The sequence below is a fragment of the Methylophaga sp. F7 genome (assembly GCF_056863975.1).
This window is the reverse complement of record NZ_CM166511.1, coordinates 2660931-2776273: the sequence shown is the minus strand read 5'-3', so window position 1 is coordinate 2776273 and position 115343 is coordinate 2660931. Positions and strand designations below refer to the sequence as shown.

Genomic DNA, 115343 nt, shown 5'->3' with positions numbered 1-115343 from the left:
ATATATGACATCATGAATGACCGTCAGCGTAAGGATTTTGAAGAGTTTCTGGAGGCAGACTTTTCGTTTGAGATTCCCAATCTGGCGCGTTTCCGGGTCAATGTGTTTAATCAGAACCGGGGGCAGCCGCGGTTTTCCGGACCATACCTTCAACGGTGCTGACACTGGAAGAATTGGGTGCCCCCGAGATTTTCAAACAGATTTCCGACAATAATCGCGGTATTGTGCTGGTCACTGGACCGACTGGTTCCGGTAAGTCGACCACGTTGGCTGCAATGATTAATTATCGTAATGAAAAAGATAACGAACATATACTAACCATTGAAGACCCGATTGAATTTGTACACCGCAGTAAGAAATGTCTAATCAATCAACGTGAAGTGCATCGTGACACCCATGGCTTCAGTGAGGCATTACGCAGTGCTTTGCGGGAAGATCCTGACATAATTCTGGTCGGGGAATTACGTGATCTGGAAACCATTCGTCTGGCACTGACTGCCGCGGAAACCGGTCACCTGGTATTTGGCACCCTGCATACCTCATCAGCGGCAAAAACCATAGACCGTATTATTGATGTGTTTCCGGCGGCGGAAAAGGATATGGTACGTTCCATGTTGTCAGAATCCTTACGTGCGGTTATTTCCCAGACGCTATTGAAGAAAGTCGGAGGGGGGCGCATTGCGGCACATGAAATTATGATTGGTACGCCGGCTATCCGTAATCTGATTCGTGAAGATAAAGTCCCGCAAATGTATTCTTCAATTCAAACAGGTGGTGCCTTAGGAATGCAGACATTGGATCAGTGTTTACAGGATTTGGTACGTCGTCAGCAAATTACCAAGCATGAAGCATTACCCCGTGCCGTGAACAAGGATCTGTTCCGTTAGGAGATCATGATGGAAATAGTCACTATTCTTAAAGCTGCGGTAAAACACGAAGCCTCAGATATTTTTATTACTTCAGGCCGTCCAGCCACCTTGAAAGTAAATGGCCGTATGGCAACACTTTCGCAGGAACCTTTAACTGAAGAAGAAGCCCGTGAATTGGTATTGAGCACCATGAACGATGAACAAAAACGTACTTTTGAACGCGATAAGGAATGTAATTACGCTATCGATACCAAAGGTGCCGGCCGTTTTCGAGTCAGTGCACTGTATCAGCGCAGTCGAATCGCTATGGTCTTGCGTCTGGTAAAAGGGGAAATCCCCACCATTGAAGAACTTCATGTTCCTGAAATCATTAAAGAACTTGCAATGACCAAGCGTGGCCTGGTGATGTTTGTGGGGGCCACCGGAAGTGGTAAGTCAACCACACTGGCGGCGATGATTGGTTATCGTAATCAAAACAGTACCGGTCACATTTTAACGATTGAAGACCCGATTGAATTTGATCATAAACACGCAGGATGTGTCGTCACGCAGCGAGAAGTGGGGGTGGATACCGACTCCTACGAAGTGGCATTGAAAAATTCATTGCGACAGGCTCCAGATGTCATTATGATTGGTGAAATCAGAAGTCGTGATACTATGGATTACGGTATTTCATTTGCTGAAACCGGTCACCTGTGTTTATCAACCCTTCACGCCAATAATGCCAATCAGGCGATGGAAAGGGTTATTAACTTTTTTCCGGAAGACCGGCACCAGCAATTATTTCTTGATTTGTCTCTCAACCTTAAAGCTGTTGTGGCACAACGGCTGATTCCAAAAAAAGATGGTTCAGGACGGGCGGTGGCAGTTGAAGTCCTGCTCAATACGCCATTAATTGGAGATTTGCTCGAAAAGGGTAAGGTTGCGGAAATCAAGGATGTTATGAAACGTTCTCGGGAATTGGGGATGCAAACGTTCGATCAGTCTTTATATGATTTGTATAAAGCTGGAGAAATCTCATATGAAGACGCATTGCGAAATGCTGATTCAAGTAATGAAGTAAGGTTGATGATCAAGTTAGGCTCGGAAACTGGTGAACTCCCTGTGGACGCTGGTGCCCAAGCTTTATCCCTAGAAATGGAAAGCGACCCAATGGATAGCCGCTTTTAATTTTCAGGGACATAACTAAGATTAAATATGCCTTTTTTTTAATATGTTACACTCCAAATGTAAATCGTATTATTATGATATCTGAATCTGAACACATGGATTAACCACCGTGTCAGCCAAGATATCAAGAAACGATTACCAACTAAGCAATAAATCTAAAGGAACTAAAACTATGAATATTACAGTTAAATTAACGGCAGCATTGCTGACGATTGGTTTGCTGGCTGGTTGTGCAGGTCCAAACCAGCGTGCGTATCAAGATTATACTTTGTGTTCTGCTCTTGGCGGTGCCGTTGGTGGCGCAGCAGTCGGTGCAGCGGCAAGTGGTGGCTCTGGTGCTGTAGGTGGCGCTGCAGTCGGTGCAATGTTGGCATTATTACTTTGCCCAACTGATGAAGCCCAGGCAGAAGAAGTAGCAGCAGAAAAAATGATGTGTGAGCATGAGCCAGTTCCAGGTGCATTGCTTGATGCCAATGGTTGTGCAATGGATTCAGACAATGATGGTGTTGTCGATGGTATCGATATGTGTGCTAACACACCAGCTGGTGTAACAGTTGATGATGTTGGTTGCCCAATTGATTCAGACAGAGATGGTGTAGCGGATTACAAAGATCTTTGCCCAAATACGCCAGAAGGTGTAATCGTTGACCAAGATGGATGTCCAATCGCCGGTGAAACCATTCTGTCATTGAATGACGTTCACTTTGAATTTGATAAAGCAACACTAACTCCTGAAGCTCAATCAACTCTTGATGAAGCAGTAGATGCTTTGTTGAACAGTGATGAAGTGGTTGAAGTACGTGTTGAAGGTCATACAGATAGTATTGGTACTGAAGCATATAACCAAAACTTATCACAACGTCGTGCAGAGTCAGTGGTTGACTATCTCACGTCAAAAGGTGTTAATGGCAACAACCTGATTCCAGTTGGTATGGGTGAAAATCATCCAATCGCTAACAATGAAACTGATGCAGGTCGTGCTCTTAACCGTCGTGTTGATTTTGTTGTTAACCCATAATAACTAGAACTTTAGTTGAAATGAAAAAGGCCCTTAACCGGGCCTTTTTTGTGTCTGCTGTTTTGAGTGAAGTGGTAAAGAAGGTACTTTGAGTTGCAACTAAATGATTCGTTTTAAAACGCTGAAGCGTTGAAAATTTTACATTTCACCATGTTATTTCTACCACGGTTTAGTGCATCTTTATTTTTAAAATTTCCAGATTTAATATGGAAAACAGATACATATCATCTTGGCATGATTTCTGTAATATTCCTTGTGACTGATATTTTTGCTGAAACTGCATTGAGCTTTATTGCAATTATTTAAAGTTTATTTCAGCAAAAGCCTTTGGTAATAAATAAAGAGCAACAAGCCCTAGGTATCAGATTTTTTAGAGCAACAAGGAGAAAAAAATGAATACAGATATTGCAGAAGGTAAATGGACTCAAGTTAAAGGTAAGCTTCGTGAAAGCTGGGGTGACTTAACTGATGATGAAATTGAACAAACAAAAGGTAATGCCCAGCAATTGGTTGGTCTCCTGCAGGAGCGATATGGCCTGGCAAAAGATCAGGCAGAAAAGGAAGTTGAAGCGCTTACCAAATAGAACGCTTTTTGCTGGATTCCACTAGCTCCAAAGACGCCGAAAGGCGTCTTTTTTGTTAAACATGAATATTTTCCTGATAAAGCTTGTAATTTATTCATGATTATTAAAGTATTTAAAGTGGGAGAGTTGAGTAACCCCATGAATTTATTTGGTTTATATACTTGGCATGGTTATAGCACCTGTTTAGTGAGTGACATTAAATCAATTAGGAGATAAATGATGAAAATTAAAATGAACCATTTAGCAATTTTGACCGCAGCTACCTTAGTTACTACCCCTGTGCTAGCAAATGACTGGCAAGGTGAGGCTAATGATGCTTGGCTGGATGGCAAATTAGAAACATCATTATTGCTGAACACCGAACTGAATAATTTTAAAATTGATACGGATATTGAAAGTGGGGTTGCAGTTTTAAGTGGTGAAGTGAACAACCAGACGCAAAAAGAGCTGGCTGGTGAAATTGCAAAAAATATTGAAGGTATCTCTGAGGTTAAAAATAACCTGACGGTAGATAAAAACTATCGTAATGAAGATAACAACGATGATAAATCTTTTAGCCGTGCATGGCATGATATGACTGTAACTGCCGGACTTAAGATGGAGCTTGCTGCTCATGATGAGCTTGAAGCCACTGCCATTGAAGTCTCAACCGACAATGGCGTTGTCACATTGAAAGGTAACGTGAAAAATGAGGCCGAAAAAGATCTGGCGGTCGAAATGGCGAAAGGTTATGACAAGGTTGTTGAAGTCAAAGATGAACTCGTTGTAACAAACTGAATGTCACATGTTGAATAACAGAGATCAGCAACTTATTCAGGAGTTGAAGAGTATCTGTGCAGATGGACGCAACTTCTACGATATGACCGCAAGGAAAGTGGTCAGCAGTGAAATAAGAATGTTGTTGCGTGAAATGGCTCTGGTACGGGCTGAAATTGTTGACGATATTAACAAGCGTTTTGCCGGGCTCAAGGATACTCAGCCTTCCAATAGTGAGTTAGCGTTAACAATGCGGGCAATCTACAAAGTTGCATATGGAACATGTGAGGATGTAATTGATAAAGATTGTCTTGCTGATTTGGAATCAATGGAAATGCATTCATTGGAAATTTTTAAAATTTATGTAAGAAGAATGCACGATCGGCAAATGTCATCTTATCTTGCAGGCCATCTGGCGAATATACAATTAAGTCAGGATCGTTTGCTAAGATTAAAAAGTGATAAACGACATCATCGCCGCATAGGTTGACTAATCAGCTATTCCATAAAAGAGGTTGAAACATTAAGTTTCAACCTCTTTATCTATGTTAAGAAATCTATAAAATCCGCATGTTAGACTCGAATTTAATTATTATTTAAAAACGGGTCTTATGCCAAAATTACTGTTAATCACAACTGATGAAATCTTATCAGCGAAATTGAGCAAACTGCTTTCTGCCTGTAACTTTAGTTTAGTTCAGGTTGCAGACTTGAGTGAGCAAGATTATCAAGCAGATTTGGTTATCTATGCCCCCCAAAAAGCCACTGAGTCTGACTATAAATTATTCGAAACACATCCTTTGCAAACTACTGCTGACTGGATTTTATTAAGTGACGGTTTACCCAATAAATGGTTGGACTTAATGATGAGTAAAGGGGGGCTTATCATTTTCGACAGATGAGCGACTTCACCCCCTCATTGAAGTGGCCCAGGAATTTGCTACAGAATTCAAACAGCTGAAAAAAAACCGTCAGACTGCCACACTTACCTCCACACTTGATCAATATGGCTCGCTTCTGGGCTCCTCTGCTGCTATGCATAAGCTTTATCGTTTGATACGACGTGTCAGCCAGACAGATGCCAGTGTATTTCTGATAGGCGAAAGTGGCTGTGGTAAAGAAGTTGCTGCCAGAACAATTCATGAACAAAGTGAAAGAGCTAACGAACCGATGGTTTCAGTCAATTGTGCGGCGTTGGCTGCAGATCTTATTGAAAGCGAATTATTTGGTCATGAGAAAGGTGCGTTTACCGGGGCAGTAAACCAACATATCGGCTTTTTTGAACAAGGCGGCAACGGCACGTTATTACTGGATGAAATCACTGAGATGCCTCTGGCATTACAAAGTAAACTGCTGAGAGTATTGGAAAGTGGTGAGTTTCGTCGAGTAGGAAGTGATGTGGTGCGGCAATCCAAAGTAAGGATTATTGCCGCGACCAATCGTGAACCAGAAGAAGCGATTGAAGCCGGTTTTCTGCGTGAGGATCTCTATTTTCGTCTGGCACATTTTCCCATCAAACTTCCTCCGTTACGGCAGCGGGACAATGATGTCATTGAGCTGGCCAAACATTTCCTCGCTTACCGAAATGAAGCGACAAATTCAGGCAAAGTATTTTCCGATGATGTACTGGATATTTTTGCTCAATATAGTTGGCCGGGAAATGTCAGAGAGCTTAAACATTGTGTTGAACGGGCGCATATATTGGCAGAAGATGTAATAACCGTTGATGATCTACCTGATTTTGGCAACGGCCACTCTGCAATAGAAAATGATATCGGGCCCGGTACTTCGATTAAAGATGCTGAAAAAAGCCTGATTCTGTCGACATTAGAAGCCTGTCAGCAAAATAAAACCAAGGCAGCCAAGCAGCTTGGCATTACCGTTAAGACTTTATATAACAAACTTGATCAATATGGCCAATTAGAACCCAATATTCATGCAGGGGCTGAATCAAACTGATAACGCGTGGCCAGAGAAGAGAGTTAAGTAAAAATTGGTGCGCCTGACAGGAATTGAACCTGTGACCTTCGGCTTCGGAATGCAAAAAAATACCTCCAGATATTTCAACAAAAAATGACATTGAAATACAGCTATAGATATTAAATGTATGTAAGTATATGTTTTTAAATTAGTTTTAAATCTACCATTTTACGACAAATAAGACCATTTAATGGTTAGGTCTAACAGCTATTGATTCAACGAAATCCATGAATGTCGGAAAGTTTGTCACGCTCTATTTTCAAAATAACGACCTTTAGCCAACTTTTGCAATGTCAGATTTATATGGATTTCCCAAAAATGTCTAAGTATTTTTTCAACCTTTTCCACTAGGGTGTTTGCGAAAACCTTCAATCTTGTTTTTGGATATTGGATCGGAAGCAGACCAAAGTTAAAGGAGTTATAATCAGTATGAGTTAGTTTGAATACTTGCATACTGATGTCTCATAAGGAGGTGAAAAATGCTGATTGCTTTGATGATTTTGTTAGTTGGTTTAGCTTTGTATTGGCCAATCAAGATCCATGCTCGCAATAGTGGTCAGACTTTGCTTAAAAGCGCTATCACCGATCCCGCCTCGATTGGTCTCGCTGGATTTGTATTGGCCGGGGCAGCTATCATGTTAACCGCTCCATTCTGGCCGTCCTTTGAGCTGCACAGATCAGGACTCTTGATGTTTACATTGGGCTGCGGCTTCAGCTTTCTATTCTCATTCGCTGTTATTTATGACGATATACAGGACAGGAAACAAGAAAAGCGTCCTTACCGTTCGATGTATAAACGCCTCCAGACAATGCGAAAAAGCAAACAGCTCTAGTTTGTGTATTCCAAATATGGAAGCCTAACTCTACTCCAACAACTTTACAGGCCAGCACCAGAACGAAACTTGGTGTTTGACTTGCGCGATCGAAGACGGGTTCTACCCCGATTTTGGGGACACTTCAAAGAAGCCTGATAATGGGCAAAAGGAGTGTTTATGTCGAAGAGAAGAAAGTTAATCTGTTCATATGAATACCTCTCAATATGCAAAATGGTTAAATGTTCGAATGATGTCGTTCTCCGAGATATTCAAGATTTAGTTAATTGAAAAATATTTCTTCTGAACTCGGGAGGTAGTCGGAGTAGAAATGATCTGCTCCCCACTTTCTAATCCATAAAGAACTTAGTAATGTTCATCACTGAAAAGGAAGATGAGCATGAAAAAATGATTTACAGAAGAGCAAATCATTCAGATTTTGAAAGTGGCAGAAGCGGGGCTCTCCGTGAAGGAGTTATGTCGGAAATACGCTATTTCCGATGCGACGTTCTACACCTAGCAAAAAAATACGCTGGTCTGGCAGTCTCCGAGGCCCGTCGTCTCAAAGGCCTTGAACAAGAAAACGCCCAGCTCAAAAAATTACTTGCCGAATCCATGCTGGACAATGAAGCCCTCAAGGTGGCGTTGAACCGAAAGTACTGACCGTCAGGAATAAGCGGGAGGCGGTGCGCGCGATGCTGTCACAAACAGCTATTTCTGAGCGAAGAGCCTGTTCCCTAGTCGGTCTGAACCGCGCCACCATGCGATACCAAAGCCAGTCAACACAAGAAACTGACTTGGTACAACGTATTAAAGCGATTGCCTTTGAAGGTTATCGGCGAGTGTATCAGCTATTACGTCGAGAGGGACGCCATGTGAACCACAAGAAAGTTTATCGGTTGTATCGAGAAGCTGGATTGGCGGTACGTAAACGAAAACGACGCAAAGGTCTCATGGTGGGGCGTCAGCCTTTATTGCTACCAGACAGCCCCAACCATACCTGGTCGATGGATTTTGTGATGGACTCACTCGCCCATGGTCGGCGCATGAAGTGCTTGACCATCGTTGATGACTTTAGCAAAGAATGTCTAGATATACCGATTGCACATGGAATATCCGGTGAACAGGTCGCACGAACACTGAACACTATTGCTGCCTTTAGAGGCTATCCGGTGGCATTAATAACTGATCAGGGACCAGAATTTACCGGAAAAGCGCTTGACCAGTGGGCATATGAAAATGGTGTTGAATTGAAGCTAATACAACCAGGAAAGCCATGCAAAATGGTTATATCGAGAGTTTCAACGGTAAGTTTCGGGATGAATGTTTAAATAAGCACTGGTTTAGTGATCTGGCCCATGCCAGAGAGCTGATCAATCAATGGCGAATTGACTACAATGAAAACCGGCCACATTCGTCACTTGGCTATCAAACGTCATTGGAGTTTGCTACAGCCCCTTCGCCAAATTGATTGAAAACCACGGGTATTACTTAGCTGAAGTTGGATTAGGTGTTGGAGGTGCTCACAAGTCTATAGTGAGCAATTGGTGATAGGCCTTTGATCTCCAAACAGCAAAATCGACAATATGTTGTGTTACCTTATGGACTACTTTCTTCCTGACAACAGACTATCAATGCCTCATGCAATAAAACAAACCCTGCTGGTATTCATGTTGTTGCTGGGGATGACAATCCTCTGGCGATTCCTAGCTGATGCTGGCTATTTAAATGAAGCTGCATTGCTGAACCACACCGCATATATAAGACAGTTTGAGTATTCCCTGTGGAGTTTGATTGGTATCACTTTATTGTATGTGGCATTGCTGGCGATTATGTTTCCACTGACCATTCTGGTGGTCACAACCGGAATGCTTTTTAGTACGGAATGGGCAATATTCTGTGCCACATTGGCTACATTAAGCTCTTCAGCAACAGGCTATATTGTTGGACATTGGGTTGGGCGTGAAACCATCGAAAAACATGGTGGCGAAATGGTTCGTAGAGCAGAAAAGTATATCCAGCAAAATAGTTTCAATAGTATGGTATTGATTAATCTCTTGCCCGTTGCCCCATTTACCATGACCAACATGCTCGCCGGTGCTTTCCGGCTCGATTTTCCCCGCTACATGCTAGGCTCAGCAGTGGGCATTATCCCCGGTTTGATATTAGTGATTGCATTTGGTGGGCAGTTGAGCAAGCTGATCGTTGCAAATGAAAACGGATTACCTTGGTCAGCCATCCTAATCGCGATTTCACTGGTTATTGTATTGGTTGGATTGCTAGTTTATTTGCACAAGCGCTTTAATAGATAACCAAAAACAAACGGCTATCAAGAAGATGATCGATGATAGGTTGCTAAGACTTCACCATAAAATTTATCAATATTCTGGGCAAAAATGTCACAGTCGTGTTGGCGTGCAAATTCGATAGCTTGTTTTGAAAGTTTTTCTCGTAAAACGTTATCTTCGATGAGTAATTTAAGTTTGCTATTCCACAGTTCAATATCATCTAGCGTTTTAAAACCTGTTTGCCCCTCAACTATTGCATCATCAATTCCACTTGAACGAATGGCAACAACCGGTAGACCGGCTGACATAGCCTCTAAAATCACCATGCCTTGTGTTTCAGACTTTGAAGCAAAGACGAAGATGTCTGCCATTTGATAATAGCCAGGGATATTTTCAGGTGAAACAGCGCCAACAAGCTGGATGCTTTTTTGCAGACCTGTCTCGGTAATTCGGTTTTCGAGATAGTGACGATCATCGCCTTCCCCAACAATTACCAATTCAACGTGATTTTGAGTTTGTTGATCCAGGCTGGCAATTGCATCAATAAGAAACTTCACATTTTTTTCTTTGCCAAGACGTGAAACGCTTACAAGCACCAGTTGTTTTTGTTCAATGCCGAGTTGTTTTTTTAATGCTACCGGTGTCAGCCTATGTGGACTATTAAAGCGCATAAAATCAACGCCACTTGGTTGCACACAAATACGGCTTTTCACCCCGACTAGACGCAAATACTCCTCGGTGGAATAGGTGGGCACAACGACACCATCACATTTATTACAGAAGCGACGAATGATTAAGTGGGAGATAACATTTCGGAATAACGCACCTGGTAATGGAACATAATGCGCATACATTTCGAGCCTGGTATGGTACGTGTAAATAATTGGACACTTATAGCGTTTAGCGAACCATAAACCCACTGAGCCAAGCCAGAAAGGGTGGGGTTCTACCCTGATTTTGCGGACACTTCAAAGAAGCCTGATAATGGGCAAAAGGAGTGTTTATGTCAAAGAGAAGAAAATACAGTCCCGAGTTCAAACATGGTGCTGTTGAACAAACCCGGCAGCCCGGTGTTAGCTGTGCTCAGATTGCTCAAGAACTGGGCCTTGCCCCAAATCTGCTAACAAGGTGGCGACGTGAAGCAGATCAGAATGGCCCACAGGCCTTTACTGGCACGGGTAGCCCTCGCGATGAAGAAGTCGCCCGCCTGAAACGTGAACTGGCGCGGGTGAAGAAGGAGCGGGATTTTTTACGCGAAGCGGCGACGTTCTTTGCCAGGGAGTCGTCCTGAAATATCAGGCGATCCAACGTTGTCGCGTCGAGTTTCCCGTGCGCTTAATGTGTCGTTGTCTGGAAGTTTCCGCTAGTGGTTATTACGGCTGGGAATCACGTTTACCGAGCGAACGAAAGATTGATAACAATCGATTGCTGAAGCGCATTCGTGAACTTCACGCAGATAGTGGCGGTATTTTGGGTGCACCGCGCATGCATGAAGATCTGACGATTGAAGGTGAAACAGCCAGCAAAAACCGGATAGCACGTTTAATGTCGGTTGCCGGACTGCAAGGGTGGCCGAGAAAGAAGAAGCGTGGACAGAAGAAACCGCCCTTATTAACGCCACCTGGGGTAAGTAATTTATTGGAGCGGGACTTCATGGCCCTGGAACCAGAGACCAAGTGGGTCACCGACATCACAGAGTTCAAAACAGGTGAAGGCAAGCTGTATTTGTGCGTTGTTCTCGATTTGTTCAGCAAACTCGTCATTGGCTGGTCAATGCATCATCGACAAGATCGACAAATGGTATTACGCGCTGTCGAAATGGCCGTGTGGCAGCGTCAGGGAAGTGAGCCTGTGATTTTACATTCTGATCGAGGCAGCCAATTCAGAAGCGGCGATTACCAGCGATTGCTTAGTAAAAACACATTGATGAGTTCCATGAGCGCGGTCGGTCATTGTGGCGATAATGCGGCCTGTGAAGGCTTTTTTGGTGTTCTCAAAAGAGAACGGACAAACCGAATGCGTTACCCAACCTTGGATTCTGCCAAAGCGGATTTATTTGACTATATTGAGCGATTCCATAATCCTCGAATGAGAAGAAGGGTTGCTCAGCGAGATGTGATGTTTGCGAGTGTTTTAAAACCGTCCGTGGAATCGGGGTAGAACCCGTGATGCACATGCACCAGATCAGGTTGCTGCTGCTTAAAGGTTTTTCTGATTTTCTGTTGGAAGGGATTGGTTAGTCTGAATTCACCCTTGCTGCCAAAAGCAAACAATGTTTTCACGCGAGTGCATGATGAATTCGATTGCTTCTCGCCAGTGTAGTCTGGAGCGATGATATGAACGTTATGCCCTCTATTGCGTAATCCGTTAGCCAATCGGTCGATAGAAATAGTGACGCCAGAGATAAACGGAAAGAAATTATTGGTAAAAAAAGCAATGCGTTTAGGTTTATCTCTATAGTTTGAATCATCAATCGTGAAGTGGGTATAAAAGTCACGATCTTCGTAGATGACCTCTCTTAACTTAAGCCCGATAAGCACTAAAACACTAATAACCACCAAAAAACGTGCGAAGCTGACATAAAAAAAAGTATAGATGGCCGACCAGATACTCGTTATTGTTCGGTGCCAAGAAGACTGACTAATACGAGGTATTACTGGGCTTACGCTGACTTCATCAGCTGACACATTAACTTCCACGAAATGATGATAACTATTTTTGTCATCAACAATGACACCCCCAGCACCGCCAGTTGTAATATAACGAACACCATCAATAGTTTGGTTCGCATACAATGCAAGGTTCGCAGAAAACACTAAGTCCACATGGTGCTTTCGGAGCAATGTATGAAGCTTCTGTGCTATTTCTTCATCATTAAAATAATTATCTTCGGTAAATGCCGGCGTGTTATCCAGTTTTGGATGAATGGGTAATCCCAAGAAGACAAATCGATTGTGCGCTGCAGACTGAGTCAGCTCTTGATTTAGCCACTCTAGTTGCCATGCATAGGGCGTACTGCCGGTATTGTCGAGAAAAATAAACTGATTGTTATTAATCTTAAATGAAAAGAAAGGCGGGCCAAAATGCTCGAAGAAACGAAAATCACCAAAATCACTGTCTTCATTTTCACCATAAGTCAGCAACCAAGGCATATGCAGCTCTTCGAGCATTTTAATAAGTGAACGATAGTTCTGTTCTGCACCATCACTCACAGCATTACCCGCTGAAATTAGAAATGCTGCGTTAGAATTGTTCAACCTCGGTATAAATTGCTTTTGAAAGATACTGGAAGAGTTATTGATATTGCCAACCACAACAAACTGAAATTCCGTTTTCTCTCTTAGGACTTGTTGTATGGCCTGAATTTTTGATAAGTGCAAGGAAGCATAGTGAGTTTCAGCAAGGTTCAAATACACCTGATAGCCGATAAGTAAAGCGATCAAAGCAGTATTTAAGATATAAAAAATCTTTAGCTTGGTTTTTCTAAGCATTTAATTACGTCAGGATTTGGGTATTTGAATATCGTAGCGATCTGATTACAGAATACCAGTATGAAATGTAAATGCCTTGAATTGATTTTGTTTGAGCATCCATTAACGTTCAAAATCTCAGAATCTAAAACGTTGAACTACAGATAGCGATTTTCGACACTAATAATGCGGTTTAGCAGACATTTCTAGAATGATAAAAAGCAATTATTAAAGTCATGGCAGCTACGACTAGATAATGGAAGACCAGGTTTATATTTTCTTGATATTTCTTCGATGAAAAACTTATCTTTAGTAAGGCATACTGGGAAGATAAATAAGTATCTTGGCTTAATTTATCAAATGAGCATTGACTTATTCCCTGTAAATACACGCCTAGAGCGAGCAACAATGACGTTTTTTTTCTAATTATTGGCAGTAAAATCATTAAGCCATGAATATCCCCTCTCTTGCTATATTAATTGTGGAAGACCAAGTTGCACTTGCTGAGAATCTATTCGAGTTTTTTGAGGATACTCACTATGAACTCGATTTTGCAGCTGATGGATTAACAGCGCTGCACTTGTTAGCAACTAATGATTATGATGTGATTGTGTTAGACATCATGTTGCCCGGCCTGTCCGGCTATGAGATATGTCGGCGAGTTCGTCAAGATTTAAAGAAAAACACCCCCATTATTATGGTAACCGCGAAAGGCACTCTGCCCGATAAAGAAGAAGGGTTTGGAGTCGGTGCTGACGATTACCTGGTTAAACCATTTGATCTAAGAGAATTGCAGCTTCGAATTGAAGCGCTTTCCCGGCGGCAGTTTGCAAATGATTCTGTGAAAAAGGTTGGAAGTCTCAGCTTTGATCCGGGGCGACTCATGTTGCGTTATGGTGACATCGCGAGCGTCGAATTGAGTGGGATCGCCGCTAAAATCATTGAATCTTTGTTTGACGCTTATCCCAAATATTTATCCCATGAAGTTTTGTGTGAGCAGATTTGGGGTAGTCCTGATATAGAAACACAAACATTACGAACCCACATATACAACTTAAGGCAAATACTTCAAAAGTCACTTGGCTTTAATTTTGTAAAAACTATGCATGGACGGGGTTATCGTCTGCAAACTCCAGAAGAGTCAGGTAACACCGAGTGAGCTTGTCTTTAGCAACGCGCATATACCGGACGATTTTTGCGGTCAGTTTCCTAACAATCGTGCTCTCGCTTGTCATTATCGAATTCATATACGAGGACATGGAGTATACGATTTTAGAATTTGAACTGAGTAATGAGTTTGATTTCTATAGTCGAAAAATTAATAACCCCGATTTTCAAACTTGGCAAACAGCTAATATTTCAGTGGCATTTGTCGGTGAAAAAGCTCCAAATCCTTCACAGTTACCAAAACATTTTCAGGGTATCAAAGCTCCCGCATCCGAAGAAATAGAATTCAAAGATCAACATTTTTTAGTTTTGGCAAAACAGATTGACTCTCCCAGTGGAACTATATTTATCTCCCAAGATATTACAGCCATGGAAGAGCGTGAAATTCTTTTCCAGCTTGCCATGCTGGGCTTAGTTCTATTAATGACTTTTATTGGCTTTGTTTTATCTCGTCTGGGTGCAAGAAAACTGGTCAAACCGCTACAAAAACTTACGCATGCCATACAGAAAACGACACCTGGCAAAAGCATGCAGCGACTGGAAAATGACTATGTCGAGCATGAATACAACAATATTGCCAATGCGTTTAACCGCTTTTTAGACGCGATGGAGGAGTTTGTACAGCGTGAAAATATGTTCATCAAAACTGCTAGCCATGAATTGCGCACCCCAATAGCAATCTTATCTGGTGCTCTTGATGTGATTGATAAGCGGCAACAATTATCAGCAGCTGATAAACAGACGATGAGGCGCATTCGACAAACTGTTAATCACATGCAGATCGAGGTTAATACGCTATTAGCCTTGCTACGCAATGAACAGCCCGTAAAGGATTCTAAAATTTCCTTAAGTGTTCTAATTCAGGATGCCGTGGAAGAAATAAAGAATGAAATGCCAATGGCGTCAGAGCGGCTAAATTACGTTTCATCAATCTACGATCAACAGATTGTCCTTACCAATCACTCCTTAATGAGAATGCTACTCCGCAACCTCTTGCACAATGCGATTCAACATACTCAGGATGAGGTACGTATTCAGTCAGGTGACTGCGTTATCCACGTTACAGATTTTGGCAGTGGTTTGCCGATAGATATTCACCAACGCATAACTAATCGTTCCGTTGGGCAGCAATTACTTTTTCAAGAAACCCGCTTTGGCCTTTTAATCGCACAAATGATCAGTGAAAAACTGAACATGAAATTAAGCGTGGCTCAATCTGATTCAGGCGGCACAACCTTTGAGATTCATTTCACACCGAGTATTTAATTTCTATGACTGCAGCAATTCAAAAACATACAGGCCTGAAACGGTTGTTATTTGCGACCTACTATTCGCTGAGGGGGTTATGTTTGTGCGCACGATACGAGTCTGCATTCAGACAAGAGCTGGTGCTTTTTCTAGTGCTGCTCCCCTTTGTTTTTATTATCGACTTTACTGCTATCGAACGTCTGGCATTGATAGGCGTGATAGTAGCCGTGATGGCAGTGGAAGCCCTTAACTCTGCCATAGAATGCACACTGGATAGATTCAGTACCGAATTACATCCCTTGACTGGACGCGCTAAAGACTATGGCTCTCTTGCCGTGTTGTTGACGCTATTGATCGCTGTGGCCACTTGGTTAGTGCTTTTATGGCCAAAATTTACTTAAACAACTGAAATGACATTATCAATGAAACATAACTACATGTCTTGGCTTGGACCTTATCAAATTCTATTGAAACTTTTATTAGTAGGGCTAGCCATTTTGTCATTATCCCGTTTGGGATTAGCTATTTGGCAATGGGATAGAGTCACATCTGCAGTTAATTTACCGCTATTTTTTATTCAGGGTGTACGCGCTGACCTCATCATGTTGGGTATGTTAATTGCGCCGTTAGCATTACTGATGCCGTTATTAGTAAATAAATATACTTGGCGGTTTTGGCAAAAACTAGTCTGGGTTTGGGGCACGTTTATAGTCATTTTAGTGGTGTTTATGGAAACCGCCACACCTGCTTTTATTATGCAGTATGACCTGCGACCCAATAGATTATTTGTGGAGTATCTACAATATCCAAAAGAAGTATTTTCCACGCTTTGGGAAGGCTTTAGAGTCCCACTTATACTTGGCGTTTCACTGACCATTATTGCAGGCATTCTCTTCAGCACGATGTTAAAGAAATGGTTGTCGCAGTATCGACTTGACTGGCCGGTATGGAAATTATGGTTAACTTGGCCACTGTTGGTGTTGCTTCTGGTGGTGATGATTCGTTCAACAATGGCGCACCGACCTGCAAATCCAGCGATTTTTGCAATAACCTCCGATGCCATGGTGAACAGTCTTATCATCAACTCCAGTTGGTCAGTGTATTTTGCAATCTACAACATGCAGCATGAGGCTGAAGCAGGCGAAGTGTATGGTTCGCTGACCGATGATGAAATCATGGCAGAAATGGACCAGAACTATCCTTGGTTAAATGCGGATCCGGATGCACCATTTCCAACTTTAAATAAACGTGAATCATCGATAACGCGCGATAAACCGCTTAACCTTGTGATAATCCTTGAAGAAAGTATGGGAGCTACATTTGTTAAATCGTTGGGCGGTGAACATGCGGTAACCCCAGAGCTTGAAAAGTTAAAAGATAAAGGGTGGTGGTTTGAGCAGCTTTATGCAACCGGAACACGCTCTGTACGCGGTATTGAAGCGACAATAAGTGGTTTTTTGCCAACTCCTGCGAGAAGTGTCGTCAAGCTTTCACTTTCTCAACAAAACTTTTTTACCATCGCCGATTTATTGAATCATAAAGGTTACTTTACCGAGTTTATTTATGGGGGAGAATCGCATTTCGACAATATGGCGTCGTTCTTTATCGGTAATGGCTTTGAGTCGGTTATTGATCAAGATAATTACCAAAATCCAGTATTCAAAGGGAGTTGGGGTGTTTCGGACGAAGATTTATTAAACAAAGCGCATAATCGCATCTCTGAAATGCATCAAAAAGGACAGCCTTATTTTAGTTTGGTATTTACATCTAGTAACCATTCTCCCTACGAGTTTCCAGATGGGCGAATAGATCTGGAAGGTTCGGAAAAGCAAACGGATTTGAATGCGGTTAAATATGCTGATTACGCTTTAGGCGAGTTTTTTGATAAGGCTATGCAAAGTGATTATTGGCAAAACACACTGTTTCTGGTCATTGCTGATCATGATCTTAATGTTTACGGTGATGCTTTGGTACCTATTGAAAGATTCCAGATACCGGGCCTTATCCTAGGAGCCGATATTAAACCAAAGAGAATTAAGACAGTGGCAAGTCAGATTGATATGGCCCCGACCTTATTGTCGCTGATGGGCATTTCAGCTGAAACGCCGATGATCGGACGTGATTTGAGCCGCCCAGAAGAGCATCAATCCACGGGACGAGCTCTTATGCAGTTTGCTGATTATTTTGCATTGATGCAGGGAGAAAAAGTGACCATTTTAAGACCTCAAAAACAAGCGTTAGAAGGTCATTATTCACCCGATACACGACAACTAGAAATTCTTGGCCCAGCCGAAGAGGAAGATGCACACGAAGCTTTAGCACATGTTTTGCTACCATCATGGCTCTATCGGCAACAGCGTTACGATATGCCGCTTGGTCACCCGGCTTATAGATAGTAGGTGCTTAATAGGTAAGCTTTATCAAAATCCAAGCGATTCCTATCTCTTCGTTACCACAGTCTTCTCTATTTAATGAGTAAAAAGTAAATCACAGCAGCCAGAAATACGCGGTAGATAACATAAGGCCACATACCAAAATAATTGAGCCATTTAAGAAAAAGATGGATAGCGGTCAGTGCTGTGATAAATGCCGTAATGGCACCGATGGCAAAAGAAAGCCAATTGAGTGATATGTCACTCATAGCCACATCCAAAAGCTTTGCTGAAGCAGCAAGTGCTGTAATTGGGATGGCTAATAAGAATGAAAAGCGAGAAGCTGCTTCGCGATTAAGTCCTAGAAGCAACCCAGCAGTTATAGTTGCACCAGAACGTGAAGTTCCAGGGATCAATGAAATAGCTTGAGCCAAACCTATCAATAATGCATCTTTCCAGTCCAGAGTATCAATCTGACGATTTCGTTTAGGACGCCAGTCAGCCCACCCCAGAAGTAAACCAAAAAATAATGTTGTGAAACAAATAAGCTCAATGGAGCGAAGTTGATTATCGATAAGATCCAGAAGCAAAAGTCCGGCAACAGCCGCTGGCAATGTTCCTATTAGTAAGAATAATCCTAATCTTCCCTGGCCAATAAACTGTCTATGTTTGGCTGAGTTTAAACTATCTTGGGCTATCATCTTTATATCTCGGTAGAAATACAGCATTACTGCTAGTAAGGTGCCGAGGTGGACTGCAAGATCAAAAGCAACTCCCTGATCTGACCATCCCATAACTATAGGGGCCAATATTAAATGCGCGGAACTCGAAATAGGTAGAAATTCGGTTATACCCTGAATGATGCCTAACAAGATGGTATGTAAAGTATTCAAAGATCTGTCCTAAAATTATTTCGCCAGATAGATTATTAATATATGAAGTTGAAAATCTTTGAATTAATAAAGCCGTTTCGTATTGTAATGCAGCTAATGGAATAGATCTCAGTAAACCTATCGAAATTTCCGGCAGTCATGACAAAAACAGAACCAAACAGGACATTACTAAGCAGAGATTGGACTAGATGATAGGGGCAGGTCAGAAAATATCGAATAACTACTGATATCCATATATATATCCTAACTAATTTGTTGTCGATTCATATCCAGAAATCTTTTAGCCTTTGCGATTAAATTGATGACGCTTTTGATATTTTTCAAGCCGTTTTTTGAATGGCTCAATATAGTATGTGTTGCGCCGCTTTTGATGTTCTTTCCACTCGACCCAAAAAGCATATAATCCCATCAGTCCAAATCCGATGCATATCATTGCTAGGCCATAGACAAAATGCGTTTTAACATTTGGTACTAATGGCACAAAGATCGCCATAAAAACTCCTAGAGCAAGCATCAACCAAGCGGGGTGTGAATAGTTAAAAAATTTCATGTATCGATTGTTCGTTCTAAAATTAAGCTCTGCCGTGAATGACTTTCAGAGTTTATGTTTTTCTATTCTTGTGAGTTTTTCGTTCATATTTAGTTACCTTGCCTTGCTCTAATTCTGTCGTGCTAGCCAATGCATCCTTGATGAACTCAAAATTTAGTTCTGGATTATCTTCAGCAATTCTGCCAATACGGGCCCAGCGTTCGATTTGCTCAGCAAGACTCAGCTTGTTTATTTCTGCTCGAGTTTGAACGTCTTTAAGAAAGTCTCGATTCATATGGAGTGTTCCAGTAATTTGTTGCTTTTTTTTGCGTTCATCATCCACTTGACTAGCATGTCTGCCCAGCAAAATAAAAAACAGCAATATTAAAATGCCTCCAAAAAGAAAAGGGAAGTTGATTAATTGCATTAGTGTCATTTCTAAATACCTCTAGGCTGGGTTACTGAGTGGTTGTTCTAGGTCCTGCACTATCCGAGGTAGTTAAGAGGCCGAATATCCATAATACAATCGCATTTGAAATGGCAATGAAATGTATGGCGGAAAGATGGTTCATTACTGCTGCTTCTATGATGATAGCAATAATCGAAATCAAGCCTACTTTCCGAGCAAACCCTTGAACAGTTTTTAGCTTAAAGTTCAGGCCCTTTTGTTTTTGGTAGTAATCGATAGCACATAAAATGACTACTACGAAACATATGGCGCCAGAGATAATTGTGAGACTCATGGTTTATTTCCTATATTAGTAATTTCCTATCTTTGTTATTAGCTGTCGCTCTGTTCAAAGCAATAGTGATTGAAAAATACCACGGGTCACAGATCACGCAAGTTGATAATCTGAATTTTTTCTATGTGATTGATTTTATTGATGTCTACGTGAGAGTCCATCTTGGACTGCGCAAAATTATTGATATCAAGTTATTGATTTATCAAAGTTGGGTCTTACTATTTGATTTTATGTCTTATGTTGAAGTAAATAGTTGATTTGATGGGTAATATAAGTGTATGTCATGAGACAGCCGAAGTGCTCTCTCTCCCCATGTGGAGAATAGAAAAAGAACCGCTATTAGGCGGTTCCTTTTTGCCCCAATTTATAAATAATTCATACATAAAGATCATCTTCAAGGTTTAGCTGATAGCTGTATCTAATATTCAATAGGCTATTAGGGCTACTAATAGCTGAGTATAAAAAATTTCTTTTCTCAGATAACTTTTCTGTTTGAAGATAATTTTAACCATGAATCTATAAGATGATTTAGTATTTTAGTTATTAAAACAGCTTCCAAATTTTTCGATTTAAACCAACTTGTGACCCAGTTACTTGTAGCATGTATTTTCTGAGATAAGATTCCTTGATAGTCCATGGATTTGTGGGCTTGATAAGACGAAAAATTAAGGAAGGTTGAGTGATTAAAAAATTAGAAAAAAGTGCTTTAGTAGCAATTATCCTATCATCGGCCACGGCCTGTTCAAGCCCAATGGATGCCAATAAAGATAACTTCAAAGCAGCAATAAATGATTATTACGAGGTAAAGAAAGAGTGTGTAGATATCGGAAAGCTTCCAGTTACAACACCTGAGTCAAAGAATCCCACAGTATTGGATGAGTTTGAAAAACTTGGGTTTTTAAAAGTTGAAAAAACGAAGATCAAGAATGAATCACTTGAGGCACTGTTACTTGGTGAGGGGCCCAAGCAAGTGTCAGCTTTGAAATACACTCTGACCCCAGAGGGTGAAAGCAACGCTAGTATTAGTTCTGGTGATAAGGTTAGCTTCTGTTATGCTCAAAATGAAGTAGAGGATGTTATTGATTTTACAAATCCTGAATCGCCACTAATTTACTAGATACCTTTCAGCCATTTAATATGGCAACCAGAGAGGTACAAATGAGTAGTAAACGTTATCCAGAAGAATTCAAGATCGAAGCAGTCCGTCAGGTAACCGATCGTGGTTACAGTGTTTCCGATGTCGCTGGCCGATTGGATGTCACAACGCATAGTTTGTATGCCTGGCTGAAGAAGTATGGTCCAGATGCCAACAAGCATCGGACCAAGGCAGAAGAACAAGCCGAAATTAACCGGCTCAAGAAAGAATTGAAACGCGTCACTGAGGAGCGTGACATTCTAAAAAAGCGGCGGCGTACTTCGCAAGTCACCCCGAGTGAGGTACGCCTTTATTAAGGCGAATAGCCTGCTTTGGCCGGTCAGACGGCTCTGTTTTCTGCTGGACGTCCATCCGAGCGGCTATTATCAATGGCTCAAAGCGCCGCAGTCCAAGCGCCAGCAAAAAGATCAGCGACTCACAGGCCTAATCAAACAATTCTGGCTTGAGTCTGGTGCGGTTTATGGCTATCGCAAGATTCACAGTGATATTCGTGAATATGGTGAACGCTGCGGTATCAACCGGGTACATCGCTTAATGCGCCTTTCGGGGATCAAAGCTCAAGTCGGTTATCGCCGGCCCAGACAACCGGGTGGTGAATCCCATGTTGTGACACCCAATAAACTACAACGTCAGTTTAATGTGACTCAGCCCAACACTGCGTGGGTCACCGATATTACGCATATCCGAACCCATGAGGGCTGGTTATATCTGGCCGTTGTGGTGGATTTATATTCCAGAAAAGTGGTTGGCTGGTCAATGCAGTCCCGGATCACCAAAGAACTGGTATTGGATGCATTGTTAATGGCTGTTTGGCGGCGTAATCCGTCTACAACCGTCATGGTGCATTCTGATCAGGGCAGCCAGTACACCAGTCACGATTGGAGCGCATTTCTTAAAACGCATGGCCTTGAAGGCAGTATGAGCCGACGAGGTAATTGTCATGATAATGCCGTTGCTGAGAGCTTTTTTCAGTTGCTCAAGCGGGAGCGTGTCCGGCGGAAAATCTACGCAAGTCGAGATGAAGCCAGACAGGATGTATTCGATTACATTGAAATGTTTTACAACACCAAACGGCGGCATGGTTTCAATAATCAGTTGTCACCGGTAGAGTTTGAGAATCGATTTTCGAAGCGGCTGATTAGTGTCTAAAGAATTAGTGGCGATTCATCCTACAGAAAGTGAGGGCTATGTTATTTCTCGGGTGTCCTATACATATAAGTTTGGTGATATTGCTGATTGGGCAAAAACTTCAGAGTTTTTCCAGGAAAAGCACTTACGATTGAGACAGGCTATTAATAAATCAGATGAGATAATTTCTGGCTCTGCTGTGTTAGTTCAAATGAGCGACAAGTGGAAGCATGGCAACTTGGTTCGATAAACACTCTATCAGTCCCCATCCGATATAGTATGGGTGGGGGCTTAATTCTCCTTTATGAATACGTATGACACACCAAAACCCTAATTGAAGAGGTAAGAAGTTGTATGGTAAGGCGAGAAAACAATGAAAAACCATCATACTCTATCGATAAGTTGGAGCAGGCTGATGAATCTCGCAATCACGATTTATGGTTCCGTGAACAAGTAACTATTGGTCTAATTCAGGCCAATTCTCCAAAAGCCATCTGGTTAACGTCAGAAGCAGTTCGAGCCAGAATGAAACAAAGGGCTAAGGCACTAGCCAAATAAATAATGATTTGAATTGCTAATGTTGGCGACTGGCGAATACTTAGTTTTCCATATCCTAAAACGCCTTAAGATTGATCCAGAAATTAATAAGCCAGCAAAAAGCTATACAGCCAATTAGTTAAACGTTGAATAAAAGAGGTTCTGTATTTATAACATTCCCTAAAGAAAAGGGGGAAACCCTCTCGAACTTTTGCCTATCGAGCATTATTTAGCAGTGAAATATTTTTTTCTAACGTTGTAAAATTGGAGTCCAATAAGTTTTGGGGAAAATCCTTTGGGAGCCCCTGCAGTGTATGTTCGATAGCTTTATCTTTGTCTTTACAAAGTTGATCGAAAATTTCAGCAATCGATTGACGTGAAAGCCCTGCTTCAACGCCAGTCTCGATGATATGCCGAACAGCAATTTCTTTAATTTTGTAGTGTCTGGATTTACCAAAACTCATACTGAGCTTGTAATTCTTATGAGCTACTTGCTTGGCATCGACTGATGGCTGTAGTGTTAGGACATCGTAAAGCGGTGTCATTCTATATCTTCCGCCAGGCATTAAAGACAAACTAAAGTTTTTACCATGGCCATCTGTGGCACCAATAGCCCAAAATAAAATTGTGGACATGAAAAAGTCCATCCGGTCTTGCGTTGGCTCATCACTGCCACGAAATAAGTCCATTATTTCTACAATACCTGGACCTCCTTCACTTTGATATTTTCTCGTGGGTGGGATGGAGAGTGCTTGGCAACAATCTTCCTGTGGCAATCGGATCAGCCTGCCATCCGCAGTCCACCTCCTATCAAATCGTTCAATCACCAAGGCCCTACGACTTCCAAAAGCAATGATCTCTGTATTAGCTGTTCTTAGACCAAAGTTTTTTAGGAGTTTTAAACACAGAAATTCATTCTCAACACTGTGGGTGAGATCCATACCATTCGACAGTTTGCCTATTTGTGGCTTGAGTATGTGTGTTGTTGGAGTTGTGCCTGTGGGTTTACTCCACTCTCCATTATGAAAGAGCAAAGCGGTCTTCTCTTGGGCTCCAGCAATGGATATTCGAAAGTCATTTTCTTTTTGTAGCCCGAGTGGTACCTCTTCTAACTCGCCCAGTAAGACTTCAATTTCATGCTCTGATAAAACAGTACCCTCAAGCTGGTTACTTGTTTCTTGAGAACTCCCTTGGGGAAGGAACTGTAATGCTCCAATACAATCTCTGCCAATCACTGACAACAGACTGAAAGCATCAGTGCCATCTGCACCAACACGTTCTGCAAGCCTTTTTCTAACACCGTCATTATCGGGTAAAAGGTTCTCGAAGACGGGTATTACCCGAGCACCGATGAAGCGATCTTTCCTGAGAGGTAAGGATAAAGAAACAGGAAAAGCATGTTCCCAATCTAACCAACGTTGATCATATATAAACGATATTGCGCCTGTGCTTTCACGAATAAGCTGTCCGACGATTCGGTTACTTATCCATACATCAAGCGGGATATAGTGTTGACGACGGCCCATGCTACAAGATTTCCTCTAGCTGGCTGATATTACCCTTACTGCGTTCTTGTATATGAATTTCCAGATCCAAAGCGGCAAATAAATCAAAAACAGTGTCCAGCTTCGTGCTCGAGACACCATTCTCAATTTTTGAAATTGTTTCCTGCCATATACCGCTTTTTGAGGCTAACTCACTTTGAGTTAAGGCTTTCGCTTTACGAGCGTGCCTGATGGCATTACCTAAATCTTTAGGCGATCTGACCAGTATCTTCATCTTAACCTCATTACAAGTAAATATGACCTTTAGATCATAAATGTCGTATATGACTTAAAAGTCATAATTTATTTTTATGGTCTTTGTATCATAAATCCAATATATGGTCTATAGGTCATAATAAACTTATTACGACTGAAGAAAGTTTTTAGGTAATTATCCGAAAGTATAGTCAAAAGACTACGGAAATTAGCATAATCATAAAGGCCTATGAAAAGAATAATGGGAGGTACCCACCATGATTAGGAGCTCTGATGATATGGACCCAAAAAGCCCAGATGTTTCATTTCCATTAGACAGAATAACCTTATTTGATCTCGTCTGGTCCATGCCAATGACTGCATTGGCAGAAAAATGTGGAGTTTCTTCAAGTTATTTGGCGAGAGTTTGCACTCAAATGAGTGTGCCTAGACCAGAACGGGGTTATTGGGCAAAGTTAGCCGTAAGTAAAAAGGTAACTAAGCCTTCTCTTCCAGAACCTGGGCCTGAGGATATGCTTGAATGGAGCAAAGGTGAGGGTATAACCCCGAGCTCAAATCGCAGGATAAGAAGACCTGATATAACTCAGTACCCGAGAACTATAAGACGTGCAAGAGGCTCATGGCATCCTCTTGTTAGGGACGTCAAAGAGCTGTTTTTGAAGGGGAGAGAGACTGAGAATGGTTATCTAAAACCCAATAAAAAAATATTACCGGACTTGCTTGTATCATCAGAATGTCTTGAGAAACTGCTAAAACTAGCAAATAACGTGTATTGGTCTTTTGAAGAAAAAGGTCATAAAGTCACCTTTGAGCCAAAACATTCGAATTTTATAAGACCAAGTTCAGAAAGTTACATCGAACCCAAAGCTTCAAATGGTTATACAACCTATTGGTCACCCTATAGATCAACATTGGTTTATGTGGATGATGTTGCCATTGGCCTAATACTTATAGAGGAAAGTGAATCGGTAGAGTGCCATTATGATTCATCTATCAATCAATATATTCGAGTACATAAAAATCAGGAAAACTCATATCGGTTTTCTTGGACGACAAACCGAAGAATCCCTACAGGAAAATTTGCGGTAATTGCGTATTCGCCATACCCGGGCACAAAGTGGGAAAAGCTTTGGCATATACCAGGTATAAAAGGAAGCAAGGAGATTATTGAAAATATTACTAGTGAAGCAATTGCATCAGCACCAACAATTTCGACATTACACGAGGAAGCAATTGAGCTGGCAGAGAAGCGGAGACGTGAATGGGAGATTAAACAACAGGAATACAAACAAGCTGAGCGTGAACGCCTTCGTCTCAAAGCAATTGAAGATAGCAAATTGCAACTGAAAGATATTATCGATAAGTGGGGTGAAGTAGAGCGTATCAGAGGTTTTTTTGATCAGGCTGAGCGCGTGGTTTCAGGGCTTGATGTTACTCAAAGAAATGAGCTGATGATTCGAATAGATGCAGCCCGCCAGATGATTGGTGAGAATAATGCTTTGAATGCACTAAAAAGCTGGAGAACGCCTGAAGAGCGGATGGATGAGTTAAAAACAACTCGTTCATCTTGGCTTTATGATGGTTAATAAAAGAAGTCGATGCCTTTCATAAGGTAATTATGAAAAAACTCCATGTTCAATCCGGCCAAGCAAGTCGAGTACTTCTTGTTGTCCCTCATAGGTTTCAATGAACTTTAACGGTATTTGATTATTTAAAGCAGATCTCGGCGTTTGAAGCCAGTGTAATGCATCTCGCTCATTACCAAGAACTTCTACTGCTCTAGCAAGTAGTTTCTGATCTATTTTTGACATTAATATCTTTAACTACAACGTTTAATATTTGTTCCAAGCAGAGTTTTAACGATAAATCTGATTGTCCCGGTCGAATAAAGTCTATCTTTAAAAGAATAATTGAGAAAGTATCTTTGTTGATAATATCTGATTTAAAGGAATGCATCAGATATAAGAATTCAAACATTCGTAATGGATGTATAGCTCAACTAAATCTGGATCATTTGTAATCCCCCCAATAAATAATTGAGTTCAAAAGTAGAATTTTCTCGTAAACTAAAGCGCAGGAGATTCTGCATGAAGACATCAAAATTTACAGATAGCCAGATCATGGCGATCCTCAAACAAAACGAAGCAGGGATAAGTGTTCAAGATCTTTGTCGAGAGCACAGCATCAGTAGTGCCACCTTTTACAAATGGCGAGCGAAGTATGGCGGCATGGACACCGCAATGATAAAGCGCCTCAAAGAGCTTGAAGATGAAAATCGCCGTTTGAAGAAAATGTATGCTGAGGAATGCTTGAAATCGCAGATCCGCCAGGAGGCACTTGAGGGAAAGTGGTAAAGCCATCTCTGCGTAAAGAGATGGCGCAGCAGGTCGTCGCCAAACTCGGCCTTAGTATTCGCCTTGCCTGTGAGATCTTCGGGATCAGTGAAACCTGTTATCGCCACCAAGCCAAGCTATCCAACGAAAATGCCGTTATTGCTGATTGGCTATTACGTTTAACCACTGCTAATAAACGCTGGGGCTTTGGTTTGTGTTTCGATCATTTACGTAATGTTAAAAAATTTAGCTGGAACCATAAACGTGTTTATCGCTTATACCGTGAGTTAGAACTGAACTTACGCATTAAGCCCCGGCGGCGGATTAAACGGGATAAACCTGATGCACTGAGCGTTCCGACTGGCATGAACCAGGTATGGTCGATGGATTTTATGTCTGACGCACTGGATAACGGTCGTAAGTTTCGTACATTCAACGTCATTGATGACTATAACCGCGAAGGCTTGTGTATTGATGTGGACTTTTCTATGCCGAGCCAGCGAGTTATTCGGTCATTAGAACAGGTCATGGAGTGGCGTGGTAAGCCTGCTGCAATACGATGTGATAATGGTCCGGAAAACATCAGTCAGGTGCTGATTGATTGGGCAAATAACCAGAAGATCACCCTGATGTATATCCAGCCGGGTAAGCCAACACAGAATGCTTACGTCGAACGCTTTAACCGAACCGTACGTCACGAATGGCTTGAATTACATTTATTTGAGTCTGTTGAACAGGCACAGCTGCTCGCCACACAATGGCTTTGGACATACAATAATGAACGGCCAAACTCAGCAATTGGTCGCGTACCGCCAAGGTATTTGCTGAGTCCAGCTTAACCCTCTACTTTTAATTGCGGTTATTAATGGGGGGATTACAGTAGAAGTTTCTTAATTATTGAAGTGCAAAACTACGTTGGCACCCATTGCCAAATTCTCCACCGAAGTAACAATCTCGGCTATGGTCGGATCTTTACACCTTTCGAATTTAATCGTATTCGCCACCTTTTCTGGGAGCTTGGCAATGATGATCAGGGTATTGGCCGAGCAGTAGACGATTTATCAGTAAATAGCCTCACAGCAACATTGAAGAAAATGTCATCCCATACGCAAATCGCAAGTGATCCTTCTAAAATAAAGAAACTCATATATGGCACTGGAGATTTTTTGGATCCAGAAGCCATTAGATATGCATTGTTTCCATTGCTTAAACCTGATGATGCCAGTATTGAATCGTTAAGGGCGCTTGTTTTACTCCTTTTTGAAATGAATGCCGGCAACAAAACAGTCACTACTGCAATTGCTAATATCATGGAAGCCGGTAAGAAGCGTGATGAAGATGTACTGGACTTTAATATCGATGCTTTTTTTACTAAGCATGATGAACTGAAAAAAGAAGAGGCTAGACTTACTCGTATCAAGAATGCCCAGCCAGCCTTTCAATCGCTCAAAGCAAGTTATAGCCGCTATATGCAGCTGCAAGATCTCGAAGCGAGATACCAATCTTTTGAAAAGGCTGTAAGTGAGGCGGAAAGCAGGCTGGCGAGCGAAAGACAGTCAAATGATAAAGTTTACGAAAGTTGCAAACAAACTAAACTGTCAGCAGATATTTACAGGCAAGAATTAGCTGATAAGCGAACAGGATTAAAAGAGCTTCTGCGTGCAGACAAAGCATTGCAAATAGATAGCACTAGAGCGCTTAAAACATATGAGCAGATCCGACTAGAATTTCCGGATGATATTTCTGATTCAGATATTTTGGATAATTTGATTGCTGACAAGCAGGACAAAACAGAAGATATTGAGGCGCTACTTAATTCAGAAAAAAATATACAACGACGACAACACTTAGAAAAAAAACTTAGCGAAAAGCGAGCCCAGTACGAAAGATTGATACTTTCAAAGGAAAATGGTGCTTTTCGCATCTCTGAGCAGATTAATTCTCAGGTTCAAAGTGTATTAGCTGCAGTGAATAAAGGATTGATTCTAGCTAATCCTAATAGAGCTTTAACGACGGATGAAATTGACAAACTTACCCAGTTCTCCTCGTTATTCACTGAAAGTAATGAGACTTATCAATTTTTCGATAGAAATTTCCAAAAGCAAAATGCTGCTGTTGATATAGACGAGCAAAGAGATATTTCAGAACTAAAAGCAGAAATTGTTTCGTATGAAAAGTCACTTAAGTCTATAACTGTAATAGCCCCATTTTAAAACGGACACTCAATTATTAAGCGATAGGCTTAGACCTATCTTTAAGGAGTGTCTATGGAACGTATTGAAATTTTTACTGGCGAACAGCGTCGTCGTCGCTATACTCCGCAGGAGAAAGCCAAATTTGTTGCCATGAGTATGCAGCCAGGGTATTCGGTGTCACTGGTGGCCAGACAAAACGGCATCACCCCAAGTTTATTGTTTAAGTGGAAGAAACTCATGCAAGACGGTGGCATGTCGGCAATTCAATCTGGTGATGAAGTGGTCAGCTCAGCTGAGCACAAAGCGTTGCAGAAAAAAGTGAAGCAACTTGAGCAACTGCTTGGCCGCAAAACCATGGAAACGGAAATTCTGAAAGAGGCGCTGGAGATAGCTCAGTCAAAAAAGTTACTATCGCGCATGCCATTGTTGCCACCGGACGATTCCCTCTCATCCGAGTCGTAAGTGCACTGGGTGTGTCGCGCTCTAATCTTTACCAACGGATTAATGGGCGACAAGCCGGCCGTCCGACACGTTACAGCAAATCAGACGATGCCTTGCTGTTGCCACTGATTGAGAATTTGTGTGACAAACGTGCAACCAATGGCTATCGACGTATTACGGCGCACTTAAATCGCCAGTTAAAATCGGGAGAGCATGCATTTGTGAAAGTGAATCCAAAGCGGATTTACCGCATCATGCGACTGAATAATTTGCTGTTAGCGAAGCATACTGGTCGTGTTGGTGATAATCGAGCGCATGAAGGCAAGGTTATTACCCTTCACTCCAACACACGTTGGTGCTCAGATGGTTTTGAGATCGGCTGTTGGAATAAAGAAAAAGTCCGAGTGGTGTTTAGTCTCGACTGCTGCGACCGTGAAGTCATGAGTTATGTTGCCACCACCACTGGCATTAACGCTTTGATGGTGCAGGACGTATTGGTCGAAAGTATTGAAAAGCGGTTTGGTGATGTTCAAGAGCTACCTCGCCAGGTTGAGTGGCTGACCGATAATGGGAGTTGCTATATTGTCATCGACAATGTAAAACTGCCCCACTAACGACAATCAAAAATTGACCCACCTGAGGCAAAATGGCCGTCATTTGTAACGACAGGATGGCGGTTGAAATGCGATGTTAAATCAGGAGTCATTAGTGGAAATACATGTATTACACCGGCAGGGTCACAGTATCCGCGCCATCAGTAGGCAACTCGGGATCGCCAGGAACACAGTCCGTAATTATCTGCGTGACCAAGCCCGTTCACCCAGTTATGGTCCACGCGAAGAAAGACCATCAAAACTGGACCCGTTTAAACCTTATTTACTTGAACGTATTGCGGCAGCAAAACCTTATTGGATCCCCGCCACGGTATTGTTCAGGGAAATCAAAGAGCAAGGCTTTACTGGTCAGGAAGGTATCGTCAAAAACTACATCCGGCAGTTCAAACCAACGTTACAAGAAGATGTGGTTCGGTTTGAAACCCTGCCGGGTCAACAGATGCAGGTCGACTTTACCACTATCCGACGGGGACGCAGCAAACTCAAAGCCTTTGTTGCCACACTCGGTTACAGTCGGGCGAGTTTTGTACGGTTCAGCAGTCATGAGCGTCAAGAGGACTGGCTCACGGGAATAGAAGCCGCCTTGCAGTACTTCGGCGGTGTGCCCAAAGAGATCCTGTTTGATAATGCCAAGTGCATCATGATTGAACGCGATGCATATGGTGATGGTCGCCACCGCTGGAACGACAAGTTGCTGCAGTTAGCAGCAGACTATAGTTTTCGCCTTCGTGCCTGTCGGCCCTACCGGGCGAAAACCAAGGGAAAGGTCGAGCGCTTTAACGGTTATCTGAAAAACAGCTTTATCACACCGCTGGCAGCTACTCTGAAACAAGCGGGACTGGTGCTGGATGTTGATACGGCTAATGGTCAAGTCGGTCCCTGGTTACGAGAGGTAGCACATCAGCGCTGCCATGGCACCACCGGACAGCAGCCGCAAACGCTGTTGATTAAAGAGCAGTTGGCATTGGCTGACTTACCGGCATGCGTGATTAAAGAAAAACACGTTGCTTTCCCATCTCGTCACGCTCTCCCGATTGAGAGTCTGCAGCATCCGCTAAGCACCTACGACCAGTTGCTGGAGATGAGCCGATGAACTTGCAGATGGCACGGATTGAGCGGGCCTGTGAAGAACTCAAACTCAATACGATGGCAGTGGAATGGTCAGCGGTGGCCGATACCGCAGCGGGTAAAGGCGCTACACTAGCCGACTTTTTGGAGCAGCTGCTTAACCTTGAAGTGGATGCCAGAACGCAGCGGACACGTGAGACCTTGCAGAAATTTGCCGGATTGCCAGCAATTAAATCGTTTGAGGACTACGACTTCAACTTTGCCACCGGTGCACCCAAAAAGCAATTGCAGGAACTCAATAGCCTGGCGTTTATCGAACGGGCCGAAAACATTGTTCTGCTCGGTCCGAGTGGTGTCGGCAAAAGCCATCTGGCCATTGCTTATGCTTGCAAAGCGATTCAAAAAGGTATCAAAGTACGCTTTATCACAGCAGCCGACCTGATGTTGCAACTGGCTACTGCGAAGAAGCAGGATCGACTGGAAGGTTATCTGAAACGCAGTGTGCTGGGGCCCAAACTGTTGGTCATTGACGAAATTGGTTATTTGCCCTTCGGGCATGAAGAGGCCACCTTGTTCTTCAATGTGATTGCTAAGCGCTATGAACAAGGCAGCGTGATAGTGACCAGTAATTTACCATTTTCACAATGGGCAACAGCTTTTGCCAATGATCAGGCACTCACAGCAGCATTACTCGACCGGCTTTTACACCACGCACATATTGTGCAGATCTCAGGAAACAGTTATCGATTGAAAGGAAAGAAAACTGCTGGGATAGCCCCAGTAACGTATAAACAAATTAACGAATAGTCGCCAAGGGTGGGTCAATTTTACTTTGTCGGAAAGTGGGTCAAAATTGGATTGTCGTTGACATATTGCCGATGACACTCGGCAGTTCGCGAAATCACTGGGCTTTAAGGTATGCACAACCCCCGTGAGAAGCCCTGAGAGCAACGGCATGGCTGAGGCGTTTGTGAAGACCTTCAAACGTGATTACGTGTATTTGAATGACCGACCAGATGCGGCAACCGTCATGGCGCAGTTGTCTGATTGGTTTGAGGACTACAACAATTATCATCCGCATAGCGGATTGAAAATGATGTCACCGAGGGAGTATCGAGCTCTTAAAGTGGCAAGCTAGGTGTGTCCGTTTTAGTGGGGGCAACTACAATAACGGTCGAAAACGACCAAAATCCTCTGCTTAAGAAAAAGCAGCTTCAAGATCTTCAAAAACAGCTTGAGAAAACCATTGCCGATCTCGAAGTTGTTCAACACATTGGCTTTCATCGCAAACAAATGTCCGATGTTTCTAAACGAGTTGAGCAAAACACAAAGCTTTTACAAGAGACTGAGCAAGATCTGGAAAAAGCGAACACGGAATTTAATAATGCTCTCTCCAAACTGAATGATGCCAAACAAGACAGCGAAAAAATCAAATCAAAAAGTAGTAATCTGATTCTAATCAAGGGCAGATTGAAGACATTAGCAAATCGCTACCCACGACTACTTGAGGGGGAGGCGCTACCTAATGAACTGATAGAGATAAGCATAGACTTGGTGAATGTCTTTGAGGAGCAACTACAATTATTTGATAAATTAAAAGTAGAAGTTCTATCGACTTTAAAGGATATGCATCATGAGAGGCTCTTTAGCTTTAGAGAGATTTTAGAAACTCCGGATGACGGTATTATCATGAGGGCTGTACAAGAGCTCTCCCGCGTTTTCGATGAGCTGCCCGAGCAGGAAGCTTTCCTGAGAGCTCGGATCCATGAGCATAATGAGTCTGTTGCAAGTTATACCAAAATCCTTCGGGACACCTCGGATTATATAGCCCGCTTTGAAAACAGTTTAAATCGCAGCTTTGCGAGCGTTCAAATAAATGATCTTGAAAAAGTTGAAGTCAACATTTCAGTGCATCCCAAATTCAGAAATCTGATTGGAGAAATAGTAAAGCTTAATATTCATGGTGAACAATTACCATCGGAGCAGTTTTACGACAGGCTACGTGTGTTTGTTGATGAATTTTTTCGTGATGAAGAGTCACGCCTCACGATGGATAAAATTCTCACAGCTTTGAGTTACAAAACACAAAAACGCAATGAATCTTCCATGCAAGCCAAAGAGCAGTCTACCTCAACCACCGAGCTCATCAATTTTCAATTGGTTCAGGTATTGCTCGATAGAATGACCGTGAATGGGATGCGTGTGCAGATGCCATTGGTTTATGACGAGATAGCTAATGTGAATTTGGATCAGTTCGATTGGTTATTACCACACCTTGAAGATAACGGATTCAGCCTTTTTTCTGCTTCTACATATAGTGCGAGCAGTGAGCTTATTCATAAAGTTGGGCGATTTATTGAAATTGGTAGTACCAGGACTGGTCGTCCATACCACCAAGGCCGCGATATCGTATGTTGGAACAGCGAGGAAGGTTTTGAACATGCGGAAGCTTCTTATCTCACAGGGTTGGAACTAGCTGAGCAGACAGACTGGCTAGAAGATGACTAAACGTTTTAATACCATTGAAACACTTAGGGTGATGTTGGCTCACCCAGACATAATGTTTGACTCCATTCAAACAATGGATGATCTGAATAGTCGCTTTATTAGAGAGACAGACTTTATAAGGCGCATTAGAGACTACATGACGAATCTGTCTGATGAGGATCGTAAACGCGTTCAGGTGGCATTTAAGACGAATAACCTGTTACGAAATCAAGTTATTGCCGATATTGCGAAACATGATGGAGAGCGGCTTCTGGTGTTTCAAGATGAAGTTCTCAACCTCTTTCGGTTATGTGAAGCATCACTTCATCAGGAATTAACCGACTCAAGGTTAAAGAGTCATCTGGATAGCCTAAGATCAGTGTGTATCCGACTTGAGTCGGCAAGCTTTAGTGACTTGGATCCTGACTACACTGAGCAACGTGATGATCTGCTCAAACAACTTAGTGACCTGCTAGGGGTACTCAGAAAAAACGTTTCTTCCATAGAAAGTCTCAATCAACAATTGGAGAAAATTTCGGCCAAGGCCAGTTACAACGAACAACATTTTGCCCGTTTTAGGCAGGAGATGTTCAATAACATCAGTCAAGTATATGAACGTCATATTAAACCCGTGCTCGCATTCTTAAATGATAAAGCCAGGTTAAGTGATGGACCAAACCTTTTCAAAGTTTTGCACGAAGTCCAATCTCTTTTTGAGCGACGAAATCATCCCAACATTGCGGATCAGATTTTTTTGTTTTCAATGAGTTTTACTAGTGTATATAAACCAATGAGCCGTATCTCGGCTGAAGTCGAGCGTTTTTTGAGAAAGACTCGCCAAGGCATATTGGAATCAAATGCAATGGAAAGTTCTTATCAATTATTACTGTCTAAATATGAAGAAACGACAACCAGTAATATGCGAAAAAAGTTTATCGCCAAGTCCTATGCTCAAGAGTCAGGTTATGTCGTTGGACTGAAGAGAAGACCCCGGCCACAGACATACCGCTTTAGCGACTCGAAATCCTATCTAGATAATTTCTTCAGTGAAATTGAACTTCGTTTAGATGATATGACCAGATTAAAAAGTATTTTGCCAGAATCGGGGCTCTACCAGAGAGAAGGAAATGCGGATGAGCGGATGAGGAGGGCTAAGCTATTATTTCAATTTATTGATGGTATGCGATTTCGTCCAACACAAGATCTATTGGCAGCGATGCATCAAAGATTAATCAGCGGGTTTGGCGAGTATGAAATTCATGACTTGCTTTCATCTCTGATCAGAATCAGCCAACGCTTTCAGGGAAAAGATAGTGAATTAATTATCAATACAACTAATCGCAGGCGATACCTTCAACTTGATGATAAAGCCTTTTACTATCGTGTCAGAATGTTGAGTAGGACAATCCAACATGAATGAGTTACAGACAGAATTTGACGCTGTGAGAGCATCAGATAGTCAACAGATATACAAAGCACTTACGGCAGGCAAAATAATCTCTAAATATTTCTATGATGACCTCAAGGCGGAAATAAAACAAAGCCCGTTATTTACGGTTATTTTTAATCATCTTGGACATTTCAAAAAACTCTATCAACATATCGGATTTGAACTCGTATTTGATCCCGATGGTGATTTTTTCTACGTCAGAGATTATGACGAAGGTGAGACAGAAGAGGCTGATGAAAATGCTTTTAGAGTCCAAGTTGCACTATTAATAATTGGCAGATTTTACTCCCGTTCGGGACGAGATCTGGAAGGACTCATTCGACCAGACATGGGATTGGATGAAACAGACTTTCGTATCTTGTCTGATACAGAGGAATATATAGATATTTTGCAGGCTTCAAGATTGCCCTCTGATTGGATAAAAGTGATGGATTTTCTGCTCGAACGAAGTTTTGCTCATCGGTTGGGAGAGCAGCGATATATCCTTAATCCCGCTGCATTGAGCTTTTTGAGTAGACTTGTTACCAATTACAACCAACAAGTTGAAATACATGAAGATTTTGAGAAGGTGTCTATTTGAAGCTGGAATTTGTCAACGATACTGGGGGCTGTCCATTAAATGGCTGAAGGTATCTAGTAAATTAGTGGCGATTCATTTTGCAATTGCTCTTGTCTACTTATTGGGATTAGAGCTTAGCCAAATTCTCAGCACGAGATGGGGAGCCGTTGGCTTTATTGATCTTCAAGGGAGGTTAATAAAGTCATTACCGGATTTACCCAGAGTATTTCGTTCAGAACAGAGTTCAGAGCTCTCCTTATGTTATCTACCACTTCCTCGCTTAGTGAGCTCTTGGATTAAACAGCATTCACTGCAATTAGCTGGCAGTGATTCACTTCTCGCTGCAACAGGTCAAACCGAAAGTGGTTTTGTTTCCAAACTTCATAGTTTGCTGAATAGCTGGCGCCGATATGGACATTATCGTTTTAAATTGCCCAAACTGGCTGCTGCACTCTCAGCAGAATTGACCTATCAAACAAGAGATCCACTGGTCATAACCACTTTAGCAGGTGATCTAAAAACCGAACCCCCAGTTTTGATGTATTACCGTGTGTTGAAAGGTGATGAATTGAGTCAAGTCTATCAAAAGACGACAGACACCTTGCTCAATATTCCAGAAGATTTGCTCGGTTTCGATTTTGGATCAAGCACTGAGCTTCCTGGAAATGTTAAGGGGCTAGTTGATGGCATTACAGCTAAACTCAAAAGCAAATTGAACCGATATCCTGCCGACATTATTCAAACACACAACGCTTTCATGTATTTCACGCTGACAATGATGCTGTTTGCAACTGGTCACCGTCCTGTTCGTGATCCGTTTTGCTGGTGGGATGAGCTTGATATCAATTACGAAGGGGGTCTCATCAGCGATAAGGTCGTGTCATTAAGGCATGAATATCGATATCAGATTATTCCCAAAATCGCCCAGGCACAGCTTAGAACTTACCGTCGTCATTTAAGGCAATTAGGAGCGCGACTATATAGAGATAAGTCCCTAAAAAGACAACTGCTCGGCGTGGCAATCCTGAACTGCCTGGAAGGAAGCTCAAAAAATCTGCCAGTTTTTTTTGAGATTGATGAATTAGGAGTGAAGTACTTTTCTGTTACTCAGAAAAGTTTGCAGACTTATTGGCAACAATTTGCTGAGCTTCCGACAAATGCCGGACGTTCTGTGATGTGCCAACTTCTTGTTGATAATGGGGTGCCATCTGGCATCGTTGAGCTATATCTTGGACATATCCATGGATTGTCGCATCGACATGGTCAACGAGCTGGACATGCGCCAGCCATTGATTTTGCGATCCTCGCTAGAGAGATCGAGCAGGCGATGAAAAAGCTGGGCTGGAAACATTTGAGTCCATTCAAGCAAAATCGTGATCGGATCCGACTGCCGAAAAAATTCAAACATTCCCTGATTAAGAGTCAGTCGACAAAAGCCCTGGGGCCCGAAAAACGTCGTTTCAAAAGATTGCAAAATCAGATTCAGATAAAGCAAATAATGGTCAGCGCCATTATCGATATTTTCAATAAGACTAACAACAGGTATTTCCCAAAAGAGCAGGTCAATCAATTCTTCGATCGTGTAAAGACAGATTGTCATCATGCTGGCTTCAGTATTCAGTATGGTACAAACATGGCATCACATTGGTTGGTCAATGAAAGTAGAAGAGGAGCGACAATCGAAGACTTTCATCCTGCTATTACCATAGCTGCAGAATCATCGGTTATAAGTCAGAAAATTTTCCAAGATTGGCAAAAATCTAAAAAACTTCAGATCTCATTGTTAACAGAATTTTCTGCCCGACAGAAACCAGATAGTGTTGAGCAGTCTCTGGCTGAGCTTGTTGTAACCGCTACTGTCTTTGGTGGTCTGGCTAAACCAGAAGCTCTTCAAATGCTTCCAGAACATATATCCACAGATATGTTTCGAGTTGGTGTGAAGGGAGGCATTATCGAATGTAAAGAATATAGGTGGCTTCCAGACTCGTTGACCCTGTCACGCATTATTTACATTCGAAATAATTATTGCGCAGAGCAAGTATTAAAGGGCATTGAAGGGCTACAAAGGCAGCTCGTTCTATACCTTAAAAAGCATGCTTTAAAGTGTAATCAAGACAATGTATTTAGACGAATTTCCGAATTGGCTCAGGCCTTGAATACTTGGCATTTACCGGGTGCATTTCATAATTATTGGATGCCTAAATCTGAGGGCAGACATTTGCCTTTGCACCGGTTGACTACTTTACTAGAAGATAAACCATATCTGCCTAAGAACATTATTGAAAATGTTTTCGAAGATGAGGCCGTAGATTGGCTTCCTACATTGAGCCAGATAAATTCAAAATACCTGACTGCAACGCAGTGCTGGCGAGACATCAAGCACATATTTAAACAAGTTGAACTAACTCAGCCTGTTGGTACAGAAAAAAGGAATAGTGGGCTTAAAGCGAAACTGGAAAAGCAGTTAAAAAAATACTCTGAGCGGGATGAAGTGAGTGTAACGGGTAAAATCTTGATTGCCTGGTTGGTGGCTCGTTGTCATTCTGGTTTTATGAAAGAGAACTTGTCATTTCCAACCATTCAGCGCTATGCCTCTGAAATTTTTCATCTAGTACTGACACTTGCTGGCGGTGATATACGGTCATTTGATGAAGATGATTTCGAGGAACTGTATTGGGAGTGCATAGAATTTGGCGGTGGTGATAGGCAGTATCGTCTTGGACGTTTGTATGACTTCCATCATTTTTTACAGATACATCTCGCGTTACCTAACATCAACTGGTCAGGGCTTTTTGCGTACGCTGGGCTTAATTCGGTTGAATCTTCAGTTGATGCAAATATTCTCACAATCAAAGAGTATGACGAGGCCATTCAGACTATAAATAATGATGCCAGTTTAGCGGCTTGGTTAAAAGCACGTTACATAATGACCCTGATGCTAGGGTATCGTTTTGGATTGCGGTTTGGTGAGGTGTTAAAGCTTAGACATATTGATGTTCAGCGTGATGAAAATAAAATTTTCCTACAAATTCGAGGGTCAGTGTATGGCGATCTAAAAACTCGTTCAGCGACCAGACAAATACCGCTCATTGGAAAGTTAAGTGAGCAGGAAGATAAGGTCTGGAAGATAGTGACCTTGGAAACAGAGAGGTGGATTCAACAGGATCACCAGACACTATTATTATTTGATGGCGAATCAGCCAGGACGTCGATAGATAAACAGCAAGCTCGGGAATATTTAAACAAACTATTGAAATATGTCAGTAGTGATAAAAGTACGCGCTTTCATCATCTGAGGCATAGTTTTGCCAATCGTCTGGTGGCATACGCTTACAATCTGCAAGATCCGCTTTGGAACCAGGTTTCACGCCGGTTGATCGGACGGTTTGGCCCGAAGCATCTGCCATTATTGTGGTCATCAAATGATGAAGCAACTATCAAACTTCAGGCAATTGCGGATGTAATGGGACATGCCTCTATTCGCACCACAATGTCTAGCTATTTCCATTTTCCAGAGATTTTGGGGCGAGCACTTCATAACCAATTTGAGCTGAATTTGTCGCCTAAAATCATCGCTTACATGTTAGGGCAGAGTGAGTCTACGCTGCAAAAGCGTCAGTGAACGTTATAAAAGCAGAAACGATATGCAGGCTTACTTTGCCGGCGAACCGATCAAAATTTTTTTCCCATTGTTAACGACGCAGCTTCAACCAGCCACCCATGAAGGCGATGCGTGGCGTTATACCTTTTCACAGAAGAGTGAGCCAGTAACTATTCAAATGATTAATAGGGTTTTGGTACAAAATGCCAGAATGCAACACGTTAGTGAATTACATTCAAATAATTTCTCATCTGAGTTCAGAGAAAAAGTATTACACCAAGCAGCAATAATTCAGCACAAAACGCGGTTTGGATTTTACCAAGTGGGACTTGAAGATCCTGATGCCATCAGAGGCGATGAGTCTGTGGGAAGTAGTAAATTCCAAGAGAACCTTCTTGAAACAAAAAGGATGCACACACTGCTGTTTTTGCTGGATAAGATAATGACTGAAGTAGCTGCAATTGATGTTAAAGGTTTTCAGGACTTAGCGACATGGCATGTTGACAAGCAATATAGTAAGAGTTGGCGTTTTATGACCCTGTCATCATTGAATGCGTTTATAGAGCTGCTGGCATTTCTGCCACTGAATGATGCAAAATTCAAATTAATGTTGCCGGCAGCATTCGCGCTTTCTGATGACTTAAATGCCAAGCTACGAAATCACCCTCTGAGATTTGAGGTTGCATCTGATGAGCAGCTGAAAAAAGATGCGTTAATTAAGGTGGTTGCTCTACCTGCAAATTGGAAGACTTTTCAAACGGTCAATCGAGTACTGTTATGTCTAATGGTATGGTTGTATTTTAAATGTGACACGGCGATCTAAGCGGTTTTTTGTTGGGTTATCGAGAAGTCGATGAATTCATAATCATTTGGCTCTTCACTGCCACCAATAAGTTTATTGCGAGGTCTGACAGTGACAGTTATGAGGTTAAAAGCCTTAAAGGCATCCAGAAGGTTATTTCGCGCCTCGATTGAAAGGGATGAGGTCGTAATTTTATGGACGAGACGCATACCATTTTCTTGTAGTCTGAATAATTTTTCGTTATCTGAAAAATCCACCATGCGACCGGTCAGAGTTAGCTGTTTTTCACAGGTTTGAAGTCTATGGTTTTGAATGCGTTTGAGATGCATATCTAATGTTTTTCCACTCGGTAAAACAAAGGTTACTGGCTCCATTTTGATATTGGTGCGTCGCAATTTGTTAACCAGCTCTGCGCACAACACACTCTTTGTTTGAATCCCATTCTGGGAAGGTTTTGAGCTTACACAGACAAGTTCTGGAAAGTCAGAATTTTTTTGATGAATTTCATCAATGACTTTTGCCGCCTCAACAAGTACCCCTTCAAAAAAGTCAGAGATACTTTCATTGCTTTCGTCAAAAGCAAAGCTTTGTTGCTGATTATTTTGGGCGAACTCAAGTTCGAGGACCAAATCATCTAAAGTTGTGTATTTCTCAGTATGTATCAGCGTATTGGGTATCAGTTTATGGCTGAATTGTTCGTTCAGATGTCGACTAAATGTTTTGCCGATAGCTGATAACAATCGTTCAGAATCACTGGAGCAGTTTTTCAATCGCTCAGAGAGCAAAACACTGTTGGTGATCTCACCAAATAGTTTGATACCTAGCGACCATGTTTGTTGGGACATTGTTTCCTCCATATACATAGTCCCAATCTAGCAGCTCGAAACAGTCACGCAAGACCAAAACTGTGATTTCGTTCTGGTTTTTGAACAAACACTTCGAAGCTTTTGGTGTTTAGGCTTTCATGTGCAAGTTTGCAATTTGGGGGGCTAGGGAATGGTTGTTATGGAGACAATATTCATTATTTTACACTGTATAAAGCTCAAAGCAGACACGCCGCCTCATGGACGACGTGTTGATCACTTGGGGTGATAATTACTAGTAAATGATATTTTGTACTTCGCGTAATCTATCAAGTAGCTTATCGCTCAGTCGTTCGACTTGACGAATAAACAAATCTTCTTCGTCCATTTCTGTTAAGCGGTTTGCAAGCCAAGTTTTTATGGCCTCATGGTTACAGTATTCGTCACCACGTCCGATAGCAGATACCAGCTGATTTTTGCCTGGTTCGATGCGGCAAATAATGCATAGTAAATAAGAAGCTTGGCACAATTTATCGGTATGGCTGTAAGTTGAAAATGGAATGAAAGTCAATTCTTCAGTCACGGTGAAACTCCTTATTTGGTTGAAGCGATTTGCATGTGATTCTTCAGTAGGCGTTCAAATGCACTGCCATCTTGACGAGTAAGGTTGGGCACGTACCTGGAATAAACCCTAAATAACATCTCAGTTGTAGTGTGCCCCATTTGACGGGCTATCCACTCAGGTGCTTCGCCTGCAGCTAACCATAGTGTTGCTGCTGTATGACGAGTCTGATACGGACGTCGGGCAGTAAGACCTAAATGACGGAGTAGCGGCTGCCAAACACGGTTACAGACGTTATTCGAGTTGAGCGGGGAGCCTTCACGCGTACAAAAAACAAAATCGAATTGTTTGGTCACTTTATGATGTTCTTTTAACGCGTCATACACAATTTGGGACATATCAATCGTTCTGAATGAGCCATCATTTTTAGTATAAGTCAGCCCTCCTCGAACTAATGCCTGTCGCACTAGGATTTGCCTACGCTCAAAATCAATAAACTTCCACTGTAGTCCATGTATTTCACTAGTACGCATACCGGTAAAAAACCGGACAATGTAATAATTTCGAAAATCAGACCGAACGGTGTTAATGATTTTCTGCACTTCTTCGATAGCAAAAGGTAAAACATCCGTTTTAGGAACTCTTAATGATTTTATTCCGTGGTAGGGCGAACTAAAGTCATAGCGGTTGGCCGCTTCATTTAATATCATTCGCAGTGGCAAAATAATATGGTTTATACGACTGGCTGATAGCGGCTTACCACTTTGCTTTTTTGTGACTTTAGTGAGATCTGATCGAAAAGCGAGTATTTCAGCTTTAGTGATGCGGCCAACCTCTTTATCTCCAAAACTGGGATAAATGTATTTTCTCAGATTAAGTTCAACGCCTTCTTTATGTGATAGGCGCCATTGAGCTTGCATTTCGTTTACCCAAACTTCGGCGAAATCCTTAAATAAGGGAGTGTCGATGAACGCTTTTTTACCAAGCTGTTTCAGTTCATGTAGCTCTTGAGCTCGTGGGCTATCAGGGAAGTAGTCCCAATACTGAAATGAGCCGAGCGTGATTTCAGCCTCAATCTTGTTAAGGACAATTTTCATTCGCTTACGGTTGGCGGGTGTGTCATCGAGTTTGGTTTGTTCACGGCAGCGTTTTCCTTGATATTGAAAGTCGAAAAAAAGTTTCCCAGTATCTTTTCTAGCTCGAACATTACCCATTGCAGTAGCCCCCAGAGGCCATAGGCAATAACGCACCATTTCCTTTTGACACTTTCCCGATATCTCGCTCGACGGCTTCCCATAAATAAAGTGTTTTCCGGCCTCCAAATGGGCGTATGTAGTGGATCCCTTCTAGTAAGACGGAGTCTTTTAGTTGATCCCGAATTGTTCGAGGTGTGTATTTGATTCTTTGCGCAAGTTCTTCAGTCGTTAAGTAGGTTTCTGACACCGCTAAATCTCCATATGGTTATCAAATGATGCTCAAACGCATCACTAGATACAAATATACATCATAAAAAGATCGGTGCAAGCATCAATTGCAACATTTAGTTATCATCGGATTATTAAAAGCTTCGGATAAATCTCAGATGCTACGTTTTAAAATTAAAGAACAGATTGCTAATAAAGAGTTTGCTGAAGGGCGTCGGATCACGATTGGTGAGGTTGCCGAGGCGGCTGGTATTCATCGAATGACACTTTCTAAAATGATAAATCAGCGAGGTTACAACACCGGAACTGAAAATCTCGATAGGTTATGTAAATTTTTTGATTGTGATATTGAGGAGCTTGTTGAGTATGTACCAAAAATTACGGACACTTAACTTACGATGTCTTTCAAGGATTGAATTTTGAATAAGTTTAATGAAGACACTAGAGTAAAAATCCCGACGCTCCTCCATCTGACTCGGCTTGGGTATCAGTACATCTCTCTCAGGGAGCACAGTTGGGATATAGATACCAACATATTCCCAGTGCTTTTCAAGCAAGCAATATCCAAGATTAATCCTGGTATTGAGCCTGACGATATCAGCCGTTTGTTTGAAGATTCTAAATTGCTTTTAGATAACGAAGATTTGGGAAGAGCATTTTTTGAGCGCCTGACGGAACGATCCAATACCAAACTGATAGATTTTGAGAACTTCAATAACAACACTTTTCATGTCGTCACTGAACTGACTTGCCAAAATGGCGACGAAGAATTCCGTCCAGATATCACTATACTGATCAATGGAATGCCGCTTGTCTTCATTGAAGTGAAAAAGCCGAATAATCGTGAGGGTGTATTAGCCGAACGTGACCGAATAAATAAACGCTTTCAGAACCCTAAATTCAAACGTTTTGCCAATATCACACAATTCATGATCTTCTCCAACAATATGGAGTACGACGATGGCGATCCAGAACCAGTTCAGGGCGCATTCTATGCCAGCAGCTCTTACAAAAAGCCTTTATTTAATTACTTTCGTGAAGAGGAAGTGCTTAATTTTACTGCACTGCTAAAGCCATTATCGGATGATGATGAAATCAGAGTACTTAAAGACAACAACCTAGAAGTTATCCGAAGTAACCCTGAGTTTGTGGTCAATAAAGATCCTAACAGGCCAACTAACCGGATCTGTACTTCACTGCTCAGCAAGGACCGTTTAGCGTTTCTTCTTCGTTATGCATTGACCTATGTGACGGAGACAGAGGGTCTTCAAAAGCACATCATGCGTTATCCCCAGTTGTTTGCGACCAAAGCCATTGAAAGCAAGCTTAATGAAGGTGTCAAAAAGGGCATCATTTGGCACACTCAAGGCAGTGGAAAAACAGCACTCGCTTTTTATAATGTGCAATTTTTGACTGATTATTTTCAAAAGCAGAAGATCATTCCTAAGTTCTATTTCATCGTGGATCGCTTAGATTTGTTACAACAGGCACAGCTAGAGTTTACGGCTCGTGGCTTAAAGGTGCACACCATAAACTCACGCGACGCATTTAGTCGCGACATTAAAGTATCGCAGGTCATTCATAACCATTCAGGCAAGCCTGAAATCACCGTGGTTAATATTCAGAAGTTTAAAGATGATCCAGATGTAGTTTCGACTAAAGACTATAATGTCGCCATCCAGCGTGTGTATTTTTTGGATGAAGTCCATCGCAGTTACAATCCTAAAGGCAGTTTCCTAGCTAACTTGAGTCAGTCAGATAGCAATGCCATCAAAATTGGCCTGACGGGAACACCGTTGCTAGGCACAGACTATAATTCCCGGCTGCTGTTTGGTGATTACATCCACAAATACTATTACAACGCATCAATTGCCGATGGTTACACCTTACGACTCATTCGTGAAGAAATTGCCACCAATTACAAATTGACTCTCCAAAAGGCACTGGAGGATGTTGAAGTCCAAATGGGCGATGTAGATCGTAAACTTATTTATGCTCACCCCAATTTTGTCAGACCGATGCTGGAATACATCACTAACGACTTTGAAAATAGCCGTGGTGCAATGAGAGATGCAACTATTGGTGGCATGGTTATCTGCGATAGCTCAGAACAAGCCAGAGAAATGTACAAACAATTTGTAGAGAACCATTCCAGTAATGCAGATTTAACACAAGCAAACGACAGCATTTATGAGCTACCTGATGTTGCTGAAGATAAGTCTAGATACAGAGCCGTAAGGAAAAACAACAATAAGGTGAAAAGTGCTGCGCTGATCCTGCATGACATTGGCACGAAAGAAGAACGTAAAAACTGGGTCAAAACTTTTAAAGCTGGAAAAATCGATTTTCTGTTTGTCTATAATATGTTGCTGACTGGATTTGACGCTCCCCGCTTAAAGAAAATTTATCTCGGGCGAATTATTCGCAAACACAATTTGTTGCAAGCCTTAACGCGGGTAAATCGTACCTATAGAGACTTTCGATATGGCTATGTAGTCGATTTTGCTGATATTCGTAAAGAGTTTGAGGCCACCAATCAAGCCTATTTCGATGAGTTGCAATCAGAGCTTGGCGATGAAATGGAGCACTACTCCAACTTGTTTAAATCACAAGATGAGATTCAGCAAGAAATTGATCATATCAAGGATGTCCTATTTCGCTTCAATATTGAAAATGCAGAGATTTTTACCGATCAGATAAGCCAGATTCAAGACAGAGAAACCATTCTGGCCCTGAAAAAGGCACTTGGAGATGCAAAGAGTCTTTATAACCTCATCCGTCTTCAGAGCGAGTACAGCCTGCTTAATGAACTGGATTTTGCCAAGCTCAATATCTTATATAGAGAGACCAGTAACCATCTGGACTTGTTAAATTTAAAGCATAATTTGGAGCAGGGAACCGATACGTCTAATCTGCTTAACCAGGCATTAGAAGATGTGATATTTAAATTCGTCAAAATAGGCGAAGAAGAGCTGGTGCTGGCTGACAAATTGAAAAATACTTTGCGGCAAACGCGTGAAGCACTGGCCGACAACTTTGATCAACAAGATCCTAAATTCATCAGCTTGAAAGAAGAGCTGGAGCGACTATTTAAGAAAAAGAATCTCAGCGAAGTCACTCAGGATGAAATGATGGCCAATATTGATGCGCTCAACAAAATCCATGTACGCGTTAAAGAGCTGAATCGTCAGAATAATCAGCTGCGTCAGAAGTATCATGGCGATGTTAAATACACCCGTATTCACAAGCGTCTGCAAGAACGTGGTGGCCTTACAGATTCAGAACGCAAAATTTTTGAAGCGCTTACCGGTATCAAACAAGATGCTGATGAGCAAGTGCTCAATAACAGTCAGATATTGGATAACGAAGGCTACTTTGAACGCCAGATGATGCCTTTGGTTATCAAACGTTTTAAAGGTGAGCAAAATATTCAGCTTAATGCTGACGCCTCACGTTATATCAATCATCTGGTCGTTGCCGAATATATGAAAGAGTTTAATACAGGAAGCAGAACGTGGTAGAGCAAGAATTTAAAGACAAAACCAAAGCACTGATCGACAGTTTAAAAAGTATTTGTGCCAACTATGGTTTGGGAAATGATGGCAATGAATTCAAAATTATCACGCAAGTCTTTCTATATAAGTTTCTGAACGACAAATTCGCCTATGAAGCGAAAAAGATAGACACCACGGTCGCCAGCGCTGAAAAGTGGGAAGAAGCATTGGTTGTGATGAGCGAAGACGATCTGGAGATGCTGCAACTGCAAATGGGCGGCGACACTGCACGCTTAAAGCCGCATCACTTTATTAGCTACTTATTTGGGCAGCAAAACAAAGCCGATTTTGCCAAGCTTTTTGACGATACGCTGATCGATATTGCCATCACTAATAACGAAGTATTTGCGGTAAAAACGGATGGCGGTGCCAAAGTGGTGCTGTTTGATCGGCTCAGTCAATATATTGCTGATGATTCCAAACGCGATGCTTTTTGCCGCGCCATTATCAACAAATTAGTCGAGTTCAGCTTTGAGCGTATCTTCACCCAAAAATTCGACTTCTACGCCACGCTATTTGAATATCTGATCAAAGACTACAACAGCAATTCCGGCGGCAAATATGCCGAATATTTTACGCCTCATGCTGTTGCACGAATCATGGCAGAAATTCTGGTGCCTCAAGACCAACGAGGCAAAGTTAAAAATGTCAGTTGTTACGATCCTTCAGCGGGGTCGGGTACGCTGCTAATGAACGTTGCTCACGCTATCGGTGAAAATCGTTGCAGTATTTATACGCAAGATATTTCACAAAAATCTTCCAACTTGCTGCGTTTAAATTTAATCCTCAACAATCTGGTGCATTCCATACCCAATGTAATTCAGGGCAATACCGTTTCGCATCCTTATCATAAAGACGGCAAAGATCTGAAACGCTTTGACTATATCGTCTCTAATCCACCTTTTAAGTTGGACTTCAGTGATTTTCGCGATGAGCTGGATAGCAAAGAAAACAAAGATCGTTTCTTTGCCGGCATCCCCAAAGCACCAGCAAAAGCCAAAGACAAAATGGCGATTTACCAATTGTTTTTGCAACACATTATTCATTCTTTAAAACCCGGCGGTAAAGCGGCCGTGGTCGTGCCTACTGGCTTTATCACAGCACAGTCAGGTATTGATAAAGGAATTCGAAAATATTTGGTCGAGCACAGAATGTTGGCTGGTGTTGTCTCAATGCCATCCAATATCTTCGCCACCACTGGCACCAATGTTTCTATTCTGTTTATCGATGACAGCAACAAAGACAAAGTCGTACTGATCGATGCTTCTAATTTGGGTCAAAAAGTCAAAGAGGGTAAAAACCAGAAAACTGTGCTTAGCCATGATGAAGAGCAACGCATTATTGATACTTTTAACGCCAAAATGGTAGTGGAAGATTTTTCGGTCTCAGTCAGTTATGAAGAAATTCAAGCGAAAAATTATTCTTTAAGTGCCGGTCAGTATTTCGATGTCAAAATTGAATATATCGATATTACGCCTGAGCAGTTTGCTGAAAAAATGCAGGGTTTCACAAGCAACTTGAATGTTTTATTTGAACAGTCTCGTGATCTTGAAGTAGAGATTAAGAGACAGTTAGCGGGCTTGAAGTATGTTGAGTAATGAATGGAAGTACATTGCGGGTGATGAGTTTTGCCTGAAGGTTACCGATGGTACTCATGACTCGCCAAAACAATCTGACAATGGAAAACCGCTAATTACCTCGAAACACATCAAAAAGGATGAGATTGATTTTGATACTGCTTACTTAATAAGCGAGCATGACTTTAACGAAATCAACAAGCGAAGCAAAGTCGATCAGTGGGATGTGATTATTAGCATGATTGGAGCCTATTGCGGTTTCTGCTTCATAGAGAGCAATGAAGAAATTGACTACGCTGTAAAAAACGTCGGGTTATTTAAAGCTGGTTCTGAAGCTAATGCCAAATGGCTTTATTACTATTTAATTTCTCCTATAGGAAAAGCCCATCTTGATGCCGTCAAAAGCGGATCAACTCAACCATATATAGCGCTTGGTGCCCTTAGAAGCCTTCCAATTCTCGTCCCTAAGAAAGACGAGGTTAAGAAAGAAATTGTGAGGGTTTTAGATGCCATCGACACGAAAATACGAGTGAACAACCGCATCAACGCCGAACTGGAAGCCATGGCCAAAACCTTGTACGACTACTGGTTTGTACAGTTCGACTTCCCCAACGCCTACGGTAAACCCTACAAAACCGCTGGCGGTAATATGGTTTATAACCCAATCCTGAAGCGGGAAATCCCGGAGAGTTGGAGTGATGGAACGCTAGAAGATCTTGGCCAGATAGTTGGCGGTAGCACACCATCAACTCAAAAACGAGAAAACTTCACATCAGAAGGCATGCCATGGATTACTCCTAATGACCTTTCAAATAACCAAGGGAATAAATTTATTTCTCGTGGCGCTCAAGATGTATCAACCGAAGGAATCAAGAATGCATCATTGAAAAAGTATCCTGCAGGAACGGTTCTACTTAGTTCACGAGCCCCTATTGGATACATGGCCATAGCAAGAAATGAAGTTACTACAAATCAGGGCTTTAAGTCATTTGTACCGTTAAAAGGCTATTCAACAGAATTCATTTATTACACTGTTAAAGATTCGATTAAGGCCATCTCTCAGTATGCATCAGGTTCTACTTTTAAAGAGATTTCTGGAGGCACATTAAAGACAGTTAAAGTTGTTTTACCAAATGCGAAGGTCCCGGAAGCTTTTACAAATCGTGTTCAGCCAATTTTTTTCAGACAGATGTTAGTCGAGAAAGAAAACGAACAATTAAAGCAGCTTCGAGATTGGCTCCTCCCATTGTTAATGAACGGACAGGTAACCGTCTCAGCGCCTGTCGAAGAGCCCTCACGCGAGGTAAAATATGGCTAAAGAACTCACCGCATCATCACATGATCGCCAGAATATTCTTAATAACCGTTATGCCTTGCAACAGGCGGAGCAGTATTTAGATTTGGGTGGGGTGCATTTTCAAGGTGAAACGATGTTCACCAAGCAACAGTTAATGGCGTTGTATGAGATTAGCGAAAGCACCATTGAAAAATATCTGCTTAACTACGCGGATGAACTTAAGGCAAACGGCTATATTGTTTTAAGAGGGAAAATATTAAAGGATTTCAAAGAATTGGTGGATGGTACCGTAATCAATTACGGTACCAAAACTAGCATCCTTGGGATATTCACTTTTCGAGCCGTCTTGAACCTCGGGATGTTGCTCACCGAAAGTGAGCCTGCTCGTCAATTACGTTCTCGGCTGCTAGATATTGTATTGGATGTAATGGCCGAACGTGCTGGTGGACATACCAAATTTATTAATCAGCGCGATGAAAACTATCTGCTGGCTGCATTTCAAGAAGACAATTACCGCAAGCAATTTACCGATGCCTTGGATAAGTATGTGGAGGGAAACCACTGGAAATATCCCCGTTTTACAAATCTTATTTACCAAAGTATTTTCCATGAAAACGCAGCCGAATATAAAAAGATTTTGAATTTAGCAGTGAAAACCAATATTCGCGAAACCCTCTATTCAGAAGTGCTCAACCTTATTGCAAGTTTCGAATCGGGCATTGCTCATGAGCTGGAACAATCCAGTCAGGCAAAAGGACGCAAACTTACTCAGAAAGAAGCTGAGAGTCTGTTTTCCAGCTTCGAACAGCATCCACTTTTTAAACCACTAATTTTGGATGCACGAACCAAAATGGCCAGCAGAGACTTGTGTTTTCGCGATGCTTTGCATGAAAAGCTGGAGGCCTACATTCAAACCGTATCAGAGGCGGACTTCGATCGCTTTTTAGGGGAAAAGAGTCGTTCATTGGAAGAGCAACTGAGTGACCCGGAAACACTGGCAGTACTCAAGCGCCTCAAAGATCGCTAACGGGATATTGCTTAGATGAATGATTCAGGCTCTCGCTATTTTTATTTCGATGTGGCCCATGCCATTGCGGTTCATGATTGGATCATTGAACACTCTGGTGGCTTAGCAGGTACCAAAGATATTGGCCAACTGCAAAGCCCTTTGCAACATATCCAGAACGACTGGTATTACCCGGAGATGGAAGACAAGCTCACCCACTTGGTGTTCTCCATCAATAAGCACCATGCGTTTAACGATGGCAACAAGCGCTCGTCACTGGTTCTGGGGGCCTACTTTCTTGAGCTGAACGGTTTTGACTACGTGGTGAAACGTTTTGTTAAGGATATGGAGAACATTGCCGTTTGGGTGGCCGATAACGTGATAGACAAAGACCTGCTTTATCAGATTATAAGCTCTGTACTTTACGAAGATGTTTATTCAGAAGAGTTAAAACTGTCAATTTTGGAGGTCATCCATAACGCTGAGCAAATGAAGCAGGAAAAATAAGGCGTCAGATGCAAATATTAGTTCAACTGATGGGATTTACTTACAAATGAAGACTTTCTAATTGGGTTTTACAAAACCACTGACACAAAAGGCTAATGGTCATATATTTAAACCGTACGAATTTGCTAAGCGACTCATTGTCACGGAGTTGGCACGGATTTGTCACGGGCTAATTTTTAAGTCAGTGACAATTTCTAACTAAGACTCAAAAAATCAAAATGGTGCGCCCGACAGGAATTGAACCTGTGACCCTCGGTTTCGGAAACCGATACTCTATCCAACTGAGCTACGGGCGCATGAGAAAAATTTTAAATTGTTTTGAACCCCAGCCTTCGTGCCTTAAATAGTGATGAGTGGCGGCTTCGGAAACCGACACTCTATCCAACTGAGCTACAGGCGCTTTGTGTGATTGCTGACAGCGCGAATTATACGGACTTTGCTTGTCTTAAACCACAGGAAAAATAGAAACCCACTGCCAATACACCTATATGGTTAATGACAGTGGGGTTTTTCTATCCGGTATCAGCTATCTGGATGTGGCGCAATTTTTTCCAGCTTCCAGATACCCTGATTGTATTCTTCCATGGTTCTGTCAGTTGAAAATTTACCGCTGTTAGCTGCATTGATAATACTCATAGCTGTCCAGCGCTCTTTATCCAGATAAGCCTGTCCGGCCTGTTTCTGAGCATCTATATAACTGCGGAAATCTGCTACGGTCATCCAGGGGTCATTTGAACTGGTAAAGGCATTAATAATGTTATCGAAGCAGCCCGGCTCAAACTGATTGAAATGGCCGCCGGTTAATAAGTCCACCACGCGTTTCAAATCAGCATCATTCTCAATAATAGACTGTGGATTATAATGCCCTCGATTTTCTGCAACTTCTTCTTCAGATAAACCAAACAGGAAAAAGTTATCATCACCAACTTCTTCGCGAATTTCGATATTTGCCCCATCCAGCGTACCAATGGTAATAGCACCATTCATCATAAATTTCATATTGCCGGTACCGGAAGCCTCTTTACCGGCTGTAGAAATCTGTTCCGATAAATCTGCTGCGGGGCAGATAACTTCCATTACAGAAACCTGATAGTTGGGGAAAAAAACAACTTTCAGCCAATCGCCCACATCTGGATCATTGTTTACAACATCAGCAACATTATTAATCAGCTTGATGATTTGTTTTGCCATGACATAACCTGGGGCTGCCTTACCACCAAATAAAACACAGCGTTTGGGTAATCCATCAGTTTTACCGCGTTTAATCTGATCGTAAAGATGAATGACATGCAAAACATTTAATAGTTGGCGTTTATATTCATGAATGCGTTTCACCTGAATATCAAACATGGCTTCCGGGTTAAACACCACGCCACATTGTTTTTCGACTAATGCCGCTAAACGTTTTTTATTCTCATATTTGGCTTCGTGCCAGGCTTTCTGAAAATCTTTGTCATGCGCCAGTGGAGCGAGGTTTTCCAGCTCAGTAAGGCGGGTAATCCATTTATCCCCAATGGTTTCGCTAATCAGTTGACTTAACACCGGATTACACCAGGCCATCCAGCGGCGTTGGGTCACACCGTTAGTTTTGTTGTTAAATTTGTCCGGCCATAACTGATAGAAGTCTGCAAACAAGCCTTTTTTCAGTAATTCAGAATGTAAGGCTGCAACACCATTGACGGAAAAACTGCCGATAATGGCCAAATGAGCCATTCGGACCTGTTGCTGGGCACCTTCTTCAATAATAGACATACGTGCCAGCCGCTCTTTATCGCCAGGCCAATGATTAGCCACTTCCCTGAGGAATCGGGCATTGATTTCGTAAATTATTTCCAGAATGCGAGGCAGTAGACGACCAAACAGGTTTGCCGGCCATCGTTCCAGTGCTTCGGGTAACAAAGTATGGTTGGTGTAGGCCATAGTTTTGGTAGTGATTTGCCAGGCTTTATCCCAGCCTAATTGATGTTCATCCATAAGCAGGCGCATCAGTTCTGCAACGGCAACAGTAGGATGAGTATCGTTCAGTTGAAAGACGTTTTTATCGGCAAAATTTTCAAAGTTGCCATCATGAGTCGTCACCCAGTAATCCAGAATATCCTGCAGACTGGCTGAGGCCAGGAAATACTGTTGGCGTAAACGTAACTCTTTACCATTTTCACTGGCATCGTTTGGGTACAAAACCATGCTGATATTTTCAGCTTCATTTTTCGCTGCAACCGCTTCTGTATACGAACCGGCATTAAAATCTTCTAGGTTAAACTCATCGGTAGCCGCTGCTTTCCACAACCGCAAACGATTGACGGTGCCATTCTGATAGCCGGGAATAGGTAAGTCATATGGAACAGCCAGTACATCATTGGTATCAACCCACTGAATTTCCATTTGACCACTACTGTTACGATGTAACTCGGTATGTCCACCAAATTTGACACGTTGAGTGTATTCAGGCCGTTCCAATTCCCATGGATTACCATCACGCAACCAGTGATCCGGCATTTCCTGTTGGCGGCCATTTTCAATTTTTTGTTGGAACATGCCGTATTCATAACGCAAGCCATATCCCGTAACCGGTAGTTGCAGGGTGGCACAGCTATCAATAAAACATGCAGCCAGACGACCTAGCCCCCCATTACCCAAACCGGCATCATGTTCAAATTCGGCAAGTTCTTCATATTCGAGTCCCAGATTGACCAGCGCTTTTTTCAACGGTTCTTCAATGCCAAGGTTTAAAGCGGCATTGCCGGTGGCGCGGCCCATTAAAAATTCCATGGACAGGTAATAAGCCTGTTTGCAGCGCGAATCGGCATAGGTGTGTTTGGTATTTTTCATTCTTTCAAACAGCCGGTCACGCAGTGTATGGGCCATAGCTGCATACAGGTAATGACCTGAAGCACAGCCCTTGTCCTGACCAAGGTAAATACCGAAATAGCGTTTGAAATCCTCAGTTAATGCAAGCGTATTCATCCCCAGTTTTGATGTCTGATAAAGTTCAGGCAGCGGGGTGGTAATCGGAGTATATCTTGGCGTCATAGCGGAATCCTTGAATGGGCATCGTTATGGAAAAAATCGGGGATAGGGAACCAGCTCTGGCAACATTGCCATTAAGCGGCAGGTTCAGCATTGAACTGGAAATGTTATGTTAGCACTGCATGTCCCAATGCCGTAAACGTTAGCAGAGAGTGATGACATCTGCCATCACCTGAAGCATAAATTTTCAGCGAACAGAAAGAAAAATATTCTATTGCTGTTCGGCGGTCGATAATTCAAACCAATTATCAAGTACCTGAATCGCTTCATCACGTCCCTGATGATTTAAAGAAGAGAATAATTGTACCGATGCTTCCAACCCAGCATCTTTTAATTCTTTACGAACCTGTTGCAGGGCATTACCCCCAGCACCGCGTCCCAATTTATCCGACTTGGTGAGTAAAATATGAATCGGCAGTTCAGCCTGTTTTGCCCAGTCCAGCATTTGTAGGTCAAAGTTTTTTAATGGATGTCGAATATCCATCATCAGCATTAATCCGCGCAACGATTGGCGCGTTTCCAGATATTTGCTCAGGGTGGCTTGCCATTTAAGCTTCATCTTTTCCGGGACTTTGGCATAACCATAACCGGGAAGATCTACCATGGCTCTTTCATCGTCCAGATGAAAAAAATTGATCATTTGTGTTCTTCCTGGTGTCTTACTTATTCGCGCCAGAGCTTTGATTCCTGTGATGGTGTTGATTGCGCTGGATTTTCCGGCATTTGAGCGGCCCGCAAAAGCTACTTCGAAACCTGAGTCAGGTGGCAGTTGAGACAATTGTGTGGCGCTGACAGTATAATGTGCGCTTCGGTATAACTCTGACATGTCAGTCTTTCCAGGTGCAAAAAAGTGCCAATAAGAGTAGCATACCGAAAGTTTTGTATCCGAAAGTTAGTAGCCAGGAACGACAATGAAAAAATTTATTTTTGCAGTGGTGTTTGGGGTGGGTGTATCGAGTTCACCACTTGTTTTTGCCACAGGAGACATTTCCGCTGGCAAAACAAAATCAGCTGTGTGCGCTGCCTGTCATGGTGCTGATGGTAACAGTCCTTCTGATATGTACCCAAAACTGGCTGGACAACATGCCAGTTACCTCTACAAACAGCTAGTCGAATTCAAAAGTGGTAAACGTAAAAACGCCATAATGGCGCCGATGGTGGCCAACCTGTCGGAACAGGATATGGCTGATTTGGCGGCTTATTTTGCCAGCAAAGAAACTGCGCCGGGCGCCGTGAGCGAAGACTTGCTGGAACTGGGAAAACAGATTTATCGTGGCGGCAATAGCGAATCCGGGGTGCCTGCCTGCATGGCATGCCATGGTCCCAATGGCAGTGGTATGCCCGCGGCGAAATGGCCGAAACTATCTGCTCAATATCGTGCCTATACAGAATCGCAATTACACGCTTTTGCAAATGGTGAACGTCATAACGATCCTAATGGAATGATGCGTGATATTGCTTCCAAGTTGACTGAGGAAGAAATTAAAGCGGTTTCCGCTTATGTATCCGGTCTGCATTAATTGCTGATAAGCTCCGGTGACAATGATTCTGATTGCACCGGAGTAACTCATCGGCTCATGTTTGAGCAATTTCATGTCTGAAGTTACCCCGAAAGATAACTCCCACAACAGCTACTCTCGCCGATTATTTTTATTTCTTGGCTCTATGGAGTTGGCAATTACGTTATTGCTGACACTTGCCATTGCCTCTGTTATCGGCACTGTTCTACAGCAAAACCAGCCCTATGCTGATTATGTCATTAAATTTGGTCCTTTCTGGTTTGAAGTATTTGAACAGCTTGGGCTTTATGATGTTTACAGTTCTATCTGGTTTATCGCCATACTTGCATTGCTTGTCATTTCCACATCGGTTTGTGTAATTCGTCATTTTCCGGCGATGGCTAAAGAAATGTGGCAGTTACGCACTAATGTGCAGAAAAAATCCTTAAAAGCTATGCATCACAGTGCTCAGTGGCAATCAAATGCAACCATGCCTTCAGTAGCAAATGATTTGCAGCAGGAATTCAAAAAACTGGGGTTCCGCAGTAGACAAACGGTTAAACAAGATGATGCTGTATTAATTTCTGCAATGCGTGGCGGTATGAACCGTCTCGGCTACCTGTTTACCCATATTGCCATTGTGGTGATCTGTGTTGGTGGTCTGTTTGATAGCAACATGCCATTAAAATTTGCCGAATGGCGCGGTGAAATCAAAATTGAGACCCGCGATCTTTCGATCCGTGAAATACCTGCAGAAAGTCGTCTTGCAGTTGGTAGTCAGGGTTTTAGGGGGAGTGTAAGTATCCCGGAAGGCAAGGCGGCAGAAGTAGTTTTTTTACCGGTTCGTGACGGTTATTTGTTGCAAGCCCTGCCTTTTCGTATTGAAGTAAAAGATTTCCGAATCGAACATTATCCCAATGGTCAGCCAAAATCTTTTGAATCGGATTTAGTGATTCACGACGATCAACTGGCGGAACCCTTTGAATCTACTATTGCGGTAAACCACCCATTAATTTATCGAGGCCACTCGATCTATCAATCCAGTTTCAGTGACGGTGGTTCTTCGCTTAGTATCGATGCATGGCCTCTTGATAGCCGTGCCGGGACTGAGCCTGTTTCTATCCAAACCAAAGTATTTGAAAATCGTCAAATGCTGTGGGGAGAAGAAACCATGCAGCTGGAAATGACCAGTTTCCGGCCGTTTAATATCAACCCTGATCCGACAGAAGAAGATGAGCGAAATTTACGTGATTTTGGTCCGAATTTTACGTTTAAGTTACGTACAGAGACTGGTGAAGCCAGAGAATACGAAAACTATATGTTTCCGGTTGAGCGTGATGGTCGCGAATACTATTTAAGTGGTGTTCGTAACAGTCCTGCAGAATCCTTTGCCTACCTCTATTTACCTGTAGATGAAGATGGAAGCTTGCAGCAGTTCTTGAATTATTCAGCGTTATTACGTGATGAAGAGCTGGTATCAGATATTGCCAATTCGATGATGAAAGAAGCGTTGGCAATGTTGCCAGAACGTGATGAAGCTCTTGAAGCCAGTTTGCAGCAAACCCTCGAAACATTGATCACCATGTTTGTCAGGGGTGGTTTTGATGAGGTCAGGGATTTCATTGATAACAATCTTCCTGACGCCGAGCGTGACAATCTGGCGCCTGCTTATCTGGGCATGTTACGGGAGATGCTGGCGCGGATTTATTTCAGCATGGATGGCATTACTCCGCAAACTGTGACCAACGACCAGTTACTGTTTTTACAGGATAGTGTGGATACAATTGGCACCTTATCACGTTACGGTTCGCCGGTCTTTTTGCAGCTGACTGATTTTGAACATGTTCAATCGACCGGCCTGCAAATTGCCAAAGCCCCAGGAAAGAATGTGGTGTATTTCGGTTGTGCGCTATTGATAATCGGTGTGTTTTTACTGTTCTATCTTCCACAGAGACGCTTATGGGCATGGGTGGAAGAGGGTGCTGAACACACGGAAATTATATTGGCAGGTTCGACAAATCGAAATGCCCGCGAGTTTAATACATTTTTCAATGAGCAACAAACTGTTTTAGCAACTAAAACCGGGAACTCCAACCTGGAGCCAGGTTCTTAATGAAAGCGTTAAAGAGTATGAGAAACCTATGACAACGAATACTGAAATCATGACAAAACCTGCTGCCCATACCTGGTGGTGGTATGCACTTTTATTACTGGCAACCATTGGTATTTTGTCTGTTTATCATGAAGTGCTGGACGTATATGAGGTCTCAATCCTGATGTTTACGGCTATTAGCATGGGCTTTGTCGGCAATCATTGGCCCGGCTTCCGCGGTCACGCTATCGCTGTTGCTATGCTCAGTCTAATTGCCTTGCAGTTATACGGTACCAATCTGGAGGCTGCTGAAACTAACGGATTGCTCAAATACATGCTGGCCAGCCAGTCAGCCATTATGTGGATGAGTGTATTTTTTATCGCCGCCACATTTACCTATTTTGGTGGGTTGATTTTCAGATCTGACTATACCGAAAAAGTTGGTAGCGTATTTACCTGGATTGCGACGACCTTTGGGATGACAGGGCTGATGGTTCGCTGGCGTGAAACGCATATGATGGGTGCTGATATTGGCTACATTCCTGTCAGCAATCTTTACGAAGTCTTTATTCTGTTTGCTGTCGTAACGGCTTTACTGTATCTGTTCTACGAACGTCGGTATCAAGTGCGTAGTCTGGGTGGATTCGTCTTGCTGGTTATCTCTGCTGCTGTGATATTTCAGCTTTGGTATGCATTTGAACGCAATGCCCACGAAATTCAGCCATTAGTCCCGGCATTACAAAGTTACTGGATGAAAATTCATGTACCAGCCAATTTTATAGGATACGGTGCGTTTGCTATGGCGGCCATGATTGGCATCGCTTATTTATTGGTCAGCTGGCGTAGTGAAAAAATCCGGACAGTGGGTTGGTCAAAGCCATGCCGCCACTGACAATGATGGATGATCTGATGTATAAAAGCATTGCCCTGGGCTTTGCCTTTTTTACGGTGGCGACGATTCTAGGGGCTTTGTGGGCTGCTGAAGCGTGGGGCGGTTACTGGTCTTGGGATCCGAAAGAGACCTGGGCTTTGATTGTCTGGCTAAACTACGCAGCCTGGTTGCATATGCGCATGACAAAAGGATGGAATGGTAAACCAATGGCCTGGTGGGCAATTGTTGGATTGTTCGTGACCTTATTTGCCTTTCTGGGTGTCAATATGTTTCTGTCTGGCCTTCATTCTTATGGCAGTTTGTAATTAAAAAATTTAAGGATATTGAAATGACGAGATCAATTCGTGCTTTGTTACTCACCACAGCGGCATTATTAATGCCTTTTTCTGTGTCAGCTGATTCAACAAGCTACAAAGAGGGTGAACACTATAAGCCTACCACTGAGCGTATGGCGAAAAATACCTCAAATGAACACATTGAAGTCATTGAGTTGTTCTCGTACTCCTGTCCACATTGTTTTAATTTGGACTCACAAATCATGCAATGGAAAGAAACCTTGCCTGAAAATGTGAAATTTACTCAGGTACCGGCTATTTTCCGTGACAGTTGGTTGCAGTTAGCAAGAGTGTTTTATGCTGCACAAATAACGGGTGATTCTGAAAAGTTGCATAAAGCATTATTTAATGCGATTCATATTGATAAGCGTCGTCTCGATACTGAAGATCGTTTGCTCGATTTTGTTGAAGAGCAGGGGATTGATCGTGAGAAATTCGTTGAAACGATGAATTCGTTTACTGTCAAAACCAACGTAAAAAAAGCACTGATCATCAGCCAAACATCTGGCGTTCAGGGTGTTCCAGTTATTATCGTTGATGGACGTTATTTTACTGACGCACCGCTGGCAGGTGGGATGACTGAAATGCTTAATGTGGTTGAGTATTTGATTGAAAAAGTTGAAGCAGAAAAATAAAGCGAGTTTTGTTAGAGCAGGTAAGGCCGGTTAGCGAAAGCAACCGGCCTTTTTTATAATGCTGCTGGAAGTGTTTCATTAATTTCAGCGGGTGGGGTGGAAGCATTTTGATTGACTTCATCATGGTGCAACATAATATCGTAATAACGTCGGATATTACCGACGTAACGCACCGGCTCGGCGCCACGTGCATATCCATGACGTGTTTGGCTGAACCACTTCTGTTTGGCAAGTAAAGGCAGGTTTTCGCGAACATCAGCCCAGCGGTCAGGATTGCCGCCATTTTTTTCCGTCAAGACTCTTGCGTCTTCCAAATGCCCCATACCAATATTATAAGCAGCTAACGCTAACCAGGTACGATCCGGCTCAGCGATCCGCTCCGGTAAACGGGTTTTCATAATAGTCAGATAAGCTGTGCCGGCAAAGATACTCTGCACAGGATCTTCCCGCTCGCTGACGCCCATTTCATTTGCAGTGGCTTGAGTCAGCATCATCAAGCCACGTACGCCAGTACTGGAAACGGCATCTGGATTCCAGTGTGATTCCTGATAGGCAACTGCTGCGAGAAAGCGCCAATCATAACCATAGGCTAATGCAGCAGCTTTAAAAGTGGATTCATATTGAGGGAGATGCGTCTGAATACGACGGTGAATGGCACGCGAATCGACATAATCGAAACGACGGATATGACCGAAATACTTTTCAATTAATTGATCCAGATAGCCCGAACTTTCTATTTCTTCAAAAAAAGCATTTACCGCAAGTTGTAAACTCATATCATCATTGCGACGCATACCCCAGGCTAATGGCTGGGGATCCGATATATCAAAAGCCACTCTTAGTTCGGGATAAAGACTATGGCTGGCAGCCATCTCATTAGAGTCAACGATGGTGTAATCAATAAGTTCGAGCTGAACCAGCTCAAGTAACCCGCTGGTGTCTATCGTCTGGTTTTCGGTCCAAGACAACAATGGTATTTCCTGTTGAAGATTAGCAAGCTGTTCAGCATGGCTGCTATTAGCAACAATTTCTAACTGACCGGTGCTGATTTCGGTGATATCTCGCGGTTTCTGGCTGCCATGACGGTAAATAAGCTGTTGAGTGACTTCATGATAAATTGGGCCAAACCGTAATCTGTTTTGCCGGGCCCGGGTTATTGTTAAGCCCGCAGCAGCAATATCTGCCTGACCGTTTTCAATCATATCGAGGGTTTTGCTGAGGTTATCGGGAACGGTCACTTTGAGATCAACACCGAGAAAATCGGCAAACCGTTGCGCCAGTTCAAACTCAAATCCCGCCAGTTCACCACCATTATTATAATAACTGGTCAAACCATAGCGACTCACCACACGAAGTTCACCACGCTCCAGGATTTGCTCCAGTTGATTACTGGAGGAGTTGCAAGCGTTTAATACGCAGAGCATGCAAAGGAGAAAAATTAGCTTTTTCAAAACTTCACTCTGACAGTAGGGCATGAAATTATCCTACATAAGGAAGGCTTTGCACATCAAATTTCCCAAAACTTACAATTAATGAACAGGAAAATGTGATGTCTATCGCTTCCCGCGAAAGAAATCCTTCAGCAGCTTACTGCTTTCTTCAGCTAACACACCATGTTCATATTGAACACGATGGTTTAACTGACTGGTATTAAAAATATCCATACAACTGCCCGCTGCACCGGTTTTCGGTTCAGTAGCAGCGAAAACTACTCGCTCAATTCTGGCATGAACAATCGCACCAGCACACATGATGCAGGGCTCCAGCGTGATATACATTGTGGAACCGGGGAGTCTATAGTTCTGTTGGTTGAGACAGGCTGCACGTAAAGCAACAATCTCGGCATGCGCCGTGGGATCCAGTTGGCTGATAGGTTGATTCCACCCGGTACCAATGAGTTCATCCTGATGGACGATAATCGCACCAACCGGTACCTCGCCATGTTGTTCTGCCTGATGCGCCAGTAATAATGCCTGACGCATCCAATACTCATCGTTGAACATGACTGATATGAACATCAATGAGGTTGAGTAAGCGCTGGCTGGCACCTTTACTTTGTTCAATCAGGTGTTTACCCGCATCTCCCATTTCAGCGCGACGTTGAGGATCTTTTAATAACGCAATGACGGAATCCGCTAATTGTTCAGTGTTTTTTACCTCAATAGCCGCATGATGTTCGAGAAACTGTCTGGTTATTTCAAGAAAGTTAAAATAATGAGGGCCGGTGATAACGGGGCGGGAAAGCGCAGCCGGTTCTAATATATTGTGACCGCCATGATTCACCAGGCTACCCCCAACAAAAGCAACATCTGCTGTACCATAAAAAACGGATAATTCGCCCATGCTATCAACCACCAGCGCTTGAACCTGGCTACTACAAGGCTTGCCATCACTTCTGCGCAGTGTATTTAAACCAGAACGACGGCACAGTGCTGTCACCCGATCAAAGCGTTCAGGATGACGTGGAACGATGATTAATAATAAATCACGAAACTGGCCACGGATTTTGCGGGCTGCATCCAGTATTAGCTCTTCTTCGCCCTCATGGGTGCTGGCGGCAATAAATACGGATCGATTTCCCCATAATGCTCGTATTGACTCTGCACGCTCGATAACACTGGCCGGTAAACTGATTTCATATTTCAGGTTTCCCACGGCGTGGACTTTGTCTTTATGTGCACCCAGTTGAACAAAACGATCGCGGTCACTATGGGATTGTGCGGCAATGAGCGGAATGCTTTGTAACATCTGCCGTGTTAACTTGGCGACTTTCAAATATCCCCGGGCACTGCGGGCGGATAGTCTTGCGTTGGCGACTGTGAGGGGAATTGAGCGTTCAGCACAAATCAGAATCAGATTAGGCCAGAGTTCAGTTTCCATAATAATGCCGAACTGAGGCTGCATTGCGTCAAGAAAACGTCTGATAGCGAACGGTAAATCATATGGCAGATATACGTGCAGTACATTTTCTGCAAACAGGCTTTTTACCCTGGCACTACCGGTGGGGGTCATTGTAGTGATAAGAACCTGATGGTCAGGGTAACGGTCCTGTAATCCTTTAATAAGGGGCCGACAAGCCTCGACTTCCCCTACAGATACCGCATGCACCCAGATAAGATTTTGCTCGGATGCGCGGGAAGGTATATGTCCAAACCGTTCATTCCAGCGTTTAAAATAAGCTGGTGCCTTAAATCCACGCCAGATCAATCTGATCAATATGAAAGGCAGAGCAAGATAGAATAGGGTTGAATACAAAACTTTCAAATTGGACTCACTGCAGGCAGTTTTTTAAGCTTAAATTGAGTTGGGATGATAGCATAGACACTGTTTTGTATTGTTATCGAACAGATGAAAATTCTCAGTAAAAAATTCCTTCACCCGCGCTTTTGGCCAAATTGGCTTGGCCTGCTTCTTATGCGTATCTCAATTTACTTGCCAAAATCCTGGCAATTATTCGCGGGTCATAGTCTGGGCCGCTTAATGCGATTGTTTATGAAGGATCGCGAGCGTGTTGCCAGGCGAAACCTTGAATTATGCTTCCCGGAAATGAGTCAGCAAAAACGTAAAGAATTGCTCAGTGAAAATATGTTGACGATGGGCATGATGCCGATCGAGACCGCCATCAGTTGGTGGGCCAGTGACAAAAGCCTGGAAAAACGGGTGGAATATCATGGTCTCGAACATATTCACAATGCTCTGGCTAAAGGGAAAGGGGTGCTGTTACTGACCGGCCATTTTACCAGCATGGAATTGGGCGGACGGCTGATCATGTTGAAACAGCCGTGCTATGTGATGTTTCGTGAACTTAAAAGTCCGTTATTTAATGCAGTGATGCTACATCAGCGACAACGTCACAGTGAAGGGACAATTTTACAAGCAGATATGCGCGGTATGTTGAGAGCATTAAAAAAGAATAAGGTTGTATGGTATGCGCCTGATCAGGATTTTGGTCGAAGAACCAGTGTTTTTGCCAAATTTTTTGGTATAAAAGCCGCCACTATTCCAGCAACAGCTAGACTCGCCAAAATGAGTGGTGCAGCCGTTGTGCCTTATGTACCAAGACGCTTACCCAATGGAAATTATTCGATTGATATTGGACCCGCCTGGGAAAACTACCCAATAGGCGATGAACTGGCTGATGCGCAACGAGTAAATGACTGGGTAGAGGCCGAAATAAAAAAATCGCCGACGCAATATCTGTGGGTGCATCGACGATTTAAAACTCAGCCAGAAGGCAAGGGCCTATTTTACAAAAAAAACTAGCGATTAAACGGAGAAAAACTGTAGCTCAGCATTAATGATTCGGAGCCGGGATTGTTTTTTGCCAAGTCCGCATTCGACATATGATAGAGCGTTAACGCCAGCCGTGAAGATGAGCTAATACGATAACCGAGCTCTATTCCCGTACGAAATAAAAAACCGCTTCCCAAATCCTGACCATCGCCATCTTCATAGCCGACCACGGCAAGTTGTGGGGTTAAGACCCATTTTTCTCCAAGATTAATGTCATATCGACCGCCTGCATGGGCCCAATAGCCTCCATCCGAGTTGCCGCTGAGACCAATTGCTGGAATGACATTAAAGAACGTTTCCTGTGTGGCAAACCGATACTCAATACCCAGTTCCAATGAATTGTTGCTTTCGAAAACTTCAAAACTTCCTGCAGACATCGCGATTGCTGGAGATTCCGCCTGAACGCTCACACAGCCTAGTAATCCGATGATTCCGATAATGCTCTTTCTTATCATAAATTATTGCCCTTTTAGATCATCAAAATCAGTTTATTAGATAACATGATTCATCCAGTTTGAGAAGTTAAATGCAAAAAAAACCACCCGAAGGTGGTTTTTTTGTCCAATCAACGTTGAATTAACGTTTAGAGAACTGTGGTTTCTTACGAGCTTTATGTAAACCGATTTTCTTACGTTCAACGGCACGCGCATCACGAGTGATGAATCCGGCGCTACGTAAATCAGTTTTCAATTCGCTGTTATATTCGACTAATGCGCGGCTGATACCGTGACGAATCGCACCAGCTTGACCGTTGTTACCACCACCACGAACGGTGATATTAAGGTCAACTTTGTCGGTCATTTCAACCAGTTCAAGTGGTTGGCGTACCACCATGCGAGATGTTTCGCGACCGAAGTAATCTTCAAGGGTGCGGGTGTTGATGGTAATGTTGCCGCTGCCTGGCTTCATGAATACACGAGCGGTTGAGCTTTTGCGGCGGCCTGTTGCGTAGTAAGAATCTGCCATGACGTTATCCGATTAAATTTCCAGCATTTTAGGTTGTTGAGCTGCGTGTGGATGTTCAGTACCAGCATACACTTTCAGTTTGCTGAACATAGCACGGCCCAGAGGATTTTTAGGCAACATGCCTTTCACTGCCGTCTGGATGACACGCTCAGGTGCTTTATCCAGTTGTTTTTCCAGCGAGATAGATTTGATACCACCAATGTGACCAGTGTGGTGATAATAGATTTTATCTTTCATCTTGTTGCCGGAAACACGCAGTTTTTCAGCGTTTACAACAACAATGTAATCGCCTGTATCAACGTGAGGTGTATAAATAGCTTTGTGTTTGCCGCGCAGACGGCGAGCGATTTCTGTTGCCATACGGCCCAGAGTTTTGCCATCGGCATCAATTACGAACCAGTCGCGACGAACTTCTGCTGGTTTTGCACTTAAGGTTTTCATTCCGCGGGGTGCTCCTGAAAATATACGCATGCGGTCAAATAAAGAGGGAGAATGTTACGGATTCAAGCAAAGTCTGTCAACTGCAATTAACTAAATATAAATAGCAAAAAGCCACCCAGTACTAAGCGGTAAATGACAAAAGGCCACATGCCTATCCGTTCGAGTAGTTTAAGAAACAAAAAGATACAGATGTAAGCACTGATGGCCGAGAAAACCGCGCCAGCAGTTAGGGCAAACCAGTCCGTTGCTTGATCAGCTTTGATCAGTTTAACTGTTTCCAGGCCCCCTGCCAAAAAAATAACCGGAATAGATAATAAAAATGAGAAGCGGGCAGCAGCTTCACGCGTTAATCCCAGCATCAATGCTGCGGTCATGGTGATGCCTGAGCGGGATGTGCCCGGTATTAGCGCCAAGGCCTGGGAGAAGCCAATAATAAAAATGTCTTTCCAGTTCATTTGATCTTCTTGGCGGTTTCGCTTGCCTTTCCAGTCTGCCCAACCTAGTAACAGTCCGAATAAAATTGTTGTTGCGGCAATAACCAGCGGACTACGTAAGAATAACTCGATGAAATCATCCAAAAATAATCCGGCCAGTCCAACCGGAATGGTACCGATAATGACGGCCCAGGCTAATTTACTTTCACCTACAGTTTGTTTTTGTTGCAGAGAGCGAAACCAGTCAAAGACAAGTTGTCTGATGGTTGTTCGAAAATAAAAAATAACCGCTGTCAGTGTGCCCACATGTACTGCGACATCAAATGCAAGCCCCTGATCTTCCCAGCCGGCAATAATGGGTAACAGAATCAGATGAGCAGAGCTCGAAATGGGTAAAAACTCGGTCAGGCCTTGGAGTAGGGCAAGTGCAATAATTTGTATAATTTCCATATTTTTCTCATGACATAGCCATCGCTGGCAAAAGGCTCATTATTAATGGGTCTTATAATAGCTGGCTTCGTGTTAAAATTCTCGATTGAATATTACTTCTCAATCAGGATTAGCTGACCCATTATGTCAACTCGTATAAGAGAAATTCCATATAACTACACTTCTTTCTCAGATCGTGAAATTGTCATCCGCTATCTGGGCGAACCGATGTGGGAAATTCTGCAACAGTTACGTGAACAACGCAAAACTGGGCGCAGCGCAAAAATGCTGTTTGAAGTTTTGGGTGACATGTGGGTTATCACCCGCAATCCTTATATACAGGATGATTTGATTGAAAATCGCAAACGCTGGGACTCGCTGCGCCATGCTTTGCATCATCGTCTGGATCAAATCCGTGAACGTGCTACAGAAAATGATAATCAACTGGCACTTCAGCTTGAGCAAGCAGCTCGCAAGGCAGTAGAAAAGTTTGAGCGTGAACTGCTGGCAACGGCGGATCGTCGCAAAGTGGTTATGCGTCGTCTTAGCCGTGTGACCAAAAAACACAATATCTGCTTTGATGGATTATCGCGTGTGTCACATGTGACAGATGCCACTGACTGGCGTGTTGAATATCCGCTGGCCGTTATCAAACCGGACACCGAAGAAGAAATGGCCGCTATTATTGCTGCCAGTATTGAGTTGGGTTTAACTGTCATTCCTCGTGGTGGTGGTACCGGCTATACCGGTGGGGCGATTCCTTTGACTGCGGATAGTGTCGTTATCAATACCGAAAAACTGGAAGGCTTAGGGACTGTTGTTTATCGCAAGCTTCCTGGACGTGATGATGAAGTTGCTACTGTGCGTGCCGAAGCCGGTGTTGTGACCCGTCGATTGTCTGACCTTGCCGGTAAAAATGGTTTGGTCTTTGCTGTGGATCCGACGTCTCAGGATGCCTCGACTATCGGCGGTAATGTGGCGATGAATGCCGGTGGTAAAAAAGCCGTTATGTGGGGAACTGCACTGGATAATCTGGTTTCCTGGAGAATGGTGACGCCCGATGCGACCTGGATGGAAGTGGAACGCCTAAACCACAACATGGGTAAAATCCACGATATTGAGATGGCGACTTTCAGAATCAGTCGTTATAAACCAGATGGCAAAACATTGTTGGAAGCGCCTGAAGAGATTGCTATACCTGCACAGCAGTTACGCAAGTTGGGCTTGGGTAAAGATGTAACCAACAAGTTTTTGGGTGGCTTACCTGGCATTCAGAAAGAAGGTTGCGACGGCTTGATTACCTCGGCGGTGTTTGTCCTTCACCGTATGCCACAATTTATTCGAACTGTTTGTCTCGAATTCTTTGGTAACGATTTGACCAAAGCTGTACCGGCGATTGTGGAAACCAAAAACTTCCTTGATAACAACAAAAAAGTGCTGCTCGCAGGTATGGAGCATCTGGACGAACGCTACGTTAAAGCAGTTGATTACAGCACTAAGGCACCACGTTCAGAGTTACCGAAAATGGTATTGCTGATCGATATTGTCGGCGATGATGAAAATGCAGTAGCCGAAGCCAGTTCTGAGGTTGTGCGTCTATCGAATGCCCGTGAGGGAGAAGGCTTTGTTGCGGTAAGTCCTGAGGCACGGGCCCGTTTCTGGGCTGATCGTGCGCGTACTGCAGCCATTGCCAAACACACTAACGCGTTCAAAATTAATGAAGACGTGGTCATTCCGCTTGAGCGGCTGTCTGAATATAACGACGGTATTGAGCGAATTAACATCATTCATTCTACTAAAAATAAGCTGCGAATAGTGGATGCGGTGCTGCAGTTTTTGAGCAGTCAGCCTAAAGAGCTGAAACAAACCATTAAAAAACTCGATGACAGCGCTGAAAATGATGCCATTCTGCAATCGAAAGTTGATACTGCCTGCAGTCATTTACGTGTGGTACAGACCCGCTGGCAGGAAGTTCTGGATAACCTTGATTCTGTCGCATTGAATCACAAAGAGTTGTTATCCGATGAAGTGCTCAAGTTGCTGGCTGATACCGATACCTTATTTAATGTATTGCAACGCCGGGATTTACGTATCTCTTATCGTAAAGAGGTGGAAAAACCACTGAAAGAACTGTTTCAGGGCCAATCTCTGGAAGTGTTGCGTACCAAGCTGGATGATATTCATAAAGAATTACGTTCAAGCCGACTGTTTGTTGCGACCCATATGCATGCCGGTGACGGTAATGTGCATACCAATATTCCGGTGAACTCAAACGACTATCAGATGATGCATGAAGCAGAACTGATCGTTGATGGGGTAATGAAGCTGGCGGGTGATCTGGGTGGGGTTATCTCTGGTGAGCATGGAATTGGTTTGACCAAGATGCAATATCTGGATAAAGCGACCATTGATGCATTTGCCGGTTATAAACAGAAAGTGGATCCGTTGGGCCGTTTCAATGCCGGTAAATTGCTGGCGGGTTCAGGCCTGGAAAACGCTTACACACCGTCGTTGAGACTATTGCAACAGGAAGCGTTAATTCTTGAAGCCAGTGATTTGGGTGAGATTAACAACGATATCAAGGACTGTCTGCGTTGCGGTAAATGTAAACCGGAATGTACCACCCATGTGCCGCGTGCCAATTTGTATTATTCACCACGCGACAAGATCCTGGGCACCGGTCTGATTATGGAAGCGTTTCTCTATGAGGAACAGACCCGCCGCGGTATTTCGGTACGACATTTTGAAGAAATGAATGATGTGGCCGATCACTGCACGGTATGTCATCGCTGTCTGAATCCATGTCCTGTCAATATCGACTTTGGTGACGTGTCAATGAAGCTGCGTGCCGTGTTGAAGAAACAAGGTAAACGCCATGTGAATCTGGGTACCTGGTCTTCGATGGCTTATCTGAATGCGACGGATCCTTTTACCGTTAAAATCATGCATAAAACCATGATTCAAATGGGGTTCAAAGCCCAGCGCCTGGCGCACTCGGCAGCTAAGTATCTGGGGCTTCTGGCCAACAAAAAGAAAAAGCCACCATTACCTACGACGGGTAAAACACCCTTACGTGAACAGGTGGTGCATTTTGTTAAAAAACCGATGCCGGGCAATCTGCCGACGCGAACCACGCGTGGCATGCTGGGTCTGGAAGATGACAAAATGGTACCGATTCTGCGGGATCCAAACAAAGTCAGCGAAGATTCCGATGCGGTATTTTATTTTCCGGGTTGTGGCTCAGAGCGTCTGTTCAGTCAGGTAGGGCTGGCAACTCTGGCGATGTTATATGAAGTAGGTACTGAAACGGTACTACCACCAGGCTATTTATGTTGTGGTTATCCTCAGGCTTCTACCGGTGATGATGACAAGGCCACGGCGATTTCAACCAGTAACCGGGTGTTGTTCCATCGCGTCGCCAATACGCTGAACTATATGGATATCAAGACCGTTATCGTGTCTTGCGGAACCTGTATGGATCAGTTACTTAAATATGAATTTGAAGCGATTTTCCCGGGCTGCCGTTTATTGGATATTCATGAGTACCTGATGGAAAAAGGTGTGAAAATGCAGGGTGTCGACGGTATTCAGTATATGTATCACGATCCCTGCCATACACCGATGAAAACCTATAAACCAACGTCAGTGGCCGCCAGTCTGTTGGGTCAGGATGTCACCTTGAATGATCGTTGCTGTGGTGAAGCAGGTTCGTTTGCCGTTGCACGTCCTGATATTGCCACGCAGGTTCGGTTCCGTAAGGAAGAAGAGATCACCAAGGGCATCCAAGAATTAACTGGCCAGGACAAAGCGGTTAAAGGCAATGTGAAAATGCTGACGTCCTGCCCAGCCTGTCAGCAGGGGCTGTCACGCTACAACGAAGATACCGGTATTGAAACCGATTACATTGTGGTGGAAGTGGCGAAACACGTGCTAGGTGAACAGTGGCATACACAGTTTATTGATAATGTGAAAGCCGGTGGTATTGAGCGGGTACTGCTCTAATAAATAGAATGATCCCGGACGCAGTATTCTGCGTTCGGGATTTTTTTATGAAAGGCTATCAGTGCAGAGGCGTTAACGCTTCACCGTTGAAACTGACACGATCCCAGCCATAACGCAGAAAGTTACGGATATTCTGATGGTCTTCACCTTTGGGATTCAGCAAAACATCGCTTCGGTAATAACGCCCAAAACAGGCTAAGGTCTGTGACTCTCCCAATTCATGCAAAATACCAAAAAACAGAATTTTGCATGATCCATTATTCTCTCCAGCATCATTATGCAGCTCACCGTTATGAAATGCGGTGGGGGTGAACTGATAATTGGTATCAATCACTGCAATGGTATCTTCGAAATCAATTGCGGACGGATTATCAGTCAACGTGCTGAGAAAGGTCGCTAAATCCATAGTAAAACTCCAAAATTAATAAAAAAAGCGGGTAAATTCGGCCACTGGTTCACGAGCAGTGCGGTATTTATTAACCGCAGCATGAGTATCTTCATAACCTATTGCCATACCGCACACCAGAATAGTGTCGGCAGGATACTCCAGAATTTTTTTAACATTTTCAGGGTATTCCGCTAGAGCCGCCTGCGGACAGGTGGCCAGACCTTTATTCTGCGCGACCAGCATCAGATTTTGTATAAACATACCCAAATCCAGAAAGGATCCGGTCTGCATCTCTGCATCCATAAAAAATAGCATCATCACTGGTGCGTCAAACGCCCGATAATTGGCTTCCCATTGTTTCCGTTGGGCGTGTTTGTCTTTGCGGTCAATCTGCAAACTCTGATAAAGCTGTAAACCACAGGCACGGCGACGATCTATATACGGCGACTGCCAGGTTTCGGGGTAATAAGCATAGTCTGGTCTGGACGCATGACCTTCTCTGAAAGCGTGAATCAGACTCTCCGAGAGTTGTTGTTTGGTGTTGCCGGTCACGACTGCTACCTGCCAGGGCTGGGTATTGGCGCCTGAAGGTGCATGACGGGCGATATCGAGTATTTCATGAATAAGTTTATCGCTTACCGTTTTATCCAGAAATGCCCTGGTGCAGTGACGTTGTTTAATTACTTCATCAATCTTCATATTTGGGCTCTGCTTCTTTTAATCTCAGCACAAACCCTATCATTACCGCCGCTAGGCCCAATAGCATCAATTGCAATTCAATATGTCCCCATAACAACGTGATTGAAAAGCCAAAGGCGATGACCAGCATAACAAGTGCCTGGATTTTGGTACGGCGCCGTACTGTTTTGGTTTGATCCCATTGTCTTAATGGGGCCCCTATCCAGCGGTTATTCAGCAACATGGCGTGAAACCGTGGTGAAGTCTCGGCAAAACAGCCCAAGGCGAGAATCATAAACGGCGTAGTTGGCATTACGGGCAAAAATGCGCCAATTATTCCTAAAATGACGCATAACCAGCCAAAGCTGAAAATTAAAAAATGTTTGATTCTTTTTCTCATATTGAAAAAAAAGTTACCTGAATGTCAGAGTTTATTACCAGGTTTTGTTTATTTTTCAGCATCACTACTGCTGGAGGCCCATATCGTCCAACAAGGCAGCTGTTAAAGATAAACAGTCCCAAAGGGTTGGCATTCGCGACAGCTAAAATGTTTAATGTCATTATCAAACCGTGATTATACGTGCTGGCAACTAATGCTGAGGTTTCAATTGCCATAAAAGTCGAAAAACCAAAGCTTGTTCTAAGAAAGCATGACTCAGTTGTGACAAGCTTGGGGTATTAATTATCTTTTTAGATAAAGATCTACATCGCCAAAGAGGGTCAGCATGCAACAGCAAAATAAAACATTTCAGCTACCAATCCGCACCGCAGTAGTTGCAGGGTTAATGCTTTCCAGCTTGCTGGTCGCTGTAGTCATCATTGCATTGCAATATTACTTCAATAAGAACCTGGCAGAGAAAACACTGCATTCTCGTTATCAGCAAACAAAGGCCAGTGTGAATGAGTATCTGGAATCCATTGATAATCGTGCCACGAATGAAATAAATGAACTAAAACAGTTACCCAGATTGCTCGAAAATCCACAGATAAATGGTGAAGTCGGTCAGTTGTTGGTTGCCGTTATGCAACGTAATCCGTTATTTCAATCGGTTTATCTTGGTCAACAAAATGGTGAGGTAGAACAACTCATCAACTTACAGGCCACGCCAGCCCTGCGCCAGCATTTGCGTGCAGAGGAGGCAGATCGTTGGCTGTTAATCAAAATTTTCAATGAAGATGGTCAGCAACATCGACGCCTTGAATATTATGATCGTAATTTTACCCTTCGTCATGCCTGGCAGCATCAAAGTGATTTTGATATCACTACCCATTCCTGGTTTTCAGAGGCTACCGTCGATGAAGTGAGCAAAACTCAATCCTATCTGCTCGCCGAAATGCATTCTCCAGCACAAACCTACTCAGTCAAATTGCCAGACAGTGATGCCGTTTTATCGATCACCGTAGAATTGACAGGATTGTCTACTTTGCTGGAAAACCGTCATCGAGACAATGAAACGGAAATATTTTTCTATCCACAAACCGGTGGAGTTATTGCCTCCAACCAACCTGCAGAACAGATAACCTCATTGCCAGAAGCGCCAAGACTGGAACTGACCAACGAGCAACTGGCAATCATTGAAGAAAACCCGATAGTACGGGTGAGTAGTGAGAAAGACTGGCCGCCATTAAATTTTTCCAGTAACGGTGTTCCCATGGGGTATGCCGTAGATGTGCTGAATTACATTTCACGGATGAGCGGGTTGGAAATGCAGTTTATTACTGGAGACAATTGGCAACAGTTGGCCACACAGTTTGTTGATGGTGAGCTGGAAATCATGCAGCCGGTTTTTTACAGTGAGTTTCGTAACTTTATGGGTGAAATGACCATTCCGTTTGTCGATGTTCCTTACGGCATTATCACCTCTTCCGAGTCGCCTGTTACACGTATTACAGAGCTGAACGGTAAAACGGTTGCCATCCCTGAGGGCTGGTCCTTAACCGGCAGGTTGCAAGCTGAGTTTCCAGATATCAACATTATTGAAGTGGAAACGACTCGTGAAGTTTTTGAAGCCGTTATCAGCGGGGAGGCTGATGCCGGAATGGATACGGCAATTACGTTGCAATATATCACTGCCCAGGAATATTCCGATGAAATAACGGTGCATCAGGGGGTAGATTTCTCGCCAGCAGAATTGCCAACCGGGCTACATTTTATGGTGAATCGACAAAATACGGGGCTTACTGACGTTCTTAACCGGGCACTGGAAAATTTATCGGATAGTCATCATCAGGCCTTAGTTGATAAATGGTTTAATTCCATAGATACCGACGGTAACCCCCAGGCATTTCGTCTGGAGCGCTTTAAAAATGATGCGCTACAGGTTTCCGATAAACTTCAATCGATAAGACTTAATGAGCAGGATTATTATGTCTATCATCAGGCTATAGCCATCAATGATGTTGAACCCCAGTACCTCACCATCATGTCACCGCAGAATACTGTGATGAGTCAGGTGTGGAGCAAAACTCAAAATGCCATGCTGGTTGCCGGCTTGATGTTGTTATTCCTATTGCCGTTCAGTTGGTGGTTTGCCTCGCTAATATTATCTGCCGTGAAAAAACTTCAGCTAAATATTGAGCATATTCAACAGCGTCAATTTTCTGCGGTAGACGTTCCATCTCATCACTTATTGGAATTCAGTGCGTTAAGCGAAAAATTACTTGAACTGTCACAGACAAGTCGAGCTTATCAACAAGCACAACAGCAATGGACCGATTCGTTGATTGCATCAGTAGCCCATGCGATTGATGCAAAATCATCTTATCCAACACATCATTGTGTGCTGGTACCCGAGTTGTCGATGTTATTGGCAAACGAAGCGGATAAATCAAACGAGCAGATTTTTAAATATTTCAAGTTGGATGATGAAGACAAGCAGCGGGAATTCCGTTTGGCAGCCTGGTTACATAGCTTTGGAAAAATCACCACGCCGGAATATCTGGTTGATAAACGTACCAAACTGGAAATGCTCTATAACCGGATTCATGAGATCCGTATGCGCTTTGAGGTGTTATGGCGTGATGCCGAAATAGAGTTCTGGCAACAAACCCTGCAACGGCCCGAAAATCGTGCAATGAATGAAGAAGCTTTAAAGGTAAAGCAACTGCAGCTAAAAGATGATTTTGCTTTTATTGCTCAATGCAATATTGGTACAGAATTTATGGATCAGAATACCAATGAACGATTGAAACGACTGGCAAAAATCACTTGGGAACGACATTTTGATGATCAATTAGGGCTATCTCCCGTTGAGCTGGATCAGCAGACTGATGCGACAACGACTCTTCCGGTCACTGAACAGTTGCTGGCAGATAAAGCGGAACATATTATTCCTCGCAATCAGAAAGCAGCTGAGGATGCCCGGGCAGGGGAGAATCTCAACCAACCGGAATACGGTTTTAATCATGGTGAACTGTACAACCTGACCATTGAATCCGGCACCCTGACTAAGGAAGAGCGTTTCAGAATCAATGAACACATTCTGACCACTATCAAAATGCTTGAATCCCTGCCGTATCCTGATGAGCTTTCAAATATCCCACGTTATGCAACAACTCATTTGGAAACAATGAATGGTACTGGCTATCCGCGGGGGCTCACTGCTGATGATTTATCGGTGCCTGAACGCATCATTATGCTGGCCAATGTTTTTGAAGCCCTGACGGCAGCAGATCGCCCGTATAAAAAAGCCAAAACCTTGAGCGTGGCAATTTTCATTTTGCATCAGCTGGTTGAGCAGGAGTTGATGGATAGGGATGTGTTTGAATTATTCCTCACCAGTGGGGTTTACAAACACTACGCTGAAAAGTTTATGGCACAAGAACAAATTGATGAAGTTGATATCAACAAGTTTCTGAGAGAAGAAGAACGTTATATTTAGCTTAGGCGGTATAATGGATAAACCAATTCTGGTGTTTGTAGTGAGTTTTTAATGGCGATTCAGTGGTTTCCCGGACATATGCATAAAGCCGGGCTGGAGATGAAAAAAATCCTGCCGCAGATGGATTTGATTATCGAAGTGCTGGATGCCCGACTTCCGTACAGCAGTTCCAATCCCATGCTGGCGGCTATTCGAGGTGATAAGCCCTGCCTTAAGGTGCTGAACAAGGCCGATCTGGCTGATCCGCAACTGACTGAAATCTGGCAACAATATCTTGAGCAGGAGCAGGGAATCAAAACACTGGTTCTGTCTGCCAATGAGACAACGCGTGGCAAAGAATTAATTGCGATGTGCCAAAAACTGGTACCGCATAAAGCCAGCAGTGTGAAAAAAATTCAGGCACTGATAATGGGTATTCCCAATGTTGGTAAATCGACATTGATAAATGCACTGGCCGGGCGACAGATTGCCAAAACGGGTAATGAACCTGCAGTGACCAAGGTTCAGCAACGCATTATCGTTGATGATGTGGTGGTATTACATGATACGCCGGGAGTGTTATGGCCTAATGTGGAAAATCATGACAGTGGGTATCGTTTGGCCATTACCCATGCCATTAAAGAAACTGCTTTTGAGAATCATGATATTGCCTTATACGCCGTCAAGTATCTTATGCAGCAATATCCTCAAGCTTTGTTAAGTCGATTTCATGTCGATGGCATCACTGACCATGAGCAAACGATGTTGGAAAAAATGGCCCAGAAGCGTGGTTGTATTAAAGCCGGTGGCGTGGCCGATATTGAGCGGATCAGTAAAATTCTGCTGACTGAATTACGCAATGGTCAACTTGGTAGGCTGACGCTGGAAACACCCGAGATGACTGAACGTGAGTGGTTGCAGGTAATACAGAGACGTGAAGAAAAAGCGGCCAAAAAAGCTGCACGTAAAAATAAGCGATGATCCTCTTCAACAGAATAAATTTATTTCTGTAACATCTGTGGTCTGAAACTGTCTGTTGAGTAACGGTTGTGGAGAATTTGTTATGCGAATCTTAACGGTATTACTAATGTTTTTGCTGGCAGGCTGTGCGGCGACACAACCCTCGATATACGCAAAATCTCATAATGACATCCCTTATGAAGAGGTGCTGCAGAATTTTGAATCCTATGAGCAGCAAACAGTACGCTGGGGTGGAATGATTGCTCACGTAGCGAATTATGAGAATTTTTCTGAATTGACCATCGTGCAGTTTCCATTGACGCGGTATGGCGTTCCCATCTCAACCGAAAAAAGTGCTGGCCGGTTTATTGTTCGCAGTGAAAGTTTTCTCGATCCAATGATTTATTCCCCAGAGAAACTGGCTACTTTTATCGGTACCGTTAACTCACTACAACTGCAAAAAGTCGATCAAAAAATGTTATCGCTACCGTTGATTACACTCGAGGAAAGTCACGTGTGGCCACAAAAAGATCCTGAGTCCTCACGGCCCTATAATCCAAAGCATGATGCGCCATTTTTAGGCTATGGCTATTATGGAACAGGCTCCTACTCTCCATAAAAACGACTACTCGCACCACTTTATTAATCTAAATAATAATTATTTGCATTTAGATTAATCAGTCCTTATACTGCGTTTAACCTTATCAATATTGCTGAGGTATACGAGATGCAGTCATCAAAAAATTATTTTCCGAAACAAAAAGCAATACATGTGGCGTTTAGTCCTGATCGACTAGAAGCATTAATCTGTCAGGGCAAACTACATGCCGCTGACTTTAACTGTCTGGATAAAAAATCCAAACGAACAGTGTGGAGCATGCTGCTGGCAGCGGCAGCTCACAGATTGAGTTAATCATGAATGTAAACAGAGCAGAGAGAGCAGAAACCTGGTGCGAAGCTGTCATTTTAGCCGCCAATGAACAATTGGAATTGATGTACCGCCAACACGCTTCAGCATGTATTGCGTTACAGATTTCAAGAAATTATCGGTTATTACTAACCCATAACGAGCACCCTTTAAAGAAACAGCACTGGCGAGCCTTATCGCAGCGCTGGTTACTCAGTTATCAACTTCATCGAGGCCAACAGCGTGGATTACCCGATATGTTGGAAAGTCTCTGAATCTTCAAATTTAAAATAAGGATCTTTAATCATGGCTTCAAATACCTGCCAGCCGGAAAACGTCTTTTCTTCCAGTACCTGTGATATCCAATTTTGCCCTGATTGTCAGATGGTGCACGTCAATATGGGGGCTATCACCATTCGCATGACGGAGCAGCATTTTGCGACTTATGCGATTGATATCAGCAAAGCATTGTTTCATATGCGCCAACGTGAAATACATCAGGCCGATATGCGGATAATGATGTAATACACCTTTCACACGATTATTCTTGATCAACACCAAATCTGACGAAGGGTCTCTTTATCTTTAGAGCCTAAGGTCAACAGACCCTACAGTTCTTTCGTTAAAATGCTGGTGGTCAGTGAAAAAAGGGAGCTCTGCTCCCTTTTTTTGTCTGAAATTTATGGCAAGATAAAATTCTGCTGCTGTTTTCAGCTATGCTTGTAGCTGCACTGAAAAAATTATTTGGGACTAGGTAAATGCTGAAAGGGATAAAAGTCACAGCGATTGTGATCATTTCTGTGCTGATGCTTATTTGGCTGACCTGTACTTTGCTGCTGAACCATGCACGAGATCTCAAGCTGGACCAATACAAACTGACCAATCCCTGGTTGCTTGAACATTATCAACGGACGGATGTGCCGGTAGAACATGGATGGCGTCTGGCTGAACAGCTGTTTATGGAAATCGAGTCACAACTTTATGTGAATGCCGAACCTAAACTGCTTCTTAACCGTCCATTGTTAGGTGGTATTTTACTGGAGGATCTCATTGTTCTGGCAACAGATGACAATCTGATTCTGTTTGATACCGAAGGCGGGTATATCGGCACACTTGGGGCTGCAGAACTTATACCGGCCGAGATCCAGAATATTGGCTTACATCATGGTCTTCCGGTGCTGCAAACCCGAAGTGGGATGTGGCAAGGGAATTCGATTCTGGATGATTGGCAATTGATATCGTTGCAGGGAGTTTCATGGAGCGAATCCATCCCTATCCCGGAATCCACTAAAAATGAACTTAGGCAGCAACTTGAAGCTCATAACATCAAGCTGACAACACTACTTGAAGGTATCTGTAACGGGCGTTTTTTTGGTGAACAGGGGCGTTGGCTGATTGATGCATTATTACTGTTGATAATGGTTCTTGCATTACGCGGCATGTTTGGATTAACAGACAAGTCATAATGGCGCGGTTATGCCACTATAAAATTTATTTCGGGAGGTAGGTTTTTGAGACAGACAGGGTTTCCGTTTCTGCCCAAAGACTTCATTGAAACTGAAGATGGATTGATATTTGCCGTAGTCAGCTATCACTCACATGATCAGAAAGTGGGCTGCTTTTTACGTTATGTGCAGGATCAACATGGTTGGCATAAAGTGGATACTGAACAGGCTAACCGTTTACTGGAACGCCATCATCCAGAGTTTTTATTTTATTCCAGCCAGTTTGATGCAGCCTTTCATGCGGTTCCGGTGAACAGCATTATTCATCATCACCGTCCCGAGCAACGATTGCAGCAATTACTTAAACAACCAGCTGAAGATCCGCTGCAGCATAAACTACATAAATTGATAGCCATTTTGCAGCAATATTCAGTGGATATTGATGCCATGGGGCTCACCGGATCAATGCTGATTAATCAGCAAAAAGCGACATCCGATATTGATCTGGTCATATACGGACGTGAGGCGTTTCATCAATGTCGCTCTGCCGTTAAAAAAGCAATTGCAGATAATCTGCTTCAGAAGCTGGATATAACTCAAATGCAGGAAAACTATCAGCGACGGGATAGTGAGCTGGATTTTGACACCTTTAGCTGGCATGAATACCGGAAATGCAATAAAGCGATGATTGATGGCAGTAAATTCGATATAGGAATGGTCTGTCTATCAGATGAGCTTGATATCGAACATCGGCATTTCCTCAAACAAGGCATTAAAACCATCCAATGTCGGGTGACCGATGACAGTCGTGCATTTGATTTCCCTGCACGATACCGAGTGGATAATGCACTGACTCCTGAAATTATTTCCTTTACCCATACCTATGTTGGACAAGTGGAAAAAGGAGAATTCATTGAGGTTTGCGGTGCATTGGAATGTGATGCTTCCGGAACCTGCCGAATTGTGGTCGGTTCTACACGAGAAGCCCGAGGCGAATATATAAAGGTGATTGAACAAAAATGAGTGAACTTATTCAAAATACAAAAGCAGATATAGGCGTAGTAGGTTTAGCCGTGATGGGACAGAACCTGGTGCTCAACATGAATGACAAAGGCTTTAAGGTAGCGGTTTATAACCGGACCACCTCCAAAGTCGATGAGTTTCTGGAGGGGCCAGCAAAAGATACCAATATTATCGGTTGCCATGATCTGAAAAAATTTGTCGAAAGCCTGCAAATGCCTCGTCGGGTCATGTTGATGGTGAAAGCGGGTCCCGTGGTTGATTCTTTTATTGAGCAACTGGTTACCTATCTGGATAAAGGTGACATCATTATTGATGGCGGTAACTCACTGTTTAATGACAGTGACAGACGTACCCATGAACTGCATAAAAAAGGCATTCTGTTTGTCGGCAGCGGTGTTTCAGGTGGTGAGGAAGGCGCACGTTTCGGACCTTCTCTAATGCCTGGTGGTAATAATGCCGCATGGCCTGCGATTAAACCCATTTTTCAGGCCATTGCTGCACAGGTTGATGGGGAAGCCTGCTGTGACTGGGTCGGTAATGACGGCGCTGGCCATTATGTAAAAATGGTGCATAACGGCATTGAGTACGGTGATATGCAACTGATTTGTGAAGCGTATCAAATGATGCGCGAAGGCCTGGGCATGTCCGGTGATGAAATTCAGCAGGTATTTGCTGAATGGAACGAAGGGGTTTTGGACTCCTATCTGATCGAGATTACCCGCGATATCCTGGCGGTGAAAGAACCTGATGGCAGTTTGCTGATTGATCATATTCTGGATACTGCCGGTCAAAAAGGAACGGGTAAATGGACTGGTATCAATGCACTGGAGTTAGGCATTCCATTAACGCTGATTGGAGAGGCCGTATTTTCCCGCTGTTTATCTGCTCTGAAAGATGAACGGGTGACGGCCTCTAGTGTTTTGCCTGCAGAAGCAGGTGAATTTTCCGGCGATAAAGCTGAAATGGTTAACGCAATTCGTGATGCCTTATATGCTTCAAAAATTATTTCCTACGCCCAAGGTTACATGCTAATGCGTGAAGCAGCCAAAACCTATGGCTGGGAGCTCAATTATGGTGGTATTGCGTTGATGTGGAGAGGCGGCTGTATTATTCGCAGTCGCTTCCTGGGCAATATTCGCGATGCTTTTGAGCGGAATCCCCAACTGGGAAATCTGTTACTGGATGATTTCTTCATTGATGCTATTACTGAGGCCTTACCGGGTTGGCGTAAAGCCGTAGGCTGTGCCATCAGTCTTGGGGTTCCGGTACCTGCATTCAGCAGTGCATTATCTTTCTATGATGGTTATCGCAGTGAACGCTTACCTGCCAATTTATTGCAGGCCCAGCGGGATTATTTTGGTGCCCACACCTATGAACGGCTGGATAAGCCTCGCGGTGAATATTTCCATACCAACTGGACCGGCAGAGGCGGTAATGTTTCAGCATCAACCTATGAAGCGTAAATCAAGGTAAATGAAACACTGAAGAGGGCGGGAAACCGCCCTTTTTAATGTCCAAAATTTACAATGGTGTCGTTCTTCTCAGCACCATAAACTGGTTAGGTTCGCCAACAACATAGATATTACCCTCAGCATCGGTTGTAACCCCTTCAGGCTGGCTCATTTTAGGCCAAAGACGATAAGGACCACTGCCTAATCTGATTCGTGATATTTCCTCTCCCGACAAATCAATTACGTGCAGGCTGTGTGAGTCATCACTTAAAACCAGTAATCTTTCTTCCGGGCCCTGCAACAAGGTAAGACCCGAGAAGTCATCGACCTCCAGACGCAGGTTTTTCATTACATCAAACTGCTTGGTCTGCTCATCATTTTCCAATGCAAAATGCATTATCCGGGCCGGCATCTCTTGCACAAAAAACACGCCGTGTCGCGGTGAAAAGGCAATCCCCTCAATGCCTTTATTATTTTTTTCAGGGGGAAGCAGGGCAAGGGTTTTGACATCAGAATAGTGAACTTCTGTCGTTGTATCGAGTATGTCAACAAAGCTAATGGTCTGCTGCCGCTCTTCGCTGATAATAAATCGATTGCCTTCTACATAATCAATACTTTCAGTATCAGAAAAACCTATTAAATCAATTTTTCTCAGCAATTGACCATTTTTACTGATGACAACGATCTGCTCAGGATTATTAATAATGCCATAAAGATTTCCAGAATCAGGATGATAGGTTATGCCTGATAAGTTATCTTCTATACCATCAATCATCAGCGTTTTACTGAGCAGATAGTGATTAAGATCCCAGACTTCACTGGTTTTAGTTGTGGCAGAACTCACGGTGCTGAACCAGAGGCAGCCACTTAAAATCGTGCTGAGCAGTAATACAATAAGTAGTAATCTCGATCGGGTTTTATCCGAGAAAAGAGCCATGCGTTTATCCTTCAACTTGGTTACTCTACCAATGCCAGACATTGATATGACTTAAAGAAGAACGATAATCCTCGAGGCTTAATTCAAACTGAAAATTAGTGTTGGATCAGGAAAATTTTTATGGCTTACTCATCGACATCATCCATATCGGCTTGACCTGATAAGCGACGCCGTATGTGCGACCATGACATTCCCACTGCGAGCACAGTAGCGATAAGAAATAAAATGATATAGGTAAAAGCGGCATGATGAAGGAATTCCAGAATACCTAAATCAAATAACCACCAGATAATAATGGCAAAAAAGGCAAACGCGAGGATAAGACCAAATCCACCTAATGATCGGAATGTTGCTCTGAGATAAACCGTCCAGCCAATCAGGATAATAACGGTGGCCATGGCAAATGGTGGGGTAATATTCATACCAGCGTTACCAAACAGAGCGTCATTGGCCCAATGATAATAGCTATAACCACTCGGGTTATAACTGATAAATACCAGCAAAACGGCAAACAACAAACGTAATAAAAAGCCTTTACTATTAAAACGTTGTGCCATGACCGTCTCCTTAAATATTTATTGGACTAACGAATCTCAAACAGGCTAAATTCGCCAGTAGCGGTTAGTTTTTCCAGGCTGATATCAGTGACCTGTGCAAAATTCGGTCCTTGCCAGGCCCATTCGAGTAATTGTTCCAGTTGAGCGGGTTCACCTTCTGCGACCATCTCAACCTGCCCACTGCGCAGATTTCGCACCCAGCCTGTTACGCCTATTTTCTGCGCTGCGATTTGTGCTGACATACGATAGCTGACACCTTGCACGCGACCTTCAATTACAAAGTGATACCGCTTTATTCCCATTCGATAGTAGCAGGTGGTTTACCAGAGATATCGTAGACTACTCTTGAGATACCATTGATTTCATTAATAATCCGACGTGACACCAGATCCAGAAACTCATAAGGCAGGTGTGCCCAGCGAGCGGTCATAAAATCAATGGTTTCGACTGCACGCAATGCAACTACATAGTCATAGCGACGACCATCACCCATTACACCAACTGATTTAACGGGTAAAAATACTGCAAACGCCTGGCTGGTTTTATCATACAAATCATGCGCGCGCAGTTCTTCGATAAAGATGTTATCGGCTTTACGCAATAAGTCGGCATATTCTTTTCTGACTTCGCCCAGAATACGTACGCCAAGGCCTGGGCCAGGGAATGGGTGGCGATAGACCATATCGCTTGGCAAGCCTAATTCAACGCCCAGTTTACGCACTTCATCTTTAAACAATTCGCGTAAAGGCTCAATTAATTTGAGTTTCATGTGCTCCGGTAAGCCGCCGACATTGTGATGCGTTTTAATCACATGGGCTTTACCGGTTTTAGAAGCAGCAGATTCGATTACATCAGGATATATAGTGCCTTGAGCCAGCCATTGCACATTTGTCAGTTTGGAAGCTTCTTCATCAAATACTTCAACAAACTCACGGCCAATGATTTTACGTTTGGCTTCCGGATCATTTTCACCGGCCAATGCAGAGAGAAAACGATCTTCAGCATCGACGCGAATCACTCTGATGCCCATATGTTTGGCAAACATCGCCATCACCTGGTCGCCTTCGTTTTCACGCAACAGGCCATTATTTACAAACACACAAATCAGCTGATCGCCAATTGCACGGTGCAGTAAAGCTGCCACTACCGAGGAATCAACACCACCTGATAAACCCAGCAATACTTCATCTTTGCCAACTTGCTGGCGGATGGTTTCAATGCTGTCTTCAATAATATTGGCGGAGGTCCATAAGGTTTCACAACCACAGATTTCGCTGATAAAACGTGAAATCATCCGTTGTCCCTGAGTGGTGTGGGTGACTTCAGGATGGAACTGGACGCCGTAGAACTGTCGTTCTTCATCTGCCATACCAGCAATGGGCGCACTGTCAGTGCTGGCAATGACTTTAAATCCCTCTGGCAACTGGCTGACCCGATCACCATGACTCATCCATACATCCAGCATGCCAAAGCCTTCTGGGGTTGTATGGTCTTCAATATCTTTCAAAAACGCAGAATGACCATGAGCACGAATTTTAGCGTAGCCAAATTCCCGGTGAGATGACGATTCGACCTTGCCCCCAAGTTGTGTGGCCATGGTTTGCATGCCGTAGCAGATACCCAGCACGGGCACATTCATTTCAAATACGCAGTGTGGTGCAGCTGGTGCAGACTCACCAATCGTTGAATCAGGGCCGCCGGAAAGAATGATACCTTTTGGAGCAAATTCACGAATTTCTGCTTCGCTGATATCCGGGTTGCGTAACTCACAATACACACCGGCTTCGCGCACTCGGCGGGCAATAAGTTGGGTATATTGTGACCCGAAATCAAGGATTAGAATGCGGTGGTCGTGAATATGGCTGCTCATGAATCTCTCTTACAGTCAGATAAAAAATACCGGCTTCCGGGGAGAAGCCGGCATTATTCAAAAATTAATTAACCCGGTAATTCGGTGCTTCTTTGGTAATAGTCACGTCATGGACATGGCTTTCATTCATACCAGCAGAAGTCACACGAACAAACTCAGGTTTGGTCCGCATTTCTTCAATAGTACGGCTACCGGTATAGCCCATGGAAGCCCGAACACCGCCCATCAACTGATGGATAACCGGACTCAGATTCCCTTTGAAGGGCACTCGACCTTCAATGCCTTCCGGAACAAGTTTGTCAGGTTCACTAGACTCTTGGAAGTAACGATCACTGGATCCTTGCTTCTGTTGCATGGCACCCATGGATCCCATACCACGATACGATTTATAAGCACGACCTTGGAATAATTCCACTTCGCCAGGAGCTTCTTCTGTACCGGCAAACATTCCACCAATCATAATGGCATGTGCGCCGGCTACAATGGCTTTGGCAATATCACCCGAATAGCGTACGCCACCATCAGCAATTAAGGGTATACCGGTTCCAGCCAGTGCTGCCGCGACATTACTGATAGCGCTGATTTGTGGTACACCTACACCGGCGACGATACGTGTGGTACAGATAGAGCCGGGACCGATACCGACTTTTACCGCATCTGCACCGGCTTCAACTAAAGCTTTGGCTGCAGCAGCAGTCGCGATATTACCGCCGATGACTTGAACTTGAGGATAGTGTTTTTTGACCCAACGCACCTGATCCAAAACGCCTTGAGAGTGGCCGTGTGCCGTATCAACAACAATCACATCCACTCCAGCAGCTACCAGAGCATCCACGCGCGCTTCACTCTCGGAACCAATTCCTACCGCAGCACCAACCCGTAAACGCTCCTGTGCATCTTTTGATGCCAGTGGGTTATCCGTTTGTTTTTGAATATCTTTTACTGTGATCATGCCCTGCAAGTGGAAGTTATCATCGACAACCAGGACTTTTTCAATGCGGTTGGTATGCAATAAATGCAGCACCTCTTCACGGGTGGCATTTTCGCCTACAGTGACCAATTTATCTTTGCCGGTCATGATCGATGAGACTGGACTATCAAAATGTTTTTCAAAACGTAAATCACGGCTGGTCACGATGCCCACCAAATCATCGCCATCGACAACCGGGACGCCGGAGATATTATGAGCACGAGTAAGTTCAACGACAGCGCCAATAGAGGTATTAGGACTAACGGTAATGGGATCCCGTACCACACCGCTTTCAAATTTTTTCACTTTGCGAACTTCATCTGCCTGTTGTTCGATGGTCATATTTTTATGCAAAATACCCAGACCACCTTCCTGTGCCATAGTGATCGCCAACCGGCTTTCAGTGACGGTGTCCATGGCAGAAGAAAGCAGTGGAATATTAATGGTGATATCACGTGTCAATTGAGTTGACAAACTGACATCACGCGGCAGAACATTTGAATAGGCGGGGAGTAATAAAACGTCATCAAATGTCAGGGCTTCTTGCGCAATTCTCATGAGGCGGGTTCCCGAATTTACTGTAATATGATCGATAAATTATATCAGGAACTTAGTGGTTTATGGCATCACTTATGACATCGGATTCGCAAGTAAAACTCGCTGCCCGTGCTGTCAAGGATGTATATCCGGTTTCGCGATTGGTCAGAGAAGTCCGGCTGATGCTGGATGGTTCGTTTCCGCTTTTGTGGGTGGAAGGGGAAATCTCCAATTTGGCAATGCCGGCGTCAGGGCACATTTATTTCACGTTAAAAGACTCAGCTGCGCAAGTACGCTGTGCAATGTTTCGTGGACGCAATCAACAATTACGCTTTACACCGGAAAATGGCATGCAGGTATTACTGCGCGTCAAAGTCACCCTTTATGAAGGTCGTGGCGAATTTCAGCTGGTTGTTGAGCATATGGAAGAAGCGGGTAGCGGCGCATTGCAACGCGCTTATGAAGCATTAAAAGCCCGACTGGGTCAGGAAGGTTTATTCGATACCGCTCATAAAAAACCGTTACCGTCGTTGCCGCAAACCATCGGTATTGTGTCTTCACCGGATGGAGCAGCGGTTCACGATATTTTGCATGTTTTGAAACGGCGTTTTCCGGCAATCAAAGTGATTCTGTATCCCGTTGCCGTACAAGGTGAAACAGCGCCACGGCAGATTGCTAATGCTATTCAAACTGCTGATCAGCGACAGGAATGTGATTTGCTGATAGTAGGGCGGGGTGGTGGCTCACTGGAAGATCTGTGGAGCTTCAATGATGAGTTGGTTGCCAGAGCTTTGTTTGCCTGTCAGATACCGACCATCAGCGCGGTAGGCCATGAAATTGATTTTACCATTGCCGATTTTGTTGCAGATGTCAGGGCTCCAACGCCTTCGGCTGCGGCTGAACTGGCGGTACCTGAAGCGCGCCAATTAGCCTTAAATCTTCGCGGTTTGTTGCAAAATCTGGGCAGTCGTATTCAGCAAAAACTTGCCAATGAACAACGGCATATTCGGCATCTGTCTCAACGTCTGCCCCGCCCGCAGCAACAAATTAAACTCCAGCAGCAACAGTTAAAACGTCTGCAAACGCAACTTGATTACAGTATCCAGCGGCGGTTACAAGGCAAGCAACAACAACTTGATTATCTGTCAGTAAGATTGCCTCATCCAAAGTTGCGAATCAGCTGGCGACAAACCCGACTGCAGGATTTAACACAGCGGTTTGAAAAAGCCTTTTCGGTACAGCAGCAACAATTCAGGTTACAAAGCCAGAATCTGAATGATCGCTTAAAGCGATTGTTACCGGTCTCCCGTTTGAAGCAACAGCAGCAGCATGTAGAGGCACTCTCTTCACAATTAAACCGTTTGACCGGTCAACAAATCACCGATCAAAAAAAGCAGCTGGCCCAGTTGATGCGTACCTTATCGGTGGTTAGCCCTCTCAACACACTGGAGCGCGGTTACAGCATCACCAGTGATTCACAGACTGGTAATGTTATTTACCGATCTGATGAAGTAACAATCGGACAATCCCTGCAAATTCGTTTATTTGAAGGTCAATTGGACTGTGAAGTTCGTCGTAAGAAATGATGTATAGATTGTGCTATTGGCTGGTTCTATTAGTCTGTTCACCTGCCTGGGCTTTACCACAACAATTACCAGTACCAGGTGGTGTCGTCATTTTGCCTTTGGAAATCGAGGGAAATGTAGCACCTGAGGTGACCTATCAAAAACAACAGGTGCTAGTGGTAAAACAAGATTCACAATGGCAGGCTGTAGTTGGCATTCCGCTGGCAGCCGAGTCGGGGAATCACAAAATTCTGGTGGAAAGTCAGGGTGCGTTAAGCAGCATTATGTTTGAGGTCAAAGATAAAGCTTATCCCACTCAACGGATAAATGTTCCTGACGATCGTAAGGTCAATCCCTATGCGGAAGATATGGAGCGCATCGAAGCCGAAACAGCCAAAATAAATAAAGCCTTACGTCATTGGCGTGCCAGCGACAATGTGCCGTTTAATTTTGTCTGGCCCATTGAAGGAAGGGTCAGTGGTTTATTTGGCCGTCGTCGTGTGTTTAATGGCGAAGAGCGTAATCCACACAGCGGTATTGATATTGCAGCGGCAACAGGTACTGAAATTATGGCACCGGCCAACGGAATAGTGACGGATACCGACGATTACTTTTTCAATGGCAATACAGTAATGATTGACCATGGTCAGGGTCTCGTGACCATGTTTTGTCATCTGGATCGGATTGATGTCAAAGCAGGACAAAAAATTCAACAGGGCGAGATTATCGGCACGGTTGGCGCCACTGGCCGTGTTACCGGTCCACACCTGCACCTTGGTGTGAGTTTGAATAATGCCCGTGTTGAGCCCTTGTTATTTTTTCCAGAGCGGGAAGGTTATCCTTCAGTTCAATAAACCTCTGGCTTACTGTATTTATTTAATAATTCCGTCAGCAGAATAAAATTAACCGGTTTGGTGAGATAGGCAGTAAACAGGCCTTCTGCCTGCTGCAAATCATAAGGCATGGCGGCAGCGGTAACCGCGATCACCGGAATGTGCCGGAGTTTCGGATTAGCCATGATCTGCTCGGTAGCCTGTAAGCCGCTGATTCCGGGGAGATTGATATCCATCAATATCACGGCTGGCATATTACTTTCCAGCCAGTCCAGTCCTGCCTCAGCTGTTTTGCAAATATGCAACGTGTATTGGGGCAGACGATCAAAAAATGCTTCCATCAATTTGATATTGGCCGGATTATCTTCTATATGCAGAATGAGAGTCGAAGCAGAGGAGTTAAATGGATTTTCGGCTTTAATTGATTCAGCCTGCTGATGCACTTCATCATTCTGGTTATTGTTGTCTGTTATGGGTAACTCTACCCAGAATCGAGTGCCTTGATTTTCTGTGCTTTCAAAACCAATATGCCCGTCCATGGCTTTTATCAGTCTCTTGGTCACAATCAATCCGACTCCGGTTCCTTCAATGTCCGAGTTTTCCTGACCCAGACGATCAAATGCCGTAAACAGATAGGCCTGCTTATCCCGTGGAATTCCCATGCCTGTATCCTGAATAGTGATACGCAAGCGCTTAGTGGAATCAATTACCTCACCGCTAATAATAACTTTGCCATCAGGGCGATTATATTTGATGGCATTACTGACCAGATTTATCAGCACCTGTTTGAGTTTTGTTAAATCAGCGAGTACCAGCTGTTCAGGAATGTCATCAGTATGAATGATCACACGATAGCGAGCCGCCAGGTTTTTCAGCATGGGCAAACAATGATTAATTGCGACACTGACATTCACCGGCTCAATCGATACGTCCACTGAACCCGTCTCAATTTTAGCCAGCTCCAGCACATCATTAATTAACTTGAGCAAGTGCTCACCACTGTGAATGATGAGCTTTAAACTATCTTGCTGGGTTTCTGTGAGTGGCGCATCATTGTCACTTTGCAGTAACTGGGCAAACCCCAGAATCGCATTTAAAGGCGTGCGTAATTCATGGCTCATTGCCGACAGGAATTCCGATTTTGCCTGGTTGGCTTTTTCAGCTTCTTCCTTGGCAGCGATTAATGCCAGATGTTCAGCTTTTTGAAGAGAAATATCTCGGACGATACCCGTAAAAAAATAATGGCCTTCCCATTGAAATGCGCTCAGCGTCAGTTCGATGGGAATGATTTGCCCACTTTTGTGTAATGCTTCCAACTCAACTGGCTGGCCAATTATGGTGGATTGCTCACTAATGAGGAATCGCGACATCCCATGTTCGTGATTTTTACGATGCTGGGCTGGCATCAGCTGGGTAATATTCTGCCCGATAATTTCTTCTGGCTGATAACCGAACAGGCGAACTGAAGCGACATTAAAATTCTGGATAATGCCCGTTTCATCAATGGTAATAACGCCTTCAAGGGTATGGTTAAGCAAGGTTTGTAAACGATCACTTTCACGTTTAGCTCTCTGCTCAAGTGCCTTACCTTTTTTCAGTTCTGCTTCCAGCGCTGCTGTTTGTATCGCAATCTGGTTACTGAGTATTTTGGCATGATGGCGTTTGATGAAATAGCCAATCATTGTTAACAAGGCTAATATGCCAAGTGAAACCACCAGCCATTTAAACCAGATGGACACACCTGGCGTTGTGTCATAGATAAAGCCGTTAAGCGCCTGGTCATCATTAACCAAGCCTAAATGCTGATAATGTTCAGCAATTTTTTGCCAACGCTCAATCGTCATATGGCCCAGTGAAACTGTAGGGTACAAACTGAGCTCACTAAGCTTTTCAGCTTCAAATTCCAGATGTGCACGCGTTTTATTTTGCGTGTTGTAGTTTTTTAAAATCAGATCAACCATTTCATAAGGGTGTTCCAGAGCATATTGCCAACCACGCAAGGTTGCACTGTGAAAGGCTTCTACATCTCCTGGCTGACGTTTTAAATAACGTTCAGAGGTAAAGATGATATCGCTGTAAAAGTTGATGTTGTATTCATGGGGTGACAATGTCCGATAATCCACGCCGCGACTTAACATCTGGAAGGGTTCATTGGAAATATATGCGGTCAGCGCATCTACTTTTCCGTCAATTAAATTATCAATATCCTCGGGCGAGGGATCGACAATATTGAGCTGTGAAGGATCTATCCCAAATCGTAGCAACATGGCAGATAAATCATCAGCATAAGACTGACGAGTGACTGTTTTACCGACAAAATCAGTGGGTTGTGTTATCGATGAGTCTGCTCTGACCAACCAGGTATAGGGACTGCTTTGAAAAATCGCCGCGAGCGCTACAAAAGGGCGCCCTTTAAGTCTTTCTACCACCAATCCAGCACCGGAAATTCCAAATTCAACATTGCCGGCTTCCACATCGTTGAAAGGTGCTTTTTGCCCGGTAAGTATGGTTACTGCCAGCCCGGCATCCTGATAATAGCCTTGTTCTTTTGCAGCGTAGATACCCGCAAATTGAAATTGATGCTGCCAGTGAAGTTTGATTGAGACAGGGGTGAGTTTTTGACTTGCCTCTTCAGCTAGGGATGAGCTGGTAATTAACAACAGGGCAAGCGCAATCAATCGACACATAAAAAGTACTCAAACAGAGTTCAATTCATCTTACTCCAACAGAAGCGTATTGTGGAAATTGCCTGCTAGTAATTTATAGGCGAAAGTCCCGTCCCAGATAAACACTTAAAACATGCTTATCCTGAAGGATTTCATCTGGACTGCCTTTTGCGATCACCTCACCCTCGTTGAATATATAGGCACGCTCACAAACGCTCAGTGTTTCACGTACATTATGATCGGTGATTAATATGCCGATACCTCTCGCAGCCAGTGCCTTGATAATACCCTGTATATCCAGAACAGAAATCGGATCAACACCGGCGAAGGGTTCATCCAGCAGGATAAATTGTGGATCCATGGCTAAGGCGCGGGCTATTTCCACACGACGTCTTTCACCACCGGACAATGCCATGCCTAATGATTTGCGGATGTGACCAATATGGAATTCTTCGAGTAATTTTTCCAGCAACTGTTTTTTGGCAATGATACTGAGGTTTTTCCGGGTTTCGATAATAGCGTAAAGATTGTCTTCAACGGACAATTTACGGAATACCGAGGCTTCCTGTGGCAGATATCCTATCCCCAATTGTGCCCGGGTATGGATAGGTTCGTGGGTAAGTTCGCGTTGATTGAGAAAAATACTGCCGTGATCAACTGGAATCAATCCGACAATCATGTAAAAACTGGTCGTTTTACCCGCCCCATTGGGACCAAGCAAGCCCACAATCTCACCACTGTTTACTTCAAGGGAAATATTTTTAACAACCAACCGATCGCCAAATTGCTTGGCGAGCGACCTTGCAGAAAGCTGACTCATTTAAATTCCGTGATTATTCAGGATTCATTTGCAGGTAGCGTGCACTGACCCAACCAATAATGGCTTTATCCCCACTCATACCTCTGACTTGTACCCATTCAGGCTGACGGGTCAGCACGATCACTTCAGTGTTTTCGACAAACGCCCCAAGTCGTTCATATTGAGTCCCGGGACCGGTTCTGACATTCAAAGTGGTCTGAGTTACCGCAGTAGGGTAGCTCATGTCCGATTGCTGTTCAGGAGCCTCAGTTAACGGTTGAGGCGCTTCAACAGCAGGTTCTGCCGGTTTACTTTTATTTTTTTCGCGTTGACCAGGCGGCTGGATGGTGATGTGAACGCGACCACTGGACTGTTGCTGTCCATCGACTTCGACCGGTCTTGAGTTGGCAATAACAATATTTCTGTCGATATCGTATTCGATATGATTGCCACGGAATTCATCGCCTGACTGCCAAACATAACCCTGGCCGACCAGAAAGATACGTTGTTTGCTGGCATGGTATTCCATCTGCAGGGCTTTTGCTTTAACCGGTTTATCCCCTTCCTTATGTACTTGTTCATAAGTGGCAAGGTTACCTTCAGCAATAGCTTTTTCCAGTTCGCGGTTTTCGTCATAGAAAAAAGTAATGACATCACCTTCGATACGTAAAGTGCCCTGTGTCAGTATGGCATCGCCTTTATATTGCGTGACACCGGTTTCATCATCAAGCTGCGCGTGATCTGCTTCAATATTTATCGGTTGCTCGCGATCACTTGGTAAGGCGAGGGCAATGGATGGGATGATGGTCATTCCCCAAAGCAGATTAATTAACAGGTGGCGCATTATATTGTCCTCTCACCCTAGAGTGCAGATTAATAGTTTCTTCTTGTAAAGCGGCATGAAAACCCACTGAATGGGTATCGCCATGAGGCGATTTCATGGTCACCGGCTGATCGGTATACGCCGTGTTGTTGACAGTATCCAGATTCAGAACTTCAGTTAATAACTGTATTTCCGGTTGATCTTTGTTGGTAATAATAACATTGCCGGTGAGAAGAATGTTCTCGCCTTCACCCTGAGTTTCAGCATGATCTGACTCAATGATCCAATCATTGTTTTCCGGCGCAATAAACAGGGTGTTTGGACTGAAAATTTCAGTACGGTCATTCTCCGGATAGTGATACAGCGTTTCTCCGGTAATTACCCGCGATGGTTTGCCATTGATATCCATTACCGTCATCTTGAAATCGGTCATTCCAAAATCGATACTGTAGTGCACGGCGCGTTCAGTTTTTGGTGCCTCAGGTTTGCTAAGCAACATCCACAGACTGATCCCCGCGACTAGCAGTAAAGCAATTTTGATATAAATTGGAATATTAAAAATGGCGTTCAATTTGGTCCTGCAGGGTTCCCTGTCCTTCCATTATTAATTCACATACATCACGGGCAGCACCTCTACCACCCATGGACGGAGTGATCCAGTGCGCATGTTTTTTCACCACAGCATCAGCATCCTGAACGGCTATCGCTAAACCGACTCTGCTCATGATGGACAAGTCCACCCAGTCATCACCGACATAAGCACATTGTTCCGGTTTCAGCTTAAGGGTTTTTAACAGTTCCTCAAAGGCTGGCAGCTTTACTTTTTGTCCCTGGTAAACCAGATTAATTCCAAGACTTTGCATACGATGTTCAACCACTCTGGAGGTGCGTCCAGTGATAATAGCAATATCGACACCGGTGTATTGCAGCAGTTTCATGCCGTGGCCATCACGCGAATTAAATGCCTTATGTTCCTCACCATCATCACCAATAATGATACTGCCATCAGTCAGTACACCATCGACATCAAAAATAACCAGTTTAATTTGTTTGGCGCGAGCCGTTATATCTTGCATTGATCTGTCCTGAAAATTAGACCACACCGGCACGTAATAAGTCGTGCATATTCAGTGCGCCTGTTAAGTTATGGTTTTTATCGGTAATCAACAGGCCGTTGATTTTATATTGCTGCATCATCTGTAATGCTTCTGCGGCAAGCATCTCTGCATGCCCCGTTTTACAATGTTGTGTCATATGTTCCTGCAGCGGGGCGGTTAAAATATTTACTTCCTGTGCCAGGACTCGACGTAAATCACCATCGGTGAAAATCCCCACCAATTTGTCATCATTATCGACCACGGCGGTCATGCCCAAACTTTTGTCGGACATTTCAATCAGCGCTTCGCGCAGCAATGCCTTTTCATTTACTTTAGGGATGGCTGCGCCGATATGCATGATGTCGCTGACACGTAATAACAATCGTCTACCAAGATTGCCACCCGGGTGAGAAAGGGCAAAATCTTCAGCGGTAAAGCCACGAGCTTCCAATAACGCAATGGCCAGTGCATCCCCCATCACTAATGCGACGGTAGTACTGGATGTTGGGGCCAGTCCCAATGGGCAGGCTTCTTTTTTAACACTGACGTTGATAGTTGCATCAGCACATAACGAAAGTGTTGAGTCCATACGACCACTCATAGTGATTAATGGTACGCCCAGTCGTTTAATCAACGGCAATATGGTCAGAATCTCGGCAGTTTCACCGGAGTTGGATAATGCCAGAACCACATCTTTGTCGGTGATCATACCTAAATCACCATGACTGGCTTCTCCGGGATGAACAAAAAATGCCGGACTGCCGGTGCTGGCCAACGTAGCAGCGATTTTACTGCCGATATGGCCTGATTTACCCATGCCAATCACCACAATACGACCCTGACATTGCAGCAGATACTCACATGCTCGAACAAAATCATCATCCACTCTATCGCGGAGCAACATGACAGACTCCAGCTCGGTATCGATGACTGCCAGCGCCAATTGTTTTAATTTATCCGAATCTATTTTCATATACCGTTATGCACACCTTGATACGCCAGCAAACTTATATAGCCTGCATAAACCAGTAGTAATAATAAACCAACCGGGCGTCCCAATCGGCCTTTTAAACAAAATCTTGCAAACAGATAAAGCACGATTGTCAGGCCAATCATAAAGCTAAAATCGCGGGTTAGCAGTAGCGAATCTACTTTCGTTGGGTGAATCAGACCCGGCATGGCAAGAACAGCAAGCAGATTAAAGATATTTGAACCAAGAATATTGCCAACGGCAATATCATGTTCATTTTTCAGAGCAGATGAAATACAGGCGGCTAACTCTGGCAGACTGGTGCCAATGGCAACGACGGTTAAGCCAATCACTAAATCACTTATGCCCAACAATTGCGCGACACCAGTTGCTCCCCAGACTAAGAGTTTGGCTCCCCCAGTAAGGCAATTAATCCTGTCAAAAACAGTACGATGGATTTTTTCAGTGAGCGTTTTGGCTGCTGATATTCCTGAGTAAATTCAATTTTCAGCGGATCGTCCTTAGCACTTTTAACAGCCAGCCATGCCATGCCTCCTAGCGTCAATATAAAGCCTGTAAACAGAACCAGGCCATCAATCCGATCCAGTTGCATATCCCAGAGCAATAACAACAGGGAGAGGAACATGATAAAGACTAATACCGGAAATTCTCTTCTCAGGGTAATGGAGTGAATCGCCAGAGGAGTGACCAGAATCGTGACGCCCAAAACCAGTCCAATATTGGTGATATTGGAGCCAATGGCATTGCCAATACCCAGGGCAGGAGCACCATCAAATGCAGCGAATGCTGAAACTATCATTTCTGGAGCAGAGGTACCAAAACCAACGATAGTTAAGCCGACAATTAAGGGAGCAACCCCCAGGTTCGATGCAATGCCTGCCGCACCATCAATAAATTTATCCGCTCCCCAGATCAATAGGACCAACCCACTGATAATGGCGCTTATAAATAGAAAAGAAGTCATTTAATAACCGATGATGGAACCTTAAAAATAAAAAGAGCCGGACTAAATCCGGCTCTTTTTATTATAACGGTGGAGAATTGTTATGTCGCGATGTATTACTGGTCATCGAACAAATCAAAATCATCATCATCTGGCGGGTTACCATCGTAAACCAGATATTGACGACGCTGCAGATAGGCATTTCTTACGTATGCATATTCGTCATCCGTAGCTTCATCCAAAACCCGTTCTGACTTAAGCAGATTGGCACGGGTATCCACTAAACGTGTTCCTGCAAAGGCATTACGTGCGCCCGGACCCTCAACATACATCACCGGGTCAGTAAACATATCGCCCACTAAACCAAATGAGTCACGCACAGTGCGGGGACCAAAAAACGGTAATACGATGTATGCGCCGGGTTCAGCACCCCAGGCTCCCAGTGTCTGGCCGAAATCTTCGTTACGTTTCTTGTTGCCAGCATGACCGGCAACATCAAAGATACCTGCCACACCAACGGTGCTGTTTAACAGAAAACGACCTGTATCATCAGCTGCCTGGCTGAATTTACCTTGCAACAGGCTGTTGATGGCGACTGTAATATCATTCAGATTACTGAAGAAATTGCTGACGCCCCAGCTGATCGCATCAGGAACAACAACATCGTAACCCTTGGCAACAGGCTTTAACACGGCACGATCTACAGTATCGTTAAATTGATACATTGCACGGTTATAGCTTTCATATGGATCACGTTCATCAGATGATTGTACGGTGGCACAACCTGTGAACAGAACCAATAAACCGAGCAGGCTGAGCCTGGAAAAAACTTTTAGATCGAACATTGTGGCATTCCCTGAAACAAATTTAACGAGAATAATCTCACGGCAGTTCCAGGCTAATCAAGTGATCTGTTGTACCAATACCAAGAAAGTATGATGGTGTTGTCACTTTGCAACATCAAAAGAATGTTTCATCCGCTTTTCTGGCCCAGCATTTGCGCAGTTTTAACCTGTGATTCTGGATGGTTGTTATACATATAACCGGAAAATACTTCGCTGCATTTGTGCCAGCTATTTTCATGTGCATAAGCAATACAATCGGTTTTTTGCAGATTCAGCGCATTTAACGCCGCCTTATGCAAATCCCAATCCAGCTCGCCGGTTTTGCCCTGAATAATAATATCTTTAGGCCCGGTGACCGGATAAGCGGCTACAGGCAGACCGCAAGCCATCGCTTCCAGAATTACCAAGCCGAAGGTATCGGTTTGACTCGGAAAAACAAAAACATCTCCTCCGGCCAGATAGGCAGCGAGTTCTTCAGCAAATTTGGCACCGGTAAAGATCACATCAGGATAGCGTTTTTTCAACATCTCCAGATCAGGACCATCGCCAATCACTACTTTACTGCCTGGTAAATCCAAATCCAAAAATGCTTCAATGTTTTTTTCGACTGCAACCCGGCCCATATTGATAAAAACCGGGCGGGGTAAGTCATAATTTTTGGCATTATCTTTCGTGAATATATCGGTATCGACACCTCGTCCCCATACATAAACATCTTGAAATCCATATTCTTGCAAGCGTCGCTGTTGTGAAATGGTAGGTACCAGTGTTCTCACCGCCGGGCGATGAAAACGCCTTAACCATGCATAGCTCCAACTAAGCGGAATCGGTAAACGCAAACGCAGATATTCTGGAAACTGAGTATGAAATGACGTGGTGAAATGGATATTATGACGCAGACACCAACGTCTGGCGGCCATGCCTAATGGACCCTCAGTGGCAATATGCACTGCATCGGCTTGCAGATTGTCGAGCATATTTGCCAGTTTTCGGTAAGGCAGTAATGCCAGACGAATTGAGGGATAACTGGGACAGGGAATCGTTTTAAAATTCAGCGGCGTGAGCATGGTAACGTCATAGCCCATTTCCTGCAGATGGTCACGGGTTTTCCCCAGAGTGCGCACAACCCCGTTGACCTGTGGCTCCCAGGCATCGGTAATAATCGCCAGTTTCATCAAGCGGCTTTGGCAATCAAAACGTGCTGATTAAATACTTCAGCCCAAGGGATGATTTCCATCTGACCATCTGGATGTTCAACCAATGCTGTGCAGCTCTCTACCCAGTCGCCACAATTATAGTAATCGATATCATGTATGCGCGTTATTTCCGCACGGTGAATATGGCCGCAGACCACACCATCCACCCCTTGTTTAGAAGCTTCATGCGCCACAGCTTCTTCAAAATTACTGATGTACTGGACCGCATTTTTCACTTTGTGTTTCAAAAACGCTGCCAGTGACCAGTAAGAGAAGCCCATCTTACGGCGGAAATAATTCACCCAGCGATTAGCTCTAAGTAAAAATTCATACAAACGGCTGCCGATTTTGGCCAGCATCGGCGAAATTTTCACTACGCTATCGAATTGATCGCCGTGAATGATTAACAACTTACGTTTATCGGCTGTGGTATGAATGATTTCGTTATGGATCTGCACATTACCGAACACCGCACCATCATAATCCCGCAGAATCTCATCGTGATTACCGGGAACAAAGATGACCTTGGTATTGTGCTTGGCTTTACCGAGCAGGGTTCGGACTACGTTATTATGTTCTTGAGGCCAGTACATGCGTTTTTTCATTTCCCAGACGTCGATAATATCGCCGACCAGATAAAGATATTCGCATTCCACATTATGTAAAAAGTTAAGGAGGAGCTCGGCACTGCAGCCTCGGAAGCCAAGATGGATATCCGAAATGAACACGGTGCGAACTTTCAGCTTTTGCTTGTGACTTAGTTGTGTTTGCATAAGGCACTCATTCACTTAAAATTCTGAGCAAACCTTATCTATTAGATATTGCAGTGTGATGACCGTTTTGTTGCGTTACCATGACAATAACTTCACGCGCTACACTGCGGGCGATACCGAACCTAATCAGGACACTATTATGAGCAACCCATTATTGGAAAATCACCGTTTACCGCCATTTTCCGCAATAAAAGCCGAACATGTTGAGCCCGCAATTGATCATGCGTTGAGCACAGCACGCAATAAAATTGACACTATTTTGAGCACACTTTCAGAGCCAACATGGGACACATTGGTACAGCCAATGGAAGATATGGATGCCCTGATTGACAGTGTCTGGTCGCCAGTAAGTCATATGAATTCGGTGGTCAACTCGGAAGAGCTGCGTCAGGCCTATAACGCTTGTTTGCCTAAACTCAGCGAGTTTTCGACTGAGTTGGGCCAGAATGAAATGCTGTATCAGGCCTATAAAGCCATTGCCGAAGGCGCTGAGTATCAGAAATTGGATACGGCACAGAAAAAAGTCATTGATAATGCGGTCCGTGATTTTCGTCTGTCGGGCGTTGAGCTGGATCAGCAACAACGTGATGAATTCAAAAAGCTGTCACAGCAAATGACTGAACGCACCGCCAAGTTTGAAGAAAATTTGCTGGATGCCACTCACGCCTGGCGTAAGTTGATTACCGACGAGTCATTATTATCGGGTTTACCACCATCCACTATTGAAATGGCCGAGCAAATGGCCAAGCGAGAAGGCGAGGAAGGTTGGTTGTTTACCCTGGATTTCCCATCGTATATGCCGGTGATGTCCTACGCTGATAATCGTGAATTGCGTGAAGAAATGTATACCGCGTTTGCCACTAAAGCCTCAGACCAAGGTCCGAATGCGGGCAAATGGGATAACACTGAAGTGATGCTGGATATTCTGAATCTGCGTCATCAACTGGCAAATCTGCTGGGGTTTGCCAATCATGCCGAACGTTCTTTGGCCACCAAAATGGCGCAATCACCGCAACAGGTTCTGGACTTTCTGCAGGATCTGGCCAAGCGCTCAAAACCGATTGCCGAGCAGGAATATGCAGAATTACGCGCCTTTGCCAAATCCACTGCCGACCAGGATCAACTCGAAGCCTGGGATGTCACCTATTTTGCTGAAAAACTACGTCAGCAGCGTTATTCAATTTCACAGGAAGAATTAAAGCCGTACTTTCCGGAAGACAAAGTAGTGAATGGGCTGTTTGCCGTGGTCAATCGTTTATACGGACTGGATATTCGGGAACGCAAGGATGTTGACGTCTGGCACAAAGACGTGCGCTTTTTCGAAATTGTCGCCGAGGATGGCAGCGTACGTGCTCAGTTCTATCTGGATTTATATGCCCGTCAGCATAAACGTGGTGGCGCATGGATGGATGAATGTAAAGCACGCCGTCGTACTGCCGAAGGAATCGAAATTCCAGTGGCGTTTCTGACCTGCAACTTTTCTGAACCCGTCGGCGATAAACCGGCTCTGTTCACCCATGATGAAGTGACCACTTTATTCCATGAATTTGGTCATGGTCTGCATCATATGTTGACCAAAATTGAATATGCCGGTGTGTCTGGTATTAATGGTGTGGCCTGGGATGCAGTCGAGCTGCCAAGTCAGTTTATGGAAAACTGGTGCTGGGAGCGTGAAGCTTTGGATTTGATTTCCGGCCATTACCAAACGGGTGAAAAATTGCCTGATGATTTGTTCGACAAAATGCTTGCCGCACGTAACTTCCAATCGGCAATGATGATGTTACGTCAGCTGGAATTCTCGTTATTTGATTTCCGGTTACATCTGGAATTTAACCCGAATGAACCGAATCAAGTCGATAAGATTCTGGAACAGGTGCGTAATGAAGTCACCGTGGTGAAACCGCCCAAATTCAACCGTTTTGCGCACAGCTTCGCTCATATCTTTGCTGGCGGTTATGCCGCCGGTTATTACAGCTATAAATGGGCAGAAGTGCTGTCAGCCGATGCGTTCTCCAAGTTTGAAGAGAAAGGGATCTTTGATCGGCAGACTGGTCTGGAATTTCTGGAAGCGATTCTGGAGCAGGGTGGTTCCCGTGAGCCAATGGAACTGTTCATCGAATTCCGTGGCCGTGAACCGCAGATTGATGCGTTATTAAGACATACCGGTATTGCCGCGTAAACAAAAAAGGGCCGAAAGGCCCTTTTTTATAAGTAAGTATTCTGATTTTATGAATTCATACAAATTTGCGCGGATTCCTGTGCAATTTGAATCATCATCGCCGCCTTATCTTTAGATAGGTTGCCTGCTTCGATATCCTGCAACATCTGTTGATTCAAATCATGCGTGGTCTGTGCGATATCTGCTCCCTGAGCTACCGGCATAATGGCTTTTTCACTATATTCCTCAGAGAACTGGAGCAACGCATCCAGTTGGCAACTGGCCATTTTAGTCACATAGGCATTTGCCTCATCATCGATTGCACGGGCTGACATTTCAGGTCTATCAGCACTCAACTTTTGTACAACTAACGGTTTCAATTGCTTGGTGTAGTTTGTTTTATAGTTTTCTTTATCCTGATCATCAATTGCCAGAGCTTGCTGTGCAGCGAAAATAAAAGGTAACGCCAGTAATAATTTTTTCATTTTATATTTCTCAAATTGGTAGCCAGATAAACATCAGACTTTCTATGAATGACTTTAAAGTGGCCGGTATCAAATTGTTGTGAATTGCTGGAGTGAATCCACAGTACAGCTTTACATAGTTGAATACTGAAAAGCAAAAGAGCACTTCAGTGCTCTTTTGACCGCTTATTAAATACGAGATTTAGCGTAGCTGACTATCCTTACTGCCTCGCCGATTAAACAGATTGAACGCCTTGTTTTCCTTATCAATAATTTCCTGACATTTCACACACAGTCGAACACCGGGAACCGCCTCACGTCTTGCTTGGGGAATTTCCTTCTCACACTCTTCGCAATGCGTCAGACTTTCACCCTTTGGTAAACGAGAACGAGCCTGTTGAATACCATCTTCAACACTGGCATCAATCTGATCCTGCACCGCACCATCTTTAGACCATCCTCCAGCCATAACAACCTCCAACTGACTGAGTTAACAGCTTTATTTAAGCATATTAAACCTATATTGGGGTGGATGCGATAAAACGCAAGATGATAAATATGAATTGTATTTCAAGGGTCGGTTGGGTTGAGCTGGCGAAACCAAACAATCTCAATTTTAAAGCAGGAACCTAATTGTTGAGATGAGCACCAATTATCCCCTTTTGTGTTGACGAGTAGCGGCTTTTTGTCAGGATTAGAGACTTACCTGTTTGAGCGAAGCGAGTTTGGTGAGTCTCCCTGACAAAAAATGCAACGCAGTGGAGCCGCAGGCCAACACAAGGGGTGCCCTGGGGTTGTTAGGGGAATGGGCACGCATTCCCCTTACTCGACAGGAAGTCGAAACAAAATAGTTCTATAAAAAGCGAAATGTGTGTTTCGTAAATTCAAAAACTTCATTGAGTTAATGACTTGGAACGCTGCCGCGGGGCGTTCATTTCTTTTGTTTGCCCAAAAGAAACGAACCAAAGAAAAAGGCACCCCATGTGTTGGCCTGCGGCTCCCGATAAAAATGGTTATCCCAGGGAAATCGAAAAAACTCGCTGTGCTCAGACATTCCGATTTCTAATCCTGAGATAACCATTTTTATCGGCAACACAAAAGGGGGATCCACTAGCCTCACGTTTTGGGACCTTCCCTAAATGCCCTTATACGAAGCCGAGCATCGCAGAGCTGGTCGGATCAGCATGACGGCTGTTTGACCGAAGGGACAAATTTGTCTGGAACAAATTTGGACGCCGAAGATGCCCGAAGGGTGAGTGGCAGGGATGCCACGAATCAATTTCCGTCATGCCCGACCAGATCGAGAAGCGCAGGGAACCCGCAGGGCGAGTATGGGCTGGCCTTTTTTGGTTCGTTTTTTGACCACGCAAAAAATGAACAGTGGGCTTTAGTCCATAATTAAAAATCAAGTTTTCGTAAAATTACATTGATAACAATTGCTTATGCTCAAGGTTTGGTGCTCACAGTACTAAGGTGCTCATTGTGCTCACCATTCTCATGGAGAGGAGGGGATAAAATGTACGATGAAAACTTTAGAAAATTATTACTGGAATAGTCGATAAGTTTCAGTCTCTCAATGGCGAATTAATCCAAAATAATTCAATAGAGATAGCTGCTAAGCCAAATCATGTCCTAAGCTGGTAAGCTACAACATTACTTTTCACAAATCATATCTCATGAAATACACCGACCTAAGAGACTTCATCACCAACCTGGAAAAACAGGGCGAACTAAAACGCATTACCACCGAAGTAGATCCCCATATGGAGATGACGGAGATTTGTGATCGGGTGTTGCGTGCCGGTGGTCCGGCGATTCTGTTTGAGAACCCGAAGGGCAGCAAGATTCCTGTGTTGGCCAATTTGTTTGGTACGCCGAAACGCGTTGCCTTGGGGATGGGTGAGGATTCGGTTGAAGCGCTTCGGGAAGTTGGCAAGTTGTTGGCATTTCTGAAAGAGCCTGAGCCGCCGAAAGGTATGAAAGACGCTTGGGATAAGTTGCCGATCTTTCGTCAGGTGTTGAATATGGGCCCGAAGGTGGTGAAAAAAGCCCCTTGTCAGGAGCAGGTGATTGAAGGACATGCCATTGATCTGAGTGAATATCCGATTCAACTCTGCTGGCCGGAAGATGCTGCACCGTTAATTACCTGGGGCTTGGTCGTCACTAAAGGTCCACATAAAACCCGACAGAATTTAGGCATTTATCGCCAACAAGTCATCGGTAAAAATCGGGTGATTATGCGTTGGTTATCGCATCGTGGTGGGGCACTGGATTTTAAGGAGTGGCAGCAAACGCATCCGGGTGAACCATTTCCGATCGCTGTGGTGTTGGGCTGTGATCCAGCCACTATTTTAGGTGCTGTAACACCGGTGCCGGACACACTGTCCGAATATGCGTTTGCTGGATTGCTACGCGGTAGTAAAACCGAATTAGTGAAATGTATCGGCAGTGATCTGCAGGTGCCTGCTCAATCTGAGATTGTCCTGGAAGGTTTTATCTATCCGGATGATATGGCACCGGAAGGACCATACGGTGATCACACCGGTTATTACAATGAAATCGACAGCTTTCCGGTATTTACCATTGAGCGAATTACTCAGCGTAAAAATCCGATTTATCACAGCACGTATACCGGTCGCCCACCCGACGAACCGGCGATTCTGGGCGTGGCGTTAAACGAAGTATTTGTGCCGATTCTGCAGAAGCAGTTTCCGGAAATTGTCGATTTTTACCTGCCACCTGAGGGCTGCTCGTATCGGATGGCCGTGGTCAGCATGAAAAAACAATATGCCGGTCATGCCAAGCGAGTGATGATGGGGGTTTGGTCGTTTTTAAGGCAGTTTATGTATACAAAATTCGTGATCGTTGTCGATGATGATGTGAACGTGCGTGATTGGCAGGATGTGATCTGGGCCATTACCACGCGAATGGATCCGGCGCGCGATACGGTTTTAATTGAAAATACGCCGATTGATTATCTGGATTTTGCTTCACCGGTATCAGGTCTTGGCTCAAAAATGGGCATGGATGCTACCAATAAATTGCCTGGCGAAACTAACCGCGAGTGGGGTAGACCGATTGAGAAAGATCCGGCGATTGTCGCTCGGGTTGATGCGATTTGGTCAGAGTTGGGATTGGATGACGACGACTCAGCCCGGTAATTGAATACCGACAAAAGCCAACAGATTCAACACTGCCATAATTATCAGCAGCCAGATGGTGAATTGCATACCAATAATCCGGCGAGTAATGATGGCTTTGCTGACGCCATTGGCATGAATCAGTCGACCAATAATAAACAGGCTGCCCAGTAAATGAATTAGCCAGGCGGGGCCCTGACTGAGTTCTAATAGTAATAACAACAGCAAACCAATCGGTAGATATTCCACAGCATTGGCATGAGCACGAATTGCAGCAAGTAAATCCTGTTGGCCACCATCGCCTAAAGCTACTTTATGTTGCCGCCGCAGACTAATGACTTTTCGTGCTAGGGCGACAATCATCAGAGCGGCCAAAGCGGCATACATTCCTGTAATCATTGTCAGTACCTATAAACCATCAGTATTGGACTCTACCCAGCGTTCGCCACTCTGGTTCTGTTCTTTTTTCCAAAACGGCGCTTTATATTTCAGCTCTTCGATTAGCCAGTTGCATGCATCCAAAGCCGCACGGCGATGGGCCGACCAGCAACCGATTAATACAATTGCTTCACCGGGAAATACTTCGCCGACGCGATGCACGATAAGGCAATCATTTAATGGCCAGTCGGTTTTAGCCTGTTTTTCTAATTGTTCGAGATAACGTTGAGTCATGGCGGGATAATGTTCCAGCGTCATGGTTCTGACGGTGGCATCATCGTTATAATCACGCATGGTTCCGATAAAGCTGGCAGCTGCACCATCTCTGCCTGCAGGCATCTGCTGGGAAAACTCACTGAGCCATTGATAAGGCTGAAAGTCTTCATCGAGAATATGCGTGGCCATGATTAACCTCCGGTGACGGGGGGAAGAAAGCGACTTCATCACCATCATTCACCTGACTTTGCATATTGGCATAGTCAAGATTGACGGCGACCAGTAGGTTGTTTGGTGGCGTGGCTGATTGCGTCGCCAAATCCCAAACCTCGGTCACAGTGGAAGCCTGTTCTACTGTGGTCTCACTCTGTCCCAGACTTTCTCGCAGGCTGGCAAAAAATTTGACTTGAATAGACATCTGGTTAATTGTTTCCTGGATCAAAACATAAGGATAACACCCAAAATGGCAGAATTAACGCATTTTAATCAGGCTGGCGAAGCACACATGGTCGATGTCGGTGATAAGGCAGTGACGCAGCGCAAGGCCGTCGCCAGCGGAAGGATTATCATGTTGCCGGAAACGCTGAAACTGATTGAGCAGGGCAATCATAAAAAAGGGGATGTGTTGGGCATTGCCCGCATCGCCGGCATTATGGCGGCCAAACGTACCTCGGATTTAATTCCGCTATGTCATCCGCTGGCATTAAGCAAAGTCACAGTCGAATTTGAAATTGATGCAGCCAATAATGCTGTAAATTGTCAGGCTGAAGTCGCTACATCGGGCCAAACCGGTGTGGAAATGGAAGCACTTACCTCGGTACAGGTTGCGTTGCTGACTATCTACGATATGTGTAAAGCGGTCGATCGCGGCATGGTGATCTCCGACGTCTGTCTGCAGGAAAAAGCTGGTGGAAAATCAGGTCACTGGCAACGTTCTATATAAAGAAAAAATTCTTCAATCCACTTCTTTATTCACAAAATTAAGTTTGAATTCAGCAACCGTTGCCTAAACTGAGAAATAGGATTTTTTCCTATGTGCTCGGGTAATGATTTTCTCGAAGCCCGCAACCTAACGCTGAGTTATTCAATGTCTAATTTTGTTTCAAAACTGCTGTTTGTTTTATTTCTCGTATTACCCATGGCGAGCCACGCATCTGAATTGCGTTTATTGATTGATATGCTGCATGAGAATGGCATGGTCAGCGAAGAACAGTATGGTCGTTTGTTGGCTGAGCTGGAGCAGAACCAACAGAAAACGGCAAAAGAAAAACAGGAAATAACCGAAAAACTTGAATTAGCCACTCAGCCGCCTGAAGTGGAAGTCACCACTAAAGGTGGGCTTCGCGTTAGAACGACTGATGGTCAATTTGAAACCCGCCTGCGGGGGCGTTTAATGATCGATGCCGCCGATTATGATGGTGCGCCTCAAATTGCCGATGGAACCAATATTCGTCGTGCTCGCCTCGCCTGGTCTGGCCGGATATTCAGTGATTGGATATACAAGGTAGATTACGATTTCACGGATGGCGGTGAATTAAAAGATTCGTATATTGGTTACACCGGTTTTCCTCAAGCTCGTTTAAGAATGGGGCTTATGGAAATTCCTTTAGGCCTGCAATATCGCAGCAGTTCGGCCAATTCTCAGTTGATTGAACGCAGCCTACTTGGAGCATTTGGTGGGGATCGTTATATCGGTTTGATGGCCGATACCAAGCGTCAGCATTGGAGTGCCGCCGCTGGGGTTTTTGGTGATGATGCCAATGAACAGCGCGAACGAAATGATGAGGGTTGGGGGGGGGTGCACGCCTCACGATTTCACCCATCAATCATAACAATAAGGTTTTACATTTTGGATTGGCATCTTTTTACCGGCATTTAAATGATCAGGCGACATTGAGATTTGATGAGCAGCCCGAAGCCCGGGTGGCTGGTTTTGATATTGTTGATACCGGCATTATTCCTGGAGCTCGAACTTATACCCGAAGCGGAGTGGAATGGGCAGCAGTACGAAATCGCTGGTCTGCTCAAGCTGAGTACATGGTGACCGATGTACGTCGAACAGTGTGGCAGGATGTTGGATTTTCTGGGGGGCATATTCAAAGCGGTTTTTTCCTGACCGATGATTCGTTGAATTATGAAAATGGTGATTTCGGTAGTCCGTATCCAAATCATCTTGTGGGCGAGGGCGGTTTTGGAGCTTGGGAACTGGTTGCGCGATACAGCACACTGGATTTAACCGATGAAGATATTATTGGTGGCGAAATAGACAGTCTCACTTTTGGGCTGAACTGGTATCCGGTGCCAATGCTACGATTTTCTGCCAATTACATTAATGTTCTGAATGTTGATGATGGACCAAATGCAGGACAAGAACCGCGTATTTTTCTGGTACGCAGCCAATGGGCGTTTTAGCTGAAATATTACAATTACGATAAGTGATTTTCGAAGTTACATAATTATCTGGAGATTAAATTAATAAAATCTGTAATGCCCAGCGTTTCACCATTAACAAAACAGCTAACTAAGAGTTGGAAAAAATGTTTAAAGACGGGGTTAATCGCTAATTTTTGTGCAGGGTTTTTGATAAATTAGAACTTCATCACAATAGCAAAAGATTACTATTTTCTTGGATAAGAAATATTAATGCTGGTTCCAAATATGTCGATAATATTACAGAAAATTTTCGACCATAAAAAAGGAACAAACTTATGCTATTCAAAAAACACCTGCTGACAGCTGCCATCGGCCTGTCTCTCAGCTTTTCGGTTCAGGCATCGGAACTGGAAACATTGATTAATATGCTGCATGAAAATGGCATGGTTACTGATGAACAGTACGGCCGGCTGATGGGTGAGCTTGCTGAAAACAAAGCCACTAAAGAGCAGGAAAAAGCAGAGATAAATGAAAAGCTGGCTGAAGCAACCAAACCCTCAGATATTGAAATATCTACTAATGGCGGTTTATCACTAAAAACCCGAGATGGTCAGTTTTCTACAAAAGTTGGTGGGCGGCTACAGGTTGATGCCGCCGCTTACGGTGGTTCACCTGATATGGGAGATGGAACTGATATTCGTCGTGCCCGTTTGTATATCGCCGGTCAGCTGTATCGCGATTGGGGTTATAAGCTGGAATACGAGTTTGATAACGACAGTATTACCGATGCCTTTATTTCATATGATGGTTTTGAAAACTACCAAATTATGGCGGGTCATTTCAAAGATCCATTCAGTCTTGATTATATGATCAGCGCCAACAATACCATGTTTATGGAGCGGGCATTACCCACTGCGTTTAATGCTGGACGACATATGGGATTGATGGGAGCTCGTAACAGTCAGTATTGGACTTTGGCGGCCGGTTTATTTGGCGATACTGTCGGAAATACTGGTGGTGCTGAGGATGAAGGCTGGGGCTGGAGTTCGCGTGGAACCCTGTCTCCGGTCAATGAGCCTGGTAAAGTCGTACATTTTGGTCTGGGTTTGAATTATCGCGATTTGCAACCTAGTAATGAGGTACGTTTTAGTCAAGCTCCCGAATCGGCTGTCTCTGGTGTGCGCATTGTGGATACTTCTACATTAACCAATGCCGACACGATGCTGAAAACCGGTCTGGAATTTGCCACTGTCATGGGACCGTTTACCGCTCAGGCAGAATATATCCGTACATCCGTGGAACGTGACAATATCAGCGATGCTGACTTTGATGGCTGGTATCTTCAAAGCAGTTATTTCCTTACCGGTGAATCGCGTCCATATAAAAACGGCGTGTTTGGAGGAATAAAACCCGATCGCAGAGTTGGTGACGGTGGTATTGGTGCATGGGAAGTCGCGATGCGTTATAGCTCGCTGGATTTGAATGATGGTGCGATTGAAGGTGGTGAAGCAGATTCAATGACCTTGGGGCTGAACTGGTATCCAGTGCCGATGTTACGTTTCTCAGCCAATTATGTGCATGTCCTGGATGTCGATGGCGGAACGTTTGATGGCCAGGAACCTGATGTATTCCAGGTTCGCAGTCAGTGGGCATTCTAATTCAGATATTCAGTTAAAAACTGTATAGAAAAGCCGCTGTTATCTTGAGCTAACAGCGGCTTTTTTGTTTATCTGGTAAGGATTATTCGGTTTCAGGTAGTGCGGTGAAAAACAATTGCTGATTATTCACCATGAAGCTATCGATAATCTGCTTACCAGGTTCACCGGTCACAAAATTAATGTACTGCTTTGCCATGCCTGTTTGAACATGAGGGTGTTTTTCGGGATTAACCGCCATAATGTGGTATGGATTGGATAACTTTGCATCGCCTTCAAACAGCAGTTTTAACTGCATTTTTTCCTGATAGGCTATCTGTGTACCCCGATCTGTTAAGGCATAACCCGACATTTCATCGGCGATTTTCAGTACCGCCCCCATACCTTGACCGGCTTGCACATACCAGTCGCCAGAGGGATTGATATCGGCAGTTTTCCAGAGTTGGAGTTCTTTTTTATGGGTACCGGAATCATCTCCTCTGGAAACAAAGCGACTACCTGATTGAGCAATTTTTTGCATGGCTTCAGTGATGGTTTTAGCGGAAGTAATCCCCGCAGGATCATTCACTGGACCAACTAATACAAAGTCGTTATACATGACGTAGCGACGATCAATGAAATAATCCTTCTCGACATATTCAAGCTCAGCTTTTGGGGCGTGCACTAATGCCACATCGACATCGCCATTAGCACCAAGCTTCAATGCCTGGCCGGTGCCAACCGCAATTACCGCAACATTAATATCAGTAGATTCGGTAAAAGCTTTATTTAATAAAGCTAACAAGCCAGTGTTATCGGTGCTCGTTGTTGTAGAGAGTTTGAGCAATTGTTCGGCATGAACATTAGTGCTCAGCAGTAAGCTGAGAAATAACAGAATAAATAACCGTTTCATCATGAAATATCTCGACAGAAAAAAATCAATATATTCCATCATATATATCGATGGGAGTAAACGTGTTTTTCCAAATGGTATCAAGGAGTGGCTAAAGGCTGTGTGGGTGAGAAGTTTTTTTATTTATTAGTCTATGGATTGTGGACATATTGTCAGGTTGTCGATTTTGATGAGCCTCTTTGCCAGCTTCCTGATTTTGAATCATTACGTCTGGCCACATTAACCCTTTTGGCACTATAGTGAATAAAGGCAATGAGTAAAGCGGCTTTTGCCTGTCAAAGCGCTTTTATTACCGCTATCTGCAACACACCTTTATTGAGTTTTCAGAATACCGTGCCATGGGAACCTGTTTGCAAGAGCCCCCACAGTTACTGGTTAACCTTGTTCAAGTAAGCGCCGTAGATCAATCATTGCGGCATTGGCTCTGGAAACATACGAAGCCATAACCAATGAATGATTGGCAAACAGGCCAAAACCACTACCATTAAGAATGATCGGGCTCCAGACAGTAGCCTGAGTGGCTTCGAGTTCACGAATGATTTGGCGCAGACTGATTAGCGCGTTTTTCTTTTGCAAGACATCGGCAAAATCATGTTCTGCCGCTTTAAGCAGATGAATCATTGCCCAGATTGAACCGCGGGCTTCATAAAATACATCATCTATTTCCAACCAGGGTGTTTTGGTGACTCGTTCAGGTGAAGTTAAGGTTGATTGATGGGCCTCAGGATCACCTGCCAATGCGGTATTAATCTGAACTTGTCCTACACTGGCGCTGAGCCGTTGTGAGAGACTACCCAGGCGTTTTTCAGCCATACCCAGCCACGCGGCCAGATTATCGGCACGTGCATAAAACTGTGCTTCGTCCCGCTGCGGATCCGCCAGACGGGCCAGATAGCTTTCCAATGCCTTGATACCGTCTCGATACTCACTTTCTGTGGGAGGAAACAGCCATGAATCCGAATTGAAATTAAATTGCGGTTCGGCAATGATCAGGTCTTTATCTTCTGCAGATTGCGATTGTGAGCGACTAATATCGTTACGTAGCGATCGTGAGTAGTCACGAATCTGCACCAGCACACCGAACTCCCAATTGGGCATATTATCCATCCACACGGATGGGGGCATCACGTCGTTGGTCAAATAACCACCCGGCTTATCAAGCAAGGTATTGGCAATAGTGATCAAGGTGGCGGTAGATGTGTAACCAGTGACCATATCGTGTTGTTTTTCGCTGGCGATTTCGCGAGCGTTTACCTCAGGATCAAAGGCACTGGGTGGATTACTCCACCACAACATGATGACGATAAAAAAACCAGAATGACGGCAATCGCTATCATTAGCGCTTTGGATATCTGCCGACGGCTGTCAGGATCGCGGAGGGAATCAATAAAATTCCACCATAACTGACGACTGCGCTGAAAAAAAGAGTTTGCGGGCATAAAACATCCAGAAAGATTAATTGTCAGATTTCACCATAGCGTATTTTTGACAGCAAAAAAATGTTTAGGGTCTGTTTATTTTTCAAAGCAGTCACTATTTTTGAAAGATAAACAGACCCTAAGTCCTGCCGGGAGAGCTTTCCCGTTATTGTGCGGGATAATTTCCTGAAAAGTTTACGGTATTAAGCTTGACGTATGGCCTGATTGAGCTGAATAATGGCCGGTTTGAAGATGCTTTTGATGAAGCGGGGGACGCTTTAAGTATGACACTCAGAGTTGAGATAGAAGATCTGGCCAAGCATTTTGGCGAGATACGGGCTGTGGATGGTGTGACATTCTCAGTCAGTAAAGGCGAAGTTCTTGGATTTCTGGGCCCGAACGGCGCAGGTAAATCCACCACAATGAAGATGATAACCGGCTTTCTGGCGCCCACTCGCGGTACAGTCAGAGTCTGTGGTTATGATGTTTTAACGGATCCGATTTCGGTAAAAGCGAATCTGGGATATTTACCTGAAGGTGCGCCAGCTTATGCTGATATGACGCCGGACAGCTTCCTCAAGTTTATTGCTGATATTCGTGGATTGTCCGGAGCGGCTAAAAAACGTGCAGTAGCTTCCGCTGCAGAACGTGCTCGAGTCCTGAATGTGATGTATCAACCGATTGAAACCTTGTCTAAAGGTTACAAACGTCGGGTGGGGCTGGCACAGGCGATTCTGCATAACCCACCCGTATTGATTATGGATGAACCGACTGACGGTTTAGATCCGAATCAAAAGCATGAAGTACGGACGCTGATCAATGAAATGGCAGAAGATAAAGCCATTATTATCTCAACGCATATTCTGGAAGAAGTAAATGCTTTGTGTACACGTAATGTGGTGATCGCCAGCGGTAAAGTTGTGTTTGATGGAACGCCTGCCGAATTGGAGCAAAAATCACGCTACCACAATGCGGTCGTACTGTCGGTCAACGAAATTGATAACACCAAACTGTTGCAGTATGTCGCCGAATTGGATTTTGTTGCGGAAACTGAATTATTGATGGCGGGTAACGGTATCCGGGTGTTCCCAAAAGACAGCGCTCATATCACTATCGCCCTGTCAGAAAAAATTCGTGAACAGGGTTGGGAAATTGCTTCGCTTTATGCTGAGAGCGGTCGCCTTGATGAGGTTTTCCGCAGTATTACTTTGCCTAGAACTGCAGGAGTTAAATGATGAATGTGCTGAATATCTGGTTCATCATGAAACGTGAATTCGGTGGTTACTTCGCCACCCCGGTTGCCTATGTTTTCATTATAATATTTTTGTTGCTGGCAGGTTTTTCGACGTTTTATGTGGGCAATTTCTTTGCTCGTGGCGAAGCCGATTTATATCCCTTCTTCTCCTTACATCCCTGGTTATACATTTTGTTGATTCCTGCAATTTCGATGCGTTTATGGGCCGAAGAACGTAAAAGTGGATCGATTGAGCTGTTAATGACCTTGCCGGTGTCGGTATTTGAGGCTGTTCTGGGCAAATTCTTTGCTGCCTGGGCGTTTACCGGTCTGGCATTAATTCTCAATTTCCCGCTTTGGATCACGGTGAATTATCTGGGTAATCCAGATAACGGCGTGATTTTTACCGGTTTTATCGGCAGCTTCCTGATGGCAGGTGGTTTTCTGGCCATCGGTTCCTGTGTATCAGCCTCCACTAAAAATCAGGTTATTGCGTTTGTGCTTAGCTTGATTGTCAGCCTGATATTTGTGCTGGCGGGCTATGGCATTGTGTTGGATTTCTTTAGTAGCTGGGCTCCACAACCTCTGGTTGATGCGATCAGTTCATTCAGTTTTCTGACCCACTTTGATGCGATTTCCAAAGGGGTAATTGATTTACGTGACATATTGTATTTCGCAGCGCTTATCACTATCTGGCTGTTTGCCAACGCCCTGATAGTGAATGCACGTAAAGCCGATTAGGAGCACCAGTCAGCAATGAATAAACAATTATTATCCAAAACCGGTTTGATTCTGGCCGTTATTCTTTTTATTGCCTTTATTATTGTGGTAAATGGCAATTTTAAATCTGCTCGGGTCGATTTGACCGAAGACAAACTGTATACCTTATCGGAAGGTACGCTGAACATTCTGTCTTCGTTACAGCAGCCTATAACGTTAAGGTTCTACTATTCCGAGCAGGTAGCTCAGGCTTTGCCATCATTGAAAGCCTATGCTCAACGCGTTCAGGAGCTGTTGATGGAATATCAACGCGCCTCAGACGGCATGATTCAGGTCAAAATTATTAATCCAAAACCTTTCACCGATCATGAGCAGCGAGCAAAGCAATATGGTCTGCAATCGATTCCCATCGAAGGTGAGCCGGATCCACTATTTTTCGGTGTAGCCGGTACCAATATTCTGGATGGTCTGGAACGTATCCGTTTCTTTCAACCGGAAATGGAAGATGTTTTGGAATACGATCTGACCAGAATGGTTTATCAACTATCTGACGTAGAGCGTAAAAATGTGGCAGTAATGAGTTCATTGCCAATTGATGGGGAAGATTACGATCCCCTTAAAGGACAGCTGGATACCGAAGGTGGTGCTAAACCCTGGGCGGTAATGGGTAAATTGCGTGAGATGTTTAATGTTTCGGTCTTACCGGAAGACATTCGTCGTATTCCATCATCAGTTGATTTGCTAATGGTTGTGCATCCCAAGGAATTACCTGAACAAACCTTATATGCCATAGACCAATATGTGTTGCAGGGTGGAAAATTAATTACCTTTGTGGATCCATATGCTGAAGTTGATGTACCGGAGAAAGATCCTGATAACCCGATGGCAGCAATGGTCGCAAACCGTAGCTCAAATATGCCTGAGTTGCTGACTACTTGGGGCGTTGAACGTGATGCTTCTGATGTGGTTGCGGATAGAAAAACAGCTCGGGAAGTGGATTTTGGGGCCCAAAGTAATAATCAGCCGATTGAATATGTCTTGTGGAATGCTTTGACCCAGGAAAACATGAATTCTGAGCAGCGTATAACTTCAAAGTTACGTAAGCTCAATGTGGCAACTGCAGGTCATTTTAAAATTCTGGATGACAAGACTACTGAAGTAACCCCTCTATTGAGTTCCAGTGATGAGGCTATGCTGGTGGATAAAAGGGTGGTGCAGTTCCGTAATGATCCAGTGGCTTTATTAACTAAGTACCAGCAAGGAACAATCAGCTATCCGTTAGCAGTTCGTATTCAAGGCAAGTCGCGTTCGGCGTTTCCTGATGGTGTCAAAGCCGATGGTGGCAAGATGGTGAAAATGCCTGATCATTTGAATGAATCCCAAAATGGTATTGATGTGATTGCAATTGCTGATGTGGATATGCTGGATGATCGTTTCTGGGTCATTATGCAGGATTTCTATGGTGAGGATTTAGCCTTTAATACCTCCAATAACATCGACTTTGTACATAACGCTATCGAAGAATTAACCGGCGCTGAGGGACTGATCAGTGTACGTTCCCGTACTGGTTTCACTCGTCCATTTGTCCGTGTCGAAGCTTTACAACGTGAAGCTGAGAGACTCTACCGGGCGAAAGAACGCGAACTGGAAAACAAATTACAGCAAACCCGTCAGCGTATCGCTCGCATGCAGGTGGAGCGGAATGGTTCTGGTGCCGAAATCATGACGCCAGAGCAACAGAAAGAAATTGCTGAATTCAGGGCGATTGCCGATCGTACCGAATTAGAATTGCGGGCGGTAAAAGGTAACCTGCGTAAAGATATCGATCAGTTGGAAACGTTGGTCAAGTTCATCAATATCGGATTGATTCCGATTGTGGTGGCCATACTGGCACTGATTACCGGCTGGTTAAGAGTGCGTAAGCGTACTCGAGGCCGTTTCCAATCGTAAATTCTGCATGCGTTAAATGACGCTTGTATCAAACTGAACAGACAGGTTCTACAGATGCTGAAAAAACTTAATAGTCTTTCAATCCTCGCCATCCTCACTGCGGTGATGGTGGTGTGGATGTTAATCACCATATATAAAGCCGAAGATACCAGTGATGACTTTTCATTACTGTTTCCTGAATTATTTGAACAGCTAAGTGATGTGGATAAAATCACATTTAAAAGTGAGCAGGATGAATTCAGCCTGAGCCGTGATGATAAGCAATGGTTCATTGCGGATTATCATAACTATCCAGCCGATGAAGATTTGGTTAGAAGGATGCTGGTTGATTTGGCCGATGCCCGAATTCTTGAGCTGAAAACGGATGATCCTGAGCTGTATCCAGTATTGGGCGTGGAAGGTGCAGAAGATGGTGGCAGTTCATTTGTCATTAAATTATTCAAAGACCAGCAGGAAGTGGCCGGTCTGGTTCTAGGGGAAGCACGCGATTTAAGTGCGAACACCTCTGGTCCACAACAGTTCTATCTGCGCCGAGTTAATGAGGAGCGCAGTTATCTGGTTGAGGGGTACTTTCAGTTCAGTCCGATGATGCTCAACTGGATTGATGCGCTGATTATGGACATTGCACGTGAACGGGTTGCCAGAGTAGATATCATTCAGCCAAATGGCGATACTGCAACCTTAGTGAACTTAGGTCAGAAAGATAAATTTGGCACGCCGGAAGATCGTGAAGATACCGTATTTCGTTATGAACAGCTTGGCTATG

At 43.8% G+C, this 115343-nt stretch carries 106 protein-coding genes, 1 tRNA gene and 5 pseudogenes (2 of these 112 cut by a window edge); 64 read left to right on the top strand and 48 right to left on the bottom strand.

Features of this window, described 5'->3' with window-relative positions; genetic code table 11:
- From AC08OG_RS13940 to AC08OG_RS13890, 11 genes and pseudogenes are all read left to right on the top strand, one after another.
- A pseudogene (locus AC08OG_RS13940) lies at positions 1-887 on the top strand (type IV pilus twitching motility protein PilT) (it extends 150 nt beyond the left edge of the window).
- A gap of 9 nt (positions 888-896) precedes the next feature.
- Positions 897-2039, top strand: a complete 1143-nt coding sequence (locus AC08OG_RS13935; protein WP_292356520.1) for a PilT/PilU family type 4a pilus ATPase — start codon at positions 897-899, stop codon at positions 2037-2039.
- Positions 2040-2211: 172 nt separating this feature from the next.
- Positions 2212-3057: an OmpA family protein gene (locus AC08OG_RS13930; RefSeq protein WP_292401243.1), complete on the top strand. Its 846-nt coding sequence runs from the start codon at positions 2212-2214 to the stop codon at positions 3055-3057.
- Positions 3058-3449: 392 nt separating this feature from the next.
- Positions 3450-3641: a CsbD family protein gene (locus AC08OG_RS13925; protein ID WP_292401240.1), complete on the top strand. Its 192-nt coding sequence runs from the start codon at positions 3450-3452 to the stop codon at positions 3639-3641.
- A 216-nt stretch (positions 3642-3857) separates the two neighbouring features.
- Positions 3858-4418, top strand: a complete 561-nt coding sequence (locus AC08OG_RS13920; RefSeq protein WP_292401237.1) for a BON domain-containing protein — start codon at positions 3858-3860, stop codon at positions 4416-4418.
- Positions 4419-4425: 7 nt separating this feature from the next.
- Complete coding sequence (locus tag AC08OG_RS13915; RefSeq protein ID WP_292401234.1) at positions 4426-4887, top strand: hypothetical protein; 462 nt, start codon at positions 4426-4428, stop codon at positions 4885-4887.
- A gap of 121 nt (positions 4888-5008) precedes the next feature.
- Positions 5009-5299 carry a hypothetical protein gene (locus tag AC08OG_RS13910; protein WP_482929761.1) on the top strand — a complete coding sequence of 97 codons (291 nt, stop codon included), beginning with the start codon at positions 5009-5011 and terminating at the stop codon, positions 5297-5299.
- 22 nt (positions 5300-5321) lie between these two features.
- Positions 5322-6356, top strand: coding sequence for a sigma-54 interaction domain-containing protein (locus AC08OG_RS13905; RefSeq protein WP_482929760.1), 1035 nt, complete (start codon positions 5322-5324; stop codon positions 6354-6356).
- Positions 6357-6856: 500 nt separating this feature from the next.
- Positions 6857-7210 (top strand): hypothetical protein, encoded by a 354-nt coding sequence (locus AC08OG_RS13900; protein ID WP_014705922.1) that lies wholly within the window; start codon positions 6857-6859, stop codon positions 7208-7210.
- A gap of 406 nt (positions 7211-7616) precedes the next feature.
- Positions 7617-8660, top strand: a pseudogene (locus tag AC08OG_RS13895) (IS3 family transposase).
- 163 nt (positions 8661-8823) lie between these two features.
- On the top strand, positions 8824-9501 hold the full coding sequence (locus AC08OG_RS13890; protein ID WP_014705925.1) for a TVP38/TMEM64 family protein: 678 nt from the start codon (positions 8824-8826) through the stop codon (positions 9499-9501).
- 17 nt (positions 9502-9518) lie between these two features.
- Here the strand turns inward: AC08OG_RS13890 and AC08OG_RS13885 are convergent, their stop codons facing one another.
- Positions 9519-10433: a glycosyltransferase gene (locus AC08OG_RS13885; protein ID WP_482930556.1), complete on the bottom strand. Its 915-nt coding sequence runs from the start codon at positions 10431-10433 to the stop codon at positions 9519-9521.
- A gap of 47 nt (positions 10434-10480) precedes the next feature.
- On the opposite strand from AC08OG_RS13885, the gene AC08OG_RS13880 reads away from it, so the two are divergent.
- Positions 10481-11637 (top strand): IS3 family transposase gene (locus AC08OG_RS13880; protein WP_300497071.1). Its coding sequence is split into 2 segments (ribosomal slippage): positions 10481-10721 and positions 10721-11637, totalling 1158 coding nucleotides; the frame shifts between segments, so codons are not numbered across the junction.
- Here the strand turns inward: AC08OG_RS13880 and AC08OG_RS13875 are convergent.
- Positions 11583-12968, bottom strand: coding sequence for a metallophosphoesterase family protein (locus AC08OG_RS13875; RefSeq protein ID WP_482929759.1), 1386 nt, complete (start codon positions 12966-12968; stop codon positions 11583-11585). The genes AC08OG_RS13880 and AC08OG_RS13875 overlap by 55 nt on opposite strands.
- 430 nt (positions 12969-13398) lie before the next feature.
- Here AC08OG_RS13875 and AC08OG_RS13870 point away from each other — a divergent pair, with 430 nt between their 5' ends.
- The 4 genes from AC08OG_RS13870 to AC08OG_RS13855 all read left to right on the top strand — a co-directional run bounded on the left by AC08OG_RS13870 (position 13399) and on the right by AC08OG_RS13855 (position 17758).
- Entirely contained in the window at positions 13399-14106 is a 708-nt protein-coding gene (locus tag AC08OG_RS13870) for a response regulator transcription factor (RefSeq protein WP_014705927.1), read from the top strand.
- Positions 14103-15380, top strand: coding sequence for a HAMP domain-containing sensor histidine kinase (locus AC08OG_RS13865; protein WP_482929757.1), 1278 nt, complete (start codon positions 14103-14105; stop codon positions 15378-15380). Before AC08OG_RS13870 ends, AC08OG_RS13865 begins: the two co-directional genes overlap by 4 nt.
- 5 nt (positions 15381-15385) lie before the next feature.
- Positions 15386-15763: a diacylglycerol kinase gene (locus AC08OG_RS13860; protein ID WP_041354303.1), complete on the top strand. Its 378-nt coding sequence runs from the start codon at positions 15386-15388 to the stop codon at positions 15761-15763.
- A 237-nt stretch (positions 15764-16000) separates the two neighbouring features.
- Positions 16001-17758 (top strand): LTA synthase family protein, encoded by a 1758-nt coding sequence (locus tag AC08OG_RS13855; protein ID WP_482929756.1) that lies wholly within the window; start codon positions 16001-16003, stop codon positions 17756-17758.
- A 68-nt stretch (positions 17759-17826) separates the two neighbouring features.
- On the opposite strand, the gene AC08OG_RS13850 is transcribed toward AC08OG_RS13855, so the two are convergent.
- From AC08OG_RS13850 to AC08OG_RS13835, 4 genes are all read right to left on the bottom strand, one after another.
- Complete coding sequence (locus AC08OG_RS13850) at positions 17827-18627, bottom strand: undecaprenyl-diphosphate phosphatase (protein WP_041354307.1); 801 nt, start codon at positions 18625-18627, stop codon at positions 17827-17829.
- A 280-nt stretch (positions 18628-18907) separates the two neighbouring features.
- Complete coding sequence (locus tag AC08OG_RS13845) at positions 18908-19120, bottom strand: hypothetical protein (RefSeq protein WP_014705932.1); 213 nt, start codon at positions 19118-19120, stop codon at positions 18908-18910.
- Between the two features lie 109 nt (positions 19121-19229).
- Entirely contained in the window at positions 19230-19592 is a 363-nt protein-coding gene (locus AC08OG_RS13840) for a TA system antitoxin ParD family protein (protein WP_089418499.1), read from the bottom strand.
- Between the two features lie 22 nt (positions 19593-19614).
- A complete protein-coding gene (locus tag AC08OG_RS13835; RefSeq protein ID WP_041354310.1) occupies positions 19615-19899 on the bottom strand; it encodes a hypothetical protein in 285 nt (94 codons plus the stop codon).
- Positions 19900-20578: 679 nt separating this feature from the next.
- Between AC08OG_RS13835 and AC08OG_RS13830 the strand changes: the two genes are divergently transcribed.
- The 3 genes from AC08OG_RS13830 to AC08OG_RS13820 all read left to right on the top strand — a co-directional run bounded on the left by AC08OG_RS13830 (position 20579) and on the right by AC08OG_RS13820 (position 22433).
- Entirely contained in the window at positions 20579-21016 is a 438-nt protein-coding gene (locus AC08OG_RS13830; protein ID WP_482929755.1) for a hypothetical protein, read from the top strand.
- A gap of 41 nt (positions 21017-21057) precedes the next feature.
- A protein-coding gene (locus tag AC08OG_RS13825; protein ID WP_482929389.1) for an IS3 family transposase occupies positions 21058-22204 on the top strand; the annotation gives its coding sequence in 2 pieces (ribosomal slippage) (positions 21058-21308 and positions 21307-22204; 1149 coding nt in all).
- On the top strand, positions 22197-22433 hold the full coding sequence (locus AC08OG_RS13820) for a hypothetical protein (protein WP_482929754.1): 237 nt from the start codon (positions 22197-22199) through the stop codon (positions 22431-22433). Before AC08OG_RS13825 ends, AC08OG_RS13820 begins: the two co-directional genes overlap by 8 nt.
- Before the next feature lie 502 nt (positions 22434-22935).
- Here the strand turns inward: AC08OG_RS13820 and AC08OG_RS13815 are convergent.
- Together AC08OG_RS13815 and AC08OG_RS13810 are read right to left on the bottom strand one after the other, a co-directional pair.
- The gene (locus tag AC08OG_RS13815) at positions 22936-24246 is read right to left on the bottom strand and encodes a type II toxin-antitoxin system HipA family toxin (protein WP_482929753.1); all 1311 of its coding nucleotides are present in this window, start codon (positions 24244-24246) and stop codon (positions 22936-22938) included.
- A 1-nt stretch (position 24247) separates the two neighbouring features.
- A complete protein-coding gene (locus tag AC08OG_RS13810; RefSeq protein WP_014705941.1) occupies positions 24248-24499 on the bottom strand; it encodes a helix-turn-helix domain-containing protein in 252 nt (83 codons plus the stop codon).
- Between the two features lie 259 nt (positions 24500-24758).
- Between AC08OG_RS13810 and AC08OG_RS13805 the strand changes: the two genes are divergently transcribed.
- Positions 24759-26066 carry a hypothetical protein gene (locus AC08OG_RS13805; RefSeq protein ID WP_048480976.1) on the top strand — a complete coding sequence of 436 codons (1308 nt, stop codon included), beginning with the start codon at positions 24759-24761 and terminating at the stop codon, positions 26064-26066.
- A 30-nt stretch (positions 26067-26096) separates the two neighbouring features.
- On the opposite strand, the gene AC08OG_RS13800 is transcribed toward AC08OG_RS13805, so the two are convergent.
- Positions 26097-26291 carry an MbcA/ParS/Xre antitoxin family protein gene (locus AC08OG_RS13800; protein ID WP_041354314.1) on the bottom strand — a complete coding sequence of 65 codons (195 nt, stop codon included), beginning with the start codon at positions 26289-26291 and terminating at the stop codon, positions 26097-26099.
- 276 nt (positions 26292-26567) lie between these two features.
- Here AC08OG_RS13800 and AC08OG_RS13795 point away from each other — a divergent pair.
- The 11 genes and pseudogenes from AC08OG_RS13795 to AC08OG_RS13745 all read left to right on the top strand — a co-directional run bounded on the left by AC08OG_RS13795 (position 26568) and on the right by AC08OG_RS13745 (position 40051).
- A protein-coding gene (locus AC08OG_RS13795; protein WP_482929752.1) for an IS3 family transposase occupies positions 26568-27652 on the top strand; the annotation gives its coding sequence in 2 pieces (ribosomal slippage) (positions 26568-26829 and positions 26829-27652; 1086 coding nt in all).
- A 63-nt stretch (positions 27653-27715) separates the two neighbouring features.
- On the top strand, positions 27716-29026 hold the full coding sequence (locus AC08OG_RS13790; RefSeq protein WP_482929751.1) for a hypothetical protein: 1311 nt from the start codon (positions 27716-27718) through the stop codon (positions 29024-29026).
- 54 nt (positions 29027-29080) lie between these two features.
- Positions 29081-30033, top strand: a pseudogene (locus AC08OG_RS13785) (IS3 family transposase); the annotation flags it as partial.
- Between the two features lie 103 nt (positions 30034-30136).
- Positions 30137-31156: an IS21 family transposase gene (gene istA, locus AC08OG_RS13780; RefSeq protein ID WP_482929750.1), complete on the top strand. Its 1020-nt coding sequence runs from the start codon at positions 30137-30139 to the stop codon at positions 31154-31156.
- Complete coding sequence (istB, locus tag AC08OG_RS13775) at positions 31153-31938, top strand: IS21-like element helper ATPase IstB (protein WP_482929749.1); 786 nt, start codon at positions 31153-31155, stop codon at positions 31936-31938. The genes istA and istB overlap by 4 nt, the downstream gene beginning before the upstream one ends.
- 64 nt (positions 31939-32002) lie before the next feature.
- Positions 32003-32269, top strand: a pseudogene (locus tag AC08OG_RS13770) (integrase core domain-containing protein); the annotation flags it as partial.
- A gap of 2 nt (positions 32270-32271) precedes the next feature.
- Complete coding sequence (locus tag AC08OG_RS13765) at positions 32272-33639, top strand: hypothetical protein (protein ID WP_482929748.1); 1368 nt, start codon at positions 32272-32274, stop codon at positions 33637-33639.
- Positions 33632-35038 (top strand): hypothetical protein, encoded by a 1407-nt coding sequence (locus tag AC08OG_RS13760; RefSeq protein ID WP_482929747.1) that lies wholly within the window; start codon positions 33632-33634, stop codon positions 35036-35038. Before AC08OG_RS13765 ends, AC08OG_RS13760 begins: the two co-directional genes overlap by 8 nt.
- Positions 35031-35648 (top strand): condensin complex protein MksE, encoded by a 618-nt coding sequence (locus tag AC08OG_RS13755; RefSeq protein WP_014705946.1) that lies wholly within the window; start codon positions 35031-35033, stop codon positions 35646-35648. The genes AC08OG_RS13760 and AC08OG_RS13755 overlap by 8 nt, the downstream gene beginning before the upstream one ends.
- Positions 35620-39249 carry a tyrosine-type recombinase/integrase gene (locus tag AC08OG_RS13750; protein WP_482929746.1) on the top strand — a complete coding sequence of 1210 codons (3630 nt, stop codon included), beginning with the start codon at positions 35620-35622 and terminating at the stop codon, positions 39247-39249. Before AC08OG_RS13755 ends, AC08OG_RS13750 begins: the two co-directional genes overlap by 29 nt.
- Before the next feature lie 22 nt (positions 39250-39271).
- On the top strand, positions 39272-40051 hold the full coding sequence (locus tag AC08OG_RS13745) for a hypothetical protein (protein ID WP_482929745.1): 780 nt from the start codon (positions 39272-39274) through the stop codon (positions 40049-40051).
- Here AC08OG_RS13745 and AC08OG_RS13740 read toward each other — a convergent pair.
- The 3 genes from AC08OG_RS13740 to AC08OG_RS13730 form a co-directional block, all read right to left on the bottom strand.
- Positions 40048-40875, bottom strand: coding sequence for a hypothetical protein (locus AC08OG_RS13740; protein ID WP_482929744.1), 828 nt, complete (start codon positions 40873-40875; stop codon positions 40048-40050). The two genes, AC08OG_RS13745 and AC08OG_RS13740, sit on opposite strands and share 4 nt — an antisense overlap.
- A gap of 253 nt (positions 40876-41128) precedes the next feature.
- The gene (locus AC08OG_RS13735; RefSeq protein ID WP_482929743.1) at positions 41129-41416 is read right to left on the bottom strand and encodes a hypothetical protein; all 288 of its coding nucleotides are present in this window, start codon (positions 41414-41416) and stop codon (positions 41129-41131) included.
- A gap of 11 nt (positions 41417-41427) precedes the next feature.
- Positions 41428-42609 (bottom strand): Arm DNA-binding domain-containing protein, encoded by a 1182-nt coding sequence (locus AC08OG_RS13730; protein WP_482929742.1) that lies wholly within the window; start codon positions 42607-42609, stop codon positions 41428-41430.
- 317 nt (positions 42610-42926) lie between these two features.
- Between AC08OG_RS13730 and AC08OG_RS13725 the strand changes: the two genes are divergently transcribed.
- The 6 genes from AC08OG_RS13725 to AC08OG_RS13700 are packed head-to-tail and all read left to right on the top strand — an operon-like array spanning position 42927 to position 50760.
- Positions 42927-43211 carry a helix-turn-helix domain-containing protein gene (locus tag AC08OG_RS13725; protein WP_482929741.1) on the top strand — a complete coding sequence of 95 codons (285 nt, stop codon included), beginning with the start codon at positions 42927-42929 and terminating at the stop codon, positions 43209-43211.
- Between the two features lie 27 nt (positions 43212-43238).
- On the top strand, positions 43239-46340 hold the full coding sequence (locus tag AC08OG_RS13720; protein WP_482929740.1) for a type I restriction endonuclease subunit R: 3102 nt from the start codon (positions 43239-43241) through the stop codon (positions 46338-46340).
- Entirely contained in the window at positions 46334-47971 is a 1638-nt protein-coding gene (locus tag AC08OG_RS13715; RefSeq protein WP_482929739.1) for an HsdM family class I SAM-dependent methyltransferase, read from the top strand. Before AC08OG_RS13720 ends, AC08OG_RS13715 begins: the two co-directional genes overlap by 7 nt.
- Positions 47961-49268, top strand: a complete 1308-nt coding sequence (locus AC08OG_RS13710; RefSeq protein ID WP_482929738.1) for a restriction endonuclease subunit S — start codon at positions 47961-47963, stop codon at positions 49266-49268. The genes AC08OG_RS13715 and AC08OG_RS13710 overlap by 11 nt, the downstream gene beginning before the upstream one ends.
- On the top strand, positions 49261-50274 hold the full coding sequence (locus AC08OG_RS13705) for a hypothetical protein (protein ID WP_482929737.1): 1014 nt from the start codon (positions 49261-49263) through the stop codon (positions 50272-50274). The genes AC08OG_RS13710 and AC08OG_RS13705 overlap by 8 nt, the downstream gene beginning before the upstream one ends.
- A 15-nt stretch (positions 50275-50289) precedes the next feature.
- Entirely contained in the window at positions 50290-50760 is a 471-nt protein-coding gene (locus AC08OG_RS13700; protein ID WP_482929736.1) for a type II toxin-antitoxin system death-on-curing family toxin, read from the top strand.
- A gap of 219 nt (positions 50761-50979) precedes the next feature.
- On the opposite strand, the gene AC08OG_RS13695 is transcribed toward AC08OG_RS13700, so the two are convergent.
- From AC08OG_RS13695 to yihA, 3 genes are all read right to left on the bottom strand, one after another.
- Positions 50980-51056, bottom strand: a tRNA-Arg gene (locus AC08OG_RS13695).
- A 226-nt stretch (positions 51057-51282) separates the two neighbouring features.
- Positions 51283-53790 carry a glycogen/starch/alpha-glucan phosphorylase gene (locus tag AC08OG_RS13690; RefSeq protein ID WP_292356510.1) on the bottom strand — a complete coding sequence of 836 codons (2508 nt, stop codon included), beginning with the start codon at positions 53788-53790 and terminating at the stop codon, positions 51283-51285.
- 208 nt (positions 53791-53998) lie between these two features.
- Positions 53999-54613 (bottom strand): ribosome biogenesis GTP-binding protein YihA/YsxC, encoded by a 615-nt coding sequence (gene yihA / locus AC08OG_RS13685; RefSeq protein WP_292356508.1) that lies wholly within the window; start codon positions 54611-54613, stop codon positions 53999-54001.
- A gap of 85 nt (positions 54614-54698) precedes the next feature.
- Between yihA and AC08OG_RS13680 the strand changes: the two genes are divergently transcribed.
- The 4 genes and pseudogenes from AC08OG_RS13680 (at position 54699) to AC08OG_RS13665 (ending at position 59240) form a co-directional block, all read left to right on the top strand.
- Positions 54699-55307: a c-type cytochrome gene (locus tag AC08OG_RS13680; protein ID WP_292356505.1), complete on the top strand. Its 609-nt coding sequence runs from the start codon at positions 54699-54701 to the stop codon at positions 55305-55307.
- Between the two features lie 73 nt (positions 55308-55380).
- Positions 55381-57399 (top strand): cytochrome c biogenesis protein ResB, encoded by a 2019-nt coding sequence (locus AC08OG_RS13675; protein ID WP_292356504.1) that lies wholly within the window; start codon positions 55381-55383, stop codon positions 57397-57399.
- Positions 57400-57427: 28 nt separating this feature from the next.
- Positions 57428-58575: pseudogene (gene ccsB / locus AC08OG_RS13670) on the top strand (c-type cytochrome biogenesis protein CcsB).
- 23 nt (positions 58576-58598) lie between these two features.
- Positions 58599-59240 carry a thiol:disulfide interchange protein DsbA/DsbL gene (locus tag AC08OG_RS13665; protein WP_292356501.1) on the top strand — a complete coding sequence of 214 codons (642 nt, stop codon included), beginning with the start codon at positions 58599-58601 and terminating at the stop codon, positions 59238-59240.
- 53 nt (positions 59241-59293) lie between these two features.
- Here the strand turns inward: AC08OG_RS13665 and mltF are convergent, their stop codons facing one another.
- The 3 genes from mltF to waaA all read right to left on the bottom strand — a co-directional run bounded on the left by mltF (position 59294) and on the right by waaA (position 62456).
- A complete protein-coding gene (mltF, locus tag AC08OG_RS13660; RefSeq protein WP_292356499.1) occupies positions 59294-60715 on the bottom strand; it encodes a membrane-bound lytic murein transglycosylase MltF in 1422 nt (473 codons plus the stop codon).
- 78 nt (positions 60716-60793) lie between these two features.
- Positions 60794-61222 (bottom strand): tRNA adenosine(34) deaminase TadA, encoded by a 429-nt coding sequence (gene tadA / locus AC08OG_RS13655; RefSeq protein WP_292411275.1) that lies wholly within the window; start codon positions 61220-61222, stop codon positions 60794-60796.
- A gap of 7 nt (positions 61223-61229) precedes the next feature.
- Positions 61230-62456, bottom strand: a complete 1227-nt coding sequence (gene waaA, locus AC08OG_RS13650; protein WP_292356496.1) for a lipid IV(A) 3-deoxy-D-manno-octulosonic acid transferase — start codon at positions 62454-62456, stop codon at positions 61230-61232.
- Between the two features lie 198 nt (positions 62457-62654).
- Here waaA and lpxL point away from each other — a divergent pair, with 198 nt between their 5' ends.
- A complete protein-coding gene (gene lpxL / locus AC08OG_RS13645) occupies positions 62655-63503 on the top strand; it encodes an LpxL/LpxP family Kdo(2)-lipid IV(A) lauroyl/palmitoleoyl acyltransferase (RefSeq protein ID WP_292356494.1) in 849 nt (282 codons plus the stop codon).
- On the opposite strand, the gene AC08OG_RS13640 is transcribed toward lpxL, so the two are convergent.
- From AC08OG_RS13640 to AC08OG_RS13625, 4 genes are all read right to left on the bottom strand, one after another.
- Entirely contained in the window at positions 63500-63988 is a 489-nt protein-coding gene (locus AC08OG_RS13640) for an acyloxyacyl hydrolase (RefSeq protein ID WP_292356492.1), read from the bottom strand. The two genes, lpxL and AC08OG_RS13640, sit on opposite strands and share 4 nt — an antisense overlap.
- A 121-nt stretch (positions 63989-64109) precedes the next feature.
- Positions 64110-64499, bottom strand: coding sequence for a 30S ribosomal protein S9 (gene rpsI, locus AC08OG_RS13635; protein ID WP_292356490.1), 390 nt, complete (start codon positions 64497-64499; stop codon positions 64110-64112).
- Between the two features lie 12 nt (positions 64500-64511).
- On the bottom strand, positions 64512-64940 hold the full coding sequence (gene rplM, locus AC08OG_RS13630) for a 50S ribosomal protein L13 (RefSeq protein ID WP_014705973.1): 429 nt from the start codon (positions 64938-64940) through the stop codon (positions 64512-64514).
- A gap of 86 nt (positions 64941-65026) precedes the next feature.
- A complete protein-coding gene (locus tag AC08OG_RS13625; protein WP_292356484.1) occupies positions 65027-65824 on the bottom strand; it encodes an undecaprenyl-diphosphate phosphatase in 798 nt (265 codons plus the stop codon).
- 123 nt (positions 65825-65947) lie between these two features.
- On the opposite strand from AC08OG_RS13625, the gene AC08OG_RS13620 reads away from it, so the two are divergent.
- Positions 65948-69805 carry a DUF3683 domain-containing protein gene (locus AC08OG_RS13620; protein ID WP_292356482.1) on the top strand — a complete coding sequence of 1286 codons (3858 nt, stop codon included), beginning with the start codon at positions 65948-65950 and terminating at the stop codon, positions 69803-69805.
- 58 nt (positions 69806-69863) lie between these two features.
- On the opposite strand, the gene AC08OG_RS13615 is transcribed toward AC08OG_RS13620, so the two are convergent.
- The 3 genes from AC08OG_RS13615 to AC08OG_RS13605 are packed head-to-tail and all read right to left on the bottom strand — an operon-like array spanning position 69864 to position 71271.
- The gene (locus AC08OG_RS13615; RefSeq protein ID WP_292356481.1) at positions 69864-70211 is read right to left on the bottom strand and encodes a HopJ type III effector protein; all 348 of its coding nucleotides are present in this window, start codon (positions 70209-70211) and stop codon (positions 69864-69866) included.
- A 15-nt stretch (positions 70212-70226) separates the two neighbouring features.
- A complete protein-coding gene (locus tag AC08OG_RS13610; RefSeq protein ID WP_292356479.1) occupies positions 70227-70892 on the bottom strand; it encodes a nitroreductase in 666 nt (221 codons plus the stop codon).
- Positions 70882-71271, bottom strand: coding sequence for a YbaN family protein (locus tag AC08OG_RS13605; RefSeq protein ID WP_292356477.1), 390 nt, complete (start codon positions 71269-71271; stop codon positions 70882-70884). The genes AC08OG_RS13610 and AC08OG_RS13605 overlap by 11 nt, the downstream gene beginning before the upstream one ends.
- Positions 71272-71596: 325 nt before the next feature.
- Between AC08OG_RS13605 and AC08OG_RS13600 the strand changes: the two genes are divergently transcribed.
- From AC08OG_RS13600 to gnd, 9 genes are all read left to right on the top strand, one after another.
- On the top strand, positions 71597-74752 hold the full coding sequence (locus AC08OG_RS13600) for an HD domain-containing phosphohydrolase (protein ID WP_292356475.1): 3156 nt from the start codon (positions 71597-71599) through the stop codon (positions 74750-74752).
- A gap of 51 nt (positions 74753-74803) precedes the next feature.
- The gene (gene ylqF, locus AC08OG_RS13595; RefSeq protein WP_292356473.1) at positions 74804-75712 is read left to right on the top strand and encodes a ribosome biogenesis GTPase YlqF; all 909 of its coding nucleotides are present in this window, start codon (positions 74804-74806) and stop codon (positions 75710-75712) included.
- A gap of 82 nt (positions 75713-75794) precedes the next feature.
- The gene (locus tag AC08OG_RS13590; protein WP_292356471.1) at positions 75795-76310 is read left to right on the top strand and encodes a Slp family lipoprotein; all 516 of its coding nucleotides are present in this window, start codon (positions 75795-75797) and stop codon (positions 76308-76310) included.
- A 108-nt stretch (positions 76311-76418) separates the two neighbouring features.
- On the top strand, positions 76419-76604 hold the full coding sequence (locus tag AC08OG_RS13585; RefSeq protein WP_292356469.1) for a hypothetical protein: 186 nt from the start codon (positions 76419-76421) through the stop codon (positions 76602-76604).
- Between the two features lie 2 nt (positions 76605-76606).
- On the top strand, positions 76607-76873 hold the full coding sequence (locus tag AC08OG_RS13580) for a hypothetical protein (protein ID WP_292356467.1): 267 nt from the start codon (positions 76607-76609) through the stop codon (positions 76871-76873).
- Between the two features lie 31 nt (positions 76874-76904).
- Entirely contained in the window at positions 76905-77123 is a 219-nt protein-coding gene (locus AC08OG_RS13575; RefSeq protein ID WP_292356465.1) for a hypothetical protein, read from the top strand.
- Between the two features lie 233 nt (positions 77124-77356).
- Positions 77357-78064 (top strand): peptidase, encoded by a 708-nt coding sequence (locus AC08OG_RS13570; RefSeq protein ID WP_292356464.1) that lies wholly within the window; start codon positions 77357-77359, stop codon positions 78062-78064.
- Positions 78065-78109: 45 nt separating this feature from the next.
- Positions 78110-79066: a hypothetical protein gene (locus AC08OG_RS13565; protein WP_292356462.1), complete on the top strand. Its 957-nt coding sequence runs from the start codon at positions 78110-78112 to the stop codon at positions 79064-79066.
- A complete protein-coding gene (gene gnd, locus AC08OG_RS13560; protein ID WP_292356461.1) occupies positions 79063-80529 on the top strand; it encodes a decarboxylating NADP(+)-dependent phosphogluconate dehydrogenase in 1467 nt (488 codons plus the stop codon). Before AC08OG_RS13565 ends, gnd begins: the two co-directional genes overlap by 4 nt.
- 58 nt (positions 80530-80587) lie before the next feature.
- Here the strand turns inward: gnd and AC08OG_RS13555 are convergent, their stop codons facing one another.
- From AC08OG_RS13555 to guaB, 5 genes are all read right to left on the bottom strand, one after another.
- Complete coding sequence (locus AC08OG_RS13555) at positions 80588-81454, bottom strand: SdiA-regulated domain-containing protein (protein WP_292356459.1); 867 nt, start codon at positions 81452-81454, stop codon at positions 80588-80590.
- Positions 81455-81579: 125 nt separating this feature from the next.
- Positions 81580-82011: a DUF6524 family protein gene (locus tag AC08OG_RS13550; protein ID WP_292356457.1), complete on the bottom strand. Its 432-nt coding sequence runs from the start codon at positions 82009-82011 to the stop codon at positions 81580-81582.
- 26 nt (positions 82012-82037) lie between these two features.
- Positions 82038-82313, bottom strand: coding sequence for an acylphosphatase (locus tag AC08OG_RS13545; RefSeq protein WP_292356456.1), 276 nt, complete (start codon positions 82311-82313; stop codon positions 82038-82040).
- A complete protein-coding gene (gene guaA, locus AC08OG_RS13540; RefSeq protein ID WP_292356454.1) occupies positions 82304-83881 on the bottom strand; it encodes a glutamine-hydrolyzing GMP synthase in 1578 nt (525 codons plus the stop codon). Before guaA ends, AC08OG_RS13545 begins: the two co-directional genes overlap by 10 nt.
- 64 nt (positions 83882-83945) lie before the next feature.
- Positions 83946-85409 (bottom strand): IMP dehydrogenase, encoded by a 1464-nt coding sequence (guaB, locus tag AC08OG_RS13535; protein ID WP_292356453.1) that lies wholly within the window; start codon positions 85407-85409, stop codon positions 83946-83948.
- Between the two features lie 62 nt (positions 85410-85471).
- Between guaB and xseA the strand changes: the two genes are divergently transcribed.
- Positions 85472-86974, top strand: a complete 1503-nt coding sequence (gene xseA, locus AC08OG_RS13530; protein WP_292356451.1) for an exodeoxyribonuclease VII large subunit — start codon at positions 85472-85474, stop codon at positions 86972-86974.
- Complete coding sequence (locus tag AC08OG_RS13525; RefSeq protein ID WP_292411644.1) at positions 86971-87807, top strand: peptidoglycan DD-metalloendopeptidase family protein; 837 nt, start codon at positions 86971-86973, stop codon at positions 87805-87807. The genes xseA and AC08OG_RS13525 overlap by 4 nt, the downstream gene beginning before the upstream one ends.
- On the opposite strand, the gene AC08OG_RS13520 is transcribed toward AC08OG_RS13525, so the two are convergent.
- The 11 genes from AC08OG_RS13520 to AC08OG_RS13470 form a co-directional block, all read right to left on the bottom strand.
- A complete protein-coding gene (locus AC08OG_RS13520) occupies positions 87801-90473 on the bottom strand; it encodes an ABC transporter substrate-binding protein (protein WP_292356448.1) in 2673 nt (890 codons plus the stop codon). The two genes, AC08OG_RS13525 and AC08OG_RS13520, sit on opposite strands and share 7 nt — an antisense overlap.
- 73 nt (positions 90474-90546) lie before the next feature.
- Positions 90547-91272 (bottom strand): LPS export ABC transporter ATP-binding protein, encoded by a 726-nt coding sequence (gene lptB / locus AC08OG_RS13515; RefSeq protein ID WP_292356447.1) that lies wholly within the window; start codon positions 91270-91272, stop codon positions 90547-90549.
- Between the two features lie 13 nt (positions 91273-91285).
- Positions 91286-92095, bottom strand: coding sequence for a lipopolysaccharide transport periplasmic protein LptA (gene lptA / locus AC08OG_RS13510; protein WP_292356446.1), 810 nt, complete (start codon positions 92093-92095; stop codon positions 91286-91288).
- Positions 92076-92645 carry an LPS export ABC transporter periplasmic protein LptC gene (gene lptC / locus AC08OG_RS13505; RefSeq protein ID WP_292356444.1) on the bottom strand — a complete coding sequence of 190 codons (570 nt, stop codon included), beginning with the start codon at positions 92643-92645 and terminating at the stop codon, positions 92076-92078. Before lptC ends, lptA begins: the two co-directional genes overlap by 20 nt.
- The gene (gene kdsC / locus AC08OG_RS13500) at positions 92629-93150 is read right to left on the bottom strand and encodes a 3-deoxy-manno-octulosonate-8-phosphatase KdsC (RefSeq protein ID WP_292356442.1); all 522 of its coding nucleotides are present in this window, start codon (positions 93148-93150) and stop codon (positions 92629-92631) included. Before kdsC ends, lptC begins: the two co-directional genes overlap by 17 nt.
- A 16-nt stretch (positions 93151-93166) precedes the next feature.
- A complete protein-coding gene (locus AC08OG_RS13495; protein ID WP_292356440.1) occupies positions 93167-94144 on the bottom strand; it encodes a KpsF/GutQ family sugar-phosphate isomerase in 978 nt (325 codons plus the stop codon).
- Positions 94141-94515, bottom strand: a complete 375-nt coding sequence (locus AC08OG_RS13490; protein ID WP_482929735.1) for a sodium:calcium antiporter — start codon at positions 94513-94515, stop codon at positions 94141-94143. The genes AC08OG_RS13495 and AC08OG_RS13490 overlap by 4 nt, the downstream gene beginning before the upstream one ends.
- A 26-nt stretch (positions 94516-94541) precedes the next feature.
- Positions 94542-95126 carry a sodium:calcium antiporter gene (locus AC08OG_RS13485; RefSeq protein ID WP_482929734.1) on the bottom strand — a complete coding sequence of 195 codons (585 nt, stop codon included), beginning with the start codon at positions 95124-95126 and terminating at the stop codon, positions 94542-94544.
- Between the two features lie 95 nt (positions 95127-95221).
- On the bottom strand, positions 95222-95950 hold the full coding sequence (locus AC08OG_RS13480; protein ID WP_292356437.1) for an MlaA family lipoprotein: 729 nt from the start codon (positions 95948-95950) through the stop codon (positions 95222-95224).
- Between the two features lie 128 nt (positions 95951-96078).
- Positions 96079-97125, bottom strand: coding sequence for a glycosyltransferase family 4 protein (locus AC08OG_RS13475; RefSeq protein WP_292356436.1), 1047 nt, complete (start codon positions 97123-97125; stop codon positions 96079-96081).
- A complete protein-coding gene (locus AC08OG_RS13470; protein WP_292356434.1) occupies positions 97125-97919 on the bottom strand; it encodes a UDP-2,3-diacylglucosamine diphosphatase in 795 nt (264 codons plus the stop codon). The genes AC08OG_RS13475 and AC08OG_RS13470 overlap by 1 nt, the downstream gene beginning before the upstream one ends.
- A 139-nt stretch (positions 97920-98058) precedes the next feature.
- Between AC08OG_RS13470 and prlC the strand changes: the two genes are divergently transcribed.
- On the top strand, positions 98059-100098 hold the full coding sequence (prlC, locus tag AC08OG_RS13465) for an oligopeptidase A (RefSeq protein ID WP_292356713.1): 2040 nt from the start codon (positions 98059-98061) through the stop codon (positions 100096-100098).
- A 47-nt stretch (positions 100099-100145) separates the two neighbouring features.
- Here prlC and AC08OG_RS13460 read toward each other — a convergent pair whose 3' ends face one another.
- A complete protein-coding gene (locus AC08OG_RS13460) occupies positions 100146-100562 on the bottom strand; it encodes a hypothetical protein (protein WP_292356432.1) in 417 nt (138 codons plus the stop codon).
- Between the two features lie 181 nt (positions 100563-100743).
- Positions 100744-101010: a DksA/TraR family C4-type zinc finger protein gene (locus tag AC08OG_RS13455; RefSeq protein ID WP_292356430.1), complete on the bottom strand. Its 267-nt coding sequence runs from the start codon at positions 101008-101010 to the stop codon at positions 100744-100746.
- Between the two features lie 1207 nt (positions 101011-102217).
- Here AC08OG_RS13455 and ubiD point away from each other — a divergent pair.
- Positions 102218-103702 carry a 4-hydroxy-3-polyprenylbenzoate decarboxylase gene (ubiD, locus tag AC08OG_RS13450; RefSeq protein ID WP_292356428.1) on the top strand — a complete coding sequence of 495 codons (1485 nt, stop codon included), beginning with the start codon at positions 102218-102220 and terminating at the stop codon, positions 103700-103702.
- Here ubiD and AC08OG_RS13445 read toward each other — a convergent pair.
- From AC08OG_RS13445 to AC08OG_RS13435, 3 genes are read right to left on the bottom strand one after another with little or no spacing between them, the layout of a single operon-like run.
- On the bottom strand, positions 103691-104080 hold the full coding sequence (locus tag AC08OG_RS13445) for an MAPEG family protein (RefSeq protein ID WP_292356426.1): 390 nt from the start codon (positions 104078-104080) through the stop codon (positions 103691-103693). The genes ubiD and AC08OG_RS13445 overlap by 12 nt on opposite strands.
- A 9-nt stretch (positions 104081-104089) precedes the next feature.
- Positions 104090-104524 carry a molybdenum cofactor biosynthesis protein MoaE gene (locus AC08OG_RS13440; RefSeq protein WP_136554095.1) on the bottom strand — a complete coding sequence of 145 codons (435 nt, stop codon included), beginning with the start codon at positions 104522-104524 and terminating at the stop codon, positions 104090-104092.
- Complete coding sequence (locus AC08OG_RS13435) at positions 104502-104753, bottom strand: MoaD/ThiS family protein (RefSeq protein WP_482929733.1); 252 nt, start codon at positions 104751-104753, stop codon at positions 104502-104504. Before AC08OG_RS13435 ends, AC08OG_RS13440 begins: the two co-directional genes overlap by 23 nt.
- A 45-nt stretch (positions 104754-104798) precedes the next feature.
- On the opposite strand from AC08OG_RS13435, the gene moaC reads away from it, so the two are divergent.
- The 4 genes from moaC to AC08OG_RS13415 all read left to right on the top strand — a co-directional run bounded on the left by moaC (position 104799) and on the right by AC08OG_RS13415 (position 108366).
- Positions 104799-105278: a cyclic pyranopterin monophosphate synthase MoaC gene (gene moaC, locus AC08OG_RS13430; protein ID WP_292356419.1), complete on the top strand. Its 480-nt coding sequence runs from the start codon at positions 104799-104801 to the stop codon at positions 105276-105278.
- 144 nt (positions 105279-105422) lie between these two features.
- On the top strand, positions 105423-106214 hold the full coding sequence (locus AC08OG_RS13425) for a porin (protein ID WP_482929732.1): 792 nt from the start codon (positions 105423-105425) through the stop codon (positions 106212-106214).
- The gene (locus tag AC08OG_RS13420) at positions 106190-106747 is read left to right on the top strand and encodes an OprO/OprP family phosphate-selective porin (RefSeq protein WP_482929731.1); all 558 of its coding nucleotides are present in this window, start codon (positions 106190-106192) and stop codon (positions 106745-106747) included. The genes AC08OG_RS13425 and AC08OG_RS13420 overlap by 25 nt, the downstream gene beginning before the upstream one ends.
- A gap of 296 nt (positions 106748-107043) precedes the next feature.
- Entirely contained in the window at positions 107044-108366 is a 1323-nt protein-coding gene (locus AC08OG_RS13415) for an OprO/OprP family phosphate-selective porin (protein WP_482929730.1), read from the top strand.
- 82 nt (positions 108367-108448) lie between these two features.
- Here the strand turns inward: AC08OG_RS13415 and AC08OG_RS13410 are convergent, their stop codons facing one another.
- Complete coding sequence (locus AC08OG_RS13410; RefSeq protein ID WP_482929729.1) at positions 108449-109258, bottom strand: ABC transporter substrate-binding protein; 810 nt, start codon at positions 109256-109258, stop codon at positions 108449-108451.
- A 372-nt stretch (positions 109259-109630) separates the two neighbouring features.
- Positions 109631-110551: a DUF2333 family protein gene (locus AC08OG_RS13405; protein WP_482929728.1), complete on the bottom strand. Its 921-nt coding sequence runs from the start codon at positions 110549-110551 to the stop codon at positions 109631-109633.
- A 406-nt stretch (positions 110552-110957) separates the two neighbouring features.
- On the opposite strand from AC08OG_RS13405, the gene AC08OG_RS13400 reads away from it, so the two are divergent.
- The 4 genes in view from AC08OG_RS13400 to AC08OG_RS13385 are tightly spaced (at most 54 nt apart) and all read left to right on the top strand, a layout consistent with a single transcriptional unit that may run on beyond the window.
- On the top strand, positions 110958-111908 hold the full coding sequence (locus tag AC08OG_RS13400) for an ABC transporter ATP-binding protein (RefSeq protein ID WP_292356711.1): 951 nt from the start codon (positions 110958-110960) through the stop codon (positions 111906-111908).
- Complete coding sequence (locus AC08OG_RS13395) at positions 111908-112648, top strand: ABC transporter permease subunit (protein WP_292356405.1); 741 nt, start codon at positions 111908-111910, stop codon at positions 112646-112648. Before AC08OG_RS13400 ends, AC08OG_RS13395 begins: the two co-directional genes overlap by 1 nt.
- A 15-nt stretch (positions 112649-112663) precedes the next feature.
- The gene (locus AC08OG_RS13390) at positions 112664-114577 is read left to right on the top strand and encodes a GldG family protein (RefSeq protein WP_482929727.1); all 1914 of its coding nucleotides are present in this window, start codon (positions 112664-112666) and stop codon (positions 114575-114577) included.
- A gap of 54 nt (positions 114578-114631) precedes the next feature.
- On the top strand, positions 114632-115343 hold the 5' portion of the coding sequence (locus AC08OG_RS13385) for a DUF4340 domain-containing protein (protein ID WP_482929726.1). 401 nt of this gene lie beyond the right edge of the window; only the first 712 of its 1113 coding nucleotides appear in the window; its start codon is at positions 114632-114634; its stop codon lies off the right edge, out of view.

Excerpts from the sequence above, each read along its gene's own strand:
- AC08OG_RS13405 (WP_482929728.1), bottom strand. The coding sequence starts at position 110,551 with ATGTTGTGGTGGAGTAATCCACCCAGTGCCTTTGATCCTGAGGTAAAC.
- AC08OG_RS13610 (WP_292356479.1), bottom strand. The coding sequence starts at position 70,892 with ATGAAGATTGATGAAGTAATTAAACAACGTCACTGCACCAGGGCATTT.
- AC08OG_RS13415 (WP_482929730.1), top strand. The coding sequence starts at position 107,044 with ATGCTATTCAAAAAACACCTGCTGACAGCTGCCATCGGCCTGTCTCTC.
- AC08OG_RS13615 (WP_292356481.1), bottom strand. The coding sequence starts at position 70,211 with ATGGATTTAGCGACCTTTCTCAGCACGTTGACTGATAATCCGTCCGCA.
- tadA (WP_292411275.1), bottom strand. The coding sequence starts at position 61,222 with ATGCGTCAGGCATTATTACTGGCGCATCAGGCAGAACAACATGGCGAG.
- guaA (WP_292356454.1), bottom strand. The coding sequence starts at position 83,881 with ATGAGCAGCCATATTCACGACCACCGCATTCTAATCCTTGATTTCGGG.
- AC08OG_RS13870 (WP_014705927.1), top strand. The coding sequence starts at position 13,399 with ATGAATATCCCCTCTCTTGCTATATTAATTGTGGAAGACCAAGTTGCA.
- AC08OG_RS13435 (WP_482929733.1), bottom strand. The coding sequence starts at position 104,753 with ATGTCTATTCAAGTCAAATTTTTTGCCAGCCTGCGAGAAAGTCTGGGA.
- AC08OG_RS13675 (WP_292356504.1), top strand. The coding sequence starts at position 55,381 with ATGTCTGAAGTTACCCCGAAAGATAACTCCCACAACAGCTACTCTCGC.
- AC08OG_RS13805 (WP_048480976.1), top strand. The coding sequence starts at position 24,759 with ATGGACCCAAAAAGCCCAGATGTTTCATTTCCATTAGACAGAATAACC.
- AC08OG_RS13665 (WP_292356501.1), top strand. The coding sequence starts at position 58,599 with ATGACGAGATCAATTCGTGCTTTGTTACTCACCACAGCGGCATTATTA.
- AC08OG_RS13900 (WP_014705922.1), top strand. The coding sequence starts at position 6,857 with ATGCTGATTGCTTTGATGATTTTGTTAGTTGGTTTAGCTTTGTATTGG.
- AC08OG_RS13835 (WP_041354310.1), bottom strand. The coding sequence starts at position 19,899 with ATGAGTCTCACAATTATCTCTGGCGCCATATGTTTCGTAGTAGTCATT.
- AC08OG_RS13480 (WP_292356437.1), bottom strand. The coding sequence starts at position 95,950 with ATGTTCGATCTAAAAGTTTTTTCCAGGCTCAGCCTGCTCGGTTTATTG.
- AC08OG_RS13470 (WP_292356434.1), bottom strand. The coding sequence starts at position 97,919 with ATGCAAACACAACTAAGTCACAAGCAAAAGCTGAAAGTTCGCACCGTG.
- AC08OG_RS13605 (WP_292356477.1), bottom strand. The coding sequence starts at position 71,271 with ATGAGAAAAAGAATCAAACATTTTTTAATTTTCAGCTTTGGCTGGTTA.
- AC08OG_RS13745 (WP_482929745.1), top strand. The coding sequence starts at position 39,272 with ATGCAGGCTTACTTTGCCGGCGAACCGATCAAAATTTTTTTCCCATTG.
- AC08OG_RS13925 (WP_292401240.1), top strand. The coding sequence starts at position 3,450 with ATGAATACAGATATTGCAGAAGGTAAATGGACTCAAGTTAAAGGTAAG.
- AC08OG_RS13400 (WP_292356711.1), top strand. The coding sequence starts at position 110,958 with ATGACACTCAGAGTTGAGATAGAAGATCTGGCCAAGCATTTTGGCGAG.
- mltF (WP_292356499.1), bottom strand. The coding sequence starts at position 60,715 with ATGCCCTACTGTCAGAGTGAAGTTTTGAAAAAGCTAATTTTTCTCCTT.
- AC08OG_RS13915 (WP_292401234.1), top strand. The coding sequence starts at position 4,426 with ATGTTGAATAACAGAGATCAGCAACTTATTCAGGAGTTGAAGAGTATC.
- yihA (WP_292356508.1), bottom strand. The coding sequence starts at position 54,613 with ATGTCAGAGTTATACCGAAGCGCACATTATACTGTCAGCGCCACACAA.
- AC08OG_RS13875 (WP_482929759.1), bottom strand. The coding sequence starts at position 12,968 with ATGCTTAGAAAAACCAAGCTAAAGATTTTTTATATCTTAAATACTGCT.
- AC08OG_RS13425 (WP_482929732.1), top strand. The coding sequence starts at position 105,423 with ATGTCTAATTTTGTTTCAAAACTGCTGTTTGTTTTATTTCTCGTATTA.
- ylqF (WP_292356473.1), top strand. The coding sequence starts at position 74,804 with ATGGCGATTCAGTGGTTTCCCGGACATATGCATAAAGCCGGGCTGGAG.
- AC08OG_RS13555 (WP_292356459.1), bottom strand. The coding sequence starts at position 81,454 with ATGGCTCTTTTCTCGGATAAAACCCGATCGAGATTACTACTTATTGTA.
- AC08OG_RS13680 (WP_292356505.1), top strand. The coding sequence starts at position 54,699 with ATGAAAAAATTTATTTTTGCAGTGGTGTTTGGGGTGGGTGTATCGAGT.
- AC08OG_RS13625 (WP_292356484.1), bottom strand. The coding sequence starts at position 65,824 with ATGGAAATTATACAAATTATTGCACTTGCCCTACTCCAAGGCCTGACC.
- AC08OG_RS13815 (WP_482929753.1), bottom strand. The coding sequence starts at position 24,246 with ATGGGCCGTCGTCAACACTATATCCCGCTTGATGTATGGATAAGTAAC.
- prlC (WP_292356713.1), top strand. The coding sequence starts at position 98,059 with ATGAGCAACCCATTATTGGAAAATCACCGTTTACCGCCATTTTCCGCA.
- ubiD (WP_292356428.1), top strand. The coding sequence starts at position 102,218 with ATGAAATACACCGACCTAAGAGACTTCATCACCAACCTGGAAAAACAG.
- AC08OG_RS13445 (WP_292356426.1), bottom strand. The coding sequence starts at position 104,080 with ATGATTACAGGAATGTATGCCGCTTTGGCCGCTCTGATGATTGTCGCC.
- AC08OG_RS13690 (WP_292356510.1), bottom strand. The coding sequence starts at position 53,790 with ATGACGCCAAGATATACTCCGATTACCACCCCGCTGCCTGAACTTTAT.
- AC08OG_RS13860 (WP_041354303.1), top strand. The coding sequence starts at position 15,386 with ATGACTGCAGCAATTCAAAAACATACAGGCCTGAAACGGTTGTTATTT.
- AC08OG_RS13460 (WP_292356432.1), bottom strand. The coding sequence starts at position 100,562 with ATGAAAAAATTATTACTGGCGTTACCTTTTATTTTCGCTGCACAGCAA.
- kdsC (WP_292356442.1), bottom strand. The coding sequence starts at position 93,150 with ATGCAAGATATAACGGCTCGCGCCAAACAAATTAAACTGGTTATTTTT.
- AC08OG_RS13570 (WP_292356464.1), top strand. The coding sequence starts at position 77,357 with ATGCTGAAAGGGATAAAAGTCACAGCGATTGTGATCATTTCTGTGCTG.
- AC08OG_RS13840 (WP_089418499.1), bottom strand. The coding sequence starts at position 19,592 with ATGACACTAATGCAATTAATCAACTTCCCTTTTCTTTTTGGAGGCATT.
- AC08OG_RS13620 (WP_292356482.1), top strand. The coding sequence starts at position 65,948 with ATGTCAACTCGTATAAGAGAAATTCCATATAACTACACTTCTTTCTCA.
- AC08OG_RS13705 (WP_482929737.1), top strand. The coding sequence starts at position 49,261 with ATGGCTAAAGAACTCACCGCATCATCACATGATCGCCAGAATATTCTT.
- AC08OG_RS13455 (WP_292356430.1), bottom strand. The coding sequence starts at position 101,010 with ATGGCTGGAGGATGGTCTAAAGATGGTGCGGTGCAGGATCAGATTGAT.
- guaB (WP_292356453.1), bottom strand. The coding sequence starts at position 85,409 with ATGAGAATTGCGCAAGAAGCCCTGACATTTGATGACGTTTTATTACTC.
- AC08OG_RS13855 (WP_482929756.1), top strand. The coding sequence starts at position 16,001 with ATGCCGTTATTAGTAAATAAATATACTTGGCGGTTTTGGCAAAAACTA.
- AC08OG_RS13600 (WP_292356475.1), top strand. The coding sequence starts at position 71,597 with ATGCAACAGCAAAATAAAACATTTCAGCTACCAATCCGCACCGCAGTA.
- AC08OG_RS13750 (WP_482929746.1), top strand. The coding sequence starts at position 35,620 with ATGAAGATTTTGAGAAGGTGTCTATTTGAAGCTGGAATTTGTCAACGA.
- AC08OG_RS13910 (WP_482929761.1), top strand. The coding sequence starts at position 5,009 with ATGCCAAAATTACTGTTAATCACAACTGATGAAATCTTATCAGCGAAA.
- AC08OG_RS13930 (WP_292401243.1), top strand. The coding sequence starts at position 2,212 with ATGAATATTACAGTTAAATTAACGGCAGCATTGCTGACGATTGGTTTG.
- AC08OG_RS13590 (WP_292356471.1), top strand. The coding sequence starts at position 75,795 with ATGCGAATCTTAACGGTATTACTAATGTTTTTGCTGGCAGGCTGTGCG.
- AC08OG_RS13740 (WP_482929744.1), bottom strand. The coding sequence starts at position 40,875 with ATGTCCCAACAAACATGGTCGCTAGGTATCAAACTATTTGGTGAGATC.
- AC08OG_RS13550 (WP_292356457.1), bottom strand. The coding sequence starts at position 82,011 with ATGGCACAACGTTTTAATAGTAAAGGCTTTTTATTACGTTTGTTGTTT.
- lptA (WP_292356446.1), bottom strand. The coding sequence starts at position 92,095 with ATGCGCCACCTGTTAATTAATCTGCTTTGGGGAATGACCATCATCCCA.
- istB (WP_482929749.1), top strand. The coding sequence starts at position 31,153 with ATGAACTTGCAGATGGCACGGATTGAGCGGGCCTGTGAAGAACTCAAA.
- moaC (WP_292356419.1), top strand. The coding sequence starts at position 104,799 with ATGGCAGAATTAACGCATTTTAATCAGGCTGGCGAAGCACACATGGTC.
- AC08OG_RS13935 (WP_292356520.1), top strand. The coding sequence starts at position 897 with ATGGAAATAGTCACTATTCTTAAAGCTGCGGTAAAACACGAAGCCTCA.
- AC08OG_RS13575 (WP_292356465.1), top strand. The coding sequence starts at position 76,905 with ATGGCTTCAAATACCTGCCAGCCGGAAAACGTCTTTTCTTCCAGTACC.
- AC08OG_RS13760 (WP_482929747.1), top strand. The coding sequence starts at position 33,632 with ATGACTAAACGTTTTAATACCATTGAAACACTTAGGGTGATGTTGGCT.
- rplM (WP_014705973.1), bottom strand. The coding sequence starts at position 64,940 with ATGAAAACCTTAAGTGCAAAACCAGCAGAAGTTCGTCGCGACTGGTTC.
- AC08OG_RS13525 (WP_292411644.1), top strand. The coding sequence starts at position 86,971 with ATGATGTATAGATTGTGCTATTGGCTGGTTCTATTAGTCTGTTCACCT.
- lpxL (WP_292356494.1), top strand. The coding sequence starts at position 62,655 with ATGCGTATCTCAATTTACTTGCCAAAATCCTGGCAATTATTCGCGGGT.
- AC08OG_RS13440 (WP_136554095.1), bottom strand. The coding sequence starts at position 104,524 with ATGGCCACGCATATTCTCGATGAAGACTTTCAGCCTTATCAATGGCTC.
- lptB (WP_292356447.1), bottom strand. The coding sequence starts at position 91,272 with ATGAGTCAGCTTTCTGCAAGGTCGCTCGCCAAGCAATTTGGCGATCGG.
- AC08OG_RS13800 (WP_041354314.1), bottom strand. The coding sequence starts at position 26,291 with ATGTCAAAAATAGATCAGAAACTACTTGCTAGAGCAGTAGAAGTTCTT.
- AC08OG_RS13755 (WP_014705946.1), top strand. The coding sequence starts at position 35,031 with ATGAATGAGTTACAGACAGAATTTGACGCTGTGAGAGCATCAGATAGT.
- AC08OG_RS13545 (WP_292356456.1), bottom strand. The coding sequence starts at position 82,313 with ATGGGAATAAAGCGGTATCACTTTGTAATTGAAGGTCGCGTGCAAGGT.
- AC08OG_RS13700 (WP_482929736.1), top strand. The coding sequence starts at position 50,290 with ATGAATGATTCAGGCTCTCGCTATTTTTATTTCGATGTGGCCCATGCC.
- rpsI (WP_292356490.1), bottom strand. The coding sequence starts at position 64,499 with ATGGCAGATTCTTACTACGCAACAGGCCGCCGCAAAAGCTCAACCGCT.
- AC08OG_RS13495 (WP_292356440.1), bottom strand. The coding sequence starts at position 94,144 with ATGAAAATAGATTCGGATAAATTAAAACAATTGGCGCTGGCAGTCATC.
- AC08OG_RS13845 (WP_014705932.1), bottom strand. The coding sequence starts at position 19,120 with ATGGCGATCTTTGTGCCATTAGTACCAAATGTTAAAACGCATTTTGTC.
- AC08OG_RS13710 (WP_482929738.1), top strand. The coding sequence starts at position 47,961 with ATGTTGAGTAATGAATGGAAGTACATTGCGGGTGATGAGTTTTGCCTG.
- AC08OG_RS13730 (WP_482929742.1), bottom strand. The coding sequence starts at position 42,609 with ATGGGTAATGTTCGAGCTAGAAAAGATACTGGGAAACTTTTTTTCGAC.
- AC08OG_RS13920 (WP_292401237.1), top strand. The coding sequence starts at position 3,858 with ATGATGAAAATTAAAATGAACCATTTAGCAATTTTGACCGCAGCTACC.
- AC08OG_RS13890 (WP_014705925.1), top strand. The coding sequence starts at position 8,824 with ATGCCTCATGCAATAAAACAAACCCTGCTGGTATTCATGTTGTTGCTG.
- AC08OG_RS13395 (WP_292356405.1), top strand. The coding sequence starts at position 111,908 with ATGAATGTGCTGAATATCTGGTTCATCATGAAACGTGAATTCGGTGGT.
- AC08OG_RS13475 (WP_292356436.1), bottom strand. The coding sequence starts at position 97,125 with ATGAAACTGGCGATTATTACCGATGCCTGGGAGCCACAGGTCAACGGG.
- AC08OG_RS13640 (WP_292356492.1), bottom strand. The coding sequence starts at position 63,988 with ATGATAAGAAAGAGCATTATCGGAATCATCGGATTACTAGGCTGTGTG.
- AC08OG_RS13810 (WP_014705941.1), bottom strand. The coding sequence starts at position 24,499 with ATGAAGATACTGGTCAGATCGCCTAAAGATTTAGGTAATGCCATCAGG.
- gnd (WP_292356461.1), top strand. The coding sequence starts at position 79,063 with ATGAGTGAACTTATTCAAAATACAAAAGCAGATATAGGCGTAGTAGGT.
- AC08OG_RS13390 (WP_482929727.1), top strand. The coding sequence starts at position 112,664 with ATGAATAAACAATTATTATCCAAAACCGGTTTGATTCTGGCCGTTATT.
- AC08OG_RS13410 (WP_482929729.1), bottom strand. The coding sequence starts at position 109,258 with ATGATGAAACGGTTATTTATTCTGTTATTTCTCAGCTTACTGCTGAGC.
- AC08OG_RS13580 (WP_292356467.1), top strand. The coding sequence starts at position 76,607 with ATGAATGTAAACAGAGCAGAGAGAGCAGAAACCTGGTGCGAAGCTGTC.
- istA (WP_482929750.1), top strand. The coding sequence starts at position 30,137 with ATGTTAAATCAGGAGTCATTAGTGGAAATACATGTATTACACCGGCAG.
- AC08OG_RS13585 (WP_292356469.1), top strand. The coding sequence starts at position 76,419 with ATGCAGTCATCAAAAAATTATTTTCCGAAACAAAAAGCAATACATGTG.
- xseA (WP_292356451.1), top strand. The coding sequence starts at position 85,472 with ATGGCATCACTTATGACATCGGATTCGCAAGTAAAACTCGCTGCCCGT.
- AC08OG_RS13520 (WP_292356448.1), bottom strand. The coding sequence starts at position 90,473 with ATGTGTCGATTGATTGCGCTTGCCCTGTTGTTAATTACCAGCTCATCC.
- AC08OG_RS13485 (WP_482929734.1), bottom strand. The coding sequence starts at position 95,126 with ATGACTTCTTTTCTATTTATAAGCGCCATTATCAGTGGGTTGGTCCTA.